Annotated in this window: 78 protein-coding genes and 1 pseudogene (1 of these 79 cut by a window edge); 38 read left to right on the top strand and 41 right to left on the bottom strand. The window is 48.5% G+C overall.

Annotation, left to right across the window (positions count from 1 at the left end):
* Positions 1-606: 606 nt before the first annotated feature.
* From R2X38_RS13540 to R2X38_RS13530, 3 genes are all read left to right on the top strand, one after another.
* On the top strand, positions 607-1,572 hold the full coding sequence (locus R2X38_RS13540; RefSeq protein WP_317522788.1) for a TDT family transporter: 966 nt from the start codon (positions 607-609) through the stop codon (positions 1,570-1,572).
* Positions 1,573-1,704: 132 nt separating this feature from the next.
* Positions 1,705-2,091, top strand: a complete 387-nt coding sequence (locus tag R2X38_RS13535; protein WP_317522787.1) for a DUF2799 domain-containing protein — start codon at positions 1,705-1,707, stop codon at positions 2,089-2,091.
* A 583-nt stretch (positions 2,092-2,674) separates the two neighbouring features.
* Complete coding sequence (locus R2X38_RS13530; protein ID WP_317522786.1) at positions 2,675-2,854, top strand: hypothetical protein; 180 nt, start codon at positions 2,675-2,677, stop codon at positions 2,852-2,854.
* 622 nt (positions 2,855-3,476) lie between these two features.
* Here the strand turns inward: R2X38_RS13530 and R2X38_RS13525 are convergent.
* A complete protein-coding gene (locus R2X38_RS13525; RefSeq protein WP_317522785.1) occupies positions 3,477-4,646 on the bottom strand; it encodes a p-hydroxyphenylacetate 3-hydroxylase oxygenase component in 1,170 nt (389 codons plus the stop codon).
* Positions 4,647-4,828: 182 nt separating this feature from the next.
* On the opposite strand from R2X38_RS13525, the gene hpaA reads away from it, so the two are divergent.
* Positions 4,829-5,707: a 4-hydroxyphenylacetate catabolism regulatory protein HpaA gene (gene hpaA / locus R2X38_RS13520; protein WP_317522784.1), complete on the top strand. Its 879-nt coding sequence runs from the start codon at positions 4,829-4,831 to the stop codon at positions 5,705-5,707.
* Between the two features lie 42 nt (positions 5,708-5,749).
* Here the strand turns inward: hpaA and R2X38_RS13515 are convergent, their stop codons facing one another.
* Positions 5,750-7,762, bottom strand: a complete 2,013-nt coding sequence (locus R2X38_RS13515) for a heparinase II/III family protein (RefSeq protein WP_317522783.1) — start codon at positions 7,760-7,762, stop codon at positions 5,750-5,752.
* 358 nt (positions 7,763-8,120) lie between these two features.
* Here R2X38_RS13515 and R2X38_RS13510 point away from each other — a divergent pair, with 358 nt between their 5' ends.
* Both R2X38_RS13510 and uxaC read left to right on the top strand, forming a co-directional pair.
* Positions 8,121-9,896 carry a sodium:solute symporter family protein gene (locus R2X38_RS13510; protein ID WP_317522782.1) on the top strand — a complete coding sequence of 592 codons (1,776 nt, stop codon included), beginning with the start codon at positions 8,121-8,123 and terminating at the stop codon, positions 9,894-9,896.
* Positions 9,897-10,002: 106 nt separating this feature from the next.
* Entirely contained in the window at positions 10,003-11,409 is a 1,407-nt protein-coding gene (uxaC, locus tag R2X38_RS13505; RefSeq protein WP_317522781.1) for a glucuronate isomerase, read from the top strand.
* 177 nt (positions 11,410-11,586) lie between these two features.
* Here the strand turns inward: uxaC and R2X38_RS13500 are convergent, their stop codons facing one another.
* The gene (locus R2X38_RS13500) at positions 11,587-12,753 is read right to left on the bottom strand and encodes an oligogalacturonate lyase family protein (protein ID WP_317522780.1); all 1,167 of its coding nucleotides are present in this window, start codon (positions 12,751-12,753) and stop codon (positions 11,587-11,589) included.
* A 375-nt stretch (positions 12,754-13,128) separates the two neighbouring features.
* Between R2X38_RS13500 and kduD (R2X38_RS13495) the strand changes: the two genes are divergently transcribed.
* Positions 13,129-13,890, top strand: a complete 762-nt coding sequence (gene kduD, locus R2X38_RS13495) for a 2-dehydro-3-deoxy-D-gluconate 5-dehydrogenase KduD (RefSeq protein ID WP_317522779.1) — start codon at positions 13,129-13,131, stop codon at positions 13,888-13,890.
* A 189-nt stretch (positions 13,891-14,079) separates the two neighbouring features.
* Here the strand turns inward: kduD (R2X38_RS13495) and R2X38_RS13490 are convergent, their stop codons facing one another.
* Complete coding sequence (locus tag R2X38_RS13490) at positions 14,080-14,403, bottom strand: cupin domain-containing protein (protein ID WP_281028313.1); 324 nt, start codon at positions 14,401-14,403, stop codon at positions 14,080-14,082.
* Positions 14,404-14,800: 397 nt separating this feature from the next.
* On the opposite strand from R2X38_RS13490, the gene R2X38_RS13485 reads away from it, so the two are divergent.
* Positions 14,801-15,439 carry an RpiB/LacA/LacB family sugar-phosphate isomerase gene (locus tag R2X38_RS13485; protein WP_317522778.1) on the top strand — a complete coding sequence of 213 codons (639 nt, stop codon included), beginning with the start codon at positions 14,801-14,803 and terminating at the stop codon, positions 15,437-15,439.
* A gap of 82 nt (positions 15,440-15,521) precedes the next feature.
* Here R2X38_RS13485 and R2X38_RS13480 read toward each other — a convergent pair whose 3' ends face one another.
* Positions 15,522-16,310: a sulfite exporter TauE/SafE family protein gene (locus tag R2X38_RS13480; RefSeq protein WP_317522777.1), complete on the bottom strand. Its 789-nt coding sequence runs from the start codon at positions 16,308-16,310 to the stop codon at positions 15,522-15,524.
* 95 nt (positions 16,311-16,405) lie between these two features.
* On the opposite strand from R2X38_RS13480, the gene R2X38_RS13475 reads away from it, so the two are divergent.
* The gene (locus R2X38_RS13475) at positions 16,406-17,113 is read left to right on the top strand and encodes a GntR family transcriptional regulator (RefSeq protein WP_317522776.1); all 708 of its coding nucleotides are present in this window, start codon (positions 16,406-16,408) and stop codon (positions 17,111-17,113) included.
* A 41-nt stretch (positions 17,114-17,154) separates the two neighbouring features.
* On the opposite strand, the gene nagB is transcribed toward R2X38_RS13475, so the two are convergent.
* The 4 genes from nagB to R2X38_RS13455 form a co-directional block, all read right to left on the bottom strand.
* Positions 17,155-17,949: a glucosamine-6-phosphate deaminase gene (gene nagB / locus R2X38_RS13470; protein WP_317522775.1), complete on the bottom strand. Its 795-nt coding sequence runs from the start codon at positions 17,947-17,949 to the stop codon at positions 17,155-17,157.
* Between the two features lie 43 nt (positions 17,950-17,992).
* Positions 17,993-19,378: a PTS transporter subunit EIIC gene (locus R2X38_RS13465; RefSeq protein WP_317522774.1), complete on the bottom strand. Its 1,386-nt coding sequence runs from the start codon at positions 19,376-19,378 to the stop codon at positions 17,993-17,995.
* 74 nt (positions 19,379-19,452) lie between these two features.
* Positions 19,453-20,988, bottom strand: coding sequence for a hypothetical protein (locus R2X38_RS13460; protein ID WP_317522773.1), 1,536 nt, complete (start codon positions 20,986-20,988; stop codon positions 19,453-19,455).
* Between the two features lie 12 nt (positions 20,989-21,000).
* Positions 21,001-22,302: a 6-phospho-alpha-glucosidase gene (locus R2X38_RS13455; RefSeq protein ID WP_317522772.1), complete on the bottom strand. Its 1,302-nt coding sequence runs from the start codon at positions 22,300-22,302 to the stop codon at positions 21,001-21,003.
* 326 nt (positions 22,303-22,628) lie between these two features.
* Between R2X38_RS13455 and R2X38_RS13450 the strand changes: the two genes are divergently transcribed.
* The gene (locus R2X38_RS13450) at positions 22,629-23,996 is read left to right on the top strand and encodes a sulfatase (protein ID WP_317522771.1); all 1,368 of its coding nucleotides are present in this window, start codon (positions 22,629-22,631) and stop codon (positions 23,994-23,996) included.
* A gap of 73 nt (positions 23,997-24,069) precedes the next feature.
* Here the strand turns inward: R2X38_RS13450 and R2X38_RS13445 are convergent.
* The 3 genes and pseudogenes from R2X38_RS13445 to kduD (R2X38_RS13435) all read right to left on the bottom strand — a co-directional run bounded on the left by R2X38_RS13445 (position 24,070) and on the right by kduD (R2X38_RS13435) (position 26,325).
* Positions 24,070-24,780: pseudogene (locus tag R2X38_RS13445) on the bottom strand (HAD family hydrolase).
* A gap of 156 nt (positions 24,781-24,936) precedes the next feature.
* A complete protein-coding gene (locus tag R2X38_RS13440) occupies positions 24,937-25,446 on the bottom strand; it encodes a YgjV family protein (RefSeq protein ID WP_317522770.1) in 510 nt (169 codons plus the stop codon).
* Positions 25,447-25,563: 117 nt separating this feature from the next.
* Complete coding sequence (gene kduD / locus R2X38_RS13435; RefSeq protein WP_317522769.1) at positions 25,564-26,325, bottom strand: 2-dehydro-3-deoxy-D-gluconate 5-dehydrogenase KduD; 762 nt, start codon at positions 26,323-26,325, stop codon at positions 25,564-25,566.
* A 274-nt stretch (positions 26,326-26,599) separates the two neighbouring features.
* Between kduD (R2X38_RS13435) and kdgR the strand changes: the two genes are divergently transcribed.
* From kdgR to R2X38_RS13420, 3 genes are all read left to right on the top strand, one after another.
* The gene (gene kdgR, locus R2X38_RS13430) at positions 26,600-27,379 is read left to right on the top strand and encodes a DNA-binding transcriptional regulator KdgR (RefSeq protein WP_317522768.1); all 780 of its coding nucleotides are present in this window, start codon (positions 26,600-26,602) and stop codon (positions 27,377-27,379) included.
* Between the two features lie 86 nt (positions 27,380-27,465).
* Positions 27,466-28,404, top strand: coding sequence for a sugar kinase (locus tag R2X38_RS13425; RefSeq protein ID WP_317522767.1), 939 nt, complete (start codon positions 27,466-27,468; stop codon positions 28,402-28,404).
* A 10-nt stretch (positions 28,405-28,414) separates the two neighbouring features.
* Positions 28,415-29,038: a bifunctional 4-hydroxy-2-oxoglutarate aldolase/2-dehydro-3-deoxy-phosphogluconate aldolase gene (locus R2X38_RS13420; protein ID WP_317522766.1), complete on the top strand. Its 624-nt coding sequence runs from the start codon at positions 28,415-28,417 to the stop codon at positions 29,036-29,038.
* 85 nt (positions 29,039-29,123) lie between these two features.
* Here the strand turns inward: R2X38_RS13420 and R2X38_RS13415 are convergent, their stop codons facing one another.
* Entirely contained in the window at positions 29,124-29,756 is a 633-nt protein-coding gene (locus R2X38_RS13415; RefSeq protein WP_317522765.1) for a sugar O-acetyltransferase, read from the bottom strand.
* A 303-nt stretch (positions 29,757-30,059) separates the two neighbouring features.
* Between R2X38_RS13415 and R2X38_RS13410 the strand changes: the two genes are divergently transcribed.
* From R2X38_RS13410 to R2X38_RS13390, 5 genes are all read left to right on the top strand, one after another.
* Positions 30,060-30,854 carry a substrate-binding periplasmic protein gene (locus tag R2X38_RS13410; RefSeq protein ID WP_317522764.1) on the top strand — a complete coding sequence of 265 codons (795 nt, stop codon included), beginning with the start codon at positions 30,060-30,062 and terminating at the stop codon, positions 30,852-30,854.
* A 434-nt stretch (positions 30,855-31,288) separates the two neighbouring features.
* Positions 31,289-32,503 carry a PfkB family carbohydrate kinase gene (locus R2X38_RS13405; RefSeq protein ID WP_317522763.1) on the top strand — a complete coding sequence of 405 codons (1,215 nt, stop codon included), beginning with the start codon at positions 31,289-31,291 and terminating at the stop codon, positions 32,501-32,503.
* A gap of 29 nt (positions 32,504-32,532) precedes the next feature.
* Positions 32,533-33,474, top strand: coding sequence for a nucleoside hydrolase (locus R2X38_RS13400; protein WP_317522762.1), 942 nt, complete (start codon positions 32,533-32,535; stop codon positions 33,472-33,474).
* An 8-nt stretch (positions 33,475-33,482) separates the two neighbouring features.
* Positions 33,483-34,703: a NupC/NupG family nucleoside CNT transporter gene (locus R2X38_RS13395; RefSeq protein ID WP_317522761.1), complete on the top strand. Its 1,221-nt coding sequence runs from the start codon at positions 33,483-33,485 to the stop codon at positions 34,701-34,703.
* A 116-nt stretch (positions 34,704-34,819) separates the two neighbouring features.
* Positions 34,820-35,560 carry an outer membrane protein OmpK gene (locus R2X38_RS13390; protein WP_317522760.1) on the top strand — a complete coding sequence of 247 codons (741 nt, stop codon included), beginning with the start codon at positions 34,820-34,822 and terminating at the stop codon, positions 35,558-35,560.
* Positions 35,561-35,744: 184 nt separating this feature from the next.
* Here R2X38_RS13390 and R2X38_RS13385 read toward each other — a convergent pair whose 3' ends face one another.
* The 9 genes from R2X38_RS13385 to hpaH all read right to left on the bottom strand — a co-directional run bounded on the left by R2X38_RS13385 (position 35,745) and on the right by hpaH (position 44,334).
* Positions 35,745-37,196 carry an NAD-dependent succinate-semialdehyde dehydrogenase gene (locus R2X38_RS13385; protein WP_317522759.1) on the bottom strand — a complete coding sequence of 484 codons (1,452 nt, stop codon included), beginning with the start codon at positions 37,194-37,196 and terminating at the stop codon, positions 35,745-35,747.
* A gap of 11 nt (positions 37,197-37,207) precedes the next feature.
* Complete coding sequence (gene hpaD, locus R2X38_RS13380) at positions 37,208-38,065, bottom strand: 3,4-dihydroxyphenylacetate 2,3-dioxygenase (RefSeq protein WP_317522758.1); 858 nt, start codon at positions 38,063-38,065, stop codon at positions 37,208-37,210.
* Between the two features lie 103 nt (positions 38,066-38,168).
* On the bottom strand, positions 38,169-39,131 hold the full coding sequence (locus tag R2X38_RS13375) for an AEC family transporter (protein ID WP_317522757.1): 963 nt from the start codon (positions 39,129-39,131) through the stop codon (positions 38,169-38,171).
* 2 nt (positions 39,132-39,133) lie between these two features.
* Positions 39,134-39,526, bottom strand: coding sequence for a 5-carboxymethyl-2-hydroxymuconate Delta-isomerase (locus R2X38_RS13370; RefSeq protein ID WP_317522756.1), 393 nt, complete (start codon positions 39,524-39,526; stop codon positions 39,134-39,136).
* Between the two features lie 76 nt (positions 39,527-39,602).
* Entirely contained in the window at positions 39,603-41,123 is a 1,521-nt protein-coding gene (hpaE, locus tag R2X38_RS13365; RefSeq protein WP_317522755.1) for a 5-carboxymethyl-2-hydroxymuconate semialdehyde dehydrogenase, read from the bottom strand.
* Positions 41,124-41,164: 41 nt separating this feature from the next.
* The gene (locus R2X38_RS13360; RefSeq protein WP_317522754.1) at positions 41,165-41,938 is read right to left on the bottom strand and encodes a fumarylacetoacetate hydrolase family protein; all 774 of its coding nucleotides are present in this window, start codon (positions 41,936-41,938) and stop codon (positions 41,165-41,167) included.
* Complete coding sequence (locus R2X38_RS13355) at positions 41,935-42,657, bottom strand: fumarylacetoacetate hydrolase family protein (RefSeq protein ID WP_317522753.1); 723 nt, start codon at positions 42,655-42,657, stop codon at positions 41,935-41,937. Before R2X38_RS13355 ends, R2X38_RS13360 begins: the two co-directional genes overlap by 4 nt.
* 25 nt (positions 42,658-42,682) lie before the next feature.
* Positions 42,683-43,516, bottom strand: coding sequence for a 4-hydroxy-2-oxoheptanedioate aldolase (hpaI, locus tag R2X38_RS13350; protein ID WP_317522752.1), 834 nt, complete (start codon positions 43,514-43,516; stop codon positions 42,683-42,685).
* A gap of 14 nt (positions 43,517-43,530) precedes the next feature.
* Complete coding sequence (hpaH, locus tag R2X38_RS13345; RefSeq protein WP_107299500.1) at positions 43,531-44,334, bottom strand: 2-oxo-hept-4-ene-1,7-dioate hydratase; 804 nt, start codon at positions 44,332-44,334, stop codon at positions 43,531-43,533.
* Positions 44,335-44,805: 471 nt separating this feature from the next.
* On the opposite strand from hpaH, the gene R2X38_RS13340 reads away from it, so the two are divergent.
* From R2X38_RS13340 to R2X38_RS13315, 6 genes are all read left to right on the top strand, one after another.
* Positions 44,806-45,831, top strand: a complete 1,026-nt coding sequence (locus R2X38_RS13340) for a TRAP transporter substrate-binding protein (protein ID WP_317522751.1) — start codon at positions 44,806-44,808, stop codon at positions 45,829-45,831.
* Between the two features lie 3 nt (positions 45,832-45,834).
* Positions 45,835-46,362, top strand: a complete 528-nt coding sequence (locus R2X38_RS13335) for a TRAP transporter small permease (protein ID WP_317522750.1) — start codon at positions 45,835-45,837, stop codon at positions 46,360-46,362.
* Positions 46,363-47,664 carry a TRAP transporter large permease gene (locus R2X38_RS13330; protein ID WP_317522749.1) on the top strand — a complete coding sequence of 434 codons (1,302 nt, stop codon included), beginning with the start codon at positions 46,363-46,365 and terminating at the stop codon, positions 47,662-47,664. It begins immediately after the preceding gene.
* A gap of 190 nt (positions 47,665-47,854) precedes the next feature.
* Complete coding sequence (hpaR, locus tag R2X38_RS13325; RefSeq protein WP_317522748.1) at positions 47,855-48,280, top strand: homoprotocatechuate degradation operon regulator HpaR; 426 nt, start codon at positions 47,855-47,857, stop codon at positions 48,278-48,280.
* Between the two features lie 314 nt (positions 48,281-48,594).
* Positions 48,595-49,821 carry a GGDEF domain-containing protein gene (locus R2X38_RS13320; RefSeq protein WP_317522747.1) on the top strand — a complete coding sequence of 409 codons (1,227 nt, stop codon included), beginning with the start codon at positions 48,595-48,597 and terminating at the stop codon, positions 49,819-49,821.
* A 184-nt stretch (positions 49,822-50,005) separates the two neighbouring features.
* A complete protein-coding gene (locus R2X38_RS13315; RefSeq protein ID WP_317522746.1) occupies positions 50,006-50,584 on the top strand; it encodes an outer membrane beta-barrel protein in 579 nt (192 codons plus the stop codon).
* A gap of 99 nt (positions 50,585-50,683) precedes the next feature.
* On the opposite strand, the gene hpaC is transcribed toward R2X38_RS13315, so the two are convergent.
* The 5 genes from hpaC to R2X38_RS13290 all read right to left on the bottom strand — a co-directional run bounded on the left by hpaC (position 50,684) and on the right by R2X38_RS13290 (position 57,654).
* Positions 50,684-51,190, bottom strand: coding sequence for a 4-hydroxyphenylacetate 3-monooxygenase, reductase component (gene hpaC / locus R2X38_RS13310; protein ID WP_317522745.1), 507 nt, complete (start codon positions 51,188-51,190; stop codon positions 50,684-50,686).
* A 282-nt stretch (positions 51,191-51,472) separates the two neighbouring features.
* Positions 51,473-53,239, bottom strand: coding sequence for a polysaccharide lyase family 7 protein (locus R2X38_RS13305; protein WP_411185188.1), 1,767 nt, complete (start codon positions 53,237-53,239; stop codon positions 51,473-51,475).
* A gap of 88 nt (positions 53,240-53,327) precedes the next feature.
* On the bottom strand, positions 53,328-54,113 hold the full coding sequence (locus tag R2X38_RS13300; RefSeq protein WP_317522742.1) for a hypothetical protein: 786 nt from the start codon (positions 54,111-54,113) through the stop codon (positions 53,328-53,330).
* Positions 54,114-54,212: 99 nt separating this feature from the next.
* On the bottom strand, positions 54,213-56,015 hold the full coding sequence (locus tag R2X38_RS13295; protein ID WP_317522741.1) for a hypothetical protein: 1,803 nt from the start codon (positions 56,013-56,015) through the stop codon (positions 54,213-54,215).
* Between the two features lie 76 nt (positions 56,016-56,091).
* A complete protein-coding gene (locus R2X38_RS13290) occupies positions 56,092-57,654 on the bottom strand; it encodes a polysaccharide lyase 6 family protein (protein WP_317522740.1) in 1,563 nt (520 codons plus the stop codon).
* A 338-nt stretch (positions 57,655-57,992) separates the two neighbouring features.
* On the opposite strand from R2X38_RS13290, the gene R2X38_RS13285 reads away from it, so the two are divergent.
* A complete protein-coding gene (locus tag R2X38_RS13285) occupies positions 57,993-58,874 on the top strand; it encodes a polysaccharide lyase family 7 protein (protein ID WP_317522738.1) in 882 nt (293 codons plus the stop codon).
* Positions 58,875-58,949: 75 nt separating this feature from the next.
* Here the strand turns inward: R2X38_RS13285 and R2X38_RS13280 are convergent, their stop codons facing one another.
* From R2X38_RS13280 to R2X38_RS13265, 4 genes are all read right to left on the bottom strand, one after another.
* Positions 58,950-60,827, bottom strand: coding sequence for a methyl-accepting chemotaxis protein (locus tag R2X38_RS13280; protein ID WP_317522737.1), 1,878 nt, complete (start codon positions 60,825-60,827; stop codon positions 58,950-58,952).
* A gap of 81 nt (positions 60,828-60,908) precedes the next feature.
* Positions 60,909-62,531, bottom strand: coding sequence for a polysaccharide lyase 6 family protein (locus tag R2X38_RS13275; RefSeq protein ID WP_317522736.1), 1,623 nt, complete (start codon positions 62,529-62,531; stop codon positions 60,909-60,911).
* A 53-nt stretch (positions 62,532-62,584) separates the two neighbouring features.
* On the bottom strand, positions 62,585-63,841 hold the full coding sequence (locus tag R2X38_RS13270) for an alginate lyase family protein (protein ID WP_317522734.1): 1,257 nt from the start codon (positions 63,839-63,841) through the stop codon (positions 62,585-62,587).
* A 26-nt stretch (positions 63,842-63,867) separates the two neighbouring features.
* Positions 63,868-65,646, bottom strand: coding sequence for a sodium:solute symporter family protein (locus tag R2X38_RS13265; protein ID WP_317522733.1), 1,779 nt, complete (start codon positions 65,644-65,646; stop codon positions 63,868-63,870).
* Positions 65,647-66,030: 384 nt separating this feature from the next.
* On the opposite strand from R2X38_RS13265, the gene R2X38_RS13260 reads away from it, so the two are divergent.
* From R2X38_RS13260 to R2X38_RS13235, 6 genes are all read left to right on the top strand, one after another.
* A complete protein-coding gene (locus R2X38_RS13260; protein WP_317522732.1) occupies positions 66,031-66,726 on the top strand; it encodes an oligogalacturonate-specific porin KdgM family protein in 696 nt (231 codons plus the stop codon).
* Positions 66,727-66,928: 202 nt separating this feature from the next.
* A complete protein-coding gene (locus R2X38_RS13255; RefSeq protein ID WP_317522731.1) occupies positions 66,929-67,645 on the top strand; it encodes a FadR/GntR family transcriptional regulator in 717 nt (238 codons plus the stop codon).
* Positions 67,646-67,810: 165 nt separating this feature from the next.
* The gene (locus R2X38_RS13250) at positions 67,811-68,218 is read left to right on the top strand and encodes a GNAT family N-acetyltransferase (RefSeq protein ID WP_317522730.1); all 408 of its coding nucleotides are present in this window, start codon (positions 67,811-67,813) and stop codon (positions 68,216-68,218) included.
* A gap of 231 nt (positions 68,219-68,449) precedes the next feature.
* On the top strand, positions 68,450-68,857 hold the full coding sequence (locus R2X38_RS13245) for a DUF1330 domain-containing protein (protein WP_317522729.1): 408 nt from the start codon (positions 68,450-68,452) through the stop codon (positions 68,855-68,857).
* A 92-nt stretch (positions 68,858-68,949) separates the two neighbouring features.
* Positions 68,950-69,561: a LysE family translocator gene (locus R2X38_RS13240; protein ID WP_317522728.1), complete on the top strand. Its 612-nt coding sequence runs from the start codon at positions 68,950-68,952 to the stop codon at positions 69,559-69,561.
* 67 nt (positions 69,562-69,628) lie between these two features.
* Positions 69,629-70,054 (top strand): bifunctional diaminohydroxyphosphoribosylaminopyrimidine deaminase/5-amino-6-(5-phosphoribosylamino)uracil reductase RibD, encoded by a 426-nt coding sequence (locus R2X38_RS13235; RefSeq protein ID WP_317522727.1) that lies wholly within the window; start codon positions 69,629-69,631, stop codon positions 70,052-70,054.
* Between the two features lie 6 nt (positions 70,055-70,060).
* On the opposite strand, the gene R2X38_RS13230 is transcribed toward R2X38_RS13235, so the two are convergent.
* Together R2X38_RS13230 and R2X38_RS13225 are read right to left on the bottom strand one after the other, a co-directional pair.
* A complete protein-coding gene (locus R2X38_RS13230) occupies positions 70,061-70,987 on the bottom strand; it encodes a glycyl-radical enzyme activating protein (RefSeq protein ID WP_317522726.1) in 927 nt (308 codons plus the stop codon).
* Positions 70,988-71,048: 61 nt separating this feature from the next.
* Positions 71,049-73,340, bottom strand: coding sequence for a pyruvate formate lyase family protein (locus R2X38_RS13225; RefSeq protein ID WP_317522724.1), 2,292 nt, complete (start codon positions 73,338-73,340; stop codon positions 71,049-71,051).
* Positions 73,341-73,603: 263 nt separating this feature from the next.
* Here R2X38_RS13225 and R2X38_RS13220 point away from each other — a divergent pair, with 263 nt between their 5' ends.
* Positions 73,604-74,290, top strand: coding sequence for a GntR family transcriptional regulator (locus R2X38_RS13220; protein ID WP_317522723.1), 687 nt, complete (start codon positions 73,604-73,606; stop codon positions 74,288-74,290).
* Positions 74,291-74,355: 65 nt separating this feature from the next.
* On the opposite strand, the gene R2X38_RS13215 is transcribed toward R2X38_RS13220, so the two are convergent.
* Positions 74,356-75,141: a phytanoyl-CoA dioxygenase family protein gene (locus R2X38_RS13215; RefSeq protein ID WP_317522722.1), complete on the bottom strand. Its 786-nt coding sequence runs from the start codon at positions 75,139-75,141 to the stop codon at positions 74,356-74,358.
* Positions 75,142-75,320: 179 nt separating this feature from the next.
* Here R2X38_RS13215 and R2X38_RS13210 point away from each other — a divergent pair, with 179 nt between their 5' ends.
* Complete coding sequence (locus tag R2X38_RS13210; protein ID WP_317522721.1) at positions 75,321-76,349, top strand: hypothetical protein; 1,029 nt, start codon at positions 75,321-75,323, stop codon at positions 76,347-76,349.
* 210 nt (positions 76,350-76,559) lie between these two features.
* Positions 76,560-78,491 carry a fructose-specific PTS transporter subunit EIIC gene (locus tag R2X38_RS13205; protein ID WP_317522719.1) on the top strand — a complete coding sequence of 644 codons (1,932 nt, stop codon included), beginning with the start codon at positions 76,560-76,562 and terminating at the stop codon, positions 78,489-78,491.
* Between the two features lie 813 nt (positions 78,492-79,304).
* Here the strand turns inward: R2X38_RS13205 and R2X38_RS13200 are convergent.
* On the bottom strand, positions 79,305-81,455 hold the full coding sequence (locus R2X38_RS13200) for a heparinase II/III family protein (protein ID WP_317522717.1): 2,151 nt from the start codon (positions 81,453-81,455) through the stop codon (positions 79,305-79,307).
* Positions 81,455-83,596 carry a heparinase II/III family protein gene (locus R2X38_RS13195; protein ID WP_317522715.1) on the bottom strand — a complete coding sequence of 714 codons (2,142 nt, stop codon included), beginning with the start codon at positions 83,594-83,596 and terminating at the stop codon, positions 81,455-81,457. The genes R2X38_RS13200 and R2X38_RS13195 overlap by 1 nt, the downstream gene beginning before the upstream one ends.
* Before the next feature lie 310 nt (positions 83,597-83,906).
* Here R2X38_RS13195 and R2X38_RS13190 point away from each other — a divergent pair, with 310 nt between their 5' ends.
* From R2X38_RS13190 to R2X38_RS13175, 4 genes are all read left to right on the top strand, one after another.
* Positions 83,907-85,673 (top strand): sodium:solute symporter family transporter, encoded by a 1,767-nt coding sequence (locus R2X38_RS13190; protein WP_317522713.1) that lies wholly within the window; start codon positions 83,907-83,909, stop codon positions 85,671-85,673.
* Between the two features lie 85 nt (positions 85,674-85,758).
* Complete coding sequence (locus tag R2X38_RS13185; RefSeq protein ID WP_044621713.1) at positions 85,759-86,088, top strand: cupin domain-containing protein; 330 nt, start codon at positions 85,759-85,761, stop codon at positions 86,086-86,088.
* A 58-nt stretch (positions 86,089-86,146) separates the two neighbouring features.
* Complete coding sequence (locus R2X38_RS13180; protein ID WP_317522711.1) at positions 86,147-87,073, top strand: sugar kinase; 927 nt, start codon at positions 86,147-86,149, stop codon at positions 87,071-87,073.
* Between the two features lie 26 nt (positions 87,074-87,099).
* The gene (locus tag R2X38_RS13175; RefSeq protein WP_317522710.1) at positions 87,100-87,723 is read left to right on the top strand and encodes a bifunctional 4-hydroxy-2-oxoglutarate aldolase/2-dehydro-3-deoxy-phosphogluconate aldolase; all 624 of its coding nucleotides are present in this window, start codon (positions 87,100-87,102) and stop codon (positions 87,721-87,723) included.
* A gap of 188 nt (positions 87,724-87,911) precedes the next feature.
* Here R2X38_RS13175 and R2X38_RS13170 read toward each other — a convergent pair whose 3' ends face one another.
* The 5 genes from R2X38_RS13170 to R2X38_RS13150 form a co-directional block, all read right to left on the bottom strand.
* Entirely contained in the window at positions 87,912-88,136 is a 225-nt protein-coding gene (locus R2X38_RS13170) for a hypothetical protein (RefSeq protein WP_317522709.1), read from the bottom strand.
* Positions 88,137-88,211: 75 nt separating this feature from the next.
* Positions 88,212-88,976 carry an exonuclease domain-containing protein gene (locus R2X38_RS13165; protein WP_317522708.1) on the bottom strand — a complete coding sequence of 255 codons (765 nt, stop codon included), beginning with the start codon at positions 88,974-88,976 and terminating at the stop codon, positions 88,212-88,214.
* 11 nt (positions 88,977-88,987) lie between these two features.
* Positions 88,988-90,862, bottom strand: coding sequence for a DUF294 nucleotidyltransferase-like domain-containing protein (locus tag R2X38_RS13160; protein WP_317522706.1), 1,875 nt, complete (start codon positions 90,860-90,862; stop codon positions 88,988-88,990).
* A gap of 325 nt (positions 90,863-91,187) precedes the next feature.
* Positions 91,188-92,897, bottom strand: a complete 1,710-nt coding sequence (locus R2X38_RS13155) for a solute:sodium symporter family transporter (RefSeq protein ID WP_317522705.1) — start codon at positions 92,895-92,897, stop codon at positions 91,188-91,190.
* 49 nt (positions 92,898-92,946) lie between these two features.
* Positions 92,947-94,363: the 3' portion of an alpha-galactosidase gene (locus tag R2X38_RS13150; RefSeq protein WP_317522704.1), read on the bottom strand. It continues 686 nt past the right edge of the window; the window shows 1,417 of its 2,103 coding nt (coding positions 687-2,103); its start codon lies off the right edge, out of view — the gene reads right to left on this strand; the stop codon is at positions 92,947-92,949.

Raw genomic sequence — 94,363 nt, 5'->3', positions numbered from 1 at the left:
TAGTGTTGTTTGGCGATTACACAATAACGTATCCAACCGTTTTTCGTATCTGCTTCCCGCTAATCCGAGAAGAACCAAAGAAAAGCCGCACCATTGCAGTGCGGCTTAGTTTTTATCTCTATTCTGTTGCTCTAGTCTACCTACACAGCACACATAGAGCGTTGATTGAAATACAACTTGAGGCTTCGCCACTCATTACGTTGAGTATGCCGTGCCCGATACAGTCACAAGTTTAAATCGGACATCAATTGTGTTGGCGAAGAAGTATAATCACATTGTTTGTCACTTAACCAAATTGTAAAACTAAGCAATACCGACGCTTAGTGTGGTTGATTCACATCAACCGGCTCCCTGTACCCTTGAGCCAAATGAATGAAAACAGCTCATTCCTCCGTAAGCTATATATGAATTAGCTCATCTACAGGTCACATCATAAATATGGTACTAAATTCCACTTTTAGCAAACCAGAAATGCCAAATCTTCCACTAAAATGTGACCCACTCCAAACCTTGTTTTGATCCACCCCACGCACCCTCAAGGGCAATCTAGTGTAGAATGCCTTTTCCCCCGTCTGTTTTATGCTCAAATAAGGTTTTTTTAGCGCAATGCCAGCATTTAGTAATGCTTTGATACATATTCCAACAGCCCAAGCCGCGCTGGCTTTAGCTTCAATGGGAACCGGCCTAGCCTGGTCGCTCTACTTCCCTGATCACGCCAATTGGTATCGTGGTATCGGCGCGCTGATCGGTGCCATCCTACTGCTCCCCGTTGTGCTGAAATACCTGCTCAACCCCACACGGTTTATTCAAGATCTTCGCCACCCGCTCTATGGCAGCCTGATGGCCCCCATGTCGATGACTATGCTGGTTTTGTCCGACTATCTTTCATCGATCCATATCGAAGTAGCCCGTTTACTTTGGTACCCGGCATTAGCACTCCATATGTTCATGATGGGATTCTTCTTTTTCTGTCAAATCAGAAAGTTCCGTTTGACCAACATGTACCCAAGTTGGTTCCTATACCCGGTTGGAGCGATCAGTGGCACCTTGGCAGGTCCGCAGCTCGGCCACCATGAATTTGCTTTGGCCATGACCGATGCCTGCATCGCGATCTACTTCCTGATGTTACCAGTTGTACTGTACCGCTTGTGCTTTGCCGGGCGCCTGCCAAGGCCTGCTAGGCCGACACTGGCTATTATGGCAGCCCCGGTGAACCTATCGCTGACTGCCTACCTGCTCAATGTCAGCGAACCCGATCCGGTGTTAACTGGCGCGTTGGCAGGTGTAGGGATCACCATGACCATCTTGGTCTACCTGTGCTACTTCTATTTGCTCAAGCAGCGCTTCCAGCCGTCATTGGCTGCTGTCACCTTCCCATCAGTGATCAGTGCTGTTGCCTTAGAACGTTTGACCGACTGGTTTGCGATTTACTATCCGCATTGGTCATGGCTAGAGCGTTTAGGTATCTTCGAGATGGTTGTCGCCACCGGACTGGTACTCTGGGTCGGCTGGAATTACCTCGGCTATTACTGGCCCCGAACCGCACCATCTAGGTTGCTGTCAAGCAATTAACACAAATTGCGGGCTTTTATGCCCGTTTTTTCATGTGGATATATACTTGAAGTGTAAGACTTGTCCAACAGCCAGATAGCCCGCTATTTGCGCTAACGGGGATAAATTCACATTTGCTTGCGGAGGTAGACGATGAAACATCTAGTTTTACTTGTAGCTGTCCTCAGCTTAGCGGCCTGTACCGGTCAGTCCTATGACACAGAGCTGGCTCAGGAAAACCAATGGAAAATGCTTGGTGTCAAAGACGGTGAAAATGGTCGTTTAGTCCGCACCGAGAATGAGCTACAGAAACTGAGTGAACTGCCAGAAGGCGCGGTAAACGAATACCGCCTTGGCTACCAACAGGGTATTGAAGACTACTGCCTCCCTTACAAAACCTATAAACATGGTAAACAAGGGCAACAATATACTGGCCAATGCCTCAATACCGAACATGAAAAACTTGCCATCCAAGGGTGGGAAGCTGGCTACAAAGAGTATGTTTCCGAACAAGATCTACTCTGGCTAAACAACGAATAGTACCCATTTTAAAAGCGGCACATTTTCATGTGCCGCTTTCTATTCCCCTCGTATTCACTCGCCGCTTTAAAGCTCTCATATGGCCTGAAGGGCATCTATGATGGGGGTAATTAAAATCCGGTTTTTAAAGCTCTTAGCAATTATTTTGCTGTTTCTTCCTGTTTTTCTTTTTGCTCTTCCGCTTTTAGGCGAGCCAGAAAGAGTTGGGAAAGGGCTAACATCTCAATCATTTTGCTACCTCGATATGTAATTAAGTATCAGAAAACGAGAGAGATCCTACAAATTAATGTGATACACATCAAAATAATTTATGTATTCCATGCAAATAAACAACAAAACATGGCGACTAAAGCCAAGTAGGTTATTTACTTCCACTCGAGCTTTTCTTGAGCTGTCACTACAGATATTTCTCACTAGTCTGTGAAAAATAGCTTTTTCATATTTTTCACCCCAACCTTATCAGCAGATTAAATAGATGCAGATCAAGAAGCAGGCAGATGATGCAACCAACTGAATATGGCCGTCAACTTCCGTTCAGGTAAGACCTCTATGCTGGTATCAGTATCTGTTTAAGGAGAGAACGATGACATTAGCTGATATCAAGAGCCTCCGGCAACTTAATAGCCACTATCAGAAAAATACCCAAGGCAGCATTCATCGCCGGAGAAGAAGCCGAGTCAGAGAAGAAAACCCAGTTGAAGATTTGGCAGAAACAACGATTTGGGCAGGACGCAACCGAAGATACAACACGGCCAATACCTAAGCCTAAAAAGTCCCCAAAAAGAAAAACGGCCCTGAGCTTTCGCTCAGGGCCGTTCCCGTTCCTAATACCCTGGGTTCCAAGCAGGATATTCACTGGGTCTCCCCAGCCGGTCTCAATCATGCAAATGAAGTTCAGACCTTTTACCACCCTCCCCCGTTCTAAGGAGTGTGGCACTTTGTTCGCAAATTGATGCTCTCAAATCTTGGAAGCAATTTATCACACAATTTTAGTAATGCAAAAATTATTTGAGTGATTACTGAATTATTTGATTAAAATCATCAGAAATTTCATTATCTGTTGCTCTCGATGAAAACCTCTTTACAACAAGCAGCTTCATAGCCATCAGCTTCACACTATCTAAATCTATTATTACTTACTTAAAAAGCACCTTTAAAACAACAAGTTAATGTCAACCTAAATAATTACCCTTCTAGGCAATCCTCCTTGGTGACACGGTGACCACATGAAAACCAAGATGTAACGACAGCGCCTACTCAACAAAAGTTGAAAAAAATCACCCCTGAATAAAAAAAGCCCCCGAACCGGGGGCAAGAACACAACAAAGCTCTATCCAAAGCGTCTTGAAACAAAATAGAAGAACATCACTTGAGCAAAATCACCATCAGACCATGCTTGGATCCGGCTCCAAGCCCATCAGCTGGCGGCCTAGGATCTGGGCGCATACATCATAATCGGTGTAGGCATGGGCTGCTGTCATATGAGAGTCTCGGAATAGTCGCTGGCCTTCATTGTCATTGAACCAAGACATACCCCCCATGGCTTCGAATAAGCGATCCACTGCTGCAATACACATCTTCACCGCATAGGCCTGATTGGTACGCCAGTAAGCTAAGGTATCAGCGGATGGATATTCTTTGCGCTCACCATGCTCTTTGTGATCTTCCCAGGTCTTCTCAAGGAAAGCGCGGGCAGCGGCGACTTGATGGGTCGACTCGGCAATGCGCATCAATGCTGGTGTCGCCGCTCCCACTTTGGCTCCGGTATAAGCGCGTACTCGGTTTTTGGTCTTTTCCTTGTAGACCTCTAACATGCGCTCGGCAATCCCCAAGCTGATAGCGGCAAAACCACAGGCAAAATAAGGTCGGTATGGGGTATAGAAAATATCGCTGTCGGGGTAGAGATCAAAACCGGCAGATTGGCCTTCCATCATGCCTTTTGCTGTTTCAATCCGGTGCTCGGGAATAAACACGTCTTTCAACACTAGAGTCTTGGTACCACTGGAGCGCATACCCGCCGCATACCAATCATCAATGATGGTGTACTCATGGCGCGGAACCACACCGAAACAGTAAACCTTGTTGCCGCTGACATCGGTACGATTGAAACCGAGAATAGCCCAGTCGGCATGATCGCTACCGCTACTCCAGCGCATGTTGCCGTTGAAGATCACCCCACCTTCGGTCTCTTCCGTTTGTCCAAACGGGGCAATACTACTACTGGCCGTCGCATCTGGATTATCGCCCCAGAACTCCTCCTGCGCCTGTTTGGAGAACATCGCCATCTGATGGCTGTGTGTCGCCAGCAAGCTCGCTCCCCACGCGGTACCGCCACAGGCTCCAGCTAGGGCAGCAACACAGTCAGTAAACTCCGGCAGTGAAATCTCCGAGCCCCCGTAGGCTTTTGGTTGAAAAGCGCGGAAAAAGCCAACTTCACGCAGCAGGCGGATATTTTCTTCCGGTGGGGTACGGTCAATTTCGGCTTGCGCGGCATTGGCCGCAATAGTCGGTAGGATAGCTTGCATTTTATCTAGCAGGGGATTCGGTCGCTTCATGTCCAGTTCCTTTTGATTGTGAGCCAGCCGTTTCTTGTTCGCGGCTTCTTTGCATTCATTATGGAAAATGACCACAGCGTGTTAAATGGATGTTACAGGTATTTAATTGTACTTTTCGCCGATTTAGATAACATGTTAACTATCACCGCTATAATAAAATCAAAGAAACGGAAGGTCATGCCATGGAAGCTCTTACAATCCCCAACCTGAACATTGGCAAGGTGTACGACTCTCGCTATAGCGATAACGAGTTTCACCTTGAGCGGCTGAACAGCCTCGCCCTCTTTTTTGGCCGCAACATGCCAACCCACTACCACGACCGTTACTATCAAATCCATTGTATTTTGGAGGGCAACACCCATGTGCTGCTCGATCAATCCCATTACTCAATGCACGGAAAAACCTTGTTCTTCACCCCGCCCACCGTTCCCCATTCTTTTGTCACCGACGATCACGCCAGCGGGTTTGTTATCACCGCTAGCCAGCAGTTGGTCTGGCGACTGTTGGATATCGAGATTGGCCGCAATGATATCGCCTCTACGGCTATGCAGCCTTTTTGTATCCCTCTACCCGAATCTTCACCGCTGGAAATGTTGTTTGAAATGCTGGAAAAAGAATCGACTGGACAACAGTTCATGGCAGAGTCTGCCAGCCTTAGCTGGCTGCAATTGATCCTGATAGAGATAATGCGCTATGCCAATAACCAACAGCTGACGACCAGTTACCGAAGCACAGATGTCAACGTGTTCAACCAATTCAACGTATTGATTGAAGAGCACTACCGCTCCCATCGGACTCTGCCGCAATATGCTGAGCAGATCGGGCTTACCACATCCAGGCTTAATGATATCTGCCGCAGGGTCAGCGGCCTGTCTTCTAAACGGTTAATCACAGACAGGATCATGCAGGAGGCACGCAGGATGTTGTTGCTCACTGCAATGTCTATCTCTGAGGTCGGCTATGAACTAGGCTTTACCGATCCGGCCTATTTTGCCCGCTTCTTTCGCAAAAATGCCGGGATCACGGCTTCTGCATTTCGCGATAAAAGCCAAGAAAAGTAAAAGCCAGCACATCAGTGCTGGCCTTGATTACCCATGAGTATATCAGGAGTCGCAATACGAGGATTGATAATCCATACCCAGTTTAGAAAACGCAACTTTAATAGAATGCCGTTTGCTATTGCGGATCAGGCTAATATAAACACTGTCCCCAACCCATTGCACATCTATGCTATCGAGAGGCTGCTGGCTGTCCAAGTCGTGGGCAACCACCGACTTGAATACCGTATCCTGACTTCGCAGCAACATATAGGACAGGTTACTGGTTGCTGGATTATCGGGCGCCTGGCCGGTAAGCAGGGTTCCTTCAGCAGACACGAAACACTGGTAAGCAGCTTCTCCCTGTATATCAAACCGCTGTGCGGCCACGCCTGAAATTGTTTCTATCTTGCAATCCGTCATCCGTGCAAGCGGCCCGTCTAAAGGGTTATTACATTGAACAGCCAGCGGGCTGACCTGATGCTCGCCGCGTACATGCCAAGCTAAATCCAGCTGCTGGCCATGAGGATTGTGCACTTGATTGATTTCAATGGCGGCATCACCGAGCCATATCACACTGCGGCGGAATTTCACATCACGGTAGGCTTCTTCATCCCATTGAACCAAGGTATGGCTATCCAAACCTGGATGGGCTTTCGACCAATCAACCACGGTATCTAGGCAGGTAACGCCTTCCGTTTCTTCAAAACTCAACACCTCAGGGATCGCCGGTGGCTGGTTTTGCTGATTAATCGCAAGGGTATTGTGGGTCGCCGTATTCTTGTAATAGCCATAATGCAGTTCTGCACCGTACCCAGTTGTACCCAGATCCGGCAGGATTTCCTTGCCGTCACGGCAGATAATAATGCCCAATCGATCATAGTGGTCATGCTCGCCGCCATACGGCGTGTGCTTAACCAGCAGCATATTGCTGCGCTCATGATCTTGGCAGATAGTTATCCCAACGCCCGGCGCATGGATTGGCTGGGTTGCCAAAGGCTCAGCAGCCGGCAACTCCTCAACACCATAAAGCAAGGCATCGATATTGTCCCGGCTCTTGTTTTGATAAATACTCGCCAGCGCTGAAGCAAACAGTGGATGTTTGAATTCACTGTAGGCGTATTCGAACAAGTGAGAGTGAGTAAGGACTTCCTGACCGGCAATGCAATCGTTCAAGCGCGGGAAACGGCCATCGATCTGCACGAGCTGCAGTGGAAAAGCGAGCATCTGGAAAAAACTAGGATGGTCTTTTAGCGAATACTCACTGCCACGCGCCATCATCTCGTAGCCCATAAGAGCCTGCAACGCGTAATAGTGATAATGGATAGAACCTTCGAACCACAGTCCTTCGCCGATAATGCCATGCTCCAGCTGATAGCGAAGACCGTAGGGGCTATTTACAGCAAAATCAATAAACCGCTGCTCATCAAGCAACAAACCAATCACACCAATAGTTGAGCTGATCTTCATTTCGTGGTTATGGAGCTGATCACTGCGGTGCTGCATCATGAATTCAGCGCCTTCACGCAGCAGGTTTTGTTCAATGTGGGCACGCTGCTCTGCTGTCAGACCTTCTCGAACAAAGTCATAACCGCGGGCGAAATCCATATGACAGTTCGCTTCACATAACGTCTGGGCATTGGCCTTGCCTGGCCCATTGTACGGGATACCACCGTGTTCCTCATAGTCAGGGTAATGATCGGCATATCCCATCAAGATCTCGCGCACTTTATCGAAGTATTTCTGCTCTCCGGTTAAATGCCACAACAGGCCAAGCTCATTACAGGCTTTGGAGTTCAAACCGTTAAGCCAGCGCCACCACGCGCCGTCATAAGGTTCACCGGTAAACACCTTGCCATCTACTGGGCAACGGTGTTTATCCGGACTATTTCTTTGCCAATCAAGGCGAACCCCATGTTCAGGACAGAAATAATACAGATTCCATGTCGCCCGAGAATCTGGCGGAACCAAGGTCTCCGATGTCAAAACTGTCTGATTGTTCTGGATCAAATTATCAATGATCGCTGAGCAATCCTTGGTTTTGATCTTAGTCATTTCTTCGCTAGAAAACTGAAGCATGAAACACCCGCTTTTTATGAACCAGTGTTTCAATTATACACAAACAACAAGACCTTTGGTAAAATTTACGCAAAAAACAAGTCAGATAATATTCAAGAGAAAGAACTTAAGCTCAGTTATATCAACGGCTTTTAGACCTTAAACGACTAAGCTGTTGTTATTCAATGACAATCAAAAACCGAATACGAAACAACACAACCAACAAAAACAAAATCATGTTTCAATTTTTTCTTAAGTGGATTTTGATCACAGTTTTATCGCTCGATAACACATAAAATTCGCCACATAAGATTTTCAACTATAAATCGCAACAGCCCAATCATCGAACGCAATGATTGGCATAAGCAAAGAGAGCACTATGAATACAGAGATTATGGTAATAGGCGGCTACTTTATGCTGATGATTTTCATCAGTCTCGCCTTCAAAAAAATGGCCAGTAACTCTTCTAGCGACTACTTCCGCGGGGGCGGCAGGATGCTGTGGTGGATGGTGGGGGCAACCGCCTTCATGACCCAGTTCTCGGCCTGGACCTTTACCGGGGCCGCGGGTAAAGGCTTTAACGATGGCTTTATGGCCACGGCAGTATTCTTTGGTAATACCCTTGCCTACGGTGTTTCCTACCTATATTTTGCAAAGCGCTTCCGCCAGACCCGTGTTGATACCCCAACCCAGGCTGTGCGCAACCGCTTTGGCACGACCAATGAGCAGTTCTTTACCTGGGCGATTATCCCTCTGAGTGTATTGAACGCCGGTGTTTGGCTAAATGGCCTATCGATCTTCGTGGGTGCCGTGTTTGGTTTCGACATGACAACAACCATCTGGATCACAGGCCTTGCGGTACTGGCTATCTCGCTACTAAGTGGCGCATGGGGTGTGGTGGCATCGGACTTTGTTCAAACTCTGGTTGTTGCCATCATTTCTATTGCTTGTGCCGTTGTCGCCCTTATCAAAGTCGGTGGTCCGGGTGAAATTGTCGCCAACTTCCCATCTGACTTCATGATGGGTCCTGATATGAACTACGGCCTGATCTTTGTAGGTACCTTCCTGTTCTTCGTGGTAAAACAGCTACAAAGTATCAACAACATGCAGGATTCTTACCGCTTCCTGAATGCCAAAGACTCCAAAAATGCCAGCAAAGCAGCATTGATGGCGATGGGCCTAATGGCTGTGGGTAGCATCATCTGGTTCATCCCGCCATGGGCATCTGCCATCCTATACCCAGAAGCGGCAACGCAATACGCATCGCTTGGTAACAAAGCTTCTGATGCGGTCTACCTGGTATTTGCTGAAAATGCAATGCCACTGGGTACCGTGGGTCTGCTTGTTGCGGGTCTATTTGCTGCGACCATGTCTTCAATGGACTCAGCGCTAAACCGTAACTCGGGCATTTTTGTTCGCAGCTTCTGGACCCCAGTGATCTGCAAGAACAAACCAGGCAGCGAAAAATCACAGCTACGTGTTGGCCAGATTGTGTGTGTAGCAAACGGCATCGTGGTTATCATGATGGCCCAGCTATTTAGCAGCCTGAAAGAGCTAAGCCTGTTTGACCTGATGATGACAGTTTCAACACTGGCTCAGTCACCAATCCTGGTTCCACTATTTATGGGTATGTTCATCAAGAAAACACCTAAGTGGGCAGCATGGGCGACAGTGGTCTTCGGTATGTTCGTCTCTTGGCTATGTATCAATGTCTTCACGCCTCAGGCTCTGGGCCAGCTGCTGGGTATCGAGTTTACCGGTCGTGAAATTGGTGAACTACGCACCATGATCACCATTGCAGCTCACTTGTTCCTGACCGCAAGCTTCTTCTGGGCAACTACTCTGTTCTACAAAGAAGAGTCGTTCACCGCAGAAGAGAAAGCTGAGATCAACACCTTCTTCGAGAACGTTGAAACCGAGTGTGTTGCAGACGACTCTCAGGACGAGTTCGACAAAATGCAGCGCGAAAAACTGGGCACCATCACCATGATGATGGGTGTGGGTCTGCTGGCCATGGTACTGGTACCAAATCCGCTATGGGGTCGAGCCCTCTTCCTAGGCTGTTCGGGTATCATCCTGCTGACGGGCTACCTGCTTAAAAAGAGCGCCCAGAGCAAGCCGGAGTCAACAGCTGAACTGGCTGCTCAGAACTAACCGCTGAAATATTGCCAACCAATGCCGCCTCACTGACCTGAGGCGGCTTTTTATTTTTACCAAGCTTCCATGCCAGTTAGGCTAATCGTTCATTGAAGAGTATGTTATGAAGAAGCCTTTTCTTGATCAGCACTTTTTGCTGCACACCCCAACAGCGCAACACCTATATCACAGCGTTGCCAAAGACCTGCCGATTATTGATTATCACAACCATCTTAGCGCCCAGGATATCTACCACGATATCCACTACCGCTCTATCGCCGATGCATGGCTCTCCCATGATCATTATGTTTGGCGGGCAATGCGCAGTAACGGGGTGGATGAGCACTACATCACAGGTGATGCGAGCGATTTTGAGAAATTTGAGAAATGGTGTGAAACCGTTCCTTATTTAATCGGCAACCCTTTCTATCATTGGGCCCACATGGAATTGCAACGCTACTTTGGTATTACCGAACTGATCTGTCCTGAGAACTGTGACCAAATCTGGCAGCAGTGCAATGAACAGATCAGCGGCAACGGTTTTTCAGCCCGGCAGCTACTGGAGCGAATGAATGTCGAATCGCTGTGTACCACCGATGATCCGTTGAGCGATCTTCGCTACCATCGTCATTTAGCGGAAACTGACTTCAGCGTGAAAGTACTGCCAACATTTCGGGCCGACGATGTATTCAATATCGACAACAGCAAAAAGTTCGTGACCTGGGTGGCCAAACTCGCTTCAACCACGGATTCAAGAATCCAAAATATCGATGAACTGTTCAAAGCATTGACACAGCGGTTTGATTACTTCCACCAGCATGGCTGCCGTTTATCAGATCTTGGCCTCAAGACGATACCCTATGCAGATGGCACACTGGAAGACGCCAACCAAGCCTTGATTAAAGTGCTGGCTGGCAAGCCACTATCAGACCAAGAGATACAGCAATTCAAAACCCAGCTATTCCTGTTCTTGGGCCAGAAAAACCATGACCTTGGTTGGGTTATGCAGATCCATATTGGTGTCTTGCAAGACACTAACAAACGCCGGTTCGAGCAACTCGGCGGGGCGACAGGTTTTAGTGCTATCGACGATACCTGCATTGCGCAAAACCTTGGCAAGCTCCTAAGCTCGCTGGATTACCAGCACTCCATGCCCAAGACCATCCTGTACTGCCTGAACCCGAAAGATAACTATGTACTCGGGGCAATGATCGGGGCTTTTCAGGACAGCGACTTCGGACCGGGAAAAATCCAACTGGGGGCAGCCTGGTGGTTCAACGATCAGAAAGACGGCATTATTAGCCAATTAAAAACATTGGGGAACCTAGGCGCCCTTGGGCGTTTCGTCGGTATGCTTACTGACTCAAGAAGCTTTCTCTCTTACCCGCGTCACGAATACTTCCGCCGGATATTGTGCAACGTGATCGGCGAGTGGGTTGAGCTCGGCGAGCTGCCAGACGATGAGCCACTGTTGGAGCGTCTGATCAGCGATATCTGTTACCACAATGCCAAGCGCTACTTCAGCCTGTAGTTTCACGAAAGCCCCAAAAAGGCCAAGTCACAGAATGACTTGGCCTGACTGTCCGCATTGGACTCGCTCAATTTAGCCTATTGTTTGCGTGCATCCTCGACGGCCATTCATAAAAAAACCCACCGAAGTGGGTTTTTCTTTCCGATGTCTGAGGGCAATAGCACTCAACCTTGATCGTTATGATCTAAGCTGCTCTGGGATTTCTGCAATATACAGACTCGGCACGCCCTCAAAATCACTGGTGAACAACACGCCACTATCATCAGGCGTGAATGAAGGGTGAGGGTGAGTGATCTGGCGGTCACCATCTAGCACTTCCCAAGAAGTCGAGTGCTTCGCCAGGCGAGTCGACGTTTTGGTCTTGGTGTTCAAGATGTAAAGGAACGGGTCATTCTCGATGTTATAACCATCGCTATCAGCCACATCCACTGGCGCATCACAGCCATCACCGACCATCAAAGAACCATCGAAGTTACTCATCAAGTGTGAACATGGGGGCATCACCATGACTTCTTCATTTTCTAGCGTCACCGGATCGGCTTTGTAAATCACACGATCAGTCTGGCCCTTGAAGTAAGAAACATAGGCCATCGCCGAACCGTCTGGGATCCAGAATTCATGGGTGCAAGATTCGCCCTCGGCATGCTCTTTGATCTTACGGACGTTAGAGCCGTCCTCGTTAACCAGCCACATGCGCGCATCCACAAGATCATGCGGCCCTTCATGGCAGAAACCCACGGTGGAGTCATCAAAAGGACGGTAGATTGGGTGGCCCAGCCACGCATCATCCTGATGAACAACGTCCAGTTCACCCGTCTGGATGTCAACCTTGATCAAGCGGCACGTTGGGTTGGTATGATAGAAGTCTTGGAACTTCTGCCAATCTGTCAGTGGCTTCCAGCACGATTTCAAAATCTCGATACCGACAAGCTTGGTGCAGTCAGAATTAGCCACCCACGTACCGTAACCTTTCCATTCGCTATCAACGGTATAGATAACACTCTCTTCCAGCGTCTCCAGATCCACCTTCATCAGGTGCAACTCGTTCTTCACATAAAAGAAGCTTTTCTCATCCGTTGAAATGAAGCCGCCAAACGTATTGTCGCCAGCGCCTTCAGTTAGCTGTGTTGCTTGCTGCTTGTCTAGATCCAGCAAATAGTAGTTACGATTACCATCGAAGTCGCCGGCAAAAAGCAACTTAGTACCATCATTAGTAAAACACTTCTGGTAAAAGTAGTTACGGTGGCAAGTCATACCTTTCGGGGTAAGGCGAGTCACTTTCACCCCAGTATCACTGTCTTCAAAAACCTCAAAGCTCAGGTCGATTACGTTACCTTTTGCCATTCTATTTCTCCGATATTCAATCAGCAGTCAGGCTGGGATAACCTGTAAGCATAGTACGCAGTGGAACACTTACACAGCCCGACCGTCACAATAATCAAAACAATGTTTCAAGTTGAATTGATTATAACCTACCTTGATGGACAAGCACACAAAAAATCAAAACAATGGTTCAATTTAAAGAAAACAAATCAAAAACGTGACCACCCTCAAATTTATGACTCGGCAGCACAATTCATTATGACCATAAGTCTCCTGTCAACACATCGCTAAGAACACATAAAATGAAACGCTATTTCTTTTTTATTGAAAAGATAAGTCGAAGTGGTATTATCCTCTCAACCATTACACAAACAGCCATCACCTTGAGGAAAAGGCATGATTCTGAATTCATTTAATCTTGATGATAAAGTAGCCATTGTCACAGGTTGCAACAGAGGGTTAGGTCAGGGCATTGCTGTAGGCCTAGCACAAGCCGGATGTCATATTGTCGGCGTTAGCTCCTCTGGCAGCGTAGAAACGCAGCAGAAAGTCGAAGCTGTTGGTCGCCAGTTTATTGATATCCGAGCCAATTTGATGAAAACCGATGATATCCCGAGTATTGTAGCTGCCACGCTAGAGCACTTCGGTAAGATCGATATTCTGGTCAACAACGCTGGGATCATCCGCCGCGACGACGCGATCAATTTCAGCGAATCCGACTGGGATGATGTCATGGATATCAACCTCAAAACCACGTTTTTCCTCAGTCAGGCCGTTGCCAAACAGTTCATTGCTCAAGGCCATGGCGGCAAGATCATCAATGTCGCATCCATGCTGTCTTTCCAGGGCGGGATCCGCGTACCGTCATACACGGCGTCTAAAAGCGGTGTCATGGGCGTCACCCGTTTGATGGCCAACGAATGGGCAAAGTACAATATCAATGTCAATGCGATCGCACCCGGTTACATGGCCACCGAAAACACCGCTCAACTGCGCAATGACAATAAACGCAACCAGCAAATCCTCGACCGCATCCCTGCTGAACGCTGGGGCAACCCAGAAGATCTAGCCGGCCCAGCCGTTTTCCTTGCTTCTGACGCCGCCAGCTATATTCAAGGCTATACCCTTGCCGTTGACGGTGGGTGGCTGGCTCGTTAATCACAACCAGGAGAAGTTAAACGCGTATCCTTGATGCCTCAACACCGAACGTAAAAAACGTTCGGTGTTTTTTTGCCTACCAAGTAATTCTCTGAACCTAGCAGCTTGAGGTGACAGGAGTATATAGGCAAAAAAAATCCCCGACCTACTAAGAGCTCAGGGATCTTGCATTAATCTTGCTTCGCCAAATTAGCTGATGAAGTCTTTGCGCATTGGCGTGAACGTGTCGATCAGTACACCCGCTTTCAGACAGCGGCAGCCATGAACGATTTCTGGCTCTTTGTACATAGTATCACCCGCTTTCACAATTTTGGTGTCATTGCCGATGGTGAACTCAAACTCGCCAGACAACACGTAAGTCAGCTGCTCGTGCGGGTGGGTGTGCAGGGCACCGATCGCACCCTCTTCAAAGTGTACTTCGACGGACATCATGTTGTCGCTGTGGGCTAGGATTTTACGGCTGATCCCTTCACCCAGATCTTCCATCGCAACTTCGTTATTGAATACAAACATTTCTCTACCTTACCTATGTGGCTAAAGTTTCACTTAACACTCGATATCGCTATCTTACACCACCGAGGTTAATATTCAAAATAAATGAAACCATGTTTCACAAATAATCTATAACAATTTCCAATCTGGCCAGGCACACACATCCATGTTTTACCTCTCCGTGTTTCATCACACACATTAAAACATGCAATAAAACAACAACTTAACTAGAAAACATACCTTTATTCACTTGGCGAAGCTATATTTATACAGGCGTCCAACAACAAAAGGCCACGATGGCCACCTGCTGCCAGTGAGCACCACAACCAAAAAAGTTAATTTTTATTTTTTTGAAAAGGCTTTTCATTTTTCAAAGCGTCACATATAATCAGCACATCAACGACAGAGAGATATTGTTATGAAAATCGCACTTATGATGGAAAACAGCCAGGCGCCTAAAAACGCTATGGTTGCAGCTGAACTAAACAACGTTGCAGGTGGCCTTGGCCACGACGTTTTCAACGTTGGCATGAAAGATGAAAACGACCACCACCTAACGTACATCCACCTAGGTATCATGGCGAGCATCCTTCTCAACTCTAAAGCTGTTGATTTCGTTGTAACTGGTTGTGGTACAGGCCAAGGCGCATTGATGTCTAGCAACCTGCACCCTGGTGTTGTTTGTGGTTACTGCCTAGAGCCATCTGACGCATTCCTATTCAACCAAATCAACAACGGTAACGCTATCTCTCTAGCGTTCGCTAAAGGCTTTGGTTGGGCTGGTGAGCTAAACGTACGCTACATCTTCGAAAAAGCGTTCACAGGCAAGCGTGGCGAAGGTTACCCAATCGAGCGTGCTGCACCACAGCAAGCTAACGCAGCAATCCTGAACGAAGTGAAAGCAGCAGTATCAAAAGATGTGGTTGAAGGCCTGCGTGCAATCGACCAAGAACTAGTTAAAACGGCTGTTGGCAGCGCACACTTCCAAGAGTGCTTCTTCGCAAACTGCCAGGACGAAGACATCAAAAACTACGTGCTGTCTGTACTAGAGAAGTAATATTACTTTCGCCAGTTAACATTACGGTTATGGAATTTGAAAAGGCTCCGAGCATGCTCGGAGCCTTTTTGTATTTCACTGTTCAGCGAAAAAAGAGCACCATGGCCAGTGCTACCAAAATCACGCCGATGGTCAAACGGTACAGCTGCGCAGGCGTAAACGCCTTGACCAACCTCATCGCAACCGGCATGGAAAGTATTGCTCCCGATGTCATCACAACGGCAACAGGCCAATCGCTTTGGCCACCGCGGCTATAGCTCATCGCCGTCACACCCGATAGCACCAATGCCACCACCACCGATGATCCGATCGCCTTTTTGATATCGACACCCAGCAAGGTGTTAAAGGCGGGAAGCAACATCACCCCGCCTCCCACGCCGGTAGAGCCTAGCACCGCACCACAGCCACCGCCAATGGCAATCGAATACGATTTACGGCGTGGGACTGGGTTGCTCTCAGTACCAGCATGCTTACTCTTGAGGTACAAAGAGACCAGCGAAAGCAGCATCATCAGTACAATCGCAGACTCAATCGCTTGATTGACCAGCTCCGAGTAATACGCCGACTGGTTAAGCAACACAATAAGCTCGGTCGTCAACAGAACACAGGGAATAGCCCCCAGCAAAATCAGCCCGGCTTCTTTCCACTTAATGTTGCCTGCCCGGATATGCGCAATGCCCGCGCTGACTTTAACCAGCGTAGAAATCAGGCTCGCTGTACCTACGGCCATCACCGCATGCATCCCGAAGAATACCTGCAAAATCGGAATGATCAGCACACCGCCGCCCACACCGGTTAACCCGAGGCAAAGGCCAATCACCCCACCAAAAAACAGCTGTAATACGATATCAAAGGAAAGATATGCGCTCATAATCAATGAAACCTAAAAGAGTGTTGATGCTTCCCGTGTTAATATCGCTCCAGATCTTTGGCAGTGATATAATGCAGAAAAAAACGAGAAACGTCGTGAAATTACCTAAATACAAACAGATCGCTAGCGACATCCAGGGACTCGTCGACACGCAAAAGCTCGGCGCGGGTGACTTGTTGCCCACGGAAAAGGAGCTCATGAGCCAGTATGATGTTAGCCGAGTCACCATCCGCAAAGCGCTCGCCGAGCTCGAATCACAAGAGGTTATCGTGCGTATTTCGGGCAAGGGCACCTATATCAATGGCAGCAAGGCGCGGCGCAATGCACTTGAGCTAAAAGGCTTTCTTGAGGATATTCACGCACAGGGCAAACAACCGTCCTCAAGAGTGCTTGATTTCAAGCTAACGATGGCTGATGCCTCTCTTGCGCAAAAGTTAAGTATTGAGATCAACATGCCAGTTTATGCCATCACCCGCCTTCGCCTTATCAACGATGAGCCGGAAATTCTCGAGCACACCTTTATGCCCGCAATGCTTTTCCCCGAGTTGAGCATCGATATCATGAACACGTCTAAATATGAGTACATCGAGAAAGACAAGGGGCTCAAGATTGCCCTTAGCCGGGAAACCGTAGTGGCTGAAGTCGCCGACCAACAGCTCGCCGACACACTGAATGTCGAGGTCGGCTACCCATTAATTAAAGTCATGTCCATCGGTGAATTAGAAGACGGTACCTGCTTTGAATATTCCGAAAACTACTTCACCTCTAAGCAGTTCAGTTTTGAAATAATGGCCCGCCGCTAACGAAAAAGAGCACGTCCTCACTAGCGACGTGCTCTCCGTACCTACCCGAGGTTGTCTGCTTCTATCTGCCGGAAATAGTGCAGCGTTTTGACTTTGAGATCTTGGCACGACGCCTCGTCACACACCAACATCGCTTTACGATGAAGTTGAAGGGCGGTGACCGTCCAGATATGGTTGACACTGCCTTCGACCGCCTCTTTGACCGCGAGTGACTTGTTATGCCCTGTCGCCAAAATTACAACTTCCCTCGCCGCTAGCAGCGTCCCTACGCCAATCGTCAGCGCCTGCGTCGGCACCTCCTCCAACCCGCCCTCAAAGAAACGTGCGTTGGCAATACGCGTATCCGCGGTCAATGTTTTCAGCCGTGTTTTCGATGCCAGTGACGAAGCCGGTTCGTTGAATGCAATATGGCCATCCGCCCCCACACCGCCAAGAAACAACTCAATCCCTCCCGCCGCTTCAATCGCAGCTTCATAGCGCGCGCATTCGGCATCGATGTCATCCGCCATACCGTTAAGCAGGTTGATGTTATCTGGGTCGATATCAATATGGTTGAAAAAGTTATCAAACATAAAATGGTGATACGATTGCGGATGCGTGGCGGGTAAACCAACGTACTCATCCATATTGAACGTCACCACATGGCGAAAGCTCACTTTGTTTTGCTGAACAAGTTCAATCAATGCCCGATACGTCGCCAGCGGGGTTCCCCCTGTCGGCAGCCCCAGCACAAAGGGACGCTCACACGTCGGGGCAAAGGCGTTGATGCGATCGGCTATGTGGTTTGCTGACCATTGGCCAACTTGCTGTGAACTGATTAATGGAATAACTCTCATGCAACATACGGGAGATCACCCTCCCGTCCTCATTATTTTACGCTTATTCAGATAGATCGAGACGTTTACGCTCAAGGTAGATGTAGGTCAGCACGAATGGGATAGCCATTGTGATCACACTCTGGATCAGATAGAGCGCCAAGCCCGCACTGTCACCAAGGAAATAAAGGATACCGGCTACCCCTGCTGCGCCCATGCCTGGGGCCGAGAGTGCCAAGCCCGTAGAGAACATACCGCCAACCGCAGATCCTAAGCAGCCAAACAGGAAGGGCTTACCGTAATTGAGGGTAAAGCCGAAGATGACCGGCTCGGTGATACCGAACATACCCGATACCCCTGCCGCCAAGGCTCGAGGACGGATCTTGTCGTAATGGTGGCGGTAGGCGTACGCCACAAAGGCAAATACCGCACCGGTCTGGCCCAATACGGAGGCATTACGGATCGGTTGGTACAGGTTGGTACCCGTCTGTTCGATGAACTGGATATCAATGATCCACAACGCATGGTGCAGGCCGGTGATCACCAGTACTTGTTGCAAACCGCCGATGATAAAGCCGCCGATCCCGACCGGGAGCAAGAATAGCCACTCGAAGAAGCTGACCAGCCAGCCTTCCATGACATTCAGGATCGGGCCGATACCAAAGAAGATCACAAAGAAGGTGGTGACCACGGCCAAGATTGGTGTGGCGATCATATCTATCACGTCTGGGACAATACGCGAGAATGTTTTTTCCGCGAGAGACAGCAACAGCCCCGCCCCGACAGCGACCAAGATAGAGCCGTGAAAGCCAACTAGACCGTAGGTATAGCCAAAGATGTCCAGCCAGATAGGTTCGGCAGTGCCCCTTGCGACCGATGCCGGAGATGGCAATTGCGGAGCTATCAACATTAGGCCAATCAAAATCCCCAGCGCGGGGGTCCCACCGAATTTCTTGGTGGCACTCCACGCCACCAGCACAGGCAAGAAGGCGAAGCCAGTGTCGATGATAACATTGGCAATATCAAACCATGCCGATTCAGTTGACAGCCAGCCGGCAGACAGCAAGAACGACTTCAAGCCCAGCAAAATACCACTGGCAATGATCACCGGAATGATCGGGATAAAGACATCGCCAAAAACACGGCTCAATCGCTGGAATGCGTTGCCGCCTTCCGCCGCTTCATCCAGCTCAGTACCGGTCGAATTGATGATTGCCATCACTTCTTTGTAGACTTTGTTCACCACCCCAGTCCCCAGGATGATCTGCAACTGCTCGCCAGTCTGGTTAACTCCCTTTACTACCTCTATGTCTTTGGTTTTTGCTTCGTCAAACATGGCGTCGTCGTGCAGGGAAAGGCGCAGACGCGTCATACAGTGAGCAGCGGTGCGGATATTTTCCACTCCCCCCAGCTGCTCTATGATTTCCTGAGCGGATAGTTTGTAATCCATAACTCACCTATGCGTTATTGGAGATGTAGGTACCAAAGAAAAGGGGGAAGTTTCCCCCTTCAGTTTTTTTATGATTATTTGTTGATGTATACCGGAGAGGTCCAAGCAATATCGCCGTTGTACTGGATTACCTTGATCATCAGATTATCGGTATCCCGCTCAAGATCGCCGAGATCATATTGCTCTTCCACCGTGTACTTGCTGTCCAGGCTCGCCTTGTGGATGACGAACTTGTAGGCATTGTGCCACCAAGGGTCTTCACGGTAGTAGCTGTCAAAGTCGAAGCTCTCTTTCAGCAGCTTGGCAACCTGCTCTTCTTTGGCTTCCAGAATGGACTGGGTCAACAGCTTGCGCACCGGAATGCGGTAGCTCAACTCGTCGATTTCAAACACGACGTCGTTATCAATGTCATCTTCAATCTCAATGATCACCGATTGGTTTTGAATGTAAGGTGTAAGGTAGTTCTTCTGTGACAGCTTACCGTTACCGTCATCTTCCTTGCGGGTGATGATACGACCGGTCAGTGTCTGCTCATCCAGCAGCTCAACGTCGGAGCCAGGCGATGTCCACAGCGGTTGGAAGCTGTGGAATTTGCCTTCGGTGTGGATACGCACGTCCCACCATTTCTCGCAGATATCCTTGAACAGGCGGCGGTCTGGGCCCCAGCCCAGCTCAAGCTCGAACTTGAACTTCACTGTGCCGGCTTCAGGCAAGGTACGGATCGGATGGTAGTTGTAAGTATGCTCGCAGATACCGTTACGTACGACTTCAATGGCTTTAATGGCGTTGGTGCCTTCGACGCGGATATTGGCCACGTTATTGGCCTGGGCGTTGATCTCGCTCCCCATGATCGCACCGTTAACGTCAAAATGAACATCCATTTTCGAGCGGGTCACACCGTATGTATGGCGGTTGCGCATCGCCTCCAAGATAGCGTTGCGATCGTACTCCTCGCAGTAAACAGCGAAATAGCCATTTCCTGCAATAGCAGGGTATTTGTGGTTGTCGCCACTGGCGATAATACCGGTTTTGACCCCCTGCTTCAGTGCCCAGTACACGGTACCCTCTTCGCCACGGGGGCCCATGTGCATGTGAACGTTCAGAGGAATATCCGCATCGCTGGCCTCGCTGCTGCCGTGGGATGAGTAAATCTCAACCACTGGAGACACTTTCTCGTTGTGGGTTTCCCAGTTTTTGCCGCGGTGGCCCGGCTTGTAACCCGGATGGTGCGGCAGCGCGATAGCATTTTTATTGCTCAGGATGTCGCAAAGCTCTGCGTAGGTATTCGGTAAGTAGATATCTTCGTCGAACTCGCTGAAAAACACATTGTGATCGCCATCCGCACCGTTACCCTGCCACTCATACGACGGATAGATAATGAAATCGTCGCGCTGCGACTTGTCGTTCACCACTTTCCAAGCATCTAGTGTTTCTTCAATCGGCTCGAGCCCCTCGGCACGGAACCCCTCGCAGACAGGGATACCGCGATACGGGTAATAAACCGGCCCCCAGAAGTCGACCATTGTTTTGGCAAAGTCTACCCACTGGTCGAAATCGTCCATATGGTTTTTGTGCATATTGGTATGGAAATCACCCCAAAACTTTTTCATGTCGGCTTCCTATTACTTCAAGTTGAATTGCATCTGAGTGTTAAAGGCGTCAAGAATTGACTTGGCGGTATCGACGTTGACCACGGTGCGGTTCAGCGTCAATGCTTTCAGGGCAGCGTCGTAGTCGCGGTTCAAAATCGCGTCTACGGTCAGCTTCTCATACGCGTATTGGCTTTCCATCAACCCCTTGTAAAAGGTATCGATTTCACCAACATGGATTGGCTCTGCGCCATTTTTGCTTACCACACATGGCACTTCGACCATCGCGCCGTAAGAAAAATTCGGGATAATGCCGGTGTTTGGCACGATCATGATGAACTCTTTCTTTTCATTCATAGCCAACGCGGTAGCGAGCTCAACAATGTAGGTACCGTGTACGCCGCGCTCCAGACCGGAGCCTTCGATCGTATTATTTTCGATAATGAAGTCACACTGGTCCTGCACCGCCTGCAAGCGGTTGTCCATCACGGCATTCGCCCGGGTGTAGTTTTTATCGGACTTACTGACAATGTACTCTGGGTACAAGTAATACTGCAGGTACGTATTTGGAATATGGCCTTTCAAATCTGTTGCCATCTTCGACAACTGCTCAAAGGTTTTCACCCAGTCGCTATCTTCTTTGAGCTCCTCCGGCATCATGTTGCCCTCGGTCAGGCGCTGTTTGATTCCGGGCAACAAATCATTGCCCTGCTCATCGTAAAGATGGGTGAACCAGCCGAAATGATTCAGGCCGAAATAACGCGGCGTGAGCTTTTGACGCTCAGTCCCCAGCGCCTCGGCAAAGCCGTCGAGGATAGCGATCGGCATATCACAAAGATTGATAATCTTGCGGTCGTTCGGGAACACACGGTTGGTTGCCTCTGCCACGATAGCTGCTGGGTTTGAATAGTTGATGATCCAAGCCTCCGGCGCCTGGCCACGGACGGCTTTGACAATGTCAACCACATCAACCACGGAGCGCATACCGTAAGCAAAGCCCCCTGCGCCACAAGTTTCCTGGCCGACACAATCGTGTGCGAGTGGAATTTTCTCATCCAGCTCACGCATCTCCAGTCCGCCCGAGCGGATCTGCATGAAGACGAAATCAGCACCGCTGAAGGTCTCAGCTAGCTGGTAGCTCTGGGCAATATCCACCCCGATCGGCGCCGCCATGACCTGCGCAGCTTGATAGATTTTCTGCTGCTTGCTCTCATCAGTATCAAACAGAGTGATGTTGCTGATCGGAAACTTCTCTGTGTTATCTAGTAAGGTTTTGACCATCGGTAGCGTGTAGGTACTGCCACCACCACAAATCACGATATTGTATTTTTTCATTTCGGACACCCTGAACAATTTAATACCAAATGTATTGTTTTTTGTTTGTGGAAGTCTAGCGTGAATACGGGCAATTGTGACCTTGATCGGCTTTACCCCGCCCTCTTCCGCGAAAAGCGAGGCAAAGGTTGATCCAGCCATCTAAAATACATAATGTATTTTATTAATAGATCATTTGGTTTCTAACCTATATCGAAAATGCTGCTTCACAGAATATGGATTTAACCTCTGATCAGCTGGCGAGTTTGTCGATGATGAGCGCCAGGAAGGTTTTGCCTGGGCGAGCCCAGTTAATTGAGGCTAACAACGAGAAGAGTTATCGCACAATGAACATAATCTACATCCATTCTCACGATACCGGTCGTTACGTACAGCCATACGGCGCACCAGTATCAACCCCCAACATCATGGCCTTTGCACAAGACTCTCTGTTGTTTCGCAACTACTTTACCGTCAACCCAACCTGTTCACCGTCACGGGCCAGCTTGTTGACCGGTAGCTACCCGGCCAAAAACGGTATGCTGGGATTATCACAGCGTGGTTTTTCGCTCAAGGATACGCGTCAGCATCTCGCCTCCTGGCTGCAACAGAACGGTTTTCGTACCGCCCTCTCGGGAGTCCAGCATGAAGCTGGAGGATTTATGGATGCCAAATCACCCGTTGCCAAATCACTTGGCTATCAAACTATCCTGACTGACACCGATAACCGGTGCCTCGAGCAATGGGATTACCGCAACGCCAAACATGCCGCAGATTTTCTGCGTAGCTACGATGAAGCAGCCCCTCTCTTTCTCTCTGTAGGCCTGTTTGCCACCCACCGAGAATACCCGGAATTAACCGAGCAAGAGCTGAACACCAAGCAATATAACTACCTCGCCGTTCCCCCCACCATGATGGACACAGAGGCAAACCGTATCGATACGGCAAGGCTCCACAAGTCACTCAAGATCCTTGATGACTGTGTCGGGATAGTGATGGACGGGCTTAGACAATCGGGCAAAAATCAAGACAGCATTATCATCTTAACTACCGACCACGGTTTGGCGAACCCTTTCGAGAAGTGCAACCTAAATGATGCAGGAACGCGCATTATGCTGATGATGAAGGTGCCGGGAAGGACGCATTTGGCCGGCCAGGTCTCGCAAGGCATGGTATCGCAAATCGATATTTATCCCACGCTGTGCGAGCTCGCAGGGTTGGCAATTCCAGGGCATGTCGAAGGGGTACCCTTCACCTCGCTACTCAGCGAGGAGCCGCACAGCACAAGGGACAGGGTATATGGCGAAGTCAATTTCCATACTTCCTATGAACCGATCCGCACGGTGCGTACAGAGCGCTACCGCTTCACCAAGTACTTCGACCTGCAGTGGCCTCAATACAACCTCTCCAACATCGACGCTTCAGGGCCAAAAACGATGTTGGTCGATGCCGGAATGAGTAGCAAGGCAAAAGCAATGGAGCAGTTATATGATCTGTACTACGACCCAAATGAAAAGAATAACTTGGTAGGCGATCCTGAGTACACGCAGGTATACCAAGATCTAAAGCAAGATCTGCTCAACTGGATGGAGCAGCGCGGCGATAAGTTCTACAGCCCGCAAGAATACCAGCCCGAGTGGCAGGTCAACCAAAAAGCATGCATATCACCGAGCCTACGCAGCGATAGGGATAGGGAGTTCGCGACCCAGCCATAGAGGCTAACGCATGGCCGAGACGACAAATGAAAACCCAATCCGTCACGGTCGCCTTTGCTAGACAACTCAAGGTTCACAGGTATTTCTCACAGATAGCAGCCAATTCAAACGGTGCTTGAATGATAAAGTCCGGTTGGCTGCCCCATTGCTCAGGCATCGCGCCGCTATACGCGGCCGCAACAGAGATAACGGTAGAATCCTGCCCGAGCTCCGACTGTAAGTTACGGGCAAATTACACATCGGCTTCGTGATCGCCGACATACATGATCACCTTGTTTTCAGGGGTCGCAAACAGTTGCTCCAAGCATTTTATCCCCCCCTCAGGTGAAGGCTTCTGGCCACTCTGTGACACATCGTCATAACCGATCACCGCCTGAAAAAATGTATCGACCTGAGCCTCAGCAAGCACCCCTTTAATATTCTTGGCCGCGTTTTGCGAGCATATGCCATGGGGAATGCCAGAGAGGTGTTTAACGGTATCTTTCATCCCATCAAAAAGGGTCACCGGGGTGGTATTGGTAAGCTGGTGCTCTGCCCACATAGTGCCAGCCTGCAGCATTTCTGATTCGGTCATACCGTAGTATTTCACATAGAGTTCCTGCCAGTTTTTGGCAGCATGGTTTACCTGATGGTAAGCCGCTTCACTTTGCAGGCACTGGGGTAGATTCTCACCGGATAGGTGAGGGGCAACAATAGAGAGGATACGCTTGGTAATATCGATATTCTTAGGGACGGAATTCACAATCGTGCCATCGTAATCCCATAAAATCGCATCTAGCTTCATGGCTCCCTCATGCTAATCACTTAAAAGAGCCAACACTATATCTGATTACTTCAACGCATTCTTTCCAATGACGTCCCTGTCGGGAAACAATGCGTTGATTTATATAATCAAGTTACCTCTATGTGCATCTTGAGGTAGCTTGGGTATATAGTTTTCCTAGGCTGTCGCTATTTGCTGCTGCCGATACAGTCTCAGCATAGTTATGACATTCACACTCAGTAATGTGGCTTCAAGCAAGGTGCCGCCAATCGAGCCCACCACGATATTGTTGCTGAGCCAGCACAAAGCCCCAGCCAAGAACGCCAGACGCATCTTTATACCTTCGAGGCAGAATAGCGCGTAGGTGCCGATACAGGCTCCTGCGATGGGGAGTAAATCCAGCCACTGCTCCGCTAGGTAGAAGCCAACCGCTAAGTTACAGCCAATAAAGAAATAGGCGAGCAGCTTGGATTGAAACTTGACCGACAAGGCGGTACGGAAAGCCGAAAGCAGCGCGCTGAAACCTGCGGTAACGGCACCGAGCAAGAAAAAGTGAACCATGTGGTTGATGTTGAATACCACCATCACCACTTTTAGCTTCTTATCATCTTTTTGGTAAAACGCCGCAATTCCCAAGGCGAAACTGACAAAGCCCAGCGCCTGGGCCAAAGATATTTCACCGAACAATGTCCAGCCCTCTCTTAGTCATAAAACACAAAGTTAGTCATCAAAAAACATTGCTTATCAAATACGAAAAAACGGCCGCCCCCGTACAGGTGCAGCCGCTATCAGATACCGTTGAAATTAGCGAGCTAGCCAGCCGCCATCTACAGCCAGTGTGTAGCCGTTTACGTATGAAGCCGCATCTGAGGCTAGGAATACACACGGTCCTGCTAGATCTGAAGGCTCACCCCAGCGATCCGCTGGAATGCGCTCTAGGATTTCAGCATTACGGTTCTCGTCAGCACGTAGCTGAGCCGTATTGTTGGTCGCCATGTAGCCTGGTGCAATCGCGTTCACGTTGATGTTGTGCTTCGCCCACTCGTTAGCCATCAGACGAGTTACGCCCATTACACCACTCTTAGACGCAGTGTATGAAGGTACGCGGATACCGCCCTGGAACGAAAGCATAGATGCAATGTTTACAATCTTGCCACCGTGACCCTGAGCAATGAACTGCTTAGCAACAGCCTGAGACATGAAGAACACAGACTTGATGTTGATGTTCATAACATCATCCCAGTCAGATTCGCTGAAGTTGATCGCATCTTCACGACGAATGATCCCGGCGTTGTTTACCAGAATATCGATTTTGCCGAATTTTGTAACGGCTTGATCAACGATGCTTGCAATGTCATCAGTCTTCATCAGGTTAGCGCGGATATCAAGGAACTCACGACCAGTCTCTTTGATTTTTTCAATCGTTTCAGTTGGTTCAACAATGTTAACACCCACGATGTTACAACCAGCTTGAGCCAAACCCAATGCCATACCCTGACCAAGACCGGTGTCACAGCCTGTTACGATGGCAACCTTACCTTCTAGGTTGAATGTATTCAAAATCATGTCGTTTCCTCGATGTGTGTCCGCGGTCGTCAGACCCCGAACAAGAAATTGGTGTTCCCGTTAATGTGGTGCAACTATAGCAACACCGAAAACCCACATCAAGTTTTTTGAAAAGCTGTTTTATTTTTAAATCAACAGGGTTGACGCACATCACAAAAATGGGGACATTCCGCGTTGATTCATATTTTATGAAAAAGGTTTTTATAAAAATAGATACAAAAAATGTTAAGTCGTATAATGGTGACAAAACGAATTAGATAGAAAGGAATTTTTGATGGAGTCAACAAAACAACCTGAAGCCGTCTCATCGGTGATGAAGGTGTTCGGGATCCTACAAGCGCTTGGTGAACAAAAAGAAATTGGTGTCACTGAACTATCGCAGCGCCTGATGATGTCAAAGAGCACTGTATATCGCTTTTTGCAGACAATGAAAATGCTCGGGTATGTATCTCAAGAAGGCGAAACTGATAAGTATGCCCTGACGCTAAAACTGTTCGAACTGGGTGCCACTTCGCTTGAGCATGTTGATCTCATCGATTTGTGCGATAAAGAGATGCAACTTATCTCACAGCAAACCAACGAAGCCCTTCACCTTGGCGCGCTGGATGAAAATGCCATCATTTATATCCATAAAATAGACTCCGGCTACAACCTGCGTATGCAATCGCGCATTGGTCGCCGCAACCCGCTCTACAGTACCGCTATCGGCAAAGTTCTGCTGGCCTACCGTAGTGAAGAGTTCACCCGAAACGCCCTGAAAGATGTTAATTTTATCAAGCACACCGATAAGACCCTTGAGAACATCGACCAACTCCTGAGCGAATTGAAAACAGTCAAAGAGCAAGCATTCGCTGAAGATAACGAAGAGCAGGAGCCCGGCCTACGCTGTTTGGCGGCACCGGTCTTTGACCGCTTCGGCAATGTCATTGCCGGACTGTCAATTTCGTTGCCAACTATTCGTTTCGATGAAAAACGCAAGTCCTACTATGTCGAACTGCTGCAAAATGCCAGCCGAAAAGTCTCGGAACAGCTTGGATTTCACAATTACCCATAAAAAATAGAAACGCAATTTCATTTTTATTGACTTGCGTATTCTTATTGTTGAAAATACCCTCAGTAACCAATATTGAGGGTTTTTTTATGTCTTTAAAACATGTCGCTGTGATCGGAGAGTGTATGGTCGAGCTACAGCGCAAGGGCGAGCTCATCAAACAGAGTTTTGGTGGTGATACGCTCAATACCGCACTCTACCTTTCCCGTCTCACCCATCAATATGGTGTTGAGACAAGCTATGTGACCGGCCTAGGTACTGACAGCTTCAGCCGCGACATGCTTGACGCCTGGCAACAAGAACACATCAATACTGAGTTTGTTTTCCAATCTGAAGACAAAAACCCAGGTTTGTACCTGATTGAAACTGACAATACCGGCGAGCGCACCTTCCATTACTGGCGCAACGATGCAGCGGCACGTTACTGGCTGGATAATATCGACACCCAAGCCTTGATCGAAAAGCTCAGCCGTTTTGAAATGATTTATCTGAGCGGGATCAGCCTGGCGATCTTGCCTGACCAAGCCCGCGAAACCCTGTTCGGGGTGCTAAGAGCATGCAAAGTGCAAGGCAGTAAAATTGTCTTCGACAACAACTACCGCCCACGACTATGGCAAAATGCTGATATTGCAGCTATGCATTACCAGACTATGCTATCGCTAACTGATATCGCCCTGCTGACCTTTGACGATGAAATCATGCTTTACGGTGAACACTCTGTTGATGACTGTATCGCTCGAACCCAGCAATGCGGCGTGAGTGAAATTGTGATCAAGCGCGGCGCTGATGATTGCCTTGTCATCACTGCAGATAACTGCCAATCTGTTGCCGCCACTAAAGTCGACAATGTTGTTGATACCACAGCAGCTGGCGACTCTTTCAGTGCGGGTTACTTAGCAACACGCCTAACAGGCGGCAATACCGAACAAGCGGCAAAAAATGCCCATTTATTAGCAGGCACCGTGATCCAACATCAGGGCGCCATTATTCCAGCCACAGCAATGCCTGTGTTATTCAATTCGAATTAAGGAAGACATCATGACTACGTTAAATGCTCGCATGGCCGAGCTGAAAGTTATCCCAGTAATTGCTATCAAAGACGCTGACAAAGCCGTAAAACTGGCAGAAGTATTGTCTGAAAACGGCCTACCTTGCGCCGAGGTAACTTTCCGTACGGAAGCGGCAGCACAAGCTATCCGCAACATGCGTGATGCTTTTCCTGAGATGCTAATCGGTGCCGGTACGGTACTTAATGCCGAGCAAGTTGACCAAGCTATCGATGCCGGTGTTGATTTCATCGTGAGCCCTGGCTTCAACCCGACGACAGTGAAATATTGCCAGCAGCGCGAAATGCCTATCATCCCAGGCGTGAACAACCCAAGCATGGTTGAGCAAGCAATGGAACTGGGTCTAGATACCCTGAAGTTCTTCCCAGCAGAGCCTTCAGGCGGTGTGAACATGCTAAAAGCAATGACTGCAGTTTACCCAGTTAGCTTCATGCCTACTGGCGGCGTGAGCCCTGCCAACGTAAAAGATTACCTAGCGGTGAAATCTGTGTTCGCTTGTGGCGGTACGTGGATGGTTCCGGGTAACCTTATCGACGAAGAGCGCTGGGACGAGCTGGCAGTGCTAGTAAAAGAAGTAGCGAACGTAGTTGCTTAAGAGGCTAGAGGCCAATTAGTTTTTGATTAAAGGCAGTGGGTTTTCCACTGCTTTTTTATTTTACGCTCGCCTTTGAACGGCCTTCTTACGGCTCGATCATCGCACTGACTTCTGCGCTAAACTGCAGATCTTTGTAGTAGCACTGCCTGTCTCGCTCACCAATTTCCCGCATCACTCTACAAGGGTTGCCCACCGCAACCACATTGGCCGGGATATCTTTTGTCACCACACTACCTGCACCAATCACGCTGTTGTCACCAATAGTCACACCCGGCAATACCACCGAATTTGCGCCAATCCAAACATTGTTGCCAATGGTGACGGGCATGTTGAACTGCCCGACTTTCTTTCTCAGAGAAGGCTCGATCGGGTGGCCGGCAGTAGCAATGGTGACGTTGGGTGCAAGCATGACATAATCGCCAATCCGGATAGTGGTGTCATCAACCAGGGTGAGGTTGAAGTTGGCATACACTTGCTTGCCAACGTGGGTGTGCCTGCCCCAGTTAGCCCTCAGCGGCGGCTCGAAGTAGCAGTTTTCCCCCATCTCAGCGAAGAAGTTGTGCAGTATTTCTTCGCGCTTTTTCACCTCTGACGGGCGGGTCTGGTTATAGTCGTACAGCAACTCAAGGCACTGGGTCTGTTCATCAACGAGCGCTTGTTCATGCGAAAAATAGACTTCGCCGTTATGCATTTTTTTCTGGATTTCTTCTAGTGACATGATGGGTTCTCAAAGCGGGCTCGAAAATACAGGTATCAATACTGTTCGCTGAAGTTTGCCATTTTTGTCTTTTACTTCAATTACATTGGTCACACATATGAATAAACCTCTATAAAATGGGCTATGGGCTATGGGCTATGGGCTATGGGCTATGGGCTATGGGCTATGGGCTATGGGCATGTTATAGAATTGCCAACAAGAGTGTCAGGATTTGCGACGATAGTGCTCTCTTGCCAGCAGTTTCCTACTTTACTGTTAAACTTAAAAGACTCTTTTTGTTATTGCTGCCTGAGGTTTTTCACAATGAATAATGCCAAGTTAAAGCCTCGCTATCTGCTCCCTTTGAAACTGGCCATATACAGCTCAGCCCTTTTGGCTGTTGTCCACCTTTCTGCCGAACAACGCAAACTCACCGTCGCAATTTCAACCGATATGCCGCCCTATGTGATGGATAATGGCAGCAAAGGCCTCGAAGTTGATATTGTCAGACAGGCATTAGAAGGGTACGAGCTGGAGTTTGTTCAAATGCCACTGACGTATGTACAAAGCGCAGTACAAAACCAAAAAGCCGATATTGCCATAGGCGTGCTGGTCGATGGCGGCGAAATCTACTATTCCGATCATCTCGTTACCTTTGTGAATTTTGCCATCAGCAAGAAACGCGATAGTCTTGCAATTGACACCGTCGATGACCTCAAATCCCACCAGGTACTGACTTGGCAGAACGCCTACCTTGAACTGGGTGACGAATTCAAAGCGCTCTTCTCTCCAGGGTCTGAATACCGTGCCAACTACCATGAATTCGGCGACCAAGCTGACCAAGTGGCCCAATTCTGGAAAGCAGACAAACAAGTCATTGTTATCGACCGCAGTATTTTCGAATTCTTCAGCAAGGCAATGAAGCAGTCTACCGACAGTGTCGAGTACCACAGCCTTTTCCCTCCCGTGACAGAATTCAAAGCCAGCTTCAAAGACAAGGCGGTCAAAGATGCATTCAACAGAAAACTCAAGGAAATGTGCCAAAGCGGCGCATACGTCAAGCTGCTAGAAATGTATGACGTAGAGCTAGAAAGAACGGTATGTGAAAAGATTAATTAAGTAGGTTAGGAATTTACCCAATAAAAAACACCACGGACAACAACCTGTTCGTGGTGTTTTTCTATCTGCGATTTGCTCAAAGTAAGATCAGCTCACCGTCTTCCAGCACTATGTAGTACATCGTTATCCATCCTTGGCTTTTTCCATGACTCTATTATCGCCTTACCGGCCTGTCCTTGGCAGGGCAAAAAACAAGAAAGAGTTGGACTATTCATTTCATCATCAACCCAGCTTTCCTGATAGCCTCCTCCCCCCTAAATACCCTCTTCTAGTGACAGAAATTTATCAAGAGTAGAAAAATACCTCCAAGTAAGTTTCGAGACATATATTGAAACAAATTCGGACAGCCAGTGTCCGAATTCAATTTATAATTGAGTGCCAACAATCAGATCTCATTTCGCTCTCCCCATATTATTTCCCACAAAGGAGGTTCCATGCTCAAGCAACAACGAATCAACACTATTCGCTCTCTATTGCTTAAAGATAAGCAGGTGTCCGTTGCTGAGCTAGCAAGATTGTTAGAAGTAACTGACAGAACAATCCGAAGGGACTTAAAACAATTAGCAGAATCAGGCGTCGCAGAGTTGTCCTTTGGTGGAGCAAGACTCGCAACTATCGAAAATAATGCTTTATTCAAGCAGGTGGGTATTAACAATATTATGAATGCACTTTCTGGCAAATATATTAGTGGGAAAAATGATAAAGAACCGAGCTCCAACCATATGTTGGGAGTTTATATTCTTGGTTCTTTTAATATTGATATTGTTTCTGAAGTCCCTGACTTTCCAAGACAAGGGGAAACGATTCACTCCCTTTCTACTGGGTTTTATGCTGGGGGAAAAGGCTCCAATCAAGCAACTGCCGCTGCAAAAGTGAATGACTTTGTACACCTAGCCGTAAAAATTGGAGATGATGAATTTGGCAGTAAAGCACGCCAGTACTTTTCAAGCACTGATATCCACTCATTCTCTATTTTCGAAGATAAGAAGGCACATACAGGCAATGCCTCCATCTTCGTTTCACAGGAGTCGGGTGAGAACTTTATTGCGATTGATTTAGGTGCCAATAAAACCATTACCGATTTGGAACTTCACCAAGAATATGAGCTTATTGAGCACAGTAAGGTTTTTCTTACCCAGCTGGAAAACAACTTCGAAGCGACAAAACAAGCGATAGAATGTGCGAGCGCCACCGGATCCTTGGTGATGCTAAACCCAGCGCCGTATATCGATGAATGTAAGTCGCTTATACACCTCGTCGATATCATCACCCCTAATGAAACTGAAGCTCAGGATCTGACAGGTATCAAGGTTACTGACCTAGATACTGCGCAACAAGCAGCAAAAGCAATCCATGCCATGGGCGCCAAAATAATCGTCATGACGATGGGCAGCAAAGGGGCATTAATGTTTGACGGTCAACAATACCGATATTATCCACCATATAAAGCTGCCGTCACGGATACATCAGGCGCTGGTGATTCATTCAACGGCGCACTCGCAGCCTGCTTAGCAAATGAACAACCTATTGATTATGCAATTAAGTTTGCCTCAGCCTACGCCTCTCTCGCCGTAGAGCGTAAAGGTGCTTCCAACATGCCCGAAGCCTCATTGGCCGAAGCTCGACTAACAGAACAGGAAAAAATGTAATGGCTAACCACACACTCGAATTATCCCTAATGAAAGCTGAATTTTCGCCAATGACACTTACTGAGCGAATGGCCAAGATGGACGTCCCGGCCACGGGCAAAATACCCACTGTCATCGATAGCGATACCTTTAATGAAATTGACGATCAATTCGCTATCGCTTGGGCAATGCTCAGAAGTGATCGTATTGATCTTCAAGCCATATATGCCGCACCTTTCACCAACTCGATGTTCAACGACACACACGAAGCTGTATCAGATCCGAATGTTGGGATGACACTGAGCTACGAAGAAATTGAGCGCGTTATAGACAGAGTAAAAGTTGACAAAAAACCTGATATTTTTAAAGGTTCAACACAATATGTTTATCAATGCTCTTCGCCTGAACGCTCCGCAGCCGTTGATGACTTGATTGCCAGAGCCCATGCTTGCGAAGGCATACTCCAGGTTATCAGCATCGGCGCACCAACGAATATCGCCCACGCTCTCATTGCAGACCCATCAATAATTAACAAAATCCACGTTCTATGGCTGGGTGGTCACAGCTTTGACTGGCCTAACACCGAAGAATTTAACCTATTACAAGACAAAGATGCCAGCCGAGTACTTTTAGATTCAGGCGTCGCCCTTACCCTTTTCCCTTGTATGGGGGTGACTAACACCCTCGCGACATCAGTACCAGAATTGCAGCACTACTTAGCAGGCACCAGTGAAATTGGCGATTACCTCGCCCAAGAAGCGCCCAAATGCCCATGGATCGGATTTGCAAACCGAAAAGTTATCTGGGATATCGCCCCTGTTGGGTACCTACTTGACGCTAACTGGTACACAGAAACATTTATGGCCTCACCGGTATTAAATGACAACTTAACATGGAGTTTTGATAGCCGACGTCACCCTATTCGCGTCATCAAGTTTATTGAACGCGATAACTTGTTTATTGATTTATTTAGCAGATTAATTGAAGGGTAACAGTAAAGATGCAAACATTAATTCCTCTTTTAGGTATGGCTGTTTTGCTTTTTATCGGTTGGGTATTTTCTTGCAACCGTAAAGCAATAAAGCTCCGTACTGTTGGCGTTGCGCTTGCGCTACAAGCATCAATCGCTGCCTTTATACTATTCGTTCCTGCTGGCCAAGTTATATTGGTCGGTATATCTAGTGCCGTAAGTTCCATCATGGATTACTCGGGTGAAGGTATTCGCTTTTTATTCGGTGAATTAGGCGCTTATGGCTCTGGTTTTATCTTTGCCATCCATGTTTTACCAATCATTATTTTCTTTAGCGCATTTATGTCAGTACTGTATTACTTAGGGGTAATGCAGCGCCTAGTTAAATACATTGGGATGGGAGTCCAGAAAATTTTAGGGACTTCACAGGCTGAATCAACAGCAGCGGCGGCAAATATATTCATTGGTAACACCGATGTCTTTGTCATGATGAAACCCTATGCGCCCAAAATGACAAAATCAGAGCTCTTTGCATTAATGACTGGGGGCTTTGCCTCTATTGCTGGCTCAGTGTTAGTGGGGTTTGCCGGCATGGGTATTGAAATTAAATACTTAGTATCTGCCGCCTTTATGTCAGCCCCAGCAGGTCTACTATTTGCTAAAATCATTTATCCTGAAACCGACGAACCAGTTGAAGTCGACCTCGATATCTACAATGACGAAGATAAACCAATCAACATCATTGAAGCCGCAACCAGTGGCGCTTTCAATGGACTAAAGATGGCATCTGCCATCGGTGTCATGTTACTTGCCCTTATCGCTTTAATAGCAATGTTCAACGGTATGCTCGGAAGCCTTTTCGAGTTGGTCGGTATTGAGGGCGTGACTCTACAGGCTATCTTTGGCTATATTTTTGCCCCTATTGCCTTTTTACTTGGTGTTCCTAGCAATGAAGTTCTCATCGCCGGTAACTTCCTTGGTCAAAAGTTGGTCCTAAATGAGTTTGTCGCCTTCATGAGCTTCTCTGAAGTGCGTGAATCCTTAAGCCATGAGACTCAAGCTATTATTACCATGGCACTAGCAGGGTTTGCCAACTTATCAGCCCCAGCCGCTATGATAGGTGTTCTAGGGACTATTGTTCCCAAAATGAAACCTTTTATTGCCTCTATGGGAGTTAGGGTGATTCTAGCAGCTACCCTAGCAAACTTAATGAGTGCAGCGATTACCGGTTTATTCATCTCTTTCGTATAAATTAAATTCGGGAGTCATTATGGCTCCCACTCTTTTAAATAATGCACATTAACTCGGCTATAAATTGCTGAGAGATTTGTGACGCCTAAATCCAAAATAATATGGTGACATAAAAAATGAAGAAAACAATTAGTACATGTTTATTATGCTGCGCTCTCTCAACCCCTACAAGTTTTGCTGGTGAATATTCAGGTTGGGGAAACCTTCACTTCGATTATCAAGCTTGGGGACATGGCGTATCTGATAGCGAGTTTGACCAAGCATTGATCGGTATTGAAGGGGGCTTCAATTTCGAATGGGGTGAATTGTTTGGTTTTTATGATTTCGAAGGGCTTGACCGAGATTCCGGGGAGCAAACAGCAACATACAATTTGCAAGCCCATACGTATATTGGCAACTCAGGCGCTAGTATTTTTTCTAAGGTGTACAGCTCCCATGGCACTGAAATAAAAGAAACAAACAGCTTCCTTGGATTTGGCTATACCGACATCAGTGGTGACGGCTGGTGGTTTACTCCTTGGGTAGCTGGTAACTATACAACGGTATACAATGAGTTCGCAGATATTACGAATGTAAACGGATTCAATGGCGCAACATTAGGTTGGAGTGCAGGTTATGTGTTTGAAGCTTTCGGAAAACCTTTCCTATTGAGTAACTGGACAGAAATCGAAATGTTCCGAAACAATGAATATGCACATAATAACTATGGCAGTACTGGAGTGAATGGTGGTCTTAATTTAGGTATGGATATTACTAAAAACATCAATGCTACTGTAATGTACAGATACTATTATAATAAACTCGGTGCCGACGGTTATGGCGATATTATGATTTACCGTTTAGCATATAAGTTTTAACATTTACTAATATCACTCATAGCTTAATAATAAATCCATTAATTTTTGCCCTTTAATTATTATTCTATGTGCAATGAAATTTATCTATACTCATTACAGAATAATTAAATAATTTAAGTTACTGAAAGATGCGCTATCTAACATTAAGATAGCGCATCTTCTTTGAAAGACTAAAAAATATCCTTTACTCCAGCCCCCCCATAAACAGGTACTTCATTTCCAGATAATCTTCCATACCATGACGGGAGCCTTCGCGGCCTAGGCCGGATTCCTTGACCCCGCCAAATGGCGCTGCCGCTGTGGAAATCAAGCCTTCATTGATACCGACCATCCCGCTTTCCAATGCGTCCCCCACCCGCCAGGCGCGGCCTAGGGAGCGGGTATAGAGATAAGCAGCCAAGCCTGAGTCAGTATTGTTGGCACGCTCGATAACTTCTTGTTCTGATTGAAAGCGGAACAACGGCGCCAGCGGACCGAAAGTTTCTTCGCTCGCCACCAGCATATCGTCATTCACATCGACCATGACATGTGGTTGGACAAACAGCCCCTTTTGCTCGGCAAGATTACCGCACAACACCTTTGCGCCTTTAGCTAGAGCATCATCAATATGGGTACGCACTTTCTCGACCGCACCGCTATTGATCATCGGGCCAATTTCGACCCCATCGGCAAAGCCATCGCCGACATTGAGATTGGCAACCCGGGCGGCGAGCTTCGCGGCAAACTCATCGTATACCGCGTCGTGGACGAAGATCCGGTTGGCACAAACGCAGGTTTGCCCGGCATTGCGGAACTTGGCAATCATGGCGCCATCGACTGCGGCATCGATATCAGCATCGTCAAAGACAATAAACGGTGCATTGCCGCCAAGCTCCAGCCCCATTTTCTTAATAGAGGCTGCCGACTGGCTCATCAAAATCTTGCCGACATTGGTCGAGCCGGTGAAAGAGACTTTGCGGACCTTCTTGTGCGCGGTCAACACGCCACCGATAGCTACCGCATCGCCGGTGATCACATTGAGCAACCCGGCTGGCAATCCGGCCTGCTGTGCTAATTCAGCCAATGCCAACGCGGTAAACGGGGTTTCCGGTGCCGGTTTTAGTATTACCGCGCAACCTGCGGCAAAGGCCGGTGCACACTTGCGGGTGATCATCGCGGCAGGGAAATTCCAAGGGGTAATGGCTGCTACCACGCCGATCGGCTCTTTGGTCACCACAATTTTGCCATCGGTTTTGTGGCTCGGGATCACCTCGCCATAGGCGCGCTTGGCTTCTTCGCTGTACCACAGCACAAAGCTGGCGGCATAGGCGATTTCCCCTTTGGCTTCGGCATAAGGCTTGCCTTGCTCGGTGGTCAGGATCCTCGCCAAGTCCTCGGTATTTTCGACAATCAAATCATACCAGCGGCGCAGCACCACCGAACGGTGATCGGCTGTGGTCTGCTTCCACTTCTCGAACGCCTGCTGGGCGATGTCGACGCACTGCGCGGCCTCTTTCTCGCCCATGTAAGGCACATGGCCAATCACTTCTTGGGTTGATGGGTTGGTGATCGCCGTTGTCTTACCGTCTAGGGCATCAGACCATTCGCCGCCAATGTAACCTTGCTGTTTGAACAGCGCTGTTTTTTTCAAATCCATCTGCGCTTCCATTATTCCGTTACCTCGAACAGCACGTTAACCTGCCCGGTGCCGGAGCTTGGGAAGTACTCGGTCACAATCTCCGCCTTGCCTTCGTACTTGTCCCAGCCCAATGCGCCAAACAGCATCGCAGTGTCATGCATACCCCCTTCACCCGAGCACAGCGCCGCATAGTCAGGCAACATATCCAAGAAGGTTTTGTAGTCGCGCCTCTGCCACAGATCCAATACCCGCAGATCGACCTGGCGGTTGAATTCTTTGGAGATAGTGAAGGTGCCATTGTTGGCGACATAATCATCGTTATCCCAGATGCGGTGGGACAAGGAGCCCGAGGCCAGCAGCATCACCCGGCTGTCACTCTCTTCAATCGCTTCGCGGATCGCTTCGCCAAGAATACGGGATGACTCAATGCTGTGTACCGAGCACCATGCCGCAACCGAAACCACCTTGAAGTGGCTGTCTTCATTCATATAACGCATCGGTACCAGGGTGCCGTATTCAAGATCCAACGACTCAACCTGGTGGGAAAGGGTAAAGACCCCCTTATCGGTCGCCTTATCCGCAATACGGTTACCCAGCTCAGCATTGCCATAGTATTGGTATTCCAGGTTCTGAATGAAATGCGGGAATTCGTGGCTGGTGTAGTTACCGGTAAACTGCTGGTTGGCATTGATATGGTAGCCGGCATTGACCAGCCAGTGGGTGTCGAGCACGACAATGGTATCGACGTCCAGATCCTTGGCGAGCTGGGCAATCTGCTTGTGTCCATCAATGGCTGCCTTGCGGCAACCGTGCAGCTTACCCGGCTGCTCGGACATAATCATGGTTGGTACGTGAGTAATTTTTGCTGCAACACAGAGTTTGCCCATAATAAATTCCTTCTCTCAATCACATCCTGTCAGGTCGCGGACGTCAGTTTCAGTTATTGGTTTTCAGGTACAGGGTTTCAGATATTAGGTTTCAGGTATTGAGTTAAAACAGTAACAAGGCCAGGGTGGTAAAAGCGCTCACCGTCAGCATGCCCAGCAAGGTGGTTGGCAACAGCACCGCCGAACACAACCCTCCCATCTGGTAACGCTGGCCAATCACGGCATACACGCCAAACATCGGCACACTGGCCAAAATCACCCCGACCGAACTCATCATCGGATCAAGCTGGAACACCAGCATCAGCATGACCAAAATCGACAGTGGGTGGATCAACAGCTTAGCGAGCATCACGGTACCTATCTCCCGCTTCATGCCCGACACGCTAACACCTACCAAGCCGCCACCAATCGTGAACAGAGCCACTCCGGTCACTGTGCTGGCCAACATATCAATGATGCGCTCGGCCGCCTGTGGCGGGTGCAGTGACATCGCCGAGCACGCCAGTCCCAAGACAATCGACAGTACAATCGGGTTCTTGGCCAGGTTGAGTGCGGTTTCCTTCATTTTCCCCTTGAGGTTGGCGCCGCTGTCGTTTTCCGCCATGTCAGCCAAACCCAGCAGCAAAGGCAGCATGATCAGGTTCTCGACAATCAAGGTGAGGGAAAACGGGATCAACGCCGGGGTATCAAACAAAAAGAAAATGATTGGAAAGCCAATCAGCAAGCTATTGGAAAAGCTCCCGCCCAAGCCCAGCACCACACTTTCGACCGGCGTCCTCTGCAACATCCAAATGGCATAGATAAAGACCAAAGCAAACGCCACCAGCGACCCCAGGGTGTAGGCCAGGATATAGTCGGTATGCCACACTTCCCCGAGGGATTTGGTACTCAAGGCACTGAAAATGGCAGCCGGCAAGCCGAAGTTAAACACAAAGGCAGCCAGCGCCTTGTGCCCGTTTGGCGGCAAGATCCCGCGGCGGAACGCCAGATAGCCCAGCCCAATCATCAGGAACACCGGCATGATGGTGGAGAAGACATACTGGAAGTGCGCCCAAGCCTGTCCCATGACTACTGTCCTTGTTTCGCCAGTTTCTGGTGAATATTGTTTTTGCGGTAGTTGAGCACCGGATGAAGCTCGGTCATCTCAAAGCCGACACTCAAATAACGTTTTTCAAAGGTAGGGGCAAGAAACTGGGTAAACACCTCGAACACCCGATCAGCGGCTGCCTTCAAGATCTCTATATCCCGCCCGACACCCACTTTAGCGGTTAAATGAATAAAGCTATTTTCTGGGTCTTCGTCGGCGATCAGTACATGATCACAACGGATTGCCCGAGTTCGGATCCCACCTTTGGGGAACACGCCTGTATCAATGGCCTCGCGGTGGATCACTCGCATCAAGGCTGGAATATCAACGTCTTGCTCCAAGTTAGCGGAGTATTCCATAATGAAATGAGGCATTATCCTTCTCCTCTTGCAAAAGGGCCCCGGCACCTAGCCAGGCCGAGGTACCCTTATCAGTCGGTTATATATCTGCTTATTTACCTAAAGAAGGCACATTGTGGGTATCGTGGGCAATGCAGATATTCTTGGTTTCCATGTAGAAATCGAAGCTCCAATCACCGCCATCTCGACCAACGCCCGACATCTTCACCCCGCCAAACGGCGACGGCAGGTTACGGTTATTTTCTGAGTTCACCCAGATCATCCCGGCTTCGACATGTGTCGCCATGCGCATTGCCCGGCCGGTATCGCGGGTCCAGATATAACCTGACAGGCCATAGTCCGTATCATTGGCAATGTGCAGCGCCTGCTCTTCTGTGTCGAACTCGATAGCTGTCAGCACCGGGCCAAAAATTTCTTCCTTAGCCACGCGCATGGTGTTGTCCGCTTCGGTAAACAAGGTCGGCGTCAGGTAGTTACCGTTGCCCAGCTCTGGCAGTGCACGACCACCAACAGCGATCGTTGCCCCGTCCTGCTCGGCAAAATCCATGTAGCTCAATACCTTGTTGTAGTGAGACTGATGTACCAGCGGGCCAACTTCAGTTTGTGGATCCAACGGGTGGCCAACCTGTAGGTTCTCAACGCGTTGCTTGAGGGCTTCGATGAATTTTGGCTTGATGCCTGATTGGATCAGCAAGCGGCTGGAGCTGGTGCAACGCTGTCCATTGAGGCTGTAAATCATGAAGACCACCGCATCCAGTGCACGTTCGAAATCAGCATCGTCAAACACAATAACCGGGTTCTTGCCGCCCAGCTCAAAGTGCACACGCTTGAGTGTCAGTGCGCCCTGGGCCTGGATCATCGAACCCGTGACGGTCTCGCCAACAAACGCGACGGCTTTGATCGCCTTGTGTTCTGTCAGTGCCTTACCTGCCACCTCACCAAAGCCATTGACCATGTTCCACACACCAGCAGGCAAACCAGCTTCTTCGGCACACTCGGCCAAAATGGCCGCAGTCAATGGGCTGAATTCCGCCGGTTTGTGAACCACGGTACAGCCGGCCGCCAGCGCTGGCGCAATCTTCCAGGTCGACAGCATAAATGGGGTATTCCACGGCGTGATCACGCCAACCGGGCCAATCGGGGTACGGATGGTATAGTTGGTATGGTTGTCTTGGTGCAGTGACAGGCCATTTTTCGCCTCAGGCGATTTATCAGCGAAGAAGCGGAAGTTAGCCGCGCCGCGTACCGCCGCCTGGCGCATGAATCGCAGCGGCTGGCCGCAGTCCATGGATTCAACCAACGCGATTTCCTCGGCGCGCTCTTCGATCTTATCTGCCAGCCTATGCAGGATCTTGCGGCGCTCGGCACCAGAGATCGCCGCCCACTCAGTAAACGCTTTCTCGGCAGCCAAACACGCTTGGTTAACATCTTCTGCCGAGCCTTTGACCACTTTGCCCAGCGAGGTATTGTCGGTTGGGGTTAGGTTATCAAACGTCTCCCCTTCCGAGCCCAGTGTCCACTCGCCATTGATATAGTGGCCCAGGGTTTGATTCTGAAAACGGGCCAAATAGCTGTTGGCCTTGTTGATATTGGTATCGAGTTGCTGAGTCATCATTTTCTTCCCTAAATCTTTTAATTGGAATGGGTAACAGGCTAGTCAGTCAGTTCGCCATAGAAGGCTTTCTCTGACAGCACTGGGTTTTCCAGCGTGCCGATCCCCTCAATCGAGCAGCTCACCACATCACCCGGCTGGATGTCCTTCAGCCCTTTCGGTGTACCGGTGGCAATCAGATCCCCTTCGCTGAGCGTCATGAAGCTGCTGAGGTACTCAATCAAAAACGGAATATCGAAAATCATATCGGCTGTCGTGCCCTGCTGGGTCAGCTCGCCATTCACCCGGGTTTCCAATAACAGATTGCTCACATCGGCGATATCGTCCGTGTCGACAATCCAAGGACCAATAGGGCACAGGGAGTCGCGGCTCTTCACCCTTAGGTTCGGGCGGTAGAAGTTTTCGAGATAATCACGGATCGCGTAGTCATTGCAGATGGTATAGCCCGCGACATACTCAAGTGCGTCCTCGCGCTTGATGTTCTTGCCGCTTTTGCCAATCACGGCCACCAGCTCACATTCATAATGCATAAACTCGATATCGTCCGGGCGGTAGGAAGGCTGCTGGTGACCCGTAAGGGTATTGCCGCCCTTTAGGAATACCAGCGGCTCTTTCGGTGGCTCAAACGCCAGCTCCGAAGCATGGTCGGCATAATTCAACCCAAGGGCAAAAATCGTCCCCGGGTTCTCCACCGGGCATAACCATTTTACTGCTTGTGAAGGCACTACCTCGCCACTTGCCGTCACCAGCTCGCCTTCAAAATTGACGATGACATCCAACACTTTTCCTTTGTATTCCACTCTGGCGCGCTTCATGCGTACTGGCCTCCCACTGTGTTTTGTAGACTGATAAACGGAGCTGAACGAGTTACGTCTCCTACCGTTGAAGACTTGTTAACCGTTGACGACTTGTTAACCGTTGAAGACTCTGTAACGGTTGACGACACCTTGTCATAGGGCTGCAATGCAATACGCTCACCGGCAAACCCGACAGCGATAATATCGCCAGCTTCTAACGTCATGATGTGGGAGATTCGCTCCAGCAGCGCCGGGACATCCCAGTAAAGGCGAGAGAGCGGCAGTTGCTGTGCTGGCTGGCCATTGACCATGGTCGTGACCACCAAATCTGATAGCTCGCCGACATCGGAAAGCGTGACAGGGGATGACAAGGTTGCCGAGCCATCCAAGCACTTGCCCTTGATATCCGGGCGGTAGTAACTGGTTTCTGGTAAAGAGAAATCATGCAGCAGGGCAACACCTTCGACATACTCTAGCGCCTGTTGCTCAGACACTCGGCAGCAAGTCTGGCCGATAATGACTGCTAGGCTGGCACCAACCACAAACTCATCGCTATCGGCTGGCCACGTCACCGCTTCAGATTCGTTATTCCAGGTATTCCTTGGTTTGAAATACAGCACAGGCTGTGTCGGTGGTGCCTTGTAAGGTGGTTCATTGAATGCTTCCGCCATGACTTGGCGTTGCTCGCTGTCATTGAGCGCGACACACACCACTTTGCCTTTAAACATCTTTTCCATCATCTTCCTTTCAACCCCGCGATTCTTAATACACGTTGGCAACAGCAGCCGCTTCGGTATTGATATTGGTGTCGCTGTTGCTGTCCTTATCTTTCAATTTTTTTGCTAGCCCTTCCGCGCCCTGGCGCAGTAACAAGGTATCTACCCCGGCCCCGATGAACTTCACCCCTTGTTCGACATACCCTTTCGCCTGCACCGGGTTCAGTGACAAAATCCCCACCGCTTTGCCGGCGCGGTTGATCACGTCGATGGCATGGTCGATAGCGGCGACGACATCCGGATGCCCCGGGTTGCCGATATGCCCCATCGAACCGCTGAGATCCGAAGGCCCGATAAAGATGCCATCAATCCCCTCGACGGCAGCAATCGCCTCGATATTCTCAATCGCCTCGACCGTTTCTACCTGCACCAGCAGGCAGATCTCTTCATTGGCCTGATGCAAATAGTTGGGGATACGGTTCCATTGTGATGCCCTTGCCAAGGCGCTGCCGATACCGCGCTGTCCTACAGGGGGGTAATACACTGATTGCACCGCCTGTTTGGCTTGTTCAGCACTGTTCACCATAGGAACCAGCAAAGTCTGGGCACCGATATCCAACAAACGTTTCAGCAGTGTCGGATTGCCGTCTTCAGCCCGAACAATGGCCGACGTTGGATGCGGCGCTAGCGCCTGCAGGTGATATTTGATCCCAGTCAGGTCAAACGAGGCGTGCTCGCCATCGATCAATACCCAGTCGAATCCACTACCACCGCAGATTTCTGCGCAGCTGGTATCGGGTAGGCCAAGCCACAGCCCCCATAACGGTGCCTCTTGGGTGAGAGCTTGCTTGAATACGTTTTTAGGTAGTTGATTACTCATTAGCGCACTGCCCCCTAGACGAACTTGACCGAGATGCCGCCGAGCGGGCCGAAGTCAGCATGGATACTGTCACCAGCCTTCACCGCCACCGGACGGGTAAAGGAGCCCGCCAAGATCACCTGCCCCGGTTCTAGCGAAACACCGTGCGGCGCAAAACGCTTACACACCCAGCAGATCCCATTGGCAGGGTGGCCTAATACCCCAGCGGCTAGGCCGGTTTCTTCGATTTGGCCATTGAGGTAAAGCATGGCGCCGGCCCAGCGCAAATCGAGCTCGGTGGGTTTGATAGGGCGGCCGCCAAGAATAATGCCGGCATTGGCTGCATTATCGGCAATGGTGTCGTACACCTTGCGGGTATAACCGGACTGTGGATCAGTACGGTGGCAACGGGCAGCAATCAGCTCCAGTGCAGGTACCACATAATCAGTGGCATTGAGCACATCGAATATAGTGATGTTGTCGCCTTCAAGCTTGTCCTTGAGAATAAAGGCCAGCTCTACTTCAATACGCGGGTCGAGAAAGTCATCTGCGGGAATTTGGGCACCGTCAGGAAAAAACATATCATCAAGCAGTACGCCATAATCTGGCTGGTCAATATTGACCGCCATCTGCATTGCCCGCGATGTCAGGCCAATTTTGTAACCTTTTACTTCGGCCCCTTCACGGATTTTTCGTTCTACCCAACGGCTCTGGATACGGTAGGCGTCATCCATACTCATCTCTGGGTAGTCTAGGGTTAGTGCCGGGATCTGCTCCCTTCCTTTTTCGGCTTTATATAACCGCTCTGCCGCTACATGAATTTGATCTTCCGTTAACATTTCGCATTCCTTTTTTCTGGCTGACTGATTGCCAACGTCCCTCGTCCACAGTCATGCTGTCAGGGAAAGCAATTAGCAACTAATTAACATGTTAAATACATTAGTTAATATGTTAACTAATGTCCAGCAATTCAATGATGGCAGATAAAAGCCACTTAAAATCAGACACTTAACTTTAAAAATAGACATTTAATCATTTATCATGCAAATCTCGTTACATTCAAAATGTTGGAAGGATCACATTTGTAGGAGGTATTTACAGACTGGTCATTAATCAAACAAGCCAGAAAATAATCTCGGGAGTGTTTTTATTTTCGAATCATTGATCCAGTTAACAAAGCAACAGGAAATCAACACATTTTATTAACAACACCTTTGCTTTCTGGTGAATTAGTTAATATGTTAACTAAAGTCCAATAACGACTCACCCAGTGAGCACTACTCATCATCCATAACTAAAGGAATCCTGTTATGCGTGTAACCAAAATTGCCTCCATGACCACCGCTGCACTACTGATGTTTTCCACTTATGCCGTACAAGCTGCCCCTGAAAAAACAATCAAGATCAGTACTTGGGGGTCGCCAAACCACGGTATCAACAAAGTTGTTTGGCCTACGTGGGGGGAATGGGTTGAAGAGGCCACTGAAGGCCGAGTAACAGTAAAGGTGGAGTACGACCTTGCCCCGCCGCAAACCCAAATCGATGTCGTGACCGATGGCATCGGTGAAGTGACCTGGATTTACCATGGCCACAAGGCAGGCCGCTTCAAGCTTACCCAGCTGCCTGAGATCCCGACTTTTTCTGACTACGCCAGCTCTGAGCTGATCTCCCAAGCCTATTGGCGCACCTACGAAGCCTACCTGAAGAAAGGCCGTGAGCACCGCGGTGTTGAAGTACTGGCATTGAGCGTCAATGGCCCGGGCCAGCTAATCACCAAAGGGCCGGTAAGTTCACTGGACGATATCAAAGGCAAGAAGCTACGTGTCGGTGGCGGCGTTATTTCGGATATCGCCAAAGACATGAAAGTCACACCGGTTTTCACACCAACCACCAAAGTGTATGAGTCTATTTCCCAAGGCGTCGTCGACGGCACCTACCTGCCTTATGAATCTCTTGCCTCTTTCCGTCTTGCCGAAGTTGCTGACAACACCACTGTTTACCCTGGCGGGATCTTCCGCGGTAGCTTTGCCATCGTGATGAACCGAGACACCTTATCAGGCTTATCGAAAGCTGATCAGGAAGCCATCCGCAGCGTCTCGGGTGAAAAATTATCTCGTCTGTTCGGTAAGATGTGGGATGACATGGACAACGTCGGTTACGAAGCAGGTATAGCCAACGGCCACACCTTTACCCCTGCAACGCCGGAGATGATTGCCGACCTGAAAAAATCCACCGAGCCGTTGGTCAACAAATGGTACAAATCGGCCAAGCAACGCAAGATAGACGGCGAAGCGGCCTACAACTACTTCTATAAAGAGCTTGAACAAGGACTGTAAGCTATGAGTTGCTCAAGACTTTCCCAGGCTATTCGGCGAGGGTTGGAGGCCCTTGCCGCTCTCAGTCTGATGCTAATGATGGTGATCACCTTTGTTGATGTCGTCGGGCGCTTCTTCTTTAGCAGCCCGCTGATCGGCTCCACCGAGATGATCGAGGTATTACTGGCAGTCATGGTGTTCATGGCCTTTCCATTGGTATCGTGGCAGGAAGAAAACATCTGTGTCGACTTGCTCGACAATATCTTCCCAAAACGCTGGGTAGGCCTGCGCCAAGTGGTGATCAACCTGATCTGCTCCTGCTCGCTGATCCTGGTTGCCATGATGAACTGGAAACTGGCTGGCCGCTCTATGGAGTATGAAGAGGTCACGGAAATTCTTGAGCTGCCTCTTGGCTATGTCACCTATCTTATTTCCATTACCGGCTTTGCCGGCGGCCTCCTGACATTCTTCAATGCCCTGGTCTACGGCAAGACGCTATTCTCGCCTTCATCGACGACCCAACCACTAAGTACCGAGAGCAAGGGGGTTTAAATGCTTGAATCAATTATCGGCTTTACGGTTCTGATCGCCCTTGTTTTCCTCCGCTTGCCACTGGCCTTTGCCATGGGTGTGGTCGGTTTCCTTGGCTTCTGGTACATCAACGACTACAACTGGAACGCAGCCATGTCGATGGCGGCCCGCCGCATCATCGACACCGGCCAGGACTACAGCCTGTCGGTGATCCCGCTGTTTATCCTGATGGGGAACTTGGTGACACGGGCTGGGCTCTCCAACGAACTCTACCGTGCCTGTAATGCCTTTGTCGGCCACCGTAAAGGTGGGCTATCGATGTCGACTATCTTGGCTTGCGGTGGCTTCTCGGCTATCTGTGGCTCAAGCTTGGCGACCTCGGCCACCATGTCGAAAGTTGCCATGCCGCCGATGCGAAAATTCGGTTACTCCGACGGCCTTGCAGCGGCCTCTATCGCTGCAGGTGGTACCTTGGGCATTTTGATCCCGCCAAGTGTCATGCTGGTGATCTATGGCCTACTCACGGAGAGCAGTATCCGTGAACTCTTCGCCGCTGGTTTCATTCCGGGGCTGATCGGTATCGTCCTGTACCTGATGGCGGTGCAGTGGGTGGTGTTCCGCAACCCAGACAGCGCTCCTCCAGGCGAGCGCGTCAGCTGGAAAGATCGCTTTATCGCCCTTAAGGGGATCATGTCGACCATTTCACTGTTTGTATTAGTGATGGGTGGGATCTATATCGGTGCCTTTACCCCAACCGAAGCGGCCGGGATCGGTGCGACAGGAGCCTTTGCCTTGGCCGCCTACCGCCGCCAGCTCAACTACGCCATTTTGCGCGATATTCTGGTTGATACCGCCAAAACATCGGCCTCACTGTTTGCGGTAGTGATCAGCGCCCTGATCCTGTCCAATTTCATCAACCGAGCCGGCTTGCCGACGGCACTGATTGAGATGATCCAGGCCGTTAACGTCTCCCCAATGATGGCGCTTGGCCTGATCATATTGGTCTACATCATCCTTGGCTGCGTATTCGAAAGTATGTCTATGATGCTGCTGACTGTGCCGATTTTCTTCCCGGTAGTGGTTGAACTTGGCTTCGACCCAATCTGGTTCGGCATCGTGGTGGTGGTCGTCACCGAAATCAGTTTGATCACCCCGCCGGTCGGGCTCAACGTTTTTGTCTTGTCCGGTATTATCAAGGACATCAACACTGCCACCATCTTCAAAGGGGTATTCCCGTTCTGGGTGGCAGACATGGTACGGCTGGCGCTCATCGTATTGATGCCCGCTATCGTACTGTTTTTACCGGGCATCTTGTACGCCTAGCGGGTGCATTCACGGCGGGCTCGTTGCCTGGCAGCAAGCCCGCATCTTTTACATAACTTGGCGGTATCCAAAGTAATATATAAGATCAAAATACAGCTATAGCTTTTCGGAACTTTGATTTATATTGTGAATATGTGTCTGAAACAAATAGTAATTTTCGACAACACGGTAACGGCTAGAAGGTTATATTGTGACTAAGTACGAAGACTCGCTTCCCCTGCAGCTGATACGCGCAAGGGATGTATCCATGGATTACTTCCGCCCTATCCTGGCGGACAACGAAATCACCGAGCAGCAATGGCGTGTGATGCGGGTGCTCGATACGCTTGGTGAAATTGATTTCTCAACCCTATCCCGCGAATGTTGCATTCTAGGTCCTAGCCTGACTGGGATTGTTAGCCGCCTTGAGAAAATGGGCTATGTACAGCGCAAAAAATCTGCCAATGACGGCCGCAAGTACTATATCCACCTTACTAACAAGGCCAAAACACTGGTAGACGATCTGCGCCCACTAATCGAAGCACAGTATATTGAGCTCAAGGCTAAACTCGGCGAAGAGAAATACCGCCAGCTATCTTCTTTACTCAATGCGTTGATTGATACCAAAGAGCAGTAATTTCGAGGCTCAGAAGCATAAGCAACCTAACCACCGCTTCATCATCTTTGACAGTAAATACACCCTCGCCCAGCGAAGCGTGTATTTACAGACCTAACTACTGGCATTCTTTTCCGCAGGAAATAACGCCAGCGCAGAAGCTCATCGCCCCTCAGCACTGCAGACCGACTTATAAAGAACCGTGAGCAAACACACAGTTTTCGCACCCTACTGAGAATTATGTTAACAGTGTTATATGATATTTATGGCAAAAATAAAGCAAGCCAGCTTCATTGCCGGTGGGAATGTGCTTTGCGCGAGAAACGGAGTGACGCATGGACAGTTTTTCTCTGGATATAAGAACCCTCAACTTTATTATCATTCTGTTTTCTTGTATTTACAGTATTGGCCTTCTTTGCTACCAACGCTCCCAAAAAGAAATCCCTGGCTTACAGCTATTTGCACTATCCCTCTTGTTCATCGGTATCGGTCCTTTCTTCCTTGGAATGAGGGGAACAACACCAGACTGGTTTAGCATCGTGCTTGCCAATACCATCATTATGTTCGGTTTTCAGTTGGTGCTGCATAGCTTATGCATTTTCAGGAATTGTTCACTGAGATACACCTACTTTACCTATACCTGCATCCCGATCACCCTCTCCTTGTTTTATTATTTCACCCATGTATCACCGTCGATAAAAGCACGGATTATTGTTATCAGTGTTTTCTTGGCCATCACCACATTGCTATCGGCATTCACAACCTTAAAAGGTAGACATAAAGATTTAAAGATCGCCATTTGGATGATGTCGACATCTTTCTTCCTCTATGGTTCGTTCATGACCCTGCGAGTGGCTTGGACCTTGTATTCAGAAGAGTTACATAATTTTATGTACGCCGAGCTTATTCACCAGCTCACCTTCTTGTTCAGTATTATCTTGGTGGTTGCGATAAGCTTCAGCATGCTGTGGATGATCAACGCCCGCCTGGTCAACTCTATTTATGACCTTTCCCGCCGGGACCCGCTCACCCAGCTCTACAATCGCTATGCCCTAGAAAGAAAGCTGCCCGATTTAATCAATGAGATAAACAAAGTACACCCACTCAGTATCATCATGGTAGATATTGATAACTTCAAATCCATTAATGATCTGCACGGCCATTTGACAGGGGACGAGGTAATAAAGCGTATTGCCCAGATTATCACAGCACACACCCGTAATACTGATTCAGCCTATCGCTTCGGCGGCGATGAAATATTGATAACCTTACCTAAAACAGACATCAACCTCGCCCGTGCTATTGCCGAGTCGCTGAGAAAAAAGATCTCTGCCTATACCTTGATCGAAGGCAACAACCTGCCGATGACCTCTAGCTTTGGCGTCGCCAGCCTAAGCGAAGGTGAAGATTGGGAACATCTTGTTTCAAGAGCAGACCAAGCACTTTACCAGGCCAAACAGATGGGACGAAATACCGTCGTCACATGTTCAGAAAATCCGACTCTTTCTGCCATCTACCACGCAAGTCATCACCAACATAAAGCGTATGAAGAAGCTCTGTGAACAGAGCTATGCCTTTACATACAAAAACGAAACAACTGCTTACATTTGACATGAAACAGCAGCCAAATGCTTCGAAAATAACTCATTTTGTCAGACTTCTGTGATTTCACCTGCCTTACTAATTACAATCCTAAGCTTAATCACCATAATCTGCCCGCTTCCCATTTCCACAGTAAGGCAGACAATGAAAAAGTTACTCGCAACCGCAGCCTTAACCCTGCTAACTACAGCTCCGATGGTTGCTAGCGCCAATCAGTATCACACGCACCATCATTACCATCATGGCGGTCCTAACGCTTACCAGGGACCGCGTGTTGGCTTGGGGATCTCTTATCTGTCTGATCGTTACATCGACACCGATACAGGCTTCAAGCTAGAAGGGGGTTATGATTTCAACCGCATTGTCGGTTTCAACCTGTCCTATGAAGAGTCCGGATATGACTATTATCGCGGCTCGGTTGATTACAGCACAGTGAAGTTTGGTACAGATCTAGGCTATGCTTTCCCACTGAGCCCAAGCGTGTCTCTTAAACCATATATTTCGCTGGGTTTCCACCGTACGACCGAAGATGACAGGTGGTGTTCGAGTAAATATTGCTACTCCACTAATTACTCTGATACCAACACCTATTATGGTATTGGCGTACGCCTGACGGCAGATATGTTCTACATCAATGTCTCCAATGAAGTACTGAAATTAGATGTGGGCCCTTACCGCTACGAACCTGACCAAATTGCCGTTACTGTTGGCCTGAAATTCTAAGCGCAAACAGGCCGCCAATTCTTTATATAGGAAGAGTTGGCGGCCTGTTTGATACCAAGAAAGCTCCTGCGTTCAAGAAAGCAAATAGAGCTGGTACTTTTAAGCGACTTCCGGCATCTTCCTTGTCGCTTCAACAGATTTGAACTCGCGCGAGAAGTACACCAGCGCATCGCTCTCGGTGGTGGTAATGGATTCGACTTCGACGAAGAACACGCTGTGAGTACCCACTTCGCTTACAGAAGCCACTTTACCCTCTAGTGTTGCCAAGGAATCAGTCAGTACTGGCACACCATGCTGGTTAAATTCCCAACCCGGTAGCTGGAACCTGTCTTCCATCGCCATGCCTGTCATCCCAGCAAAATGCATCGACATGTCTTTGTGTTCGGCAGCACACACATTCACGCAGATGCGGCCATTGTCCTTGAAGATCTGGTTGGAGGCACTATTGCGGTTAACGCACACCAACACCGTTGCAGGGCTATCTGTCACCGAACAGACGGCTGTCGCTGTCAGGCCAACAGTGCCAGCTTCCCCTCCCGATGTCACCACATTGACGGCTGCGGCAAGGTTAGACATGGCATCGCGAAACTGTTGTTGAATAGGCATAGTTCGTTCCTTCCTAGAGCTGTTATTGATATTGGATGTTATAGGTTTAGTGTTTCATTGAACATGTACTCATTGTTAACCAGCCCCTGCCAAAGCGACATAGACAGAAAATCCAATCACTTGTACTTTTCGGGCGATGGGCGATGGGCGATGGGCGATGGGCGATGGGCGATGGGCGATGCAGAAAAGAATATAGAAAAGCAGGTTAATACTTAAGCCACACACTTCAAAAAAAGCCTTATCAGCTTACTGATAAGGCTTTCATTCAGACACAAAACACTGTTAATAATGTGAAATCATTACGTCTTTAAAGCTCACATCGAAAACTTTACCTTTGTAAGCATTATCGGGCCGGAACTGAGGATAAATACCCGCTTTGAAATAGTAAGCAACATCGTCATCCGCCCAGTTTTTGCTCATTTCGACCGTCCCATTATTAGTGTCGAAATACAATTTACCCCATTCAAGATAGTGTGACACACGGTTAGAACCATCCTCGCTTTGAGTGATCAAGCGAATACCGCCTTCATCGATACTGATAGTGTACTGCCAATCCTCACCCGAGGCATAAGTCCCCATATTGACACTAAATGGCCAGTCTTGGCATTGCGGATAATCCGGAGTGCCAGACGAGCACGATTGGTTATCTTTATAGAAGTCTTGGTTCAAAATAACGCGAACAGGCTTGTTATCCCCTTCCCACTGCACTTTCACCAGCGCCTGCTTTATCTTCCAGCCATGAACCTGGCCGACAATCACCTTAGGGTCTTGCCCCTGAATGTCAGGATAACCTTCAACATTTAGTGTTGAGCTAAGTGTATGCTTCGTTGTACCCGTTGCCTTATCGTGGATTTTCCAACTGGTGTTATCACGGCTGGTACTACAAGTGTTCAACGCTTGTGCATTGAACAGCTCACGCAGCTCGGAGCGTATATAGTTCGAGTTTTCTGTGGTCGTGCCGTAGCCCATATCAGCCCTGAAATGCATGCGGCCATCGCTTACGTCAAAAAAAGATATACCAGCCGGACTAAACCACAATCTAGAATCATTAGAGAGCGTGTCTTTACTTGAGTGACAATGCGCCGGCTCAAGTTCTGCGGCACTGGTTCCCCCCGAGCCATACCAATCGTCTTTGCTGGCCGGGATGGTGATTTTCCACTGGTCTATGTCCCAGTTTTTATCCGTATCACTTTTATTCATACTGACACTTGGGAACTGCACCTTTGCTTCGCCATTTTCAAACTGGTTGTATAGCCCAAATTTGAAATAGCTCAATAGGTGTGACCAGTAGGTGATGTCGCGCTCAACTTCTCGAATGTTGTCCTTATCGATGCTCAGCTTGCCTTCTCTTACCTCAAGCTTAAAGTCAGTCGCGCGATCAAGATCGGCTTTGCCAAGATCAATGCGCTCATAGGCATACTTACAATCATCCGTTTCTGACTTGACTGGATCGGAGCAATCAACTGCATTGGTTTTTAACACCGCCCAATAGTGGCCAATCAAGCCATCTCTTTCCTGCTCGTAAACAATACGTAACAATGGGTGGGGAATATAACCAGTACCGCTCTCATCGGTGCCTTTGTTGTGAATTTGAAGATAGGTAATTGTATCTTTATCTGCTGGGGAGTTGGCGAGAGAAGATTCCACACCGATAGGCAGAATGCTGGCGTTCAGCACCCGCTGCACACCCACTTCTGATGTATCAAAGTTTTCATCTACACGTACTTCTGAACGATTAGAATAACCGCTCATAGCAAACGTGAGGTTTTCGACACTTTGATCATAGTAAAAGTGGTCGTTATAGAAATCGGCAAATTGACCATTTTTGACCAATGTTTCTTTATTGCCAGGTTCGCCAAATGGGTCAGAGACTTGCAGGCTAGACTGGCTTAACACATTTTGATATTTCACATAGGAGTTAGGTGCTGAAGGATCGGAACCAGGCTCCCCAATATTTGGCGGTGGAGTATATCCTCCGCTTTCACTACCACATCCAGATATAATTACCAGCGGTAATAACGTGCTGGCTAAAGTTAATTTATTTCTCATCACTTTTTCATCTTTAAAGACAAAAAAGGCATTATTGCCTCGCGCAACAATGCCTCTTGACATTAATAAGCTAGTATTTATTCACTAATTAGAAGCGGTACTTATAGCCAAACTCAATGGCATTATCACGTTTTCCGTACCAATCATACTCGCTATTCTGGTGGCTATTTTTAAGCAGCTCTTGTTTAAGCTTAAATTTGCCGTAAAAAGCGTGGGCACGTGCATTTGGTAGGCGGTATTCTGCACTGAATTCGTGTTCCCATGCACTCTGGGAATTGTTATCAAACGTATGCTGCTCTTGACCTGAGCTATTCTTCTCTGAAGAGAGTTTGCGCAAGTGAATAAGATCGTACACAAAGGTAAAATCAGACCAACGATAGGTTAACCAAAGATCAAAGCGCATTTCTTTATTATAATCATTACGGTAACGAGGGTTATCACCAAGGCTCAAACGATCAATATTCTGCGCGTAACGTGCACGGGTTTTGAAACTAAAATCGCGAGTTACACGGTAGCCGTAGTACGCCCCTGCACGCACAGTATTTGCCGTTTCTTTGGTCTGGTAATCTAACACACCACCCGCTTGGTGTTCATTGCGATCCCCCCAGCGATGCTGGTAATCGGTTTTAAAGGTCAATTCATATTGTTCTGGGGCGAAGCCGGTTTCTAACTCTTTTTTACTACGGTCATACTGCCAAGCCTGCTCGAACCCAAAAGCAAAACCATTATCCATGCGGTGGTTGAATTCAAATTTAGGGCGGTCAGTACGGCCATCCAATAATTTGTGTTCCCATTTTAAAGTCATTGTGCTGCTGGCAGACGCCGCGCCGCTCACCAGCGATAATAGCGCTGCTGCTAAAAGTGTTTTTTTCATTATGGGTGTCTCTTAATTATTCTAAAAAGATGAGCGGCTCGCTCACCTCTAAATAAATTATTTCATTACAGTACATGTAATTTATGGATGATTGTTATCTTATGGAGTAACAATATTTCCTGACTTAGTAATCGCTCCAACTTCTTCGCGAGCAAAAATAGCTGCTTGACGATTATCTTTACCAGTATCACTGCTCATATCTTGAGTGTGCTCAACCGCATAGCCATTAAATTCACTGTCTGCCACTGTAACGTTACACGTCTTATTGTTGTCGTTTGGATCATCTTTGATTATACCGCCCGTAGAGTCACCGACTTTAATTGCGGCAACTTCACTACCACCCGCTGTGATATTAAAGGTGTTACCACTTAGCACACTGCCTTGGCGTGCTTGTGATTTGCCACAGTTAACGAACACCCCATTATTTTGAATGCTGCCAGATAGGTTGTTAAAGGTACTGTCTGTTAGTTCAAACTGCCCCCATGAGAATACCCAACTAGCCTTCTTGGTACCAAAATCAGTGGTATTTGCTGCATCAAACGTTAGGTTACTCAACTTAACTGGTGCACCACTTACCGCATCAACAGAGATCGCACCCGATTGACCATCAGAACTGCCTAAAGCACAAGTCTCTTCCATGACATCATTTTCATCATCCCAACCCAGTTTGCTGTTTTCAAATGCTAGGTTTTTGATTTCAGCGCCAGCCGCTTTCACGGTAAAGCACGCATCGCCAGTAATGGTTGCATTATTGCCTTCACCACCATCGATGATCACCGCTTTATCAACGTTAATCACGCCAGAATCAAACGTACCCGCGGCATCTAGAGTAATAACCGTACCTGCTGCTGCTTCGCTAATTGCCTCATTTAACTCGTCAACATTAATAACTGTGATTGGATCTGGATTGCCGCCTTCATCATCACCAAAGGTATTTCCTTCGATTGTTGCACCATCACCACTACCATCAGCAATTGCCGCCCCCGTATCATCAAAGGTGGTGGTTTCACTTTCAAAGCCGCTGAAGCTATTGTTACTTACCGTAGCTTGACAAGTCTTATCTTTGAACTGAAGACCAGCAACAACACCACGCAAGCCGGAGTTCGACTCACCGTCCAGTACTGTGAATTCATTGTTGTCAAATACTGAACCAACCGAAGCTGCACTTCCTCCCACAACTCGGTTACTACCACAGTTGAGGTTAATCACATCCATGCCAGCATTTTTCTTATCAAGGAACTGGCTATTTGACACATTCACATAGCCACGTGAATAAATCCAACCGTGTGAACCGTCTTCATTGATCGTTGCGCCATCAAACACTAAACCATCCAGTGTAACAGGAACGGCACCGTCACCAACTTTACCAATATTAATTACAGACTTTGACGTCGAGTCTGTTCCACACTCAATGACATTAATATTTTCAAACTTAATATTGGCAATTCTTACCCCTTCAGTTCCTTTCAGAACTTGATCGGCTGAATCCGGGATATTGATACATGTTGTACCAGAAATGACCGCATAGTTATTTGCCGCAGCATAAGCACTATTTGATGCTGTATCTCTGCTGATTACATTACCGTCTGCATCAGTAGATACAAGGGTAATATCTTTAGTAATTTCAATGCTATCAGCAAAATCAAAGTTGCCTTGGTTAGATAATCCAATGATTTGCCCTGACTCAGCACTTGAAAGCGCTGATATTAATTCATCGCTCGATTTTGTAACAATATCAGCCGTATCTGGCAATTCAGGCGGCGGGGTAACAACTGGTGGTGGATTACCATTTTCTGGTTCCTCTACATTATTATTCGGCGGTGAATCGTAGAAGTTACAGCCCGTCAGTGCCCCTGCCGATAGCGAAACCGCTATTAGCATAGAAAGTGTTTTAAGCTTCATGCTTTATCCCTTTATGTATTTATCCAGAGGCTCATCGCTGAGCCTCTATATATTTATTTAGAAATGAAATATATGGTTATTTTTTAATTTGGTACTGTGCGCCGGTGTCATTCATGGTATATACCGTTAGATCTCGCGCACCACCATCGAAATTGGTTGGTACAAGCAGGCCATTTTCAGCACGTTCTAGCTTAGGGTCACGCATAATTGCGCCGTCCCATGGCAGTTCTGTGCCCGCTACGGTGCCGAAGTACAGGTTGTTTTCAAAAACTGGATCTACCAAAGGTGCGGTAGAGTCGTTACCTTTTAGCGCCAATGTTCTGTTGCCCGCTGCGTAAGACAGGTTATTGCGGAAGGTCACATTATGGCCAGGGTAAATAGTACTTACCTTAGAGTTGTCATACAGGCTGACGCGGTGTGATTTATCCGAGTACAGAATATTCTGGCGCGAATCAATAATGGTATTGTTCTCGACCAATACATTATTGACTGTCGCCTGTTTGTTTAACTCTTTACCTTTTATGCTATCGTCTAACTGCTCGCCGTTAGCAACGTCAGTGATCCCGGTATTAACCACGATACCGCCACGGACGTCGCCTGTCCCCATGACACGCTCGATATAGTTGTTGCGGATAACATGGCCTTCATCATAAAAACGAATACCGCCGGTTTGCGCTTTGCCGTTACCGATAATCACGTTGTTTTCAACAGTATTATTTTTACCGTGGCGCATTGAAATCATAGAGGCAGAATCAACAATGGTGTTGCCGCGTACAATGTTGCTGCCTGATTTCAATGAAACAAGCTCTGTTTCACCGTCGCTTTGCAGGAACAGGTTATCTTCGATCAGCGTTTTTGAATCGTAGATCGAGCTTTTTGAATCGCCAAGACGAATCGCTTCCCAACTGTTGGAGTTGTAACGTTTGGCTTCTGCGTTATCAAACTCGTTGAATTGGTTATGCTTCTGGTTGTAGAAAAGGTTACCCTTTATCACATGATGATCAGGTGTCGTATCGCCTTTTGCTTTTTGAACACCAATCAGCGTACCGCGTTTGTGCTTGCCTTCAAAAGTGTTATTCAACAGCTGGTTATGCTTACCATAGAGCGAAATCCACAAATATTTCGGGTATTCCGCACGGCGCTCGTCAGGCTCATACGCAAGGCCGTCGATGAAGTAATAGAATGTCGAGTTTTGCAGAGTATTGTTGTCACCACGGAAAATGATCCCCCCCATGCGCTCTGCCGGGCCACCTTCGGTAAATACAACACCGTCAAGGGTAATGTTATTACCTGTCAGGTTGATCTGCACCGAGCCCGTAAACCAAACCGTTCCTTGCTGCTCTGCCTTGATAGTGACGTTATTGGCCGAAATATTGAACACACCTAAATCGGCATACTTACCAGCAGGCACAACTAACGTGTCACCATCTTGCAGATCCAAGATTTGCTGTTTTAAGGCTTGGCCGTCAGCAGGAAGAATAGATTCAGACGTAATTACAGTCTTATCATTCACTGTTAAGGTCGAGGTATTTACCGCACTGGTTTCAATATCAACCGTGTTAACACTGCTGCCCGTTGAGCCACAGCCTACCAATACGCCAGCAAGAGAGAGTGCAATCAGGTTTTGTTTAAAGGTCATTTTCTTGTCGCTCTACAATTTCGAATAGCACTAATATAATAAAATAATACAATAAGTGCTGTGAGATTCATCAACAAATTAATACAATCATTGCAATGCATTCAGCTAACAAAAAATTACAAAATCAAACTACTAGAAATAACAAGCACAAGAATATAATAGATTGTTTTTTAAGGAATAAAATCAACATCTCTAGTTAGCATAAATTTATTTAATTATTAATTGGTGACCTCTTTCACAATATACAAACAAGATCTAATGATATTGTAATACAATTAAGCGCTATTAAATTATCTTGATCACAGTTTTCGGATACTTAATATAAAGTGAGTTGAATAATGAAAAACCAAATTGTCTATTCTTCAGGGATCGCTGTTGCGGCTTTACTCATGGGCTGTACTTCAACAACCGCCACCTCTATCACTATGTCACCAGCATCCGGTGAGATGGCCGCACCCGCAGAATACGAGAAGTTTGCTTCAATTTTATCTGCCTCAAAGCTACAAATCTCAACACCGAATGCTAAAGAAGGCAGCAAAAACGAAGTCGCACTCGATAGCGATTTCACGGATGTTGTAAATGAGAATTTCTATGTCGATAAAGGCTCGGAAGCCTTTGTGTTCAAAATGGAAGGCTATAAGCTAAGAAACGAGCTGCGTGTGCTGGAGCACTTTAAGTCAGATGACCCGTACACCTTTTATCGCTTAAGTGCCGATATTCTGCCGATTAATCCTAATGAGTCGATCAAAAACAGCACCCAAAACCGCGATGAAATGACATTCCTCCAGGTACACAACAAAGGGACATTTGACGATGGCCTGCATGGTGTCGGATATATTCCTCACCCGCTAGTGCGTATCGTGTGGGAAGGCGAGCGCCGAGGTGTGGAAAATCATTACTGGGCGGTAGTAAAAAACAATGCTGTTCACTGCGGTACGGGCAGTGAGCACCGAGAAACTCAAGCGTGTAAAAAAGCCTACAAACGCTACGATCTTGGCCCCATGAAACCAGATCACCCAACCCGCTTCGATGTGATTGTCGGCAACCAAACCTTAGCAATCAAAGTTGACGGTAAAACCACGGTGAATCATGATATTTCTTACTGGAAGGATATGCTGAACTACTTCAAGGCTGGCGTGTACAACCAGTTTGATAACGGGCAGAGTGAAGCGCATTTCTATAGCTTAGAGTACGCGGTAGAAGAAAAGTACAACGACTAATATTTACACTATTAGCTGTTCAAAAAGAAACGTTGCCCTATCATTTCCACTCGAATGCGGGCAACGTTTTTTATGTTAGATTTTAAAATTAGACAAGGCACCGCCTAGCTGATCGTTAATCACCGCGATTTGTTCCGACTCTTGGTGCTGGTTATTCATTTCACTTTGCACCTGCCCGACCATCGCGTGAATATGGTGAATATTTTTATTGATGTTGGTAATGACAATATTTTGCTCACCCGCAGAACTGGATATTTGCGCACTCAACTCATGGGTTTTATCCACGCTGGTTTCCAGTTTCGCGAGCTGACTGGACACATTGTTCGTTTCGTTCACCATGTCACTGCATGTCGCTTTGGTTCGCGTAATGGCGTTGACAACATCAGAAGATACTGCATTCAATTTAAATAGCGTTGATTGAATTTCACTGGTGCTTTGCTGTGTTCTGGCTGCCAGCGCCCTCACTTCATCGGCAACAACTGCAAACCCTCTCCCTTGCTCGCCAGCCCTCGCGGCTTCAATTGAGGCATTCAGCGCAAGTAAATTCGTCTGCTCGGCAATTTCACCAATCACGGTCGCAATAGACTGAATGCTGTTTGTCTCACTTTCCATATCGGTAATATTTTGTGAGGTGCTTTCAACATCGCTGACTAAGCTTTCAATAATAACTAAGGCTTGCTGGAGGGTTTGTTGCGACTGGTTGCCTAACTCGTTTGCATCGTTTGTTAAGTTTTCACTATTTTTTGCATTTGCTGCCACTAACCCCGCCGAGTTAGACAGTTCTTCCACCGCGGTGACAATTGAATCCGTCTCCACCAAATGTTGCTCTAGAACCTGCTGGCTGACCTGTGAGTGATGTCGTAACGATGTGACTCTTTCCGATAAATTATCAGACACTGCTTTTACTTCAATCATCATAGTTTGCAGCTTTTCAATAAACTTGTTGATGCCGATAGCTATTTGACCAAGATCATCTTGGTTCGTTACGTCAAGACGTTGGGTTAAATCCCCTGTCCCTGCCGATAAGTCATTGATAATCGATTTCAATGATATAATTGGGCGGTAGATAACTTGCAACAGTACCGCCAAGGCCACAATCGACAACAAGGCAATCACTAAGGAGATAGTCACCAGCGTCCACATAGATTGATAAACCGGTTGATATGCCAGCTCAGCATCAACAAATGTTATGAAATGCCATTTCTTGCCGAGCACTTGAAGCGGGCTAGAAAAGTAAAACCAATCTTGATCACCAATTTCAACCCTGTTTGAGTGATTGGATGATGCCAAAGCCGACGCCTGGAAAACCGAACTGGTTTGGGCAAACTCCGCCGTAGAGGCTAATACTAAACCACTTTCATCAGTAATGATGCTCACTGCCCCATCATGGACATTCATCTGCTCGATCGCGTCTTGAAGGTAAGATAGACGAATATCCGACAGCAGCACACCATTACGCATAGGTACGATAACTCCTGTTAACGGTATGTTTTCACGTGAGAAAAACACATCACTGATCTGCGTGCTCGATGAACGCTTGCCCATTTGATACCAAGGGCGCGTTCTTGGGTCATAGCTATCGACCGACCCAACGCCATTTGGAAAGGATTCCGACGGAATAGATACGTAACTCCTACCATCATCAAAACCCAGTGTTATTTTGGTGAGGCCAGAAACTTGCTGTGCCATCTCTATGGTGTCGAAAAAATTGAGTTGGTAGTCATGTTGCGCAAAACTCGCCACTAATTGCTCTGCCGAACGTACATTTTGCTCAATTAGTGACTCAACGTAACTCACTTCATAGTTAATCGCTGAACGAATAGCACTGTTAAGATCTTTATCTGCATTATTAATAAACGACGAGAAAGTAAAATAATTAATAATCACCAAGACTAATGCCAGCATACTTATCACTGACAGATATAAAGACCTTTTGAAACCGAATGCGAACATTTTCCCCTCATCCATGAAAATTTTAATTTAGAAAAAAAAACTGCAGTTAACTGCAGTTTTTAAATTAGAAAATGAAATTATTTATTTTACTAATCGATAGCTTGGACCGATTTCATCCGCAGTTAAAACGTGCAGTTTCGACACATCGGCACCACCTTCAGCAAACTGGTAGAAATCACCAAATTTAGTGAAGGTTGGCTTTTGCTGGGAAGCGCCTTTTGGCACTCCGTCTATACCATGAACCTGACCGTAGTATGTCTCATTGCTGTAGCTTGGGTTTGTCAGCGGAGTTGCCAGATCGGCACGCAGTGCCTGCAAATCTTCACCTTCGTTATACACCACGTTGCTTCTGAACGAGATGCGATCGCCAGTAAAGATTGTCTCTACTTCACTGTTGTCAAACAAGCTTACTCGGTGGCCTTGGTTGCCATGTACCATGCCGAACTCGACATCAACCAAGGTGTTGTTTTCCACCCTTACGTTCTTCGGCGTCCACTGCTTGTTAAGCTCTTTGCCTTTTACTGACTCATCAAGCTTTTCATTGTTCTTCACATCGATAATACCGGTGTTGATCACCACACCACCGCGGACATCGGCATTACCGGCGATCTGGCCACCCGAGCCACGCAGGCCTACTAGGTAGTTATTGCGCACAACATGATTTTCGTCGTAAATGCGGATACCACCGGTATCTTGCTTGTGGTTACCAATAATCACATTGTTCTCTACTACGTTGGCCTTGCCGTGGCGCAGGGAAATCATCGATGCACTTTCGAAGATGGTGTTGCCGGCAATACGGTTCTCGCCGGATTTGATGGAGATCAGCTCGCGCTCACCGTCAGAGTCCACCAACAGGTTATTAACAAACTGCGTGGCTGACGGCCATTGGCTGCTCTTTGAATCGCCAATACGGATCGCTTCCCAGCTGTTACCGTTGTAACGAATCGCCTCTTTGATTGCTAGCTCGTCGTAACGATTTTTCTTCTGGGAGTAAAAGATATTACCTTCGATAAGGTGGTTATCAGCCTTATCGTCAATGATCTTCTGAATACCGATCAAAGTACCGCGCTTTTGCTTACCCTCGAAGCGGTTATTGAGCACCTTACCATCCTTGCCCCATAGCGACACCCACAGGTAACGCGGGTACTCACTTCGGCGCTCGTCCGGCTCGTATTCGTAGTCATCATTGAAGTAGTAGAAGGTAGAGTTCTGCAAGGTATTACGCATCCCCTCCAGACGCACGCCACCGAAGCGCTCTGCTGGGCCACCCTCGGTGAAAACCAAGCTATCCAATGTAATATCATCGCCTTTGGCGACCAACTGTACCAAACCCGTCAACAGCACCGTTCCTGGCTGCTCGGCTTTTACCGTAATACCATCAGCGATTAACTCGACTACACCCAGATTGGCGTAGCGGCCAGGGGCGATGATAATTACCTCACCCGGCTTGGCATTCTTAAGTTGTTGCTTCAATGACTCGACAGCTTCCTCGCTAGCGGACTCAACCTCGCTAGTATCAACGGTATCGCGGTTTGTCGCAGCGACTAATTGTTCGGCAGTCAATGACTGCAATGACACTTCAGCAACGGAAGGTTCAACTGCCGCACCAAGCGTGACGTTTTCTGTCGATGCTTGAGTCGTGCTATGGGCATGAAAAGACAGCGCAGCAAGCAGGGCCAGCGCAATCGGTGTGTGTTTTTTCATTGTATTTTCCTTATTCCGGGCGGCAGGAAGGCCGCCCGGTTTACACAGGGGTATTACAGTTTCGGATACAGCAGGTAAGCGTCACGCTCGGCCCAGACCTGAGACAGGTTACTGATATCGGCATTGCCAAAACCGATTTCTTTAATAACCTCATCATAGTGGTTCGTACCCCAAGCCAGATCCGCTTTGCGGTAAACCGTCAACATACGGTAAGTTTGGAATCGACCTTTTTTGATGTCGTTGTCTTTGTGAGGCCAATCTTCGGCCTTCTGGAACTGGGCAACATAATCGATGGCAGACTTGATGTTGCGACCTTTGTAATCGTGGTTCCAGATATCGATACCCATTTTGTCGCCAAGCTGGGCAAGGTACGCCATAGCATCTAGGTTGAAGTAGCTGTAGTGATAGCCACGGGTACGTGCCAGCTCCTCAGGCTGCTTACCCTGGCTGTCAAACTGTTCACGAATACGCCATTTGGTGTTTGCCACTGCCATTTTGGCAATATCTTCTTTACCAAGGTAATAGGCGATACCCGCAATTTGGGCCTGCATCCAAGTACCATGGTTGTTTGGGGAGTACTGCTCAGCAGTGCCTTGCTCTGAGGTAATTAACCAGTTAAGGAAATCACCCAGCCATGCACGCATCGCCACATTGTCCTCTGGTGTCCAATGCTTGGATGTTTCCAGTAGCGCCAGAGCATCAACCAGACGATCAGAGAAGCTGCGCGAGTCAATCATGCCGCTACGTCGCTGATCGTCCACCCCAGGAACCGCCTGTGCATAGCGAAGGTTAGGGTTCATGCGAGTTTCTGGGTTAATGAACCAGTGGCGCAACATTTTGGCAGCCTGTTCGGCGTACTTTTCCTCACCAGAGAAGTAGTACGCTACGCCCAAGGCGCGAACCGATCGGGTAAACAAGCCAATGCGGACAGAGTCTGTCGCATCGGTCTTCGAGTCCGGGTTGGTTTTACCGTCATGACGGATCCAAGGCAGGCCATCTTTCGTCTCTGGATTTGGCCACCAGTATGGGCTAATCGAAAAGTAATCGTGCTTGTCACCGCTTGGCGGTAACAGTGTTTTATCCGTTACCGATAGCATGCCAACTGTCATGGCTGACTCGGCTTCTTCAAGCAGACGCTGGTAGCTCTCTTGCGCTTCAGCTGTCGCGGTATCGTTATGGATACGCGCTTTGCTTTGTGCAATCAAGTCCGCATCGAAAAAGACGGTATTTGGCAGTGCATCGCTAGCATACAGGGGTGCAGCGAACATCGCACTTGCCAGAGCCATACCGCTTATAAACTTCTTAAACATAGTCTCTACCTAAATATCAAAAATATTTATTTAGCTTCTGCTGCAACGTTGCCTGTCTCTACAGAGTCGTCGACCGCTTTAACAAGCAGAAGACCAACACCAAGTACAATGGCACCACATAGCACGAAGATTACACGTCCCCAGAATGGGTTAGGCAGGGCAAACATCGCCATGACACCTACACCGGCAACAGCAATCAGCGAACCCAGCATACGGCGCTGTTTGTTATCTAGCTGCTTCTGCTCTGTCGACTCGGCAACCAGTGGCGTAGCAAGGTTATTAAAGAACTTATCAACGTCCTGCTGGCGCTCTTTAGGTAGAGGCTTGTAGAACAGAGTAGTAAGGATAAAGAAACCGCCGGTAAAGACCAGGTGACCGATAAGGCCAATAGCGACTTTCAAGTCAGACCACTCACGACCCGTCAACGGCTCAAGGTTAAACCAGTTTTGTACCATTTCAGCATTAATGACAAAGCCAACGTAGTAAGAAACGATCGCACCCACCACTAGCGTACCCCAACCCGCCCAGTCTGGCGTTTTCTTGATGAAGAAACCGAAGAAAGCAGGGATGGTCATTGGGAAGCCGATCAATGCGCCGACGTACATCATGGTATCGAACAGGCTCAGTCCTTTCAGTGAGTTGATGAAAAGAGCAACCAATATGATAGCAATACCAAAGAAAGTAGAGGTTACCTTAGACACCACAACCAGCTCTTTCTCGGTCGCTTTAGGACGGAGAATTGGCTCGTAGAAGTTCTTAACGAAGATACCCGAGTTACGGTTCAGGCCCGAGTCCATCGAAGACATGGTCGCCGCGAACATAGCAGCAATCAGCAGACCCACCATACCCGCTGGCATGTATTCCTGTACGAAGTATAGGTAGGCAAAGTCACCGGCTTTTGAGCCCGCATCAGGGTATTGCGCAACCAGATCAACACCTTGGCCAGCGATGAACCAAGAAGGCATGAACCAGATCAATGGGCCCATGGTCATCAGGATACACGCAAGCAGCGCGGCTTTTTTCGCGTTTTTTGAGTCCTTGGCCGCTAGGTAACGGTATGAATTCAGCATGTTGTTGGTAATGCTGAACTGCTTGAAGAAGATAAAGAATGCCCAGATACCGAAAATGCTTAGGTAGTTTAGATCGTTACCAGATACAAATGATGCCCCATCTTGTACCGGGAAGTTGCTAACGATTTCACCGACACCACCACCTTGGATGATCGCAACAACGGCACAGGTCATGGTCACTGCCATGATGATCACCATCTGCATAAAGTCAGAGGCAATAACGGCCCAAGAGCCACCGGTAACCGACATCACCAAGACCACAAGACCAGTACAGATAATGGTTGTGGTCATGTCGAAACCGAAAATACCAGAGGCAATAATCGCCAGACCATTTAGCCAAATACCGGCAGAAATTACGCTGTTTGGCATACCAGACCAGGTAAATACCTGTTCATTGGTTTTACCAAAACGCATACGAATGGCCTCAATTACCGTGACAACACGCAGTTGGCGGAACTTCGGTGCGAAATACAGGTAGTTCATCAAGTAGCCAAAGGCATTGGCAAGGAAAATAACCGCTACTGCAAAGCCATCGGCATAGGCTTTACCTGCCGCACCGGTAAACGTCCAGGCACTGAACTGGGTCATGAATGCCGATGCACCTACCATCCACCATAGCATGCTACCTCCCCCTCGGAAGTAGTCACTGGTAGTGTTCGTGAATGTTCGGAACATCCACCCAATTGCAATTAGAAACAGGAAATAAACCCCTACGATGAGAGTATTAAGATCCATCGTTCGTATCCTTAGTGTATTAATGATGGAATTATAATAAATAAGCCAAAGACCAACTTGTACTACAATAAGCTTTATTCGTGACTCAGATCGCTAAGATTCTTTTGAAGTAAGGACAAAAGTGATTAATACGAACTGTCCCCTCAAAAAAACCAAACATAATTTGATAAAATCAAATAAACTCAACACATTGAGGTATATATTTTAGTAATTAAAAACAGTAGCTTACACCTAGACTGATTGTAAGATGTTGATTTTAATATCATAAAAATCTGCAGCACGCATTCATTGAGCTTGCTCACATAAAACACATCAAAGGCTTCAAACCGCACTTAACAGATAATACTATTGTATTATTAATTTAATGTAATTCGGAACTAAGCTATGTTTAAACCGTCCTCTCTACTTATTGCTCTGAGTGCAATTATTGCTGCTGGCCAAGTAAACGCTGCATCAATTGATTTTCGTCATGAATATAAGGGTAAATCTGAGCAGCACTCCAGCCGTGTGAAAATCAACGAAAGCATTGGTGATCTGTACTTCAGTGGTGAGTTGAAATTCAAAGGTGCAGACGGCAAGTTCATGGAAGATTTGCAAAACAATGGTTGGGAATTTGACTGGGGATACCGCTTTCGCCTGAACGACAACTGGACTTTGCAACCGGGCATGCCAATTGAAGGCCGTAGCAGCGGTATGACCTATAAACCGCAAGTTCGCCTGACTTACGCTTTCGACAGCGTAGAGGGCTTAACGTTGAGCGGCCGTTACCGTCACGACTTCAAAACCTACAGCAACGGCGACAGCACAGATAAACGCCACAGAATAACGGGTAATGTCGGCTATAAGATCAACCAATGGCAGTTTGGCCTTGAAATGAATTACTACAAAGCAGAAGGTTACGAGCTATACGACGGTAAAGACACTAACTACGAGAACAACATCAGCATCCGCTACCGCCCAGGTGCTTGGAGCCCATATGTTGAGTTCGGTGACGTTAACTTCAACAGAACAGATGCTAGCGGTAACAACAACGACACCCGTGAACTACGTAGCCGTGTAGGTATTACTTACAGCTTCTAATGGTCCGTCTCTAGGATATCGGCTTTAGATAGACTGTTTTTTTAGCTAAAAATTGCCCCTAGCGGCAAAGTTTATTACGATAAAAAGCCGACGAAAGTCGGCTTTTTTGCCTGAATAATTCAAAACTACTCAAGCAAAAACACGAAATCCAGTATACTGTAGTCATATAGTCATACATATTGTTATGGAACCAAGGATTAACATGTCTTCTAGTTTTACCGCGATTGCGGGATCCAAACGCAGCCTGCATGTTCAGGTCGCCCGCGAAATCGCCCGTCGCATTCTCTCTGGCCAGCTTGAGCAAGGCCAAGTGATCCCTGGCGAAATGACGCTCTGTGAACAATTCGGCATCAGCCGCACCGCCCTGCGTGAAGCTGTTAAGCTTCTGACGTCAAAAGGCCTGCTTGAGTCAAAACCGAAAATCGGTACCAAGGTTGTTGGCCGCCTGAACTGGAACTTCCTTGATCCACAACTTCTCGAGTGGATGGAAGGCCTGCAAAACGCAGAAGTTTTCTACCATCAGTTCCTCGGTCTACGCAAAGCCATCGAGCCAGAAGCCTGCGCCTTGGCGGCGCGCAACGCCACTGCCGACCAGCGTATCGAGCTCTCTGAGACTTTCCAGCAAATGTGTGAAATTGCTGACAACTTTGACCAAGAACGCTGGGCAGAAGTTGATATGCACTTCCATCGTTTGATTTTCTTCTCAACCGGTAATGACTTCTACCTACCGTTTGGTAATGTGATGGCGACGATTTTCATGAGCTTCATTCACCACTCATCCAAAGACGGCGGCGTTTGTATCAATGAGCACCGTGCAATCTACGATGCCATCATGGCCGGCAATGCCGACAAAGCCCGCGCAGCGTCTCAATTCCTGCTAAAAGAAGAGAAACACCGCCTACCAAGCGAAGTGGCTTAATTCCCAACCTTATCACCACTGTATATACCCAAGAGGCACCCTAAGCCGCTTGGATATATACAGTTCTTATCCCCTTGCGTATTTTCTTTACTTAGGTGTCACTTCACACAAACTTGTCATATCGGCCTGCTAGGCTGGGAGCGTCATACTTAATTTGGAGTTAATATGATCCGACAAGCCAACTTGAATGATGGCCCTGCCATTGGCATATTGCTGACTCAGCTTGGCTACCAAGCCTCACCCGCTGTTATCGAATCAATGCTGGACGACAGCCGGCAAACCACCATGGTTTTCGAGAGCGAAGACGGACTACTTGGGTTGATAGCCTTGATCATCTTTCCGTATTTTCCTACTGGAGAGCAAATCTGCCGTATCACCGCCCTCGTGGCGGAAAAAAATAAGCGCGGCAAGGGCATTGGCTCGACGCTCATTGAAGTAGCAAAAAACCATGCCAAACAACATAACTGCCAATTATTGGAAGTAACTACGTCGCTGAGCCGCTATCAGGCCCAAGAATTTTATTCTAAACAAGGTTTTGAGAAGCGCTCGTTGCGCTATTTGTGTGATCTTTGATATTTTATCATCAGTATTTATGACATTAGCTTTCCCATCGCAAACAGTTAGCACGATTATCAATATAAGTTTTAAGCATTCGCTATCATCGACATTTAAAGAACTATTTTGCGAAAAACATCGCCATAATCCAAAAATTGCCTTTACCTTTAATTTTCATCTCTTCATATTAAGATTTTGCAAGCAGCACAATTGCATAAAATAATATGACGCGAGTGACTTGGAGAGAGTATGGAAGTTTTGAATCAGCTATATCCATCTAATGCGCAGATGGAAAGACTCAACCACGATCCAGACAGTGGCGAAATTCACCTACTTAATTTATTCCGGTTCAAGGAAAAAGCCGTTTATCCTGATGGGCGTGAAACCGCATTAACCGGTAAAGAGGCTTATGAACTATATGGCAAGCCTATGCTGAAGGTACTGGATAAATACGGTGCGGAAGTCGTTTTCTATTCAGATATAACCGGATTAATAATTGGGGAAGTGGATGAGTTATGGGATGCCTTTGTTATTGTTAAATATCCCTCAAGGCAAGCCCTACTCGATATGACTTCGTCAGAGGAATTTAAGGCCTTAAGCATCCACCGCGAAGCTGGGCTCGAAGGACAATTAAATATCGAAACCAGTATTCCATAGAGGCATTTATCTTAACTTCAGGTTTCAAATAGCTAACTATATAAAGGTTTAACACTGCCTACCAGTAACACATCATCAACCATGGGGATGTAATGGACTACATATTTTCATTGATACTATTTGCGGTGGTATCATCCGCAACGCCGGGCCCCAATAACATTCTAGTGATGACCTCAGGGCTTAATTTTGGTATCAAAAAGAGCCTGCCTGTACTATGCGGAATATGTGTTGGCTTTTCTTTCATGTTGCTACTTGTCGGTTTTGGCTTTGGCCAGGTCTTCGAGCTTTTCCCTCGTTTACATACCCTCATAAAAATATCTGGCGTGCTGTATTTGCTTTATTTGGCATGGTTGATTTCAAGCTCAAGGGACGGTTTTGGAGCGAAGGAACAATCTGAACCACTGACTTTTCTCAACGGCGCTTTATTTCAATGGGTCAATGCCAAAGCTTGGGTCGTAGCGACAGGGGCCATTGCCGCTTTTACCGTATCAGGCAGTGAGTTCACCACCCAAACGCTGATTTTAGCGAGTACTTTTTTGGTTATCTCCTTTCCCAGTGTTGGGATATGGTTATATTTCGGCTCATGGCTCAAGCGATATTTGAACAATGATACCTACCGCAAATGGTTTAATTTATCCATGTCCGGTTTATTGATACTCTCTATCTTGCCTGTCATTGGTGAGCTGTTAGAGCAATTTGGATGATCTCTCGCCCCCCTTTTCGATGATGGTAATATACTCGTCTTCTACCCGTTTTAGAGATATAGAGTCAATGCCTCAGAAGTTTATGCTTCGCGCCTTGGAGCTATCACAGCAAGCATTGCCAGACTGCCAGCCCAATCCACCGGTTGGCTGTGTACTGGTCAAAAACAACCATATTGTCGCCGAAGGCCATACCCAGAAGATTGGCGGAAACCATGCCGAAGTCGAAGCGTTGAATGCCTATTCAGGCAGTATGGAAGGGGTCAGTGCCTATGTCACGCTGGAGCCATGCTCGTTTGTCGGAAGGACACCCGCTTGCGCCAAAACACTGGTTAAATCTGGGATCAAGCATGTGGTGGTAGCCATGCTCGACCCCGATCCAAGAAACAGCGGAAAGGGAATAGCGATCCTTGAGCAAGCCGGTGTAACGGTCGAAGTGGGATTATGCCAAGCGCAAGTAAGCCAATTTCTTGGCCCATACCTTGGCAAGTCTTAGTGCGAATTAACTTAAAGTCACGTTGACTTCACCGTAGCTTCGCACCTTTGCCAGCCAGTTTTGCACATCCTCATCAGCGGGAATATCAGCCTCAACATCATACTCCCGCCCAATTTCTGCTGCCTTGCCTTTACCGAAGTTATGGTAGGGCAACAGCTCGACTTTCTGGATATTGCCCATTGACTCCGCCAACCTTGCGATAGCTTCCAAATGCTGTTCTGAAAGGTTATAGCCGGGGATGATCGGGCAGCGAAGGATCACCGCAGCATTGATCTGCTCAAGCAACTTGAGGTTATCATCTACCAAACGCCTAGGCAGCCCCGTCAGGGCTTTATGGGTTTTGTCCCCTGTTGCCTTGTAGTCAAACAAAAACAGGTCGACATAAGGTGCTATCGCGCGGTAATGCTCAGGCTTTGAAGCGCCGTTGGTTTCAATGCAGACATGCAGGCCGTTTTCCTTACACTTCTTGGCTAGGGCCAAAGAAAAATCAAACTGCTTGAGCGCCTCACCGCCAGAGAGGGTCAAGCCGCCTCTTGACTTGTCAAAATAGACCTTGTCTTTGATCACCTCGGCAAACACTTGATCGACCGTCATCTCTTTCCCGTAGATTTTAAGCGCATCATGCATACAGGCATCGACACACAAACCACAAGCATCACAATTGCCAAAATCAACCAGGTGATTTCCGGCGGCATCAAAGGTATGTACCCCCTTAGGGCACGCCTGCTCGCAAGAACGGCAGCCAACGCATTTCTGCTGCGAAAAAGACAACTGTTTCCTGACGCTCAGTGACTCCGGGTTATGGCACCAGACACATTTCATCTGGCAACCCTTGAGAAAAACGGCAGTACGGACACCGGGGCCGTCATTGACGCTGAACTTCTGAATATCGAAGACAATGCCTTTCGCCTTGGCTTGAGCTGAAGCTTGCATGGCTGTACCTGTACACATCAAAGAAAGAGAAAAAGGGCTGCCATCAGCAGCCCGGTTGACATTAGTCGTTCAATGTCCGGTTAAGGATTTCCAGCTGAACATCACGGTCTAGGTTAACGAAGCGGGCACTGAAGCCACCGACACGCACCACCAGATTCGGGTACTTCTCTGGGTTGTGGTATGCATCTTCCAGCTCCCCCTTGCCCACAACACTCACCATGATTTGAGGGCCGCCCTGCTCAAAGTAGCCATCAAGCAGTGCTTCGACAATCATTCGCTTGTCCTGGTACATGTTCTTGCTGAACTTCATGTTCTGTACCGAGCCGGCATGGACATCTGCTTTCAACTTCGCCAACGAGTTGAGCATCGCCGTTGGGCCATTTTTATCAGCACCGCTTTGTGGGTTGTTGGCATTGCTCATGTACACCCCGCGATGGCGGCCATCGGCAGATGCACTTGTTGCCCGGCCCCACTCGGTGTTCACCTGGTTGTTGATAATCACCACCAGGTAACTGTCCATCCCCACTCTGGCGGCAGAGTCTTTAATGCCGTTACAGATGTATTCATGCATCTCGACCGCAATCTCATCGACATAGCTGTCATCGTTACCAAATTTCGGCGCTTGGATAAGATCGTATTTCATACGGTCATAGCCATCGAAATCGACTTTCAGTGCTTCGATCAGTTCGGCATAACTGTATTTGTTATCCTCGAAGATCACTCTCTTGATAGCAGCCAGTGAATCGTAAGCATTGGTATTGCCGTAGGTTTCATTGGTGCCTCCCAGCTTGTAAACACCACCATCGAGTAACGCCTTGCTACGACCGATACAATCGTCAGTCAGCATGCTGGTAAACAAGAAGCCCACTTGTTGGTTCATGACGCCATAAGAGAAAGACTGGGCATTGGCTGTCAGGTCGATATAGAAATCCAGCAGCGCCTTGTAGTTATTCATCACATCATCAAAGCTATTGACTTGCCCAGGCTGCAGCAAAGCAGTCCCTCCGCTCTTGTCCTGGCCATCCCAAAAGTCAGTACCACCGGTCAATGAAATGTTCAGGATCTTGAGGATATTGATACAGGTATTCGGCGTGCCGACACTCTTGCCCGACAGGACAAACTCCCCGCACCCAAATGGGACATAATGCTGGGCGTCCTGCTCAGAGATCTGCATCGACTTCATGACCGCAGGCACATTGACATCATCGTTGTACAAGATTGGGTAGGTCAGGCCTTCGCCAATGGCATCCAGTGCGTCATTGTAGACGTCTTGGTTCATGCCCTTGTAAATACGCAAGGTGAACTGAGGCTCGGTATCTTTATTTTCACGTACCGCCTGAATTGACAATTTGCAGTACACATCCGCCGTTTCCGGGTTGCGGCGGCCTAGACCACCAATGACTACACGGCCATTCACTGTTGTCTTGCGCGCTTCAATCAAGCGGTAGTGGGAGCGAATATAATTAATTGCCTGGCGCTCGGTAATACGCTCGGCTTCAAGATCTGCCACCAGCAGATCACCAAGGTAATCATCCATACGGCCGTAGTTCACTACCCCGGCACACAGGCTGTACAGCCAAGTTAGCTGAATACCCTGCAAGAAAGTTTGCGGTTTTTCGCTGCGAATCGCTGCCAGGGCATCAATCAAATCACTCAGTTGGTGCTTGCGGGTAAGATCAGGCGTTGATTCAAGCTCCTTGGCACACAGTTCGATATGCTTGTTGATGACCGCTTCGACAATATCAAGGCAACCAAGGAAAGATTGGTGCAGCGACACAGCCTTGGTATCCGACTGCTGGCGCGCTGACGCCAGCTTGTCGCCAATAAGGGCACGCATGCCGTTAAGGCCCAAGTCCACCAGTTTGTTGTAATCGAGATACATGCCGCTAAGGCGAGCTGTTGCAATGGCAGGGTAGTTAACATCAACAAACTTGCCCAACGTCGTCTCAGTTAGGGTCTGGCGATAATAAATCGAACGGGTGTCATGTTGCTGCCAGTAATCCAGCAGGGCATCTACGCGAGCATGGGTATCTGCAGGTAACTCGTTCTTCAGCGCCTCAAGCTTGTCAAAATTACAGTAATGCCCGACGCCACCCACCGATGTCACGCTACCAAAACCAATCGGCAATGCATCCACACGACCGACAACACAATCCTCCGCTTCAATTTGTCTGAACAAAATTGGATACAGTTGGGATAAACAGCCCACCTCGCGTTGGTAGATATCCTGTTCGCTCTGATGCGCTTGAGTATAAGCTTCCATTATTTCCAGCTGGGTCAGCACTGGCTTTTCACAAGGGATCTTCTTGTTGACATCAACTTGGCTTGGGTTGTTTTCGATTTTGGATGACATGGTAGGGCTCCTCTTGGCGTTATGGGGATAAACATAAACCCACACCCAAAATATGTAAATACAAATATAAAATGACCATCAAAAAGGATGATCTTGATCATGCCGTAAGAAAATTTGGCGATGACAGTGGGGCTGGAAGGGCTTTTCTGGTAATATTTCAGTCATACATATTCACGTATTTTGCCCTTCCCCCCTAAATATGTGTTAACAGGTTAGGCTTTTACTGGGCAAGATACGCTACTTATAAAGAAGTCGCTCTAGAGATGAAGTACATAGAAGTTTACCAGGCTATCAAAGCTGATATTGTTGCGGGAACCTACCCGGCTTGGTCCCAACTGGATGGTGAGCATGCGCTTTCAAGCCAGTTCGGTGTCAGCAGACCGACACTACGCAAGGCGATCGAAAAACTAAAACAAGAGTCGTTTGTCCACTCCCGCCAAGGATCGGGGATTTTCGTCAATCCGCCCGAGTTCTACCAGGACAACAACCTGACCAGTATCTCTGAGCGGATCAACAAAGACACCGACTTAAAAAACATTGTGCTGGAGTTCAGCCAAACCCAGGCGAATGAGTTACTTGCGCAAAAATTCCGCCTGGAAGAAGGTGCCCCACTCTATCACTTCAAGCGGATGCGGATTATCAACGGTGAACCATCTATCCTAGAAGAGACCTGGATGCCGGTGGCACTGTTCCCAACCTTTACCGAAGCCCACTGCGAGCAATCAGTGCTGCATTTTGTCGAGCACAGTGCCGGCCATAATATCAGCCACGATGCCAAGACCATCTCAGGTAAAGCACTAAACGAAAAAGAAGCCTTTTTGCTTCGGGCTGAGCCGGGGCACATCAGTCTGTGTATCCAGCACCATGTTTACCTGCTGCACTCTGTCCTGGCGCAATACACCGTAGAAACACTGGTATCCAACGAGCTCACCACAGTTTCCATCCGCTAATAGAAAAAGCGTCGGTTTACTTTGTAAACCGACGCCTCCTTTACGCTTGTTTATCCACAAACTGATTAAAAATCAGGTAGCTGGTACACTCTGTTGTTAGCAATGTTCTCACCCCGGACTTGGTATAGGCGGTGGGTCGCATTGTCCGGGTGCGCATCATTGACCTTACAATCTAGTGATACGTAGCGCATGGTGTAACCGCAACGGCGGTGCGGGCTGGTATTGGCCAGGGCGCCATGGAAGATACGGCCGTCATGGATGGAGCACTGGTTCGGTTCCAGTTCAAAGTACACCGCATCCTGCTCATCAAAATAGCGGTGGTGCAATTCGGTAGAGAAGGTATGGGTTGCCTTGTCGACATCGACATACTCAAACTTGTCTTCCAATACATGGGTGCCCGGGATCACCCGCATACAACCGTTCTCCTTGTTCGAAGGATCTATTGCCAACCAGATAGTCGCTAGCTTATCCATACGATCAATTCGGCCTTCCCAGTATTTCGAATCCTCATGCCACGGGGTAATGCGGCCGGTGTAGGCTTCCTTGCAAATAAAGTGGCTACTCCATAAACCAATATTTGGACCAATCAAAGATTCAACCAGATCCAACACCGGTTTGGCGGTCAAAAACTTAAACAACCTTGGATCAGCATAATGCGGGCGGTTCAACTCATCGGCCCGCATCTCCCCTTTTGCAGCCATCAAAGATTCAAAAATATCCTGTAGCTCTGAAAACTGCTGTGGGTCGAGCAGAGGTTGCTTGTGCAGGATATAGCCATCTTGTTGGTACTGGCTACGCAATGGTGATACGTCGTTCTGGATAATTTCTTTTGTCGGGGTGAGCAGGGACATAGCGTGGCTTCCTTATTGGATAGTTTGGGCGATCTTGTTTTTGTATTTACAAATTATCGGCATTTGTTATGTTATGCAAGCGCTAATTTTGTTAACAATTATCACCAGCTACAAAATTGCCCATTTCTTGTAAACGCTTTGCCTAATAAATACAGTCACTTAAAAGAAAGGAAATGAACATGTCCCAGCCATCGTCGTTAAACACCCCGCCCCCACCATGGCTCAACCAGCAATGGACCCAGGTTCCTGACTACATTGCCATTGAAAACTGCCACGAAATGGCGCAAAGCCGCGATGGCAGGGTTTTTCTTTCTGTCGACCATCCAGAGAACAACATCTTGATATTCAGTCCTGATGGGAGGTTCCTCGACAGTTGGACGTTGGGTTATGACGGCTGCCACGGCCTGACCCTGTTTGAGGAGGGAGGTATTGAATATCTTCTCATCACCCAAACCGGGGTGGTGGAAATCGATGGGGTTATCAGCAAAGGGCGCGGTGAAGTCGTGCAGGCGACCCTCGACGGCAAGGTCATCCGTACCTTTGCCAACCCATTTGAGCTGGGCATTTACCACCCAGGTTTAACTTACAACCCGACCGAAACGTGCGTCGCGCCCAATGGCGATATCTACATTGCCGACGGCTATGGCGCGAGTTTCATCCATTGCTTCGCCCCAGATGGCAATTACAAGTTCTCGTTTGGCGGCACTGAAAACGCGCCGGCTGCCAACTCGCTCATCAACCCGCATGGTATCGCCATTGATCACAGGCCGGCAGCCAAAGGGGGGCAACCCTTGCTGGTCATTTCCTCGAGAAAACAATCCAGCTTCAAGTTTTTCACCCTGGCAGGCGAGTTCGTCAAATCCATCCACCTGCCCGGCGTATATCCGTGCCGACCGGTGATCCATGGGTCATTATTATATTGTGGGGTGTGCTGGTCTGGCCCTGTTGTCAGTGACATTGATTTGGAAAATTACGCCAGCAGGCGGGATAACAGCGGTTTTGTCTTGGCCATTGGTGAAGATGGCAAAGTCACCCGGGCAATCGGCGCCAAACCGCCTGTTTATATTGCTGGAGTGCTTCAGCCTATGGAGGCCGAGGAAAATTCTCCTTTCCATCATGTCCACGATGTTTTGCCATTGAGCAGCGGCACATTGTTGGTCAGCCAATGGCGGGGCCAGCAATCACTTCCTTACGCGATATCGATCTAATGTGAATTTGATATGACAAATATACCAGCAATTAACTGTGATCTTTGTCATATCACATCCGTTACTCAGCTCACATTTACTGAAACAGGCTGGATACCATTCGATAAATTTGATCTCTATCAATTTTCACCCGTCAGAGTATCACTAAGATGAAATCACAATTTGTAAATACATAAATCTTACCCCCTACATCAAAAAGAGATCTGCACTATGATGAAAGAGATCCTAAATGAGCAGCTCATCAAGCTAGACTTGGCTGCCACAGATAAAGAAGCGGTATTCAATGAGCTTGCTGACGTACTGGTCAATGCAGGCAAAGTGTCGGACAAAGAAACCTTTGTCAAAGGCCTCTGGGAGCGAGAAGCCACAGGCAATACCGGCTTCGAAGACGGGGTCGCCCTGCCCCATGCCAAAAGCAGTGCAGTGATCGCCCCAGCGATTGCGGTGGGTGTTAGCAAAGCAGGCATTGAATATGGTGCCGAGGATGGTGAGCCTTCGAAGATCTTCTTCATGATCGCATCCCCGGAAAAAGCCAGTGACTTCCATGTCGAAGTCCTTGCCAGCCTGTCTTCTAAAATTATCGAACCCTCTTTCCTCGAAGACCTGCAAAATGCCACCAGCAGCGAACAAGCTCTGGCACTGTTTACCGCTAATGAAGAAGAAACGGTTTTACCGCCAGAAACAAACCAAGGGCCAGCCAAAGGGTTTATCATTGGTGTGACAGGCTGCCCGGTTGGGGTCGCCCACACGTATTTGGCGGCTGAAGCCATCGAAAATGCAGCCAAAGAGATGGGTTACGAATACAAGGTCGAAACCAATGGGTCGGTTGGGGTAAAAAATGCGCCAACGGCCGAAGAGATTGCCCGCGCTGATGCGATAGTCGTTGCCTGTGACAAGCAAGTAGACTTAAACCGCTTTGCAGGTAAAAAAGTCGTGATTACAGGGGTGAAAAAGGCAATCAAAAACGCCGATACCCTGATTGAGCAAGCATTAGTTGCCCCACCGTTTGCTGGTGATGACAAAGCCAGCCAGGCAACGGCAGCAAAAGCAGGCCCTGGTGGCTCAGGCCATGATCTTTACAAATACCTGATGAATGGCGTGTCACATATGATCCCTTTCGTCGTGGTAGGCGGTATCTTGATCGCGATTTCACTGGCGATTGGCGGTGAACCAACTCCTGGCGGCCTCGCTATTCCGGAAGGCAGCCTGTGGAACAAAATCCTTGATGTCGGTGTTGTCGGCTTCACCCTGATGATCCCTATCCTTGCCGGCTACATTGCCTATGCCATCGCTGACCGGCCTGGATTGGCCCCTGGCTTGATTGGTGGCTGGATCGCCAATAACGGCTCTTTCTATGACGCCGATGCCGGCACTGGCTTCATCGGTGCCATCATTGCCGGCTTGCTGGTCGGTTACTTCGTTAAATGGATTGTCAGCTTCAACTACAACAAGATGATCCAACCGCTCGTCCCTATCATGATCGCGCCGATTGCCGGCTCGCTGTTCATCGCTGCTGTCTTTATCTTTATCATCGGTGCGCCTATCGCCGGCATCATGGAAACCATGAACACCGTACTGGCCAACCTATCAACCGGTAATGTTATCCTCATCGGCCTAGTAATAGGCCTGATGCAAGGGTTCGATATGGGTGGGCCATTTGGTAAGGTGGCATTCCTGTTCAGCGTCGGCCTAATTGCAGAAGGCCAAACCCAGTTCATGGGGGCGCAAGCAGCCGCTATCCCTGTCGCGCCATTGGGTATGGCTTTGGCAGCCTTCATCGGTAGCCGTATGAAACTGTTCGAAGGCGAAGAAGTAGAAAATGCCAAGGCGGCAACCGCAATGGGCCTGGTTGGTATCTCCGAAGGTGCTATCCCGTTTGCAGCCCGCGACCCGTTCGCCGTTATCCCTGCGAACATGATCGGCTCGGCTGTGGCCTGTATCCTTGGCTTTAGCTTCGGCCTGACCTGTAACGTTGCGCACGGTGGCCCAATTGTAGTTCTCCTGGGTGCTTTCAACAAACCAGCCCTGGCACTGCTTGCAATGGCTATCGGTGTGGTTACTACAGCAGCTGTGGCCATTACCCTTAAGAAGATGCGCTACAACAAGGTAAAGAAGGAACAAGCTGCACTCGCGGCTAGCTAACAAGCCAACCAATGAACAAAAAGAGCGCCTTTTTCGGCGCTCTTTTTGCTTCAGTCAGGATATCGTTATTCATAAGAGTTATGACAGCAAGGAGAAGCAAATTGCAGTAGACGGAATAGTTCGAGAAGAAAAACCAGGCAAAAAAATAGCGCTCCGTCCTAGAGCGCTGTTAGTCAAGGCAAAGCTTAAGTTAGGAAGTAGATTGTTATAATAAGTCAGCTCAGGGTAGCCAATTGAGGAACGGCTATCTCGATTGATGGATGTATTATAGCGAAGAAAATACAATTATCAAACAGTATTTCTTAAAAATCAAAACGCAATTTCAAAAAGGCGATAGAGTGGGTAGTGGAGCATGTGAGCAAATGGTGAAAAACGCTCAGCCCAGGAATTTAGCAAAAAAATAGCGCTCCGTCCTAGAGCGCTGTTAGACAAGGCAAAGCTTAAGTTAGGAAGTAGTTGTTATAATAAGTCAGTCTCAGGGTAGCCACTTGAGGAACGGCTATCTCGATTGATGGGAGCATTATATGATCAGCCATCTTGTAATACAATATACCCAAAGCATCCTATTACTAAACCCACCAATAATCGGCAATATCTTTGCGTTAACGTGACCTATATCTCATTTACAGCGTAACAAACAGCCAATTAATAATACAAAAGCCTTATCGAACATTATGCACCAAGGCTTATATATTGTGCTTATACACTCAAGCTCACTTAGGGCGCAGTGAGCCTGTATCTTGAAGTCGCTTGGGTATAAACGCAAAAAGCCGGGCGAGCCCGGCTTTCCATTAATGACTTAGTAAGTGTTAGTTATAGCTGCGAGAAAGGGCCTTCCCAGCTGAAGGTCTCGCCTGCAAAGCTGACTTCATGCTTGCCGTCTTGTAGGCCGCCAATTTGGTTAGATACCGCATAAGTCACTACCTGGCCGTCAACAAGATGTAGGCGGACAACAGAAGCCACATCATCCATACCCACCACTTCAACGCGCTCTACTTTACCGCGTGCATCGACCGATGCTTCTACCGCTTCGTTGAAGTAACCGTGCGTTTCCAGCACGTTGGCAAACAGGTGGGACTTCGCTTTCTGGCGCAGTACGAACATTGGCTCAGAACGTAGGTTGAAGTCAGGATCGTTGGCACCCAAACGGCCGAAGATCACTTCACCCTTGTTACCCGCTGAGCTCACCATGCTGTAATAGCTGTTGTCATGCAACCAGCTTACCAGCGTGCTGCCAGATACTTCGCCCTGAGCAACCTGCCAGATGTGCTGGTAGCCATCGCTTTCGCCCATTGGCTTCAAGCTAGCGTTTGCCTGGTAGTCGAAATCGGTACGGATGATCTGGCCCGTGTGGTGTACAGGGAAGTCATACTCGTGCTCGTCGTCAGAGATCAAACGGTACAGGTCGATGATCAACGGGCTTTCGATACCGTCAACCTTCGCCAGTAGCACGCTACGCTGCATATCAACACCGGCGTAGTATTCGCGTACGATGCCGCTCATGCCCTGGAAGTCTTCGTTGTCAGTCTTGAAGAAGTGCAGTTCACCGTTACGGGATTCAGCCAATGCGGTGTTGAATTCGTTCTGGGTCTTGCGATCAACCACCACGGTGTTGTGAGCGATAGTTTGCTTACAGTAGCTCTTGTTCTCAGGGATGTAGCGGCCCCCGAACTTAGGCTCGACATTAACCCAGCGACCGAAACCGTAGTCATGCAGGGTTTCGTGGCCCTTGTTGAATACGCTTAGGTGAAGGCCGTCGTAGTGACCGTGATCCAGTGCCGAGTGGTACTGGTGATCAGAACCGTGCTGGCCGAACCATAGCAATGCCATGGTATCTTGGTCTTTGCTGTCACGGTGACGCATGATAGTCAGGCCCCCCTTGTCGCCATTAGGGCCATCAGTCACAAACAGGCTACCCCAGTTAAATGCAGGGATATTCTCTTCTTTTGCTACCGCGTCTGACAGTTTCTTACCAGAGATATGTACCCACACATCTTTCTGGTGAGCAGCCATCGCCAGTAGGTTGGCGTCTTCTTCGTAACGGCCAAAACATGCACTTGTCGTGATCAAGACACCTTCATCGTTGATGTCGATGGTCTTGGACGAGTCGTTCAAAGCCGGCAGCGTACCGTCAGGGAAAGCCGTTGACATTACTGCATAGCTGGTTGTTTTAATCACACCGTCTTTATGGGCGAAAATACCTACTTCTGGCTGGCGGCGCTCAATTGCTTCGGCAAACAGCTGAATCGGGCGCAGTGAGAAACGGTGGTAGTAAGGACCTTCCATGTAGTAGCCGTCTGGCGAGAACAGCTGGGAAAGCTGGGCCAGGAAGCCACCGCTTACGCTGTCGCCTTTCAGGCCGTAAAGCGCCTTATCAACGATTTCCTGGTTCTGGATCGCGTAACCACAGATACCTACACCCGCTACAGCCCAAAGGCCGTGGTTGTGGATGATATCGAAGTCGTGGGCGTAAGTGTCGACGAACATATCAGCCATGATCTGGAACAGATCGTTTTCGATAAGGCGGCGCTCGTCGTCAGACAGCGTGTGATGGATGCAGCTGTACGCACAAGAGGCGTAAAGCATCCACATGTTCTCGTTCAGTGTCTGGTGGAAGATACGGCCAGGGTGGTTACTGTCTAGACTGACGTTCAGCTCCAGCTTAGGGTAAACCTCTGCATACGCCACCAGCAGGTTGCGAATGTAATCACGGTATGCTTCGTTCTCGGTGATCAGGTACAGACGGCCAGCAATATCCATATGGATGTAGTTTTGCTTATGGCGGTTGTGCTCATAGCCACCACCTTCGCCGTGGCCAGGTACTTCGATACCAACCGTTGCGATGTAGTCTTCTAGTTTTGCAATGTCACGGGCCAGCGCATTGCCCATCAAGGTATCTTTACCCAGATCTTCACGAAGGATTGCGGCTTCGTCGAAGCTCATCAGTAGTGGTTGATACGTCATTATTTCGTCTCCTGCTCAACAGCAAGGAATCCTTTCCAGCTATAGGTTGTGTCGTCAATGATAATTCGATGTTCGGTCGTGTCGGTCACATTCGGCTGGTTGCTTACCATGACGGTGAAGCGAATACCTTCCCCTTCAATTGCAACCACCGAGCCTGTCTCGTTGTGAGCCAGAACGTCAATCTTGTTAAGTGCGCCACGGGCATTTACCGAGGCTTCTACTGCCTCATTGAAGTAGCCGTGGGTCTCCAATGCAGAGGCGAACAGCAGGTCTCTGCCCGTGGTTCGCATCATAAAATTGGTTTCATGGCGCAGGTTAAACTGCGGGTCGTTGGCGCCGGTCTGGGTGAAGATCACCTCGTTGTCAGCACTTGAGCTGGTACCGAGCCAAGTGTAGTAGCTATTGCCCTGCAGCCAGCTAATCAAAGCAGTGTTACCTGCGTCGCCACGGGCGAGGTTCCAGAGGTGCTGGTAGCCATTACTATCACCCAATGGGTGAAGTTCGTTGTTCGTCTTGTACTCGAAATCGGTACGGATGATCTGGCCCTGGTACTGGTGCGAATAGTCGTACTGGTGCGGCTTGTCGCTAGTCAGGCGGTACAGGTCGATCAGCAGCGGGCTCTCCAGCGCATCGGATTTCAGCAGCATCACGGTGCGCTGCATGCCTGTGCCTGGGTAATGCTCGTCAGCAAAGGCACTCATCGCCTGGAACTCAGTACCTTCCCCCATGAAGAAGTGTGGCTTGCCGTGTACGCTGTCGGCACGGTTGGCATCAAACTGGTTCTGGCAGCCTTCGTCCACCGTCACACTGTTGTGGTTGATGGTCTGGCGGGCGTAGCTTTTGTTCTCATCCAGGTATCGGCCGCCGAATTTAGGCTCGATATTCACCCAGCGGGCAAAGCCGTATTCACGCAGTACTTCCTGGCCACGGTTATAGAAAGCGATACCCAAGGTATCAAAGTGGCCGTGACCCATACCGTGCTGGCCGTAGTTCATGGATAGCTGGCAAATATCTTTGTCTTTCGCCTGCATGCGCAGGAAGCCTTGCGCACCACAGTTGCCGTCAGGGCCTTCGTTCAGTTCAACGCTCGGCCAGAACGGCGGCTCGATTTTACCCTCGGCAGCACAAGCTTGCGAAAGAGCCCGGCCACAAGAGTGCATCCAGACCTGGTTCTGGATCTGCGCCATACCTAGCAGGTTTTTATCAAAGCCATAACGCTTGAAGACCATGCTCACAGCGACCACAACGCCCATGTCAGTGATGCCCATGCTCTTCGATGCATCGTTCAAAGCAGGGAACACACCGTTCGGGTATGCCGTCGCCAGCAAGGCATGGGTGGTCTTCTTGATCACCTGATCCTTGTAGTTGTAGATATCCAACTCAGGCATATGGCGGTGCAGTACTTCGGCAAACACCGCCAAAGGGCGAATGGCAAAGCGGTGGTAATAAGGGCCTTCAATGTAGTAACCCGATGGCGAGAACAGCTCAGACAACTGGGCGAGGAAGCCCCCTGCCTTACCGTCTCCTTTGAGTCCATAGACCGCCATCTCCAAATACTTACGCTCGCCAATGGCTAAACCACAGATACCCGCTGCCGCCACAGCCCAGATGCCGTGGTTATGAATGCGGTCAAAATCAAAGCCATACTTCTCTGTCGCGACATGCAGCATTGGCTTAAACAAGTTTTCGACAATGTGCTCGCGTTGCGGCTCAGAAAGCCATGCACTGATACACGAGTAGCCTAAACTTGCATACATAAGCCACATGTGCTCGTTAAGCATTTGGTGAAACAAGCGGCCTGGAGGGTTGGTATTACGCTGAACATGAAAATCTAGTTGCAAGTATTTGTCAGCATATTGAGTCAAAAGTTGACCCGCATATTCGGCATAGCGCTCATCGTTGGTGATCAGGAACAAACGGCCAGCCAGATTAATGTAATGGTAGTTCTGCCTGTGCTTATTATGTTCATAACCACCGGCTTCGCTTTGACCGGGAACATCCATTGGCAGCGCCATATATTGTTCAAGCTCAGCCTGTAGCTTTGCAATGGTATGGCCCATTAAAGAAGAGCTTCCGATTTCTTTATGTAAATCAGAAGCTTCTTCATAAGTTAGTAACACTGGCAGTGTCATTGTGTTCATATTAACCTCTAGGTTAGAGCGTATACTGCACCTCTTTGATACACATAAAATAATACAAATTAGCTTTTTTTTCACTATCGCTTTGAAAAAACCTGACCATTATCACATTTCAATTGGCGAGTTGATCCATGTCAAATAACACAATCAAAGTGCTGATTTTAAAGAATATAACTTCAAACCACTACAGGCTATTGCTTGAGGCACGAAAAAATAAATTTGATTGAGGTCACGAAAATGGCTGACTTGTATTACAATATAACTTTTCAATTATTACACTAGCACCAGTTCGATAAACTTAAGGCTGAAAAAGATGACCATTGATACTTTCGTAGTTATGGCCTATTTCCTGTTTCTAATCGCGATTGGGTGGATGTTTAGGAAATTCACCACCTCTACCAGTGATTACTTCAGGGGGGGAGGTAAAATGTTGTGGTGGATGGTAGGTGCTACCGCCTTCATGACACAGTTTTCAGCATGGACGTTCACTGGTGCTGCAGGGAAAGCATTTTCAGATGGTTTTACCGTCGTTATTTTGTTCTTGGCAAATGCGTTCGGTTATTTCCTCAACTATCTGTATTTCGCACCGAAATTCCGCCAGTTACGCGTGGTGACAGCCATCGATGCTATCCGTATGCGTTTTGGTAAAACCACAGAGCAGTTCTTCACTTGGGCAGGCATGCCCGACAGCCTGATTTCAGCTGGTATTTGGCTGAACGGTCTGGCTATCTTTGTTGCAGCGGTATTTAACATCCCAATGGAAGCAACCATTATTTTCACCGGTATCGTATTGATGCTGATGGCGGTAACGGGTGGTTCATGGGCCGTTATCGCATCTGACTTCATGCAGATGCTGGTCATCATGGCAGTTACGATTACGTGTGCGATTGCTGCGTACTTCCACGGTGGTGGTATTGGCAATATTGTTGACAACTTCCAGGGCAACTTCCTGGTGGGTAACAACCTGAACTACATCAGTATCTTCATTCTTTGGGTGGTGTTCATCTTCATCAAGCAGTTTGGTGTCATGAACAACAGCATCAACGCTTACCGCTACCTTGCTGCTAAAGACAGCGAGAATGCGCGCAAAGCGGCTGGTCTTGCGTGTATCCTAATGGTTGTAGGTCCAATCATCTGGTTCCTACCACCATGGTACGTAAGTGCATTCATGCCTGACTTCGCAGCACAGTACGCATCAATGGGCGACAAAGCGGGTGATGCTGCTTATCTAGCCTTCGTACAGAACATCATGCCTGCCGGTATGGTTGGCCTGCTGATGTCAGCAATGTTTGCCGCAACCATGTCTTCAATGGACTCTGGCCTGAACCGTAACGCTGGTATCTTCGTTTGTAACTTCTACCAGCCGATTCTGCGTCCGCACGCGAACCAGAAAGAGCTGATTATTGTCAGTAAGCTGACCACAATCATGATGGGCTTCGTTATTATCTCGATTGGTCTGTTTATTAACTCACTTCGCCACCTGAGCCTCTTTGACATAGTACTGAACGTCGGAGCATTGATTGGCTTCCCAATGCTGATCCCTGTGCTGCTAGGCATGTGGATTCGCAAGACGCCAGACTGGGCAGGTTGGTCAACGCTAATCGTTGGTGGTGTTGTATCATACATCTTCGGTATCGCGCTTAAAGCCCACCACGTCGAAGGCCTGTTCGGGCTGGAGCAAACGCTAACAGGTCGTGAATGGAGTGACTTGAGTGTTGGCTTGAGCCTAGCAGCTCACGTCGTGTTCACTGGTGGCTGGTTCATCATGACCAAGTTCTTCTACAAAGGCCTAACGGTTGAGCGTGAGAAAGAAGTAGAGAAACTATTTGAAAACTGGAATACCCCACTTGTTTCTAGTGGTGACGAACAACAGGCACTGGATACCAAGCAGCGTTCTATGCTGGGTAACCTAATCAGTGTTGCCGGCTTCGGTATTCTAGCAATGGCCCTGATCCCTAATGAACCATCAGGCCGTGGACTGTTTATTTTGTGTGGCTCTATCGTACTAACGGTCGGTATCCTGCTGGTGAGTGCTTCTCGAAAAAAGCCTGAAGCCGCAGCCGAGACGAGTGCGGCTTAACCAATAACAACAGCAAAGGCTGACCTTTGTGCCCTATTTTAAATTGTAATATTTTAACACATTAATTTTTCGGGAGAATCACACAATGTTTTTCGAAATCAACAACAACGAGTGGGAAGACCTAGGCGATGGCATCAAGCGTAAAATCGTCGGCCACACTGAAGATCTAATGGCAGTACACCTAGAGTTCGCGAAAGGTGCTATCGGCCACCCACACGCCCACGATATCCATGACCAGATTGGCTACGTGGTTGAAGGTAGCTTCGAAGCAGAAGTTGACGGTGAGAAACGCGTACTGAAAAAAGGCGACGCGTACATCGCAGCGAAACTGGCTGTTCACGGTGCTGTAGCACTGGAAGAAGGCAGCATCCTGCTAGACATGTTCTCACCAGTTCGTCAGGACTTTTTGAAGTAATTACCCTGATGGGAAGGGCACGGTAGTGCTCCTTCCCATCCCCTTTTTCGGAGTATGTATGGCTACGATGAACATTGCCATTCTTGGCGAGTGCATGATTGAACTGCAGCAAGCCAATGACCAACTAACCCGTACCTTTGGTGGCGATACCCTGAACACAGCGGTATACCTATCTCGCCTGACCCAGGACAAGGACATCAACACCACCTATGTAACTGCCCTAGGTAACGACAGTTTCAGTGATGAAATGTTGGCAGCTTGGAACAAGGAAGGGATCAATACTGACTTGGTGCTACGCCTGGAAGGTAAACTACCTGGCCTTTACTATATCGAAACCGACAGTACGGGCGAGCGCAGCTTCCACTACTGGCGTAACGATGCAGCAGCCAAGTACCTGCTTGAGCAAGAGCAAAGTGCAGAGCTGCTAAACAGCCTGATGGCTTTTGATGCGATTTACCTGAGCGGTATCAGCCTGGCTATTCTAACGGCAGCAAGCCGTGAGCAGCTATTTACTTTCCTTGAAGATTTCAAAGGCAAAGGTGGCAAGGTGTTGTTCGACAACAACTACCGTCCAAAGCTTTGGGCTTGTGTGAAAGAAGCACAAGAAGCTTACCTTCGCATGCTATCCCTAACTGATATCGCACTACTGACTTTCGACGACGAGCAGCTGCTGTTCGGCGATGAGACGCTAGAAGAGTGTATCGAACGTACCCAAGGTGCCGGCGTTACCGAAATCGCTATCAAGCGCGGTAAAGATGCCTGCCTTGTTGTTACCGCAGACCAGAATGTATTCGTACCCGCCCTAGTTGCCGACAAGGTTGTCGACACCACTGCAGCAGGCGACTCATTCAGCGGTGGCTACCTAGCCAAGCGTTTCACTGGCGGTTCAGCCACCCAGGCCGCTCACGCAGGCCACCAGGTTGCATCAACGGTTATCCAGTACCGTGGTGCTGTGATCCCTGCAGATGCGATGCCAACGATTTAACACACACTGAGTGAGAGTAAAGAATTATGAGCAACCTAAACGATAAACTCGCTGCGCTGAAAGTAATCCCAGTTATTGCTATCAAAAACGCTGAAGACGCAATCCCACTAGGTAAAGCCCTAGTAGACAACGGCATGCCTTGTGCTGAAATTACTTTCCGTACTGAAGCAGCAGCCCAAGCTATCCGCAACATGCGCAAAGAATTCCCTGAGATGCTAATCGGCGCAGGTACGGTTCTAACTAAAGAGCAAGTTGACGAAGCGATTGACGCTGGCGTTGACTTCATCGTAAGCCCAGGCTTCAATCCGACGACAGTTAAATACTGTCAGGAAAAAGGCGTTGCTATCGTCCCTGGCGTAAACAACCCAAGCCTGGTTGAGCAAGCAATGGAAATGGGCCTAGGTACCCTTAAGTTCTTCCCTGCTGAGCCTTCTGGCGGCGTTTCAATGCTGAAAGCACTGACTGCGGTTTACCCAGTTAAGTTCATGCCGACTGGCGGTGTTAGCCTAGGCAACATCGATGACTACCTAGCAGTACCTTCTGTACTGGCTTGTGGTGGTACTTGGATGGTTCCAGGCGACCTGATTGACAACAAGCAGTGGGACGAGCTTGGCCAGCTAGTGAAAGATGCGGTAGCCAAAGTTCAGTAATTGCTTCACCCCCGATGAATTTTCTGATTTTAGTCGATCATTTTTGATTTTTTGAATTTGATTAGTCACTTGCCAAAGTTACTACATTAATTGATCCAGTTGCCCCAGCCTTGAGCTGGGGCTTTTTTTATCTGCAACTCCCAGCTCAGTGCTTTCGACATTAGAAAGGAAATAAGCACACTGTGGTGTCAGCCCTCGCTGAATGGGGGGCGGGGATATTGGTATATTTCAGGCGGAGGCCTATTGAGCATCTCGCTGGTCCGGTAGAGCTCCATATACTGGCGGTTAATCGGCGGCTCGTCATAGCTGCGGGCAAACATACTGCTCTCACAACCCATTAGCCCCAAGAGAGAAGCGGCCGCTACCAAGGCTGGTAAGCATAACCTCAGACTCAACCCTGTCTTAACTTTCATCAAAGGCTCTCACACAAAGGATGGCCTCTTAACTATAAGTCAGATTCTCATTTTCTGGAGGATGAGGAAAATGTGCTAATCAGCGACAGTCAAATCATAGTGGTGCATGTCATACACCTCTTCGAGCCGAGGCGTTGCACGGCCAAAGCACTTGTTCAACAAAGCCAGTAACAGCTCACCGGTGGCCACGGCATCAATCAAGGCGCCATGGCTCGGGTACTCAGGTAGGCCATATCGCTGGCGGATTGAGGACAAGCGGTAGTCTCCTTCTTCGCGCATATGGCGGTTGGTCACCATCATTTTCTCGATCAGCAGGGTATCAAGCCATAATATCGGCGGCAGAGGGATGCCAAAGCGTTGTTGCAGGTAGTGCTCGAGAAAAGACTTCTCGACGGTGAGGCCGTGAACCAGCACTATCTTACCAGCCATCTTGGCAAGCAAGGTATCCATCGCCTCATCCAGCGCTTGGCCGGATGTCAGCATCTCCGGGGTGATCTGGTTGATAATCGCCGACCGGGCATTGATCCCGCTACTGTCCTTGATAAAGGTCTCTTCACAGCTGCTGAGGTTGAGCATGCCATTTTGCATTTCAACATAGCCGATACTCAGGATCTGATCCTTATCCGGATTAAGCCCCGTCGTTTCAAAGTCGAGGCTGATGATATCCCGCTCCAGCAGCGGGGTGTCGGGCGCAGGCAATTCACCACCGAGCAGGTTCACCACCTGCTGGGCAGGATCTATCGCGCCAGAGCCAATCGAAGAACCATGGTTAGCCCGCCACTTAGCCTGAGCCCTCGCCAGGCGGTTAAGCGGCTTGAAGTAAGACAGCATTCGTTTCATCTCAAGCCCCCTTATGCCTGACCGAAACGCAGCTTCACCGCATCCTGGTGCTCGGCGATGATCCGGAATGCATCCTTGAGGTGCTTGCGCTCGAAGCTGCCGAACATATCCGGTGAGATATGATTATCCGGCACCTCACCGTTCTTGAGCGCCTGCAGCTGATGGCTGTAGCGCACCCGGGTAATAAAGCGGTAGGCGCCGATAATATCTTTAAGGCTCTCTTCGCTCAGGCTGCCGTGCTCAAAGGCGTACTGGAATCGCTCCTCGGTGCCGGTCAGGGTGCACCCCACCGACAGGCTGTAGATCCGCGCCAAGTCTACGATCAAATTAAGGGCGTATTTTTTGATATTGAGGGTATTGCTCTGATCACCGTTCTTCTCCAAGACAAACTTATTGAAGATCCCCAGCGGCGGCTGTGTTGCCACAGTTTCCTTGGCCAAGATGCTCAAGAAACTACTGTTTTTCCCCAGCAAACTCATCAAATGGGCCTGCAGTTCTTCGGAAAACGCTGTATGGCCATGGATTGCCCGCACTTCCAGAAATACGGTGATATTGAGCAGCCGCTCATATTCTGGGTTTTCCGCCCACTTCGAGTAATACGCTTTCCATACCGATAACGGCTGGCACCACTTCTGTACCGACGCCATATAATTGCCGCTACATAGGCTATAGCCACAAGCATCCATCCACTTGCAGACATCCATTGCCAACAGCTTGAAATACATACGCTGATCGTCGGTCACATCGTCCGATAAAATGATGGCATTGTCCTGATCTGACAGGGCATGGACTTCATTACGGGCATGGGAGCCAGCCACCACCCAGGCATACTGACAAGGCGGCGGCCCCATCCTGGCTTCCACCAGCTGCAAGATCCGGCGGTTGAACGAATCCATAATCATCGCCATCACCTGGCCGATGATCTCCGAGCCAACGTTGCCCTCAATCAGGGCTTCGAAAATCGCCTGACGCTCCGGGGCCAGCTCGACCAAGTCTTCCAACGAGTCGGTGTAGTTAATTTTTTCGATCAAGAAAATCGCCTGTACCCGGTGCTTCTGGACCAAATGCGTGGTCGACACTACCCCAACCACCAGCCCGTCTTTGACTACCGGCAAGCTGCGGACATTGTGCTGCATCATCAGGGAGGCGGCCTTCATCACCAAATCATCCGGGGCGACAGTCAACGGATTAGGGGTCATCACCTCGCAGATTTTCCTTTCAGGATCAACACCTTTAGCCAATACCCTTTTTGCCAAGTCACGATCGGTCATCACCCCGACAATCGTATTGCCGTCTTTCACCACCGCAACCGGCGAAGGTGTTTCAATCGTCATTTTATAAGCAGTCTGCTGGATAGACATGGTCGCCGGTACAACAGCTACCCTATCGCTGGCCACTTCTGACACAGTTTTGAAAAACAAGCCCTTTTCATCATCCGACCAAACCACACTCAAGGCCGACTGAATCCGAACCTGCGCCTGTGCCGCAAAGTGCTGGGCATACTCCGGATAGGAACGCAGGATTTGCTTGAGCTTGGCGTGGGGGATCAAATAGAGCAGGGTGTTCTCCATCGCCGTCGCCGTATAGGCCATCTCTGCCTGGCTGCTGACTCCTTCGGTTTGTAGGAAGCTGAAGCCAAATATATCCTGCTCGCCCAATTTGGCACGCAGCACCCCATCGGATTTGCGCTGCTCCATCGCGCCGGTACGGACAATGTAGAGATAGCACTCTTCCTGATCGGTCGAGAAAGCAATACGCTCACCCTGACCTAGGTAATTGATTTTGATACAGCCTGCAATTTTTTCAAGGCAGTCCTGAGGCAGCTTATCGAACGGATCGACATGGGTCAGAAATTCAATGATGTTCGGCAGCAAGGTGTGAGACATGGGCGATATCCGGTTGGGTGGAAAAATCGAACGAAGCCAATCCGAAAACCAGCAATCGATAGAAAAAATATAATAATACAATTAGATGTATTTCGAAATGCATCTCTTAAGCCAAGCATGGCTAAAGATCACGATTCAGACACTGCCCAAGGAGCCAGAATCAGCTGCGGCCTGACATTGAGCCAAAGCACTACCATCAACCAATTCACACTGTAAATCGCATCGATTTTCCCTTGGTTGAAAATCAAAATGCCCGGCAGTTTTCACTGCTGGGCATTCATTTCAAAAAGCTATTTTTATCGAGCTAGATCTTAGACGCTCTTACTTATGACTCAGGGACTAGCACCTGCTGTGACGCCTGCTTTTTCTTGAAATACCTTACGGCAACACCCACCAGCATCACCACACCACACAAGCCGTAGACCTGCATGAAGGTTGGATCATCCGACACAAAGCCTACCTTACTAAACATAATGTAGGCGCCCAATACCATGTAGAGGATGAAGGCCGACGCTTCGAAACGGAACTCCCAAGGCGTCACATCCATACTTTCATTTACCGGCATCACATAGTCACTGCTGCGTGGTGCAAAGTGGCCAATCACGAACATCAAGACAGTACAAACCACAAACAGAATTGCGAGCTGGTGCAAGAAGTGCAGTGGGGTTTTAAAAATAAGCTGCATCGAGGCATAGGAGCTGACAAACACTACCAACGCCACTTTGGCCGCAATGGCAGGCACGCGTTTGGAGATATAGCCAACAAAAACAATGGTGAAGATCGGCACACTAAAGAAGCCCGCAACCATCTGTAGGTACTGGAACAAACCTTCAGGTGCATACATGATAAACGGGGCAATACAGATAGCGACAACTGCAATCAGCACACCAAACACACGGCCCTTGGCCACCAACTCTTTGTCTGTCAGCCCTTCCTTGGCAAAGATAGGTTTGTAGACGTTTAGCGCAAATAAGGTGGTTGAGCTGTTCAGTACCCCGTTAAAGGTCGACAGAATGGCACCAAACATTACCGCCACAAAGAAACCGACCAAAGGCTTTGGCAAGACTTCGTTCACCAAGCGGGTATACATGGTATCCGGGTTACCGGCATCGGCACCAAACAGGTGGAAGGCGATGATACCTGGAATGATCAAGAACAGCGGCGAAATCACCTTGATGGCACCGGCCCAGATCACCCCTTTCTGACCTTCCTTGAGATTCTTGGCACCCAGCGCACGCTGGATAATCGACTGGTCGGTACCCCAGTAGTACAGGTTCACCAACAACAGGCCAGTAAACAAGGTTGAGAACGGCAGTGGATCGCTGGCAGCACCCACCGACTCCAACTTCTCCGGCGCTGCAGTCAGCAAGATATTCAAACCTTCACCAAAGCTGCCGCCACCCAGGGCAAACAGGCCAAAGACTGGGATCATCAAACCGCCAGTGATCAAACCCACGCCATTGATGGTATCGGCAATCACTACCGCTTTCAGGCCACCGTAAATGGCGTAGAAGAAACCCAGCAGGCCAATCAGTGCACTGATCAACGCAATGGCCTGGAATTCCGAAATCCCCAGAATCGACTCAATATCAAAAATACCAGTCAGTACCACCGCGCCTGCGTACAGGGTGGTCGGCAAAATATTAATCACGTACTGGCACAAGAACAGCAGGGTAACGAATTTTTTTACTCCCAGATCGTAGCGGCTCTCGAGAAAGTCCGGCACCGTAGTGATCCCCTGCTTGAGGTAGCGAGGCACCAAGTAAAGGGCGATCATCACCAGGGTAACACCACTGGCCACTTCCCAGCCCATGACCGACATATTATGGGTATAGGACTGGGCAGACATCCCGACAAAACTGGTTGCACTAAGGTTGGTTAGAATCAGGGATGAGGCAATCAAACCACCGGTCAGTGAACGGCCGCCGAGAAAAAAGCCATCGTGGGAGTCATTCTTCGAGTTCTTCACTTTGCTATAGGTAAACCAAACCACAAAGCCAGTAAACAAGAAGAATGAAATGAGTGTAATATCCATCTTTCAGTTCCTTTTGTTTGGTGGCACCAGGGGTGCCACCGGGTATGTTTTAATCTTTTTGTAGGTGTAGGATCAGGGCAGATTCGGGATCGAGGATCGGCAGGATAAGGCCGATTTCCATCAAGGTATCTCCCCGTAGGTGTAGGGTTTTATCTATCCATGCCGGGCGGTGCTTCATCAACTGGAACGAGCTTTGCGGCATCTCGACAATTTTTACCGAGTACATCGCATCAGGCTCCAAGCAGCCCAAACGAAGCGGGGCCGGCAGGGCATGGGATGGCATCGCCCGCTGGCAGACGGTGATCAACATTTCGTCTTGGTGCTCGACGCCATAAATGTATTGGCGCTCATCTGCCGGATCGATCCGGAAGGCGCGGCCATTATGCAGTAGAGATCGGAAACACTTGTGCAGCTCGATATAGTGGGCAAAGGCCGCTTTCTCTTCTTCACCAACCTTGACCGGATCCAGCTCGACACCCATATGGCCCTGCAGTGCCGTCACGCCGCGCAGGTTGATGTTGTGCATTCGCTTGGTTGAGTGGCACTCGGCAGGGCCAATGTGGGCACCCATTACTTCCGGCGGGAAGAAATACCCCATGCCACGCTGGATTGTCTGGCGCTCCAGCGCATCATTACAGTCCGATGTCCAGAAACGATGGGTACGCTTGAGCACTTCGAAATCAATACGGCCACCACCGCTCGAGCACGATTCAATTTCAACCTCTGGGTGTTTGGCCCTCAATGCATCGAGCAGGGCATAAAAGGCCAGGGTTTGCCCCTTCACCGCCGGTTTGCCATTGTGGGCCGGCTGGACCAATTCGCGGTTCATATCCCACTTGAGGTAGCTGATCTGGTAGCGGCTGAGCAAATCATCCAAGCGGCTGAACAGGTAATCGAAGCAGTCCTTGTTTTGCAGGTCGAGCACATACTGCCAACGACCTGACGGCTGCTGGTAACCTTCGATGCCCAAAACCCAATCAGGATGAGCACGGTAGAGGTGCGAGTCCATACTGACCATCTCTGGTTCAACCCACAGACCAAACTCCATGCCGTTTTCAATCACATGCTGGATCACCGGCTCCAAACCATTTGGGTATTTGGTTTCATCAAGATACCAATCACCCAGCGCCGCTTTTTCGCCATTACGGCCGACAAACCAGCCGTCGTCAATAATGAAGCGCTCGACGCCCATTCGAGCCGCTTCGCTGGCCATCTTCATGATGTAGTCAGGATCATGGTCGAAGTAGATCCCCTCCCAGGTATTAAGGTGCACCGGGCGAGGCTGATCTGGGGTGAACGCCAGAATGTTTTCGCGAACATAGCGGTGGAAACGCTCAGAGATCCCATTCAAACCAGCGTTGCTGTAGGTCGCAAAGAGCTCAGGCGTGGAATAGCTTTCATGTGGAGCCAAAGCAACTTCGCCGGAGAACAGCAACTCACTGGCCTGGATAAAGCGACGTCCATCA

The sequence above is a fragment of the Photobacterium rosenbergii genome, from assembly GCF_033022775.1.
Taxonomy (GTDB): domain Bacteria; phylum Pseudomonadota; class Gammaproteobacteria; order Enterobacterales; family Vibrionaceae; genus Photobacterium; species Photobacterium rosenbergii_A.
This window is presented reverse-complemented; position numbering and strand designations above follow the sequence as displayed.

Coding starts and splice junctions, on each gene's coding strand:
- R2X38_RS13450 (WP_317522771.1), top strand. CDS start 22,629: ATGAACATAATCTACATCCATTCTCACGATACCGGTCGTTACGTACAG.
- R2X38_RS13265 (WP_317522733.1), bottom strand. CDS start 65,646: ATGGATCTTAATACTCTCATCGTAGGGGTTTATTTCCTGTTTCTAATT.
- R2X38_RS13230 (WP_317522726.1), bottom strand. CDS start 70,987: ATGCAAGCTTCAGCTCAAGCCAAGGCGAAAGGCATTGTCTTCGATATT.
- R2X38_RS13480 (WP_317522777.1), bottom strand. CDS start 16,310: ATGAGCGCATATCTTTCCTTTGATATCGTATTACAGCTGTTTTTTGGT.
- R2X38_RS13400 (WP_317522762.1), top strand. CDS start 32,533: ATGAAAGCTGAATTTTCGCCAATGACACTTACTGAGCGAATGGCCAAG.
- R2X38_RS13195 (WP_317522715.1), bottom strand. CDS start 83,596: ATGAACACAATGACACTGCCAGTGTTACTAACTTATGAAGAAGCTTCT.
- R2X38_RS13525 (WP_317522785.1), bottom strand. CDS start 4,646: ATGAAGCGACCGAATCCCCTGCTAGATAAAATGCAAGCTATCCTACCG.
- R2X38_RS13385 (WP_317522759.1), bottom strand. CDS start 37,196: ATGGATTTGAAAAAAACAGCGCTGTTCAAACAGCAAGGTTACATTGGC.
- R2X38_RS13200 (WP_317522717.1), bottom strand. CDS start 81,455: ATGACGTATCAACCACTACTGATGAGCTTCGACGAAGCCGCAATCCTT.
- R2X38_RS13485 (WP_317522778.1), top strand. CDS start 14,801: ATGAAAATCGCACTTATGATGGAAAACAGCCAGGCGCCTAAAAACGCT.
- R2X38_RS13355 (WP_317522753.1), bottom strand. CDS start 42,657: ATGGAAAAGATGTTTAAAGGCAAAGTGGTGTGTGTCGCGCTCAATGAC.
- R2X38_RS13370 (WP_317522756.1), bottom strand. CDS start 39,526: ATGCCTCATTTCATTATGGAATACTCCGCTAACTTGGAGCAAGACGTT.
- kduD (WP_317522779.1), top strand. CDS start 13,129: ATGATTCTGAATTCATTTAATCTTGATGATAAAGTAGCCATTGTCACA.
- R2X38_RS13280 (WP_317522737.1), bottom strand. CDS start 60,827: ATGTTCGCATTCGGTTTCAAAAGGTCTTTATATCTGTCAGTGATAAGT.
- R2X38_RS13300 (WP_317522742.1), bottom strand. CDS start 54,113: ATGAAAAAAACACTTTTAGCAGCAGCGCTATTATCGCTGGTGAGCGGC.
- hpaA (WP_317522784.1), top strand. CDS start 4,829: ATGGAAGCTCTTACAATCCCCAACCTGAACATTGGCAAGGTGTACGAC.
- R2X38_RS13155 (WP_317522705.1), bottom strand. CDS start 92,897: ATGGATATTACACTCATTTCATTCTTCTTGTTTACTGGCTTTGTGGTT.
- R2X38_RS13540 (WP_317522788.1), top strand. CDS start 607: ATGCCAGCATTTAGTAATGCTTTGATACATATTCCAACAGCCCAAGCC.
- R2X38_RS13245 (WP_317522729.1), top strand. CDS start 68,450: ATGGAAGTTTTGAATCAGCTATATCCATCTAATGCGCAGATGGAAAGA.
- hpaI (WP_317522752.1), bottom strand. CDS start 43,516: ATGAGTAATCAACTACCTAAAAACGTATTCAAGCAAGCTCTCACCCAA.
- R2X38_RS13235 (WP_317522727.1), top strand. CDS start 69,629: ATGCCTCAGAAGTTTATGCTTCGCGCCTTGGAGCTATCACAGCAAGCA.
- R2X38_RS13215 (WP_317522722.1), bottom strand. CDS start 75,141: ATGTCCCTGCTCACCCCGACAAAAGAAATTATCCAGAACGACGTATCA.
- R2X38_RS13270 (WP_317522734.1), bottom strand. CDS start 63,841: ATGTTTAAGAAGTTTATAAGCGGTATGGCTCTGGCAAGTGCGATGTTC.
- R2X38_RS13515 (WP_317522783.1), bottom strand. CDS start 7,762: ATGCTTCAGTTTTCTAGCGAAGAAATGACTAAGATCAAAACCAAGGAT.
- R2X38_RS13455 (WP_317522772.1), bottom strand. CDS start 22,302: ATGAAAAAATACAATATCGTGATTTGTGGTGGTGGCAGTACCTACACG.
- R2X38_RS13425 (WP_317522767.1), top strand. CDS start 27,466: ATGTCTTTAAAACATGTCGCTGTGATCGGAGAGTGTATGGTCGAGCTA.
- R2X38_RS13255 (WP_317522731.1), top strand. CDS start 66,929: ATGTCTTCTAGTTTTACCGCGATTGCGGGATCCAAACGCAGCCTGCAT.
- R2X38_RS13530 (WP_317522786.1), top strand. CDS start 2,675: ATGACATTAGCTGATATCAAGAGCCTCCGGCAACTTAATAGCCACTAT.
- R2X38_RS13240 (WP_317522728.1), top strand. CDS start 68,950: ATGGACTACATATTTTCATTGATACTATTTGCGGTGGTATCATCCGCA.
- R2X38_RS13295 (WP_317522741.1), bottom strand. CDS start 56,015: ATGAAGCTTAAAACACTTTCTATGCTAATAGCGGTTTCGCTATCGGCA.
- R2X38_RS13415 (WP_317522765.1), bottom strand. CDS start 29,756: ATGTCACTAGAAGAAATCCAGAAAAAAATGCATAACGGCGAAGTCTAT.
- R2X38_RS13330 (WP_317522749.1), top strand. CDS start 46,363: ATGCTTGAATCAATTATCGGCTTTACGGTTCTGATCGCCCTTGTTTTC.
- R2X38_RS13405 (WP_317522763.1), top strand. CDS start 31,289: ATGCTCAAGCAACAACGAATCAACACTATTCGCTCTCTATTGCTTAAA.
- R2X38_RS13285 (WP_317522738.1), top strand. CDS start 57,993: ATGAAAAACCAAATTGTCTATTCTTCAGGGATCGCTGTTGCGGCTTTA.
- R2X38_RS13305 (WP_411185188.1), bottom strand. CDS start 53,239: ATGAGAAATAAATTAACTTTAGCCAGCACGTTATTACCGCTGGTAATT.
- R2X38_RS13190 (WP_317522713.1), top strand. CDS start 83,907: ATGACCATTGATACTTTCGTAGTTATGGCCTATTTCCTGTTTCTAATC.
- R2X38_RS13250 (WP_317522730.1), top strand. CDS start 67,811: ATGATCCGACAAGCCAACTTGAATGATGGCCCTGCCATTGGCATATTG.
- R2X38_RS13170 (WP_317522709.1), bottom strand. CDS start 88,136: ATGAAAGTTAAGACAGGGTTGAGTCTGAGGTTATGCTTACCAGCCTTG.
- R2X38_RS13340 (WP_317522751.1), top strand. CDS start 44,806: ATGCGTGTAACCAAAATTGCCTCCATGACCACCGCTGCACTACTGATG.
- R2X38_RS13175 (WP_317522710.1), top strand. CDS start 87,100: ATGAGCAACCTAAACGATAAACTCGCTGCGCTGAAAGTAATCCCAGTT.
- R2X38_RS13210 (WP_317522721.1), top strand. CDS start 75,321: ATGTCCCAGCCATCGTCGTTAAACACCCCGCCCCCACCATGGCTCAAC.
- kduD (WP_317522769.1), bottom strand. CDS start 26,325: ATGATTTTGAATACATTCAACCTAGAAGGTAAGGTTGCCATCGTAACA.
- R2X38_RS13395 (WP_317522761.1), top strand. CDS start 33,483: ATGCAAACATTAATTCCTCTTTTAGGTATGGCTGTTTTGCTTTTTATC.
- R2X38_RS13420 (WP_317522766.1), top strand. CDS start 28,415: ATGACTACGTTAAATGCTCGCATGGCCGAGCTGAAAGTTATCCCAGTA.
- uxaC (WP_317522781.1), top strand. CDS start 10,003: ATGAAGAAGCCTTTTCTTGATCAGCACTTTTTGCTGCACACCCCAACA.
- R2X38_RS13320 (WP_317522747.1), top strand. CDS start 48,595: ATGGACAGTTTTTCTCTGGATATAAGAACCCTCAACTTTATTATCATT.
- kdgR (WP_317522768.1), top strand. CDS start 26,600: ATGGAGTCAACAAAACAACCTGAAGCCGTCTCATCGGTGATGAAGGTG.
- R2X38_RS13225 (WP_317522724.1), bottom strand. CDS start 73,340: ATGTCATCCAAAATCGAAAACAACCCAAGCCAAGTTGATGTCAACAAG.
- hpaH (WP_107299500.1), bottom strand. CDS start 44,334: ATGTTAACGGAAGATCAAATTCATGTAGCGGCAGAGCGGTTATATAAA.
- nagB (WP_317522775.1), bottom strand. CDS start 17,949: ATGAGAGTTATTCCATTAATCAGTTCACAGCAAGTTGGCCAATGGTCA.
- R2X38_RS13390 (WP_317522760.1), top strand. CDS start 34,820: ATGAAGAAAACAATTAGTACATGTTTATTATGCTGCGCTCTCTCAACC.
- R2X38_RS13165 (WP_317522708.1), bottom strand. CDS start 88,976: ATGAAACGAATGCTGTCTTACTTCAAGCCGCTTAACCGCCTGGCGAGG.
- hpaD (WP_317522758.1), bottom strand. CDS start 38,065: ATGGGCAAACTCTGTGTTGCAGCAAAAATTACTCACGTACCAACCATG.
- R2X38_RS13335 (WP_317522750.1), top strand. CDS start 45,835: ATGAGTTGCTCAAGACTTTCCCAGGCTATTCGGCGAGGGTTGGAGGCC.
- R2X38_RS13260 (WP_317522732.1), top strand. CDS start 66,031: ATGTTTAAACCGTCCTCTCTACTTATTGCTCTGAGTGCAATTATTGCT.
- R2X38_RS13275 (WP_317522736.1), bottom strand. CDS start 62,531: ATGAAAAAACACACACCGATTGCGCTGGCCCTGCTTGCTGCGCTGTCT.
- R2X38_RS13375 (WP_317522757.1), bottom strand. CDS start 39,131: ATGGGACAGGCTTGGGCGCACTTCCAGTATGTCTTCTCCACCATCATG.
- hpaC (WP_317522745.1), bottom strand. CDS start 51,190: ATGCCTATTCAACAACAGTTTCGCGATGCCATGTCTAACCTTGCCGCA.
- R2X38_RS13315 (WP_317522746.1), top strand. CDS start 50,006: ATGAAAAAGTTACTCGCAACCGCAGCCTTAACCCTGCTAACTACAGCT.
- R2X38_RS13185 (WP_044621713.1), top strand. CDS start 85,759: ATGTTTTTCGAAATCAACAACAACGAGTGGGAAGACCTAGGCGATGGC.
- R2X38_RS13205 (WP_317522719.1), top strand. CDS start 76,560: ATGATGAAAGAGATCCTAAATGAGCAGCTCATCAAGCTAGACTTGGCT.
- R2X38_RS13410 (WP_317522764.1), top strand. CDS start 30,060: ATGAATAATGCCAAGTTAAAGCCTCGCTATCTGCTCCCTTTGAAACTG.
- hpaE (WP_317522755.1), bottom strand. CDS start 41,123: ATGACTCAGCAACTCGATACCAATATCAACAAGGCCAACAGCTATTTG.
- R2X38_RS13160 (WP_317522706.1), bottom strand. CDS start 90,862: ATGTCTCACACCTTGCTGCCGAACATCATTGAATTTCTGACCCATGTC.
- R2X38_RS13490 (WP_281028313.1), bottom strand. CDS start 14,403: ATGTTTGTATTCAATAACGAAGTTGCGATGGAAGATCTGGGTGAAGGG.
- R2X38_RS13510 (WP_317522782.1), top strand. CDS start 8,121: ATGAATACAGAGATTATGGTAATAGGCGGCTACTTTATGCTGATGATT.
- R2X38_RS13290 (WP_317522740.1), bottom strand. CDS start 57,654: ATGACCTTTAAACAAAACCTGATTGCACTCTCTCTTGCTGGCGTATTG.
- R2X38_RS13220 (WP_317522723.1), top strand. CDS start 73,604: ATGAAGTACATAGAAGTTTACCAGGCTATCAAAGCTGATATTGTTGCG.
- R2X38_RS13465 (WP_317522774.1), bottom strand. CDS start 19,378: ATGGATTACAAACTATCCGCTCAGGAAATCATAGAGCAGCTGGGGGGA.
- R2X38_RS13500 (WP_317522780.1), bottom strand. CDS start 12,753: ATGGCAAAAGGTAACGTAATCGACCTGAGCTTTGAGGTTTTTGAAGAC.
- R2X38_RS13360 (WP_317522754.1), bottom strand. CDS start 41,938: ATGAAGCGCGCCAGAGTGGAATACAAAGGAAAAGTGTTGGATGTCATC.
- R2X38_RS13535 (WP_317522787.1), top strand. CDS start 1,705: ATGAAACATCTAGTTTTACTTGTAGCTGTCCTCAGCTTAGCGGCCTGT.
- R2X38_RS13180 (WP_317522711.1), top strand. CDS start 86,147: ATGGCTACGATGAACATTGCCATTCTTGGCGAGTGCATGATTGAACTG.
- R2X38_RS13460 (WP_317522773.1), bottom strand. CDS start 20,988: ATGAAAAAGTTTTGGGGTGATTTCCATACCAATATGCACAAAAACCAT.